94 protein-coding genes and 2 pseudogenes (2 of these 96 cut by a window edge) are annotated in these 115343 nt (G+C 74.2%); 37 read left to right on the forward strand and 59 right to left on the reverse strand.

The features are described from left to right. The 3 genes and pseudogenes from AB0L33_RS08050 to AB0L33_RS08060 all read left to right on the forward strand — a co-directional run. Positions 1-272: the end of a hypothetical protein gene (locus tag AB0L33_RS08050; RefSeq protein WP_365678793.1), read on the forward strand. Its footprint begins 616 nt before the window's first position; 272 of the gene's 888 nt are visible here — the last part of the coding sequence; the start codon falls outside the window, past its left edge; it ends in the stop codon at positions 270-272. Between the two features lie 112 nt (positions 273-384). Then, complete coding sequence (locus AB0L33_RS08055) at positions 385-1119, forward strand: DUF3152 domain-containing protein (protein WP_365679420.1); 735 nt, start codon at positions 385-387, stop codon at positions 1117-1119. A gap of 250 nt (positions 1120-1369) precedes the next feature. Further along, positions 1370-1906, forward strand: a pseudogene (locus AB0L33_RS08060) (DUF3152 domain-containing protein); the annotation flags it as partial. 6 nt (positions 1907-1912) lie between these two features. Here the strand turns inward: AB0L33_RS08060 and AB0L33_RS08065 are convergent. The 4 genes from AB0L33_RS08065 to AB0L33_RS08080 form a co-directional block, all read right to left on the reverse strand. After that, positions 1913-2557: a hypothetical protein gene (locus AB0L33_RS08065; protein WP_365678795.1), complete on the reverse strand. Its 645-nt coding sequence runs from the start codon at positions 2555-2557 to the stop codon at positions 1913-1915. Positions 2558-2564: 7 nt separating this feature from the next. Further along, complete coding sequence (gene mqnC, locus AB0L33_RS08070) at positions 2565-3764, reverse strand: cyclic dehypoxanthinyl futalosine synthase (protein ID WP_143620460.1); 1200 nt, start codon at positions 3762-3764, stop codon at positions 2565-2567. 71 nt (positions 3765-3835) lie between these two features. Further along, positions 3836-5599: a serine/threonine-protein kinase gene (locus AB0L33_RS08075; RefSeq protein WP_365678797.1), complete on the reverse strand. Its 1764-nt coding sequence runs from the start codon at positions 5597-5599 to the stop codon at positions 3836-3838. Positions 5600-5841: 242 nt separating this feature from the next. Then, the gene (locus AB0L33_RS08080; protein ID WP_365678799.1) at positions 5842-6720 is read right to left on the reverse strand and encodes a menaquinone biosynthesis protein; all 879 of its coding nucleotides are present in this window, start codon (positions 6718-6720) and stop codon (positions 5842-5844) included. Between the two features lie 284 nt (positions 6721-7004). Here AB0L33_RS08080 and AB0L33_RS08085 point away from each other — a divergent pair, with 284 nt between their 5' ends. From AB0L33_RS08085 to AB0L33_RS08095, 3 genes are all read left to right on the forward strand, one after another. Further along, positions 7005-7208, forward strand: a complete 204-nt coding sequence (locus AB0L33_RS08085) for a cold-shock protein (protein ID WP_003967102.1) — start codon at positions 7005-7007, stop codon at positions 7206-7208. Between the two features lie 275 nt (positions 7209-7483). Further along, complete coding sequence (locus AB0L33_RS08090) at positions 7484-10450, forward strand: BTAD domain-containing putative transcriptional regulator (protein ID WP_365678801.1); 2967 nt, start codon at positions 7484-7486, stop codon at positions 10448-10450. Between the two features lie 194 nt (positions 10451-10644). Continuing rightward, the gene (locus AB0L33_RS08095; protein WP_365678803.1) at positions 10645-10824 is read left to right on the forward strand and encodes a hypothetical protein; all 180 of its coding nucleotides are present in this window, start codon (positions 10645-10647) and stop codon (positions 10822-10824) included. 95 nt (positions 10825-10919) lie between these two features. Here AB0L33_RS08095 and AB0L33_RS08100 read toward each other — a convergent pair whose 3' ends face one another. From AB0L33_RS08100 to AB0L33_RS08110, 3 genes are all read right to left on the reverse strand, one after another. Continuing rightward, complete coding sequence (locus AB0L33_RS08100; protein ID WP_365678805.1) at positions 10920-11474, reverse strand: hypothetical protein; 555 nt, start codon at positions 11472-11474, stop codon at positions 10920-10922. 473 nt (positions 11475-11947) lie between these two features. Further along, the gene (locus tag AB0L33_RS08105; RefSeq protein WP_365678807.1) at positions 11948-14278 is read right to left on the reverse strand and encodes a PQQ-binding-like beta-propeller repeat protein; all 2331 of its coding nucleotides are present in this window, start codon (positions 14276-14278) and stop codon (positions 11948-11950) included. A gap of 174 nt (positions 14279-14452) precedes the next feature. Then, positions 14453-15253: a VOC family protein gene (locus AB0L33_RS08110; RefSeq protein ID WP_365678809.1), complete on the reverse strand. Its 801-nt coding sequence runs from the start codon at positions 15251-15253 to the stop codon at positions 14453-14455. Between the two features lie 260 nt (positions 15254-15513). Between AB0L33_RS08110 and AB0L33_RS08115 the strand changes: the two genes are divergently transcribed. Further along, a complete protein-coding gene (locus tag AB0L33_RS08115; RefSeq protein WP_365678810.1) occupies positions 15514-16161 on the forward strand; it encodes a TetR family transcriptional regulator in 648 nt (215 codons plus the stop codon). Positions 16162-16266: 105 nt separating this feature from the next. Here AB0L33_RS08115 and AB0L33_RS08120 read toward each other — a convergent pair whose 3' ends face one another. Genes AB0L33_RS08120 through AB0L33_RS08135 form a run of 4 tightly spaced genes read right to left on the reverse strand, consistent with a single transcriptional unit; the run spans position 16267 to position 18389 of the window. Beyond that, entirely contained in the window at positions 16267-16671 is a 405-nt protein-coding gene (locus AB0L33_RS08120) for a type II toxin-antitoxin system VapC family toxin (RefSeq protein ID WP_365678812.1), read from the reverse strand. Then, positions 16664-16942, reverse strand: coding sequence for a type II toxin-antitoxin system prevent-host-death family antitoxin (locus AB0L33_RS08125; RefSeq protein ID WP_365678814.1), 279 nt, complete (start codon positions 16940-16942; stop codon positions 16664-16666). The genes AB0L33_RS08120 and AB0L33_RS08125 overlap by 8 nt, the downstream gene beginning before the upstream one ends. 47 nt (positions 16943-16989) lie before the next feature. After that, on the reverse strand, positions 16990-17169 hold the full coding sequence (locus AB0L33_RS08130) for a ferredoxin (protein ID WP_328901660.1): 180 nt from the start codon (positions 17167-17169) through the stop codon (positions 16990-16992). 14 nt (positions 17170-17183) lie between these two features. Further along, entirely contained in the window at positions 17184-18389 is a 1206-nt protein-coding gene (locus AB0L33_RS08135; protein ID WP_365678816.1) for a cytochrome P450, read from the reverse strand. A 172-nt stretch (positions 18390-18561) separates the two neighbouring features. Here AB0L33_RS08135 and htpX point away from each other — a divergent pair, with 172 nt between their 5' ends. Next, positions 18562-19473 (forward strand): zinc metalloprotease HtpX, encoded by a 912-nt coding sequence (gene htpX / locus AB0L33_RS08140; protein WP_365678817.1) that lies wholly within the window; start codon positions 18562-18564, stop codon positions 19471-19473. Between the two features lie 9 nt (positions 19474-19482). Beyond that, positions 19483-20067, forward strand: a complete 585-nt coding sequence (locus AB0L33_RS08145) for a hypothetical protein (RefSeq protein ID WP_365678818.1) — start codon at positions 19483-19485, stop codon at positions 20065-20067. Positions 20068-20092: 25 nt separating this feature from the next. Here AB0L33_RS08145 and AB0L33_RS08150 read toward each other — a convergent pair whose 3' ends face one another. From AB0L33_RS08150 to AB0L33_RS08160, 3 genes are read right to left on the reverse strand one after another with little or no spacing between them, the layout of a single operon-like run. After that, a complete protein-coding gene (locus AB0L33_RS08150) occupies positions 20093-20419 on the reverse strand; it encodes a DUF1048 domain-containing protein (protein ID WP_365678820.1) in 327 nt (108 codons plus the stop codon). 1 nt (position 20420) lies between these two features. Beyond that, positions 20421-20777 (reverse strand): DUF1048 domain-containing protein, encoded by a 357-nt coding sequence (locus tag AB0L33_RS08155; RefSeq protein WP_365678822.1) that lies wholly within the window; start codon positions 20775-20777, stop codon positions 20421-20423. Further along, on the reverse strand, positions 20774-21100 hold the full coding sequence (locus AB0L33_RS08160; RefSeq protein ID WP_365678824.1) for a PadR family transcriptional regulator: 327 nt from the start codon (positions 21098-21100) through the stop codon (positions 20774-20776). Before AB0L33_RS08160 ends, AB0L33_RS08155 begins: the two co-directional genes overlap by 4 nt. A 156-nt stretch (positions 21101-21256) precedes the next feature. On the opposite strand from AB0L33_RS08160, the gene glsA reads away from it, so the two are divergent. Beyond that, positions 21257-22285 (forward strand): glutaminase A, encoded by a 1029-nt coding sequence (glsA, locus tag AB0L33_RS08165; protein WP_365678826.1) that lies wholly within the window; start codon positions 21257-21259, stop codon positions 22283-22285. A gap of 27 nt (positions 22286-22312) precedes the next feature. On the opposite strand, the gene AB0L33_RS08170 is transcribed toward glsA, so the two are convergent. The 14 genes from AB0L33_RS08170 to AB0L33_RS08235 all read right to left on the reverse strand — a co-directional run bounded on the left by AB0L33_RS08170 (position 22313) and on the right by AB0L33_RS08235 (position 37382). Continuing rightward, positions 22313-23533, reverse strand: coding sequence for a zinc ribbon domain-containing protein (locus AB0L33_RS08170; protein ID WP_365678828.1), 1221 nt, complete (start codon positions 23531-23533; stop codon positions 22313-22315). After that, positions 23530-24072, reverse strand: a complete 543-nt coding sequence (locus AB0L33_RS08175) for a phage tail protein (protein ID WP_365678830.1) — start codon at positions 24070-24072, stop codon at positions 23530-23532. The genes AB0L33_RS08170 and AB0L33_RS08175 overlap by 4 nt, the downstream gene beginning before the upstream one ends. Further along, positions 24069-26024 (reverse strand): putative baseplate assembly protein, encoded by a 1956-nt coding sequence (locus tag AB0L33_RS08180; protein ID WP_365678832.1) that lies wholly within the window; start codon positions 26022-26024, stop codon positions 24069-24071. The genes AB0L33_RS08175 and AB0L33_RS08180 overlap by 4 nt, the downstream gene beginning before the upstream one ends. Further along, the gene (locus tag AB0L33_RS08185; RefSeq protein ID WP_365678834.1) at positions 26024-26431 is read right to left on the reverse strand and encodes a GPW/gp25 family protein; all 408 of its coding nucleotides are present in this window, start codon (positions 26429-26431) and stop codon (positions 26024-26026) included. The genes AB0L33_RS08180 and AB0L33_RS08185 overlap by 1 nt, the downstream gene beginning before the upstream one ends. Then, the gene (locus AB0L33_RS08190) at positions 26428-26745 is read right to left on the reverse strand and encodes a PAAR domain-containing protein (protein ID WP_018519425.1); all 318 of its coding nucleotides are present in this window, start codon (positions 26743-26745) and stop codon (positions 26428-26430) included. The genes AB0L33_RS08185 and AB0L33_RS08190 overlap by 4 nt, the downstream gene beginning before the upstream one ends. 27 nt (positions 26746-26772) lie before the next feature. Next, positions 26773-28542 carry a VgrG-related protein gene (locus AB0L33_RS08195; RefSeq protein WP_365678836.1) on the reverse strand — a complete coding sequence of 590 codons (1770 nt, stop codon included), beginning with the start codon at positions 28540-28542 and terminating at the stop codon, positions 26773-26775. Beyond that, positions 28539-29228, reverse strand: a complete 690-nt coding sequence (locus AB0L33_RS08200) for a LysM peptidoglycan-binding domain-containing protein (RefSeq protein WP_365679422.1) — start codon at positions 29226-29228, stop codon at positions 28539-28541. The genes AB0L33_RS08195 and AB0L33_RS08200 overlap by 4 nt, the downstream gene beginning before the upstream one ends. Positions 29229-29313: 85 nt before the next feature. Beyond that, complete coding sequence (locus AB0L33_RS08205) at positions 29314-29739, reverse strand: phage tail protein (RefSeq protein ID WP_018101390.1); 426 nt, start codon at positions 29737-29739, stop codon at positions 29314-29316. 16 nt (positions 29740-29755) lie between these two features. Then, entirely contained in the window at positions 29756-32926 is a 3171-nt protein-coding gene (locus AB0L33_RS08210; RefSeq protein WP_365678838.1) for a hypothetical protein, read from the reverse strand. A 4-nt stretch (positions 32927-32930) separates the two neighbouring features. Then, positions 32931-33089, reverse strand: coding sequence for a DUF6760 family protein (locus AB0L33_RS08215; protein ID WP_018101391.1), 159 nt, complete (start codon positions 33087-33089; stop codon positions 32931-32933). After that, entirely contained in the window at positions 33086-33574 is a 489-nt protein-coding gene (locus AB0L33_RS08220) for a hypothetical protein (protein ID WP_365678840.1), read from the reverse strand. The genes AB0L33_RS08215 and AB0L33_RS08220 overlap by 4 nt, the downstream gene beginning before the upstream one ends. Beyond that, positions 33571-34011, reverse strand: a complete 441-nt coding sequence (locus AB0L33_RS08225) for a phage tail protein (RefSeq protein ID WP_111337042.1) — start codon at positions 34009-34011, stop codon at positions 33571-33573. The genes AB0L33_RS08220 and AB0L33_RS08225 overlap by 4 nt, the downstream gene beginning before the upstream one ends. 63 nt (positions 34012-34074) lie before the next feature. Continuing rightward, positions 34075-35601 carry a phage tail sheath family protein gene (locus tag AB0L33_RS08230; RefSeq protein WP_365678842.1) on the reverse strand — a complete coding sequence of 509 codons (1527 nt, stop codon included), beginning with the start codon at positions 35599-35601 and terminating at the stop codon, positions 34075-34077. Positions 35602-36071: 470 nt separating this feature from the next. Continuing rightward, positions 36072-37382: a hydrolytic protein gene (locus AB0L33_RS08235; RefSeq protein ID WP_365679424.1), complete on the reverse strand. Its 1311-nt coding sequence runs from the start codon at positions 37380-37382 to the stop codon at positions 36072-36074. 224 nt (positions 37383-37606) lie between these two features. On the opposite strand from AB0L33_RS08235, the gene AB0L33_RS08240 reads away from it, so the two are divergent. The 5 genes from AB0L33_RS08240 to AB0L33_RS08260 all read left to right on the forward strand — a co-directional run bounded on the left by AB0L33_RS08240 (position 37607) and on the right by AB0L33_RS08260 (position 46554). Continuing rightward, the gene (locus AB0L33_RS08240; protein WP_365678844.1) at positions 37607-38329 is read left to right on the forward strand and encodes a LuxR C-terminal-related transcriptional regulator; all 723 of its coding nucleotides are present in this window, start codon (positions 37607-37609) and stop codon (positions 38327-38329) included. 161 nt (positions 38330-38490) lie between these two features. Continuing rightward, a complete protein-coding gene (locus AB0L33_RS08245) occupies positions 38491-40449 on the forward strand; it encodes a DUF4157 domain-containing protein (protein ID WP_365678846.1) in 1959 nt (652 codons plus the stop codon). A gap of 170 nt (positions 40450-40619) precedes the next feature. Further along, entirely contained in the window at positions 40620-43757 is a 3138-nt protein-coding gene (locus tag AB0L33_RS08250; RefSeq protein ID WP_365679426.1) for a hypothetical protein, read from the forward strand. After that, positions 43754-44464, forward strand: a complete 711-nt coding sequence (locus AB0L33_RS08255) for a DUF4255 domain-containing protein (RefSeq protein ID WP_365678848.1) — start codon at positions 43754-43756, stop codon at positions 44462-44464. The genes AB0L33_RS08250 and AB0L33_RS08255 overlap by 4 nt, the downstream gene beginning before the upstream one ends. After that, positions 44461-46554, forward strand: a complete 2094-nt coding sequence (locus AB0L33_RS08260) for an ATP-binding protein (RefSeq protein ID WP_365678850.1) — start codon at positions 44461-44463, stop codon at positions 46552-46554. Before AB0L33_RS08255 ends, AB0L33_RS08260 begins: the two co-directional genes overlap by 4 nt. A gap of 3 nt (positions 46555-46557) precedes the next feature. Here AB0L33_RS08260 and AB0L33_RS08265 read toward each other — a convergent pair whose 3' ends face one another. After that, the gene (locus AB0L33_RS08265) at positions 46558-47343 is read right to left on the reverse strand and encodes a thioesterase family protein (protein ID WP_365679428.1); all 786 of its coding nucleotides are present in this window, start codon (positions 47341-47343) and stop codon (positions 46558-46560) included. A gap of 174 nt (positions 47344-47517) precedes the next feature. On the opposite strand from AB0L33_RS08265, the gene AB0L33_RS08270 reads away from it, so the two are divergent. From AB0L33_RS08270 to AB0L33_RS08280, 3 genes are all read left to right on the forward strand, one after another. Continuing rightward, on the forward strand, positions 47518-48711 hold the full coding sequence (locus AB0L33_RS08270; protein ID WP_365678852.1) for an NAD(P)/FAD-dependent oxidoreductase: 1194 nt from the start codon (positions 47518-47520) through the stop codon (positions 48709-48711). Between the two features lie 76 nt (positions 48712-48787). Continuing rightward, positions 48788-50218, forward strand: coding sequence for a histidine kinase (locus tag AB0L33_RS08275; protein ID WP_365678853.1), 1431 nt, complete (start codon positions 48788-48790; stop codon positions 50216-50218). 2 nt (positions 50219-50220) lie between these two features. Further along, entirely contained in the window at positions 50221-50937 is a 717-nt protein-coding gene (locus AB0L33_RS08280) for a response regulator transcription factor (protein WP_365678855.1), read from the forward strand. A gap of 93 nt (positions 50938-51030) precedes the next feature. Here AB0L33_RS08280 and AB0L33_RS08285 read toward each other — a convergent pair. The 3 genes and pseudogenes from AB0L33_RS08285 to AB0L33_RS08295 all read right to left on the reverse strand — a co-directional run. Next, positions 51031-51630, reverse strand: a pseudogene (locus AB0L33_RS08285) (phosphatase PAP2 family protein); the annotation flags it as partial. A gap of 89 nt (positions 51631-51719) precedes the next feature. Continuing rightward, complete coding sequence (locus tag AB0L33_RS08290) at positions 51720-52694, reverse strand: hypothetical protein (RefSeq protein WP_365678857.1); 975 nt, start codon at positions 52692-52694, stop codon at positions 51720-51722. Positions 52695-52723: 29 nt separating this feature from the next. After that, a complete protein-coding gene (locus tag AB0L33_RS08295) occupies positions 52724-54037 on the reverse strand; it encodes an MFS transporter (protein WP_365678859.1) in 1314 nt (437 codons plus the stop codon). A 129-nt stretch (positions 54038-54166) separates the two neighbouring features. Here AB0L33_RS08295 and AB0L33_RS08300 point away from each other — a divergent pair, with 129 nt between their 5' ends. Next, positions 54167-54499 (forward strand): hypothetical protein, encoded by a 333-nt coding sequence (locus AB0L33_RS08300; protein ID WP_365678861.1) that lies wholly within the window; start codon positions 54167-54169, stop codon positions 54497-54499. A 14-nt stretch (positions 54500-54513) separates the two neighbouring features. On the opposite strand, the gene AB0L33_RS08305 is transcribed toward AB0L33_RS08300, so the two are convergent. After that, positions 54514-55791 carry an MFS transporter gene (locus tag AB0L33_RS08305; RefSeq protein WP_365678863.1) on the reverse strand — a complete coding sequence of 426 codons (1278 nt, stop codon included), beginning with the start codon at positions 55789-55791 and terminating at the stop codon, positions 54514-54516. 103 nt (positions 55792-55894) lie between these two features. Between AB0L33_RS08305 and AB0L33_RS08310 the strand changes: the two genes are divergently transcribed. After that, a complete protein-coding gene (locus AB0L33_RS08310) occupies positions 55895-56887 on the forward strand; it encodes a helix-turn-helix domain-containing protein (protein WP_365678865.1) in 993 nt (330 codons plus the stop codon). On the opposite strand, the gene AB0L33_RS08315 is transcribed toward AB0L33_RS08310, so the two are convergent. The 3 genes from AB0L33_RS08315 to AB0L33_RS08325 form a co-directional block, all read right to left on the reverse strand. Beyond that, on the reverse strand, positions 56884-57351 hold the full coding sequence (locus AB0L33_RS08315) for an ATP-binding protein (RefSeq protein ID WP_365678866.1): 468 nt from the start codon (positions 57349-57351) through the stop codon (positions 56884-56886). The genes AB0L33_RS08310 and AB0L33_RS08315 overlap by 4 nt on opposite strands. Before the next feature lie 386 nt (positions 57352-57737). Then, positions 57738-58259 carry an EF-hand domain-containing protein gene (locus AB0L33_RS08320; protein ID WP_365678868.1) on the reverse strand — a complete coding sequence of 174 codons (522 nt, stop codon included), beginning with the start codon at positions 58257-58259 and terminating at the stop codon, positions 57738-57740. Positions 58260-58352: 93 nt separating this feature from the next. Then, positions 58353-58727: an STAS domain-containing protein gene (locus tag AB0L33_RS08325; protein ID WP_365678870.1), complete on the reverse strand. Its 375-nt coding sequence runs from the start codon at positions 58725-58727 to the stop codon at positions 58353-58355. A gap of 236 nt (positions 58728-58963) precedes the next feature. Here AB0L33_RS08325 and AB0L33_RS08330 point away from each other — a divergent pair, with 236 nt between their 5' ends. Both AB0L33_RS08330 and AB0L33_RS08335 read left to right on the forward strand, forming a co-directional pair. Next, complete coding sequence (locus tag AB0L33_RS08330; RefSeq protein ID WP_365678872.1) at positions 58964-59542, forward strand: sigma-70 family RNA polymerase sigma factor; 579 nt, start codon at positions 58964-58966, stop codon at positions 59540-59542. Beyond that, positions 59539-60777 (forward strand): zf-HC2 domain-containing protein, encoded by a 1239-nt coding sequence (locus tag AB0L33_RS08335; RefSeq protein ID WP_365678874.1) that lies wholly within the window; start codon positions 59539-59541, stop codon positions 60775-60777. The genes AB0L33_RS08330 and AB0L33_RS08335 overlap by 4 nt, the downstream gene beginning before the upstream one ends. A gap of 18 nt (positions 60778-60795) precedes the next feature. On the opposite strand, the gene purU is transcribed toward AB0L33_RS08335, so the two are convergent. Both purU and AB0L33_RS08345 read right to left on the reverse strand, forming a co-directional pair. Continuing rightward, complete coding sequence (purU, locus tag AB0L33_RS08340; protein WP_073964587.1) at positions 60796-61665, reverse strand: formyltetrahydrofolate deformylase; 870 nt, start codon at positions 61663-61665, stop codon at positions 60796-60798. A gap of 28 nt (positions 61666-61693) precedes the next feature. Further along, the gene (locus AB0L33_RS08345; protein WP_365678876.1) at positions 61694-62131 is read right to left on the reverse strand and encodes a hypothetical protein; all 438 of its coding nucleotides are present in this window, start codon (positions 62129-62131) and stop codon (positions 61694-61696) included. A 183-nt stretch (positions 62132-62314) separates the two neighbouring features. On the opposite strand from AB0L33_RS08345, the gene AB0L33_RS08350 reads away from it, so the two are divergent. Further along, entirely contained in the window at positions 62315-63595 is a 1281-nt protein-coding gene (locus AB0L33_RS08350) for an ABC transporter substrate-binding protein (protein ID WP_365678878.1), read from the forward strand. 36 nt (positions 63596-63631) lie between these two features. On the opposite strand, the gene AB0L33_RS08355 is transcribed toward AB0L33_RS08350, so the two are convergent. Further along, entirely contained in the window at positions 63632-65044 is a 1413-nt protein-coding gene (locus AB0L33_RS08355; RefSeq protein WP_365679430.1) for a hypothetical protein, read from the reverse strand. 223 nt (positions 65045-65267) lie between these two features. Next, a complete protein-coding gene (locus AB0L33_RS08360; protein ID WP_365678880.1) occupies positions 65268-66650 on the reverse strand; it encodes a transcriptional regulator in 1383 nt (460 codons plus the stop codon). Positions 66651-66941: 291 nt separating this feature from the next. Between AB0L33_RS08360 and AB0L33_RS08365 the strand changes: the two genes are divergently transcribed. Genes AB0L33_RS08365 through AB0L33_RS08375 form a run of 3 tightly spaced genes read left to right on the forward strand, consistent with a single transcriptional unit; the run spans position 66942 to position 70123 of the window. Further along, positions 66942-67622, forward strand: a complete 681-nt coding sequence (locus AB0L33_RS08365) for a bifunctional DNA primase/polymerase (protein ID WP_365678882.1) — start codon at positions 66942-66944, stop codon at positions 67620-67622. 42 nt (positions 67623-67664) lie between these two features. Then, positions 67665-68474 (forward strand): ABC transporter ATP-binding protein, encoded by an 810-nt coding sequence (locus AB0L33_RS08370; RefSeq protein WP_365678884.1) that lies wholly within the window; start codon positions 67665-67667, stop codon positions 68472-68474. After that, positions 68471-70123 (forward strand): transporter, encoded by a 1653-nt coding sequence (locus AB0L33_RS08375; protein WP_365678886.1) that lies wholly within the window; start codon positions 68471-68473, stop codon positions 70121-70123. Before AB0L33_RS08370 ends, AB0L33_RS08375 begins: the two co-directional genes overlap by 4 nt. 8 nt (positions 70124-70131) lie before the next feature. Here AB0L33_RS08375 and AB0L33_RS08380 read toward each other — a convergent pair whose 3' ends face one another. Continuing rightward, positions 70132-71025 (reverse strand): alpha/beta hydrolase, encoded by an 894-nt coding sequence (locus AB0L33_RS08380; RefSeq protein WP_365679432.1) that lies wholly within the window; start codon positions 71023-71025, stop codon positions 70132-70134. 476 nt (positions 71026-71501) lie between these two features. After that, the gene (locus tag AB0L33_RS08385) at positions 71502-72194 is read right to left on the reverse strand and encodes a metal-dependent transcriptional regulator (RefSeq protein ID WP_365678888.1); all 693 of its coding nucleotides are present in this window, start codon (positions 72192-72194) and stop codon (positions 71502-71504) included. 184 nt (positions 72195-72378) lie between these two features. On the opposite strand from AB0L33_RS08385, the gene AB0L33_RS08390 reads away from it, so the two are divergent. Then, a complete protein-coding gene (locus tag AB0L33_RS08390; RefSeq protein ID WP_361023022.1) occupies positions 72379-73134 on the forward strand; it encodes an SIS domain-containing protein in 756 nt (251 codons plus the stop codon). Positions 73135-73418: 284 nt separating this feature from the next. Here the strand turns inward: AB0L33_RS08390 and pdxH are convergent, their stop codons facing one another. After that, positions 73419-74054, reverse strand: a complete 636-nt coding sequence (gene pdxH, locus AB0L33_RS08395) for a pyridoxamine 5'-phosphate oxidase (RefSeq protein WP_365679434.1) — start codon at positions 74052-74054, stop codon at positions 73419-73421. A gap of 123 nt (positions 74055-74177) precedes the next feature. On the opposite strand from pdxH, the gene AB0L33_RS08400 reads away from it, so the two are divergent. Beyond that, positions 74178-75281 (forward strand): citrate synthase 2, encoded by a 1104-nt coding sequence (locus AB0L33_RS08400; protein WP_365678890.1) that lies wholly within the window; start codon positions 74178-74180, stop codon positions 75279-75281. A gap of 74 nt (positions 75282-75355) precedes the next feature. On the opposite strand, the gene AB0L33_RS08405 is transcribed toward AB0L33_RS08400, so the two are convergent. Next, complete coding sequence (locus tag AB0L33_RS08405; protein WP_365678892.1) at positions 75356-75706, reverse strand: phosphopantetheine-binding protein; 351 nt, start codon at positions 75704-75706, stop codon at positions 75356-75358. Positions 75707-75951: 245 nt separating this feature from the next. Here AB0L33_RS08405 and AB0L33_RS08410 point away from each other — a divergent pair, with 245 nt between their 5' ends. From AB0L33_RS08410 to AB0L33_RS08420, 3 genes are read left to right on the forward strand one after another with little or no spacing between them, the layout of a single operon-like run. After that, positions 75952-76713, forward strand: a complete 762-nt coding sequence (locus AB0L33_RS08410; protein WP_365678894.1) for an alpha/beta fold hydrolase — start codon at positions 75952-75954, stop codon at positions 76711-76713. 38 nt (positions 76714-76751) lie between these two features. Beyond that, a complete protein-coding gene (locus AB0L33_RS08415; RefSeq protein ID WP_365678896.1) occupies positions 76752-77333 on the forward strand; it encodes a hypothetical protein in 582 nt (193 codons plus the stop codon). Beyond that, the gene (locus AB0L33_RS08420; protein ID WP_365678898.1) at positions 77330-78061 is read left to right on the forward strand and encodes a 4'-phosphopantetheinyl transferase superfamily protein; all 732 of its coding nucleotides are present in this window, start codon (positions 77330-77332) and stop codon (positions 78059-78061) included. Before AB0L33_RS08415 ends, AB0L33_RS08420 begins: the two co-directional genes overlap by 4 nt. Here AB0L33_RS08420 and AB0L33_RS08425 read toward each other — a convergent pair. The 6 genes from AB0L33_RS08425 to AB0L33_RS08450 form a co-directional block, all read right to left on the reverse strand. After that, positions 78031-79281, reverse strand: a complete 1251-nt coding sequence (locus tag AB0L33_RS08425; protein WP_365678900.1) for a cytochrome P450 — start codon at positions 79279-79281, stop codon at positions 78031-78033. The two genes, AB0L33_RS08420 and AB0L33_RS08425, sit on opposite strands and share 31 nt — an antisense overlap. A gap of 88 nt (positions 79282-79369) precedes the next feature. After that, positions 79370-80116, reverse strand: a complete 747-nt coding sequence (locus AB0L33_RS08430) for an SDR family oxidoreductase (protein WP_365678902.1) — start codon at positions 80114-80116, stop codon at positions 79370-79372. Beyond that, positions 80113-81135: a guanitoxin biosynthesis L-enduracididine beta-hydroxylase GntD gene (gene gntD / locus AB0L33_RS08435; RefSeq protein WP_365678904.1), complete on the reverse strand. Its 1023-nt coding sequence runs from the start codon at positions 81133-81135 to the stop codon at positions 80113-80115. The genes AB0L33_RS08430 and gntD overlap by 4 nt, the downstream gene beginning before the upstream one ends. Then, a complete protein-coding gene (locus AB0L33_RS08440; RefSeq protein WP_365678906.1) occupies positions 81132-81350 on the reverse strand; it encodes an MbtH family protein in 219 nt (72 codons plus the stop codon). Before AB0L33_RS08440 ends, gntD begins: the two co-directional genes overlap by 4 nt. Positions 81351-81510: 160 nt before the next feature. Next, on the reverse strand, positions 81511-87981 hold the full coding sequence (locus AB0L33_RS08445) for an amino acid adenylation domain-containing protein (RefSeq protein WP_365678908.1): 6471 nt from the start codon (positions 87979-87981) through the stop codon (positions 81511-81513). Further along, the gene (locus AB0L33_RS08450; RefSeq protein ID WP_365678910.1) at positions 87978-94421 is read right to left on the reverse strand and encodes an amino acid adenylation domain-containing protein; all 6444 of its coding nucleotides are present in this window, start codon (positions 94419-94421) and stop codon (positions 87978-87980) included. The genes AB0L33_RS08445 and AB0L33_RS08450 overlap by 4 nt, the downstream gene beginning before the upstream one ends. A gap of 366 nt (positions 94422-94787) precedes the next feature. Between AB0L33_RS08450 and AB0L33_RS08455 the strand changes: the two genes are divergently transcribed. After that, positions 94788-96419, forward strand: a complete 1632-nt coding sequence (locus tag AB0L33_RS08455; RefSeq protein ID WP_365678911.1) for an AMP-binding protein — start codon at positions 94788-94790, stop codon at positions 96417-96419. A 63-nt stretch (positions 96420-96482) separates the two neighbouring features. Here the strand turns inward: AB0L33_RS08455 and AB0L33_RS08460 are convergent, their stop codons facing one another. Together AB0L33_RS08460 and AB0L33_RS08465 are read right to left on the reverse strand one after the other, a co-directional pair. After that, positions 96483-97745 carry a beta-ketoacyl-[acyl-carrier-protein] synthase family protein gene (locus AB0L33_RS08460; RefSeq protein WP_365678912.1) on the reverse strand — a complete coding sequence of 421 codons (1263 nt, stop codon included), beginning with the start codon at positions 97743-97745 and terminating at the stop codon, positions 96483-96485. A gap of 33 nt (positions 97746-97778) precedes the next feature. Continuing rightward, positions 97779-98825, reverse strand: coding sequence for a ferritin-like domain-containing protein (locus AB0L33_RS08465; RefSeq protein ID WP_365678913.1), 1047 nt, complete (start codon positions 98823-98825; stop codon positions 97779-97781). 217 nt (positions 98826-99042) lie between these two features. Between AB0L33_RS08465 and AB0L33_RS08470 the strand changes: the two genes are divergently transcribed. Next, positions 99043-100767: an acyl-CoA dehydrogenase family protein gene (locus AB0L33_RS08470; protein WP_365678914.1), complete on the forward strand. Its 1725-nt coding sequence runs from the start codon at positions 99043-99045 to the stop codon at positions 100765-100767. Between the two features lie 186 nt (positions 100768-100953). Beyond that, positions 100954-101943, forward strand: coding sequence for a helix-turn-helix transcriptional regulator (locus tag AB0L33_RS08475; RefSeq protein WP_365678915.1), 990 nt, complete (start codon positions 100954-100956; stop codon positions 101941-101943). A gap of 16 nt (positions 101944-101959) precedes the next feature. Here AB0L33_RS08475 and AB0L33_RS08480 read toward each other — a convergent pair whose 3' ends face one another. After that, positions 101960-102262 (reverse strand): hypothetical protein, encoded by a 303-nt coding sequence (locus AB0L33_RS08480; RefSeq protein ID WP_365678917.1) that lies wholly within the window; start codon positions 102260-102262, stop codon positions 101960-101962. A 445-nt stretch (positions 102263-102707) separates the two neighbouring features. Between AB0L33_RS08480 and panD the strand changes: the two genes are divergently transcribed. After that, positions 102708-103079, forward strand: coding sequence for an aspartate 1-decarboxylase (panD, locus tag AB0L33_RS08485; protein WP_365678919.1), 372 nt, complete (start codon positions 102708-102710; stop codon positions 103077-103079). A gap of 101 nt (positions 103080-103180) precedes the next feature. Further along, positions 103181-104581 carry a helix-turn-helix domain-containing protein gene (locus AB0L33_RS08490; protein ID WP_365678921.1) on the forward strand — a complete coding sequence of 467 codons (1401 nt, stop codon included), beginning with the start codon at positions 103181-103183 and terminating at the stop codon, positions 104579-104581. Between the two features lie 30 nt (positions 104582-104611). On the opposite strand, the gene AB0L33_RS08495 is transcribed toward AB0L33_RS08490, so the two are convergent. The 6 genes from AB0L33_RS08495 to AB0L33_RS08520 are packed head-to-tail and all read right to left on the reverse strand — an operon-like array spanning position 104612 to position 115082. Further along, on the reverse strand, positions 104612-105868 hold the full coding sequence (locus AB0L33_RS08495) for a beta-ketoacyl-ACP synthase II (RefSeq protein ID WP_365678923.1): 1257 nt from the start codon (positions 105866-105868) through the stop codon (positions 104612-104614). A 54-nt stretch (positions 105869-105922) separates the two neighbouring features. Beyond that, entirely contained in the window at positions 105923-106129 is a 207-nt protein-coding gene (locus AB0L33_RS08500) for an MbtH family protein (protein ID WP_365678925.1), read from the reverse strand. Next, positions 106129-112356 (reverse strand): amino acid adenylation domain-containing protein, encoded by a 6228-nt coding sequence (locus AB0L33_RS08505; protein ID WP_365678927.1) that lies wholly within the window; start codon positions 112354-112356, stop codon positions 106129-106131. Before AB0L33_RS08505 ends, AB0L33_RS08500 begins: the two co-directional genes overlap by 1 nt. A 31-nt stretch (positions 112357-112387) precedes the next feature. After that, positions 112388-112654 (reverse strand): acyl carrier protein, encoded by a 267-nt coding sequence (locus AB0L33_RS08510; RefSeq protein ID WP_365678928.1) that lies wholly within the window; start codon positions 112652-112654, stop codon positions 112388-112390. Then, a complete protein-coding gene (locus AB0L33_RS08515; RefSeq protein ID WP_365678930.1) occupies positions 112651-113433 on the reverse strand; it encodes an alpha/beta fold hydrolase in 783 nt (260 codons plus the stop codon). Before AB0L33_RS08515 ends, AB0L33_RS08510 begins: the two co-directional genes overlap by 4 nt. Beyond that, on the reverse strand, positions 113433-115082 hold the full coding sequence (locus AB0L33_RS08520) for a condensation domain-containing protein (RefSeq protein WP_365678931.1): 1650 nt from the start codon (positions 115080-115082) through the stop codon (positions 113433-113435). The genes AB0L33_RS08515 and AB0L33_RS08520 overlap by 1 nt, the downstream gene beginning before the upstream one ends. 210 nt (positions 115083-115292) lie before the next feature. Between AB0L33_RS08520 and AB0L33_RS08525 the strand changes: the two genes are divergently transcribed. Beyond that, positions 115293-115343, forward strand: partial view of an MFS transporter gene (locus tag AB0L33_RS08525; RefSeq protein WP_365678933.1) — the beginning only. It continues 1266 nt past the right edge of the window; the window shows 51 of its 1317 coding nt (coding positions 1-51); it begins with the start codon at positions 115293-115295; the stop codon falls past the right edge of the window.

Here is a 115343-nt window from a genome sequence, read left to right on the forward strand (position 1 = left end):
TGTCACTGCCTGGGGGCATCATGGCCCAGGCGATCACGGCGGCCGGGAACGCCGAGGGGGGCAAGACGATCACCGGGGTCACCGTGCGCTTCGTGTACGGGCACAGCCGCGTCACGCTCACCGTGGGGGGCGACGCCGACGCGATGGTGTCGGCGCCGGTCACCGCCGACGACCTGCTGGCCGTCGCCCGGGACGCGCAGTTCATCGAAATGGTCGCTTACGCGGACGCACGTCCGATGGAAGCCAGGGAGGGGTCTGTACGTGAGGGCTGAGAGCAGACGGGGGCGGCGCGGTGGAGGCGGACGCAGACGCGCGAAACGGGCGCGGCGCAGCCGCGTACGCATACTCGCCGCCGTCGCCGTACCGGCGGCGCTGATCGGCGTCGTGGTGGTCCTCGCGCCCCGCTGGGCGGGCGGTGACGAGGCCCCGGCGGCGGCCGCGCCCAAGCCTTCGCCCGTCGCCGCGTCCCCCTCGCACTCGCCCACGCCCTCCGCGAAGCCCAGCCGGAGCCCGAAGCCGTCCCGGTCGCCCTCCGTGAAGCCCAGCCCCACCCAGGTGCGCATCCCCGCCACCGGCCCCGGCACCTTCACGACCGCCCGCGCCGACGCGTCGTCGTCCGGGCAGTACGCGTACCGCGTCGAGGTCGAGGACGGCACCGGCGTCGATCCGGAGGAGGCCGCGGACCGGATCGCGGACATCCTCGCCGCGCCGCGCGGCTGGGGGCAGGGCGGGAAGCGTACGTTCCACCGGGTGTCCTCCGGCCCGGCCGGGCTGGTCGTCCGCATCGCGACGGCGGGCACCACGGACCGGATCTGCGGACAGGGCGGAATGAACACGCACGGCGAGGTCAACTGCCGGATCGGCGAGAAGGTGATGGTCAACCTGAAGCGCTGGCAGACCGGTTCGCCCGAGTTCGACGGCCCGCTGAACGACTACCGGGCCCTGATCATCAACCACGAGGTCGGCCACTGGCTCGGCCGCGGCCACGAGACCTGCCCCGGCAAGGGCCGCCCGGCCCCCGCGATGATGCAGCAGATCTACGGGCTCAAGGGTTGCGTCGCCAACGCCTGGCCGTACGACGAAAACGGGGCATACCTGGGCGGACCTTCGGTGCCTTAACGATTCTTCAGGCGCTCTCTCCACGCCCTCATATGGATGTGGACTGAACCAATTGCCCCGATCACCGGTCCTACAGCGGGGGACGAACGTCGAACGCTGGGGAGGGTTTCGGATGCCCGGAGGGAAAGGGCGCCGGGGGGAGGGCGGCCGGAGCAGGCTGCTCACGTTGGCTGTCGTCCCCGTCGTGCTCGCGGCCGCCGCCGTCGTCGGCCTCCGCTGGAACGACGCACGCGGGCCCGCTCCCGCCGCATTCACCGTGGCCCGCGCCGCCGCGACCGACAGCGGTACGGGGAGCGCCTACCGGGTGGAGGTGGAGGACGGCTCCGGGCTCGACGCGGACAAGGCCGCCGCAGCCGTCGCGCGCATCCTGGCCGCGCCCCGGGGCTGGTCGCACCACGGGGAGCACCGGTTCCGCCAGGTGGCGAAGGGCCCGGCGGGGCTGGTCATACGGATCGCGACCCCGGAGACCACCGACCGCGTCTGCGGCGCGAGCGGGCTCGACACGCACGGCGAGGTCAACTGCCGCGTCGGTACGGTCGTGATGGTCAACCTGAAACGCTGGCAGACCGGTTCGCCCGAGTTCGACGGCCCGCTGGGCGAGTACCGGGCGCTGATCGTCAACCACGAGGTCGGCCACTGGCTGGGCCACGGCCACGAGACCTGCCCCGGCAAGGGCCGCCCGGCCCCCGCGATGATGCAGCAGATCGACGGCCTGAAGGGCTGCGTCGCCAACGCCTGGCCGTACGACTCCGAGGGCCACTACCTGGGCGGCCCGCCGGTGCCGTAGGGGCGTCTAACGCCCCCGGTAGACCAGCCGCCCGCCCGCGATCGTCGCCACGCAGCTCGCCGCGCCCGCCGCGAGGAGCGCTGCCTCGTCCGGCGCGTCGAAGGCCGCGAGGTCCGCGCGGCCCCCGGCGGCGAGTGGTGCCGCCGTCGCGTCGGCCACCGCGCCGGCCCCGGCCAGCGGGTCGAGCCGGGGGGCGTCGGCGGTGGCGGCGGCAGGACCGGCGACCGTCAGCCCGGACCGCCGGATCGCCGTGAGCAGCGCGGCCGATGTCCCCGGCGCGGCCGCCACCGCCGTCGTGCCGTGCCGGAGCATCCGGTGCAGCCCGCGCCGCACGCTGCCCGCGCGCCAGGTCTCCTCGGGGCCGAGCGCGTCGAGCGCGGCGCCGGTCAGGGGCTCGGTGCCCAGCGCGTCCGCCTCGCGGGGGTCGGGGAAGTACCACTCCTCCAGGAGCCGGACCGCGTCGCGCTGCACCAGCCCCGGGGTGAGGACGCCCGGCCAGCGCCGGACCCGGGCGCCGGGGTGGGCGGCGGCCAGCTCCTCGTACGGCCCGAACGCCGCGACCGCGGCGTCCCGCACGGCGACCGCACCGCCGGGCACGGGTGCGCGGCCGCCGCCCGGCAGGAGCAGGGCGGCGGCGTGAATCGTCAGCAAGGCGCGGTCAGTTGGCGCTCAGGAGCTTGAGCTCGGGGTGCGCGGTGCCGCCCTCGATGGCGACGGACGAGATGTGCGAGACGACGCGCTCGTCGACCGGGTCGTTCGCCGGGTCGTCGTGCACGACGAGGTGCTCGTACGTCGTGGAGCGCTGGGCCGGGACCCGGTCCGCCTTGCGGATGAGGTCGATGATCTCCAGCCGGTTGGAGCGGTGCTTGGCACCGGCCGAGGAGACGACGTTCTCCTCCAGCATGATCGAGCCCAGGTCGTCCGCGCCGTAGTGCAGCGACAGCTGGCCGACCTCCTTGCCGGTGGTGAGCCAGGAGCCCTGGATGTGGGCGACGTTGTCCAGGAACAGCCGGGCGATGGCGATCATCCGCAGGTACTCGAAGAGCGTGGCCTGCGTCTGCCCCTTCAGCTTGTTGTTCTCCGGCTGGTACGTGTACGGGATGAACGCCCGGAAGCCGCCGGTGCGGTCCTGCACGTCACGGATCATGCGCAGGTGCTCGATGCGCTCGGCGTTCGTCTCGCCCGTGCCCATCAGCATGGTCGAGGTGGACTCGACGCCCAGGCCGTGCGCGATCTCCATGATCTCCAGCCAGCGCTCGCCGGACTCCTTCAGCGGCGCGATGGCGGTGCGCGGCCGGGCCGGGAGCAGCTCGGCGCCCGCGCCCGCGAAGGAGTCGAGACCGGCGGCGTGGATACGGCTGATGGCCTCCTCGGCGGAGACCTTCGAGATCCGGGCCATGTGCTCGATCTCGGAGGCGCCGAGCGAGTGGATCACCAGCTGCGGGAACGCCTTCTTGATGGCCGAGAAGTGCTCCTCGTAGTACTCCACGCCGTAGTCCGGGTGGTGGCCGCCCTGGAACATGATCTGCGTGCCGCCCAGCTCGACGGTCTCCGCGCAGCGGCGCAGGATGTCGTCCAGGTCCCGGGACCAGCCCTTGGCGGTGTCCTTCGGCGCGGCGTAGAACGCGCAGAACTTGCAGGCCGTGACGCACACGTTGGTGTAGTTGATGTTGCGCTCGATGATGTACGTCGCGATGTGCTCCGTACCGGCGTACCGGCGGCGGCGCACGGCGTCGGCCGCGGCGCCGAGGGCGTGCAGCGGCGCCGACCGGTAGAGGTCGAGCGCCTCCTCCGGGGTGATCCGGCCGCCTTCGGCGGCTCGGTCGAGGATGGGCTGGAGGTCGGCCTTCTCGGTCACCGGGCTGTCACCTTTCGGCGGTTTTCAACGGAGCTACGGACCGGTTCAGCGTACGCCAGGGGGGTCGGCGGTCAGCCGTCGGACCGGGTGAGCGTGCCGTACGGACGTCCCGCGCCCTTCTCGTCGGAGCTGAAGCGGAGGGTGCCGTCGGAGGCGCGGGTGAAGTGGAGGTCGGCCGGTGCGGTGGTGCAGAGCCCCGCGGTGCTGGGGCGCTCCGGGTCGGCGCGCTCGCGCAGCCTCAGCTCGTCGTCGGTGGCGCTGGTGAGGGTGGCGACGCTGTAGCAGTTGACGTCGATGCCGATGGAGAGGGACGTGGTCAGGCGGACCACGTCCGTGCCCTTGCGGCCCTTGGTGAAGACCGCGGTGAGCGTGCCGTGCGGCTCGCCCGTGGTCTTCTCGGTGAGCGGGCCCTGCCAGGTGCCGACGAACGCGTCGGGCAGCTCGGCGGCCCCGCCCGAGGGGGGCGTCGGGCTCGCCGTCGGACCGCTCGTCGCCGAGCCGGTGGCCGAGCCCTTCGGCGGCGAGGGCTCGCCGGAGGTGGCGGGCGGCGCCTGCCCGACGCTGCCGGTGTCGCCGCCCGTGCCCGGGATCAGGTCCAGCAGGAAGGCGCTGCCCACCGTCACCGCGGCCAGCGCCCCGGCCACCGCGAGCGCGAGGGTGCAGCTGACCTGCCGGCGTCCCGCCCGGTCGCCGCCCGCCGTCGCCCCCAGGGTCAGGCTCCGGCTCCCGGTCCGCTGGCCCGGCAGCCCGTTGGCCCCGGCGGTCGGAGGGTGCGCCGGACCGGTCGGCGGCGGGCCGAAGACGCCGAGCGCGGCGCCGGGCGGGCCGTACGGGCCGGCGGCGGGCTCGCCCGCGCCCGTCTCCTGCCCGGCCGACGGGCCCCCGGCCCCCAGCGACGGAGTGCTGAACGGCACCGGACCGGACTGCACCGGGGCCTCCTGCGGCTCCAGGTCCAGCAGCGCCACCGCCGACCGGCTGACCTCGCGGACCAGCGGTCCCGGCAGCCAGCCCGCCGCGACGGCCGCCGCCGCGCCGCCGGGCAGCAGCCTGCGGGCCAGCTCGTCCGGGGTCGGCCGCAGCGCCGGGTCCTTGGCCAGGCAGGCGGCGATGGTCTCGCGGAGGCCGCCCTCCAGGTCGCCCAGCTCCGGTTCCTCGTGGACGACCTTGTAGAGCAGGACGGCCGAGGAGTCGCCGAGGAACGGCGCGGACCCGGTCGCCGCGTACGCCAGGACCGCGCCCAGCGAGAAGACGTCGACGGCGCCGGAGATCTCCGTGCCCCGGATCTGCTCCGGCGCCATGTAGCCCGGCGAGCCGACGGAGACCCCGGTGGAGGTGAGGGAGGTGGTCGCGTCGATGGCCCGGGCGATGCCGAAGTCGATCAGCCGGGGGCCCTCCAGGGCGAGCAGGACGTTGGACGGCTTCACGTCCCGGTGGATCAGGCCCCGCTCGTGCACCGCGGCCAGCGCCTCGCCGAGTCCGGCGCCCAGCACCCGGACCGCGTGCTCGGGCAGCGGGCCGTGCTCGGTGACGGCCGCGGAGAGCGGCGGGCCCGCCACGTAGCCGGTGGCGATCCAGGGGACGGGGGCGTCCGGGTCGGCGTCCAGGACGGGCGCGGTCCACTGGGCGCCGATCCGCCGGGCCGCCTCCACCTCGCGCCGGAAGCGGGCGCGGAACTGCTCGTCGAGCGCGAAGTGCGGGTGGACGACCTTGACGGCGACGGTGCGGCCTCCGGCGCTGCGCCCGAGGTACACGCGGCCCATACCGCCTGCGCCGAGTCTGCCCAGCAGCCGGTAGGAGCCGATGCTGAGCGGTTCCCCGGCTTCCAGCGGCTGCATATTAAGGACTCCCCCTGTGAACCGGCCGGACCTCCGACCGAAGCCTAGTTCGTGTCCGTGAAGTCTCGTCCGGTCACGGGAGAAACCATCCGCCGATTTCGCCCCCAAGGGAACGAACGACGTCATTCACCGCGATAAAAGGCGTGAATGCGCCGGTCGCCGCCGATGACCGATTGCGCAATCCGCCATTCATCCCGTGTTCAACGAAATCGAAAATGCCATTCCCCGGCGGCGGGATGTTCTCATCCGCCGAGCAGCTCCACCTTCACGTCCGTCGGGAAGCCCGCCAGCTCGCCGGTGCGGCGGGCGAACTCCTCGACGCCCGCCAGCTGCGCCGGGCCGAAGCGGAAGTCGAGCGTCGTGAAGTAGCGCTCCAGGACCTCCGCGTCGAACGCCTCCCAGCGCGCGGCCTGCTCGGCGACCTTGGTGACCTCCTCCAGGGAGAGGTCGCGGGAGGCGAGGAACGCCTCGTGGACCTGCTTGACCGCGGTGGGCTCGGCCGCCAGGTAGTCCTTGCGCGCGGCCCAGACGGCGAAGACGAACGGCAGGCCCGTCCACTCCTTCCACATCGCGCCCAGGTCGTGGACCTGGAGTCCGAGGCGGGGCGCGTCGTGCAGGTTGGCGCGGAGGGCCGCGTCACCGATGAGGACGGCGGCGTCCGCCTCCTGCATCATCAGGCCCAGGTCCGGCGGGCAGGTGTAGTAGTCGGGGGTGACCCCGTACCGCTCGGCGAGCAGCAGCCGGGCCAGCCGTACGGAGGTGCGGGAGGTCGAGCCGAGGGCGACCCGGGCGCGGTCCAGGTCCTCCAGGGGCCGCTGCGAGACGATCACGCACGACATGACGGGGCCGTCGCAGCCGACCGCGATGTCGGGGAAGGCGACCAGGTCGTCGGCGTTGCGCAGGAACTCGACCAGGGTGACCGGGGCGATGTCCAGCTCGCCCCTGACCAGTTGCTCGCTGAGCTTCTCCGGGGTGTCCTTCGACAGCTCCAGGTCGAGCAGGGTTCCGGTGCGTGCCAGCCCCCAGTAGAGGGGAAGGCAGTTGAGGAACTGGATGTGGCCGACGCGCGGCCGGGGGCGACGGTCGTCGCCCGCGACGTTTGAAACGGTTGAATTGTCCACATCGCGAGGCTAGACCCGCGCTATCCCGACCGCCCCACCGGGGGCGGCGGCACACGGGAAGGCCCTCTCGGATGGCTCATCCGGGCGGCTGTCAAACATCCGGGTGAAGTGATCTTTCCCTCTACCCCTACGGACACGCTGCGTGCTAGGCTCGACGGCAAGTTGCAGTTTGGTTTCCCTTGCAGTACAGAGCCTGCGGAGCATGTGACCCCGCAGGCTTTTGTAGTTTTCAGACTTCATTGCAGGTTCTGGAGCAGGGCAACCCTTTGGCCCAAGGAGGGCTTATGGCTACCGGAACCGTCAAGTGGTTCAACGCTGAAAAGGGCTTCGGCTTCATCGCCCAGGACGGCGGCGGCCCGGATGTCTTCGTCCACTACTCCGCGATCAACGCGTCCGGGTTCCGCTCCCTCGAGGAGAACCAGGTCGTGAACTTCGACGTCACTCAGGGCCCCAAGGGTCCGCAGGCTGAGAACGTCACCCCGGCCTAGTTGCCCGGGTCGGCCGATCGCGGCCGGTAAGAGCAGTACCCAAGGAGCCCCGCTCCTCCGCACCGGCGGAGGAGCGGGGCTCCTGCCCGTGTGCGCCCTGCCCCGGATCGTTGTCGAGGGCTTGTGCAGAGAGTCATCCGTTACTGACGGGCCGACCCTTCACAAGGCAGACTGTTGACGGCGATATCAACGGTATGGAGCAATCCGGACGGCCTATGACCGATCCGGACACAGTGGCCGTGCCGGGCCGTGCGCAGGCAGGACAGGAGGCAGCAATGGGCCGTGACGTCGGGCCACGGGTACGCGTTCCGCAGCAGCGGACCCCCGAGCGGGGCCCGGAGGACGAGGCCGCGCTGCACTTCTCCGTACTCGGCCCGGTCCGGGCCCACCGGGGCGGCGAGACGCTGCCGTCCGGCTCGCCCCAGCAGCGGGCGCTGCTGACCGCGCTGCTGCTGCGCGGCGGGCACACGGCGACGGCCGCCGAGCTCATCGACGGCATCTGGGGCGACGAGCCGCCCTCGCAGGCGCTGGCCGCCGTCCGCACCTACGCCTCCCGGCTGCGCAAGGTCCTCGGCCCCGGAACGCTGGTCAGCGACTCCGGCGGCTACGCGATACGCACCGGCGCCGACGCGCTGGACCTGACCGTGGCTCAGGAGCTGGCGGCCGGGGCGGAGAAGGCGCGGGCGGGCGGCGACCGGGACGCGGCGCGGGCCCTCCTGAACAAGGCGCTCGGCCTCTGGGACGGCGAGGCGCTGGCCTCCGTGCCCGGCCCCTACGCGGAGTACCAGCGCACCCGGCTGGAGGAGTGGCGGCTCCAGCTCACCGAGACCCGGCTCGATCTGGACCTGGAGGCGGGCTGCCACGCGGAGGCGGTCTCCGAACTGACCGCGCTCACCGCCGCGCACCCCCTGCGCGAACGCCTGCGCGAGCTGCTGATGGTGGCCCTGTACCGCAGCGGCCGGCAGGCGGAGGCGCTGGCCGTCTACGCGGACACCCGGCGGCTGCTCGCCGAGGAGCTGGGGGTCGATCCGCGCGCGGAGCTGGGCCGGCTCCAGCAGCGCATCCTGCGCGCCGACGAGGAGCTGGCCCGCCCGGCGGACGACCCGGCCCCGGCCGCGGCTCCGGTCCGCCCGGCCCAGCTGCCCGCGACCGTCCCGGACTTCACGGGGCGGGACGCGTTCGTACGCGAGCTGGGCGACCGGCTCTCCACGGCGGAGGGGTCCGTGATGGCCGTCTCCGCGCTGGCCGGCATCGGCGGCGTCGGCAAGACGACGCTCGCCGTCCACGTCGCCCACCAGGCCCGCAGACACTTTCCGGACGGGCAGCTGTACGTCGACCTCCAGGGCGCCGGGGCCCGGGCCGCCGAGCCGGAGACGGTGCTCGGCGCGTTCCTGCGCGCGCTCGGCACCGCGGACTCGGCCATTCCGGAAACGCTGGACGAGCGGGCCGCGCTCTACCGCTCCACGCTCGACGGGCGCCGGGTCCTGGTGCTCCTGGACAACGCCCACGACGCCGCCCAGATCCGCCCGTTGCTCCCCGGCACGGAGGGCTGCGCGGCGCTGGTCACGAGCCGGGTGCGGATGGTCGACCTGGCGGGGGCGCACCTGGTCGACCTGGACGTGATGTCGCCTGAGGAGGCGCTTCAGCTCTTCACCCGGATCGTCGGCGCGGAGCGGATCAGCTCGGAGCGGGAGGCCGCGCTCGACGTGGTCGCCGCGTGCGGCTTCCTCCCCCTGGCGATCCGGATCGCCGCCTCCCGGCTGGCCTCCCGCCGCACCTGGACCGTCTCGGTGCTGGCCGCCAAGCTGGCCGACGAGCGCCGCCGCCTGGACGAGCTCCAGGCGGGCGACCTCGCGGTGAAGGCCACCTTCGAACTCGGCTACGGCCAGCTGGAACCGGCCCAGGCCCGCGCCTTCCGGCTGCTCGGCCTCGCGGACGGCCCGGACATCTCCCTGGCCGCCGCGGCCGCCCTCCTCGACCTGGACCCGCACGTGGCGGAGGACCTGCTGGAGGCGCTGGTCGACACGTCCCTGGTCGAGTCGGCTGCCCCGGGCCGCTACCGCTACCACGACCTGGTCCGCCTGTACGCGCGCTCCTGCGCGGAGCGGGACGAGCAGGAGACCGGGGAGCGGGAGGCGGCGCTGTCGCGGCTGCTGGACTTCTACCTGGCGACGGCGGCGGGGGTGTACGCGCTGGAGCGGCCGGGTGACCGCACCGTGGACCACCTGGAGCACACGGCTCGCCCCGGGCTGTCGTTCTCCGATCACGGCCGGGCCCTCGACTGGCTGTACGCGGAGGCGAGCCCGCTGCTCGCGTGCGTCCAGCAGAGCGGTGCGGCCGGCACCGTCCGGCGTGCGGTGGATCTCCTGCTCGCCGCCAAGGACCTCGCCGAATCGGGCGCCAACTCACGCCAGTTCGAGTCGGCCGCGACGACCGTGCGGGACGCCGCGACCGCGGTCGGTGACGCCCGCTCCGAAGCGCGGGCGCGGACGACGCTCGCCCAGGTGCACAGCACCGCGGGCCGCTTCGACAGAGCGCAGGACGAAGCCCGGCTGGCCATGGCCCTCGGATCGTCGGTCGATGACGTCTGGACCCACTGCAACGCACCGAACGAGCTCGGGATCATCGCCGCCTACCGCAATCAGCACGACGAGGCGGAAGTCCTCCTCCAGCAGACCATCACCGCGTTCCGGGCCGACGGCAACCAGGCGGGCGAGGCCAGCGCCCTGTGCAATCTGTCCCGCGTCCATCTCGCCATCGGGCGGACGGCGAGTGCCGTCGAGCTCGCCGGCCGGGGCATCGACCTCTATGCCCGCCTCGGACTCACCCTGCGCCTGGCGAACGGCCGTTACGCGCTGGGCCTCGCCCTGACCCGGGCGGGCCGGCAGGACGAGGCCGAGGGACGTCTCACCGAGGCCCTTTCCGTCTTCCGGGACAGCCGCCAACGGCTCTGGGAGGGGATGACGCTCTTCCGGCTGGCCGAGGTGCACCTCGCGGCCGAGCGCCCGGCCCGCGCGGCCGAGTACGCCGAGCAGGCGCTGACGGTGCTGCTGCACATCGGCGGCGAGTGGCGCCGGGCCAACGTGCTGACCGTGCTCGGGCAGGCGCTGGACGGCATAGGTCAGGCTGACCGCGCCAAGGTCTGCTGGCAGGAGGCGCTGGGGATCTTCGACCAGCTGAAGGCGCCCGAGAGCGGCACGGTGCGCGGCCTGCTCGCCCGTACTTCGCCCCAGGCTCACTGATCCGCGTTCATCGTTCGTTTATCGCCGCCCGGCAGTCTCGTACCCGTCGGAACGTCGCGTCGGGGGGCAGGCGATTCGACAGTGGAACCGCGCACTAAGGTGAACGGCTCTGAACAGCCCGTCCGGCAGTCCACGGGGGAACGGCCGGACGGGCTTTGCCGACCAACCATGCACCCAGCATCGGAGTTCACAGCATGAGCAACGACAAGAAGACCAAGGTGACCGCACCGGCGCCCGGCACCACGGACACCGTCGAGCCGACGGACAGCCACATGACCAGCGAGCCCGAGGTCAAGCCGCTGGACAGCCACATGACCGGCGAGCCCGAGATCACTCCGCTCGACAGCCACATGACGGGCCCGGACCCGCGTTGAGCCAACTGGCGGGACCACGGGGGTAGGGGGAACGGCCGCGGCGGCGCGGAGGGGATGCCGCCGCGGCCGTCACGTTTGCGCGCGGCGCGGTCCGGTCAGTAGCTCAGCTCGGCCGTGACCTGGCACTTCTTCACGCGGGACACCTTGCGCGGGCTGTCCATCCGGACGGACACGGTCTTCGTGTCGCCGTAGTCCGCCTCCACGGTCGCCTCGCCCGTGTCGACCACGCCGCCCATCGCGTCCAGGAACGTCACGTCCACCTCGTAGGTGTGCGTGCCGGAGGCGACCGGGGTCAGGCGGACGGTGGACGCGGTGACCGCCTTGCGCTTGCCCTTCGCGGGCTGGGCGCAGCGGAAGACGTACACCTGCGGGGCGTCCGACGCGGTGGCCGTGGGGGTGGGGTCGGTGGACGTGGAGCCCGAGGTGCCGCTCGACGAGCCGTAGTCGTCGTCGTAGTCGTTGTCCGAGTCCGTGTCGTGGTACGTGCCGTTGCTCTTCTTGGAGTTGGAGCACCCGCCACCGCCGCCGCTGCCGTGGCTGCCGGACCGGCTCTTTCCGCTCTTCCCGCCGTGGCTGCCGCTCGAGAAGCCGGTGAGCGCGAGCACCACCGCGACCAGGACCACCGTCAGCTTGACGTGCTGCCGTCTCATCGAATCCGCCCCCGATTGTCTGCTGTTGTACGCCGCCGGCCCGGGTGGCCGGGCGACACGGAACCGTAGCGCACAGCATGGCGCGGTTCGACCGGCGGTCCGGTCATGGCCCTGTCACGGTCTCGTCCCCGTCTGGTGGCGGCCGTCACACGGGCGGCGTAGCGTCTGGAGCGAGAGCGCTCTGGAGGTACGGAGATGATCCGCAACGCCCGCGGTGCGGTCCTCGCTCTCACCGGAGCGGCGGCCGCCGTGCTGAGCCCCTTCCGTGTCCGGCGCGACGGCCGCCCCGGGCGCCGTCGCCGTCGCCGTCGCGCGTCGGCGGACGACCCGGCGGGCCCCGCCGCCCCCGACACGTGGCCCCCGACGTGGGAGCCCGGGCCTTCGGTCCAGACGAGCCCGTGGCCGGAGCCGGAGGGGGACGACCCTTACACCGGGCCCGACGAATCGAGCCGGTCCGGCGATTAGGCCGGGGTTCACGTGCGGGCGCGGGTGCCCGTTCCGGTGCCCTTCAGCGCGTCCAGCGCGTACACGCAGCGGTCCTTGCTGCACGCGTACACCACGCCGCCCCGGACCACGGGCGAGCCCGTGATCTCGCCGCCCGTGGCGAGCTTCCAGCGGAGCTGGCCGCCCGCCGCGTCGAGGGTGTACAGGACGTGGTCCGCGGAGCCGAAGTGGACGCGGCCGTCCGCGACGACCGGGGCGCCCACCACCTCGCCGCCCGCCGCGAACCGCCACTTCGGGGTGCCGGTGACCGCGTCGAGGGTGTAGAGCGCGCTGCCGCTGCCCACGTGGACGTTGCCCGCGACGACGAGCACCGGCTCCGTCGACTGCCGGGCCTCCGTGGCGATGCGCCAGCGGTCCTTGCCGGTCGCGGCGTCCAGGGCGTACACCGTGCCGAGGTAGTCCGCGAGGTAGACCCCGCCGCCGGTGACGGCCGGGCCGGGGGCGAAGGCGGGCGGGGACAGGAAGACCGCCGGGCACTCGAAGTGCCAGCGGACGTGCCCGGCCGCGATGTCCACCGCGAGGACCCGCGTCCCCGCGGCGACGTACACGTAACCGTCCGGCGCGGGCGTCACGCGGACCGGGACGCCGCCGCAGGAGGCCGCGTCGCCGATGGGGTACGACCAGCGCTCGACGCCGGTCCGGGCGTCGAGGGCCTTGAGGCGGGCGTCCTGCCAGACGTACACCGTGCCGTCGTGGATGACCGGCCCGCCCTCCGGCGTCTCGAAGTCCGTCTGCGCGCCGCTCAGGTCCCACAGCTTCTCGCCGGTCGCCGCCTCCCACGCCTGGACGCCGCCGCCCCGGGTGGCCGTGACGACCGTGCCCCGGTCGGCCTTGAGCGCGTACACCCAGGCGTCGGCGCCCACCCGCCACCGCTCGGCGCCGCCGGCGGCGTCCAGGGCGTAGAGGGAGGGGCCGTCCGACGCGTGGATGCGGCCGCCGTCGACGGCCATCGCCCAGGCGACGTCCCGGGTCTTGAACTGGCGCCGCCCGTTGCCGGTGTCCAGCGCGTGGACCTCGAAGGACGTGACGTACAGCAGGTCGCCGACGACGACCGGCGTGCCCCACACGTCGTTGGACATGCGGAACCGCCAGGGCCGCCACCGGGCGGGCCCGGACTGCGCGGTGTCGGGCGCCTGGGCCGGAGGGGGCACGGCGGCGGGCGGGGGCGTGCCGTTGACCCCGGCGGGCGGGCGGACCCAGTCGGTCGCGGGGCCCGCGTCGGCACCGGCGGCCGCGGCGCGGACGTCCTGGACCCGGGGCCCGGGCCCGATCGGCACCTGGACCCCGGTCAGCCGGACCGGCCCCCCGGCGTCGGGCACCGACGGGGCGACGGACGGGGCGGGCGGCGCGGGCGGTGCGGGCGGCGTGACCGGGGCGGCCGGGGCGGCGGCCGGGGTACGGCCACCGCCCCGGCGCCGTTCGATCAGCGCGGTCGCGGCGGCCGGCAGCCACGCGGAAGCCGTACCGCCGTCGTCGTCACCGCCGCCGGAGGCGAAGAGGTGCGGGGCCAGCTGGGCCTGCAGGTCGGCCGGGGTCGGCCGCAGGGCCGGGTCCGCCTGCATGCACGAGTCGATCAGCGGCCGAAGATCGTCCGGCAGGCCCGACAGGTCGGGGCTCTCGCGCAGCAGCATGAACACCGTCTCGACCGGGTTGGCCCCCCGGTACGGCGCGTGCCCGGTCGCGGCGAAGACCAGCGTCGAGCCGAGCGAGAAGATGTCGCTGGCCCCCGTCACGCTCCGCGAGTCCCGGGCCTGCTCCGGTGACATGTACGCAGGTGTGCCGACGGCCACGTTGGTCATGGTGAGCCGGGTGTTGGAGACCCCGGACGCGATGCCGAAGTCGATGACCCGGGGGCCGTCCTCCACGACGAGCACGTTCGACGGCTTCATGTCGCGGTGGACGAGCTGCGCCCCGTGGATGGACTGCAGGGCTTCCGCGATGCCCGCCGCCAGCCAGCGCACGGCCTGGGTCGGCATGGGCCCGCACTCGTTCACGATCTCTTCGAGCGAGGGGGCGGGCACGTACGCGGTGGCGAGCCAGGGCACGGCGGCGCGCGGGTCCGCGTCCACGACGGCGGCCGTGTAGAAGCCGCTGACGGCGCGCGCGGCCTCCACCTCGCGCGTGAAGCGCACCCGGAACAGCTGGTCCTCGGCCAGTTCCGTACGGACGGTCTTGATCGCCACCCGGCGGCCCGACGCGGACCGGGCCAGATAGACCAGCCCCATGCCGCCGGCCCCGAGTCGTCCCAGCACCTCGAAGGGGCCGATCCGCCTCGGGTCGTGCTGCGTCAGCTGCTCCACTACTTGCCACCTCCCCGTACGGACCTCAGGGGACAGAGGTCCGCGAAAATCCCGCCGGGTGCAGCGTCTCATCCATGGACGCGGCCCGGCGGTGCGCACCCCGATTGTTCCTGGCCGGGGCCCCGGTTGCGAACCCGGGGGCGGATCGGGGTGTCCTGTGCCACTCCGCCCGTATCAGGACACAGGCTCCTGAAGTACGGCGAACTCGGCACCCTGGTCGTCCTGGAGGACCGCCATCCGCCCGTACGGGATGTCCAGCGGGGGTTCGGTGACCCGGCCGCCGAGCCGCTGGACGGCACGGGCGGTGTCGTCGCAGTCCGCGACGTTGAAGTAGTTCAGGAAGTGGCTGGGCAGCTCGGCCGGAAAGGCGGCCGTGATGACGCTCCGCCCGCCGACCGCCGTCTCGGGGCCCGGTGCGGTGCCGGGCGGGGACCACGTGCGGAAGTCCACGCGGTGCTCGTCGGTGTCGGGGACGTCCAGGGGCGAGTCGTCCACGTCCGCGCCGCGGAAGCCGAAGACCTCCTCGTAGAAGGGGTCGACGCGGTCCTTGGCCCGGGTGTGGACCTCGGTCCAGCAGAAGGAGCCGGGCTCGTTCTGCTTCTGGAAGCCCTCGCGGTCGCCGGCCTGCCAGAGGCCGAAGACCGCGCCGCCCGGGTCGGCGGCCTGGGCGAGGACGCCGTGGCGCCCGGCCGGGACGGGCTCGGTGATCACCTGGCCGCCGGCCGCGCGGACCCGGGTGACCGACGCCTCGATGTCGTCGGTGGCGAAGTAGACGCCCCAGGCCGTCGGCATGCGGCCGTCCTTCTTCGCGGCCAGCGCGGCGACGAGCCTTCCGTCGCTGAAGGCGTCGGCGCGGGGGCCCTCGGCCGGGCGGAAGGTCCAGCCGAACAGCTCGCCGTAGAAGCGCTTGCCCGCCGCCAGGTCGGGGAGCTGCACATCCACCCAGCACGGTGCGGACTGCGCGAACGCGGCCATGGGCCCGGTCCTTCCGTCGTCGGGGTGACGCCCGTCACCGTCACGGTAGCTTCACGGTGCGTGCGGCGCGCCCCGGAGCCTTCACGAACGAACAAAGGTTCGAAAGTTATCCACCGAAGTTATCCACAGGCTGTTAATAACACTGTTCGGACTGTGGGCGACGAACACCGAGACGGGCCGACGCGGGCCCCCGCGCGGGGACCGTTCCCCATTTGCTTCGGCCGAATCGCGCTCGGATCACCCGTCGGTAAGCTGACGGCATGACAGGACAAGTACGCACCGTCGACGGCCGCGTGGCCGGCCGACGCGGCCAGGCGACGCGGCAGAAGCTGCTCGACTGCCTCAGCGAGATGCTCAGCTCCTCGCCGTACCGGGACGTCAAAGTCATCGACGTCGCCCGGAAGGCGGGGACTTCACCAGCGACCTTCTACCAGTACTTCCCCGACGTCGAGGGCGCCGTCCTCGAACTCGCCGAGGACGTCGCCAGGGAGGGGGCCGGGCTGACCGAACTGGTCGCCGGACGCTCCTGGGTCGGCAAGGCGGGCTGGCAGACCTCCGAACAACTCGTGGAGGGCTTCCTCGACTTCTGGCGGCGCAACGACGCGATCCTGCGCGTGATCGACCTCGGCGCGGCCGAGGGCGACAAGCGGTTCAACAAGATCCGCATGAAGGTCCTGAACTCCGTGACGGGCTCCCTGACGGAATCCGTGAAGGAGCTCCAGGCGAAGGGCAAGGTCGACAAGGACATCAGCGCCGCCGCGATGGCGGGCTCCCTGGTCGTCATGCTGGCCGGCGTCGCCTCGCACCAGAAGGGCTTCACCTCCTGGGGCGTCAAGCAGGCCGAACTCAAGCCGAATCTTGCGCAGTTGGTGCACCTCGGCATCACGGGCAAGAAGCCGGCGAAGTAACGATCCCCCGCTGGGGCGACGCGCGGCGACCCCGGCGCCCCCAGGTCCTGTCTCACCGACGGCGGACCACACCTGTGGTCCGCCGTCGGCGTATCCGGACGGGGGTCACACGGGGACGACCGTCAGCACCCCTTCGAGCCCCTTGAAATCGCCCGCGTTACGCGTGAACAGCGGCAGCTCACCGACCGAGGCGATCGCGGCGATCATCAGGTCCATACGCCGGGGCCGGGGGTCGCGGCCCGCGGCAAGGGTCATGGAGACCAGGCTCCCATAGCGCGCGGCCGCCTCCCCGTCGAACGGAAGCGGCTCGAAATCGGCCACGGCGGCACCGAGCTTCTCCATGCGCGCAGCCCGCCCGGCGGCGTCCTTGGCCATCGCCACGCCCTGCTGCAGCTCGGCCATGGTCACGGCGGTGAGCAGGGGGAAGGCGGGAAGGTCCTCCGCCCGCAGCAGGTCGAGGTCGATGTACGTGCAGGTGTCGAGTACACCCACCCGGTAACGCTCAGCCACGAGACCGCTCCCAGGGGTCGTCGTCCCCGGCCCGGTCCTCGTCGCCGAAGAACTCGTCCGCTTCCTGCCGCATGAGGGCACTGTCCACGCGTGGCAGACGCCTGTGTCTCGCCACCAGTTCTTCGGCACTCAGGCACCGCTTCCGCGCGAGCGGGCGGAGCTCCGCAACTTCGATGCCGTTGCGGGTGATGTGGAAGACCTCACCCGCCTCCACCGCGTCCATGACGTCGGCGGAGCTGTTCCGGAACTCCCGCTGCGTAATCGTCCTCATGCAACCAGCGTAGCGCGCCGTGCTACGCCGCGCTACGGCGAAACCCTTCATCGCGCCCTGATCGCCCCCACCGGGCACGCCCGTACCGCCTCCGCGACCATCGGGCCCGGCTCCGCCTCCGGGAGGAGTTCGCTGAGACCGTCCTCGTCCTGGGTGAAGACCTTCGGGGCCGCCAGGGCGCACTGGCCCGCGCCGATGCACACGTCCTTGTCGATGTCGATCCGCATGGGGCTCTCCTCCGTCACCACGTCACCGGCAGTTCCAGCAGGCCCTGCACCGTGTCGCCCGGTTTGAACGGGACCTCCTCCGGGGGCACCGCGAGCCGGAGGCCCGGCAGGCGGCGGAAGAGCGCGGGCAGGGCGATCTCCAGTTCGGCGCGGGCCAGGTTCTGGCCCAGGCACTGGTGGATGCCGAAGCCGAAGGCGACATGGCCCCGCGCCGCGCGCCCGAGGTCCAGCTCGTCCGGGTTCCCGAAGACCGACGCGTCCCGGTTGATCACCGCGGTGGACAGGAGCACGCCCTCCCCCGCCCGCAGCGTCTCCCCGCCGATCTCGATGTCCTCCACCGCCACCCGGGACAGCCCGTCCGCGATGGACAGGAACCTCAGCAGCTCCTCCACGGCGGCCGGGACCGCCTCCGCCCCGCCGCCGGTCAGCCGGGCCAGCTGGTCCGGGTGCCGGAGCAGCGTGAACGTGCCGAGCGAGATCATGTTCGCGGTCGTCTCGTGCCCGGCCACGAGCAGGATCTCCGCCAGCCGCACCAGGGCGTCCCGCTCCACCGCCCCGGTCTCCAGCTGCTTGGCGATCAGCTCGTCCAGCAGCCCGTCGCCCGGCTCGCGCCGCTTCCGGGCGATCAGCTCGCGGAAGTACGCGTCCAGGTCCTCCCGGGCCGCGACGACGTCCTCCGGCCCGGGGCCCCGCAGCAGCTTGCGCGAGCGGTCCTCGAAGAACTCGTGGTCGTCGTACGGCACCCCGAGCAGCGCGCAGATGACCATGGACGGCACCGGCAGCGCGAAGGCGCCCACCAGCTCGGCCGGGGGACCCTGCGCCACCAGGGCGTCGAGCAGCCGGTCCACGGTCTCCTGGATGCGCGGCCGCAGCGCCGTCGCCCGCCGGACCGTGAAGCTCGGGATCAGCATCCGGCGCTGCGCGTTGTGCTCCGGGTCGTCCACGCCGATCAGTTCGACGCGGCGCTGCTGGACCGCGGCGAGCCTCGGCGCGAAGAACGGGAAGTCCGGGTGCGAGCGGTCGGACGACAGCCGGGGGTCGGTCAGGAGCGCCCGCGCCTCCGCGTGCCCGGTCACCAGCCAGACCGTACGGCCGTCGAAGAGGCGGACCCGGGACACCGGGCGCTGCCCGCGGCTCTCGCTCGGGTAGCCGGCGGGCGGGTGGTAGGGACAGGAGCGGTTCTGCGGAAAGGCGACGGGTGCGGACTGGGTCTCTGTCATGCGGACCTCGCAGCGAGGGGGGTGGGTCCTGCTTACCGATCACCCTCACTAGATGCCTCAGGCATCTACTTGGCCTAGGTGATGTTCGGCCATGTCCGCCGAACGGAGCAACGGCATCCACTTTCGGCCGCCGAGGAGCACCATGGAGACAGGCGAGGAGTGGAGGTCGGCCATGGCCGGAACCCGTAGCCGCTACGCCACCGACCGTGGCCTGACGACGCGCATGGTCACCACCATGTTCCTGATCGGGCTGCTGTACGTGGTGCTGGTCGGCGTGCTCCTGGCGGTGCTGCGCGGGGCCTGGCCGGTCATCCTGGTGATCACCGGGGGCATGTTCGTCGCCCAGTTCTGGTTCAGCGACCGGATCGCCGCGTTCAGCATGGGCGCCCGGGAGGTCTCCCCCGCCGAGGCGCCGGAGCTGCACGGGGCGATCGACCGGATATGCGCCCTTGCGGACATGCCGAAACCGCGCGTGGCGATCGCGCAGAGCGATGTGCCGAACGCGTTCGCGACCGGGCGCAGCCAGAAGTCGTCGCTCGTCTGCGCGACGACGGGGCTGCTGCGCAGACTGGAGCCGGAGGAGTTGGAGGGCGTCCTCGCGCACGAGATGTCGCACGTCGCGCACCGGGACGTGGCCGTGATGACGATCGCCTCGTTCCTCGGCGTCCTGGCCGGGATCATCACCCGGGTCGCGCTGTGGGGCGGCTTCGCCCGCAACAGCCGGAGCAACGACCCGGTCGGCGTCCTCGTCCTGCTCGTCCCGCTGGTCAGCGCGGTCGTCTACGCGCTGAGCTTCCTGCTCACCCGGCTGCTCTCGCGGTACCGGGAGCTCACCGCCGACCGCACGGCCGCCCTGCTCACCGGCCGCCCGTCGGCCCTCGCCTCCGCCCTCACCAAGGTGAGCGGCCAGATGGCCCGGATTCCGACGGAGGACCTGCGGAAGGCGGAGCCGTACAACGCCTTCTACTTCGTCCCGGCCTTCGCCTCGAAGGAGAGCATCGGGCGGCTGCTCTCCACGCACCCGACGCTGGAACAGCGCCTCGACCAGCTGGCCCGCATCTCGGCCGACCTGTCCCGTCCGTAAGGAGACCCCGTGGGCCTGCTCGACACGATCCTGGGCCGCAGCAAGCCGGTCCGCCCCGATCTCGACCAGCTCTTCGCCGTCCCGTCGGCCGCGCTGACGCTCCGGGCCGCGACGGGCTTCGCACCGACGGGCCTGGGCTCGGTCTGCTTCGCGGGCGTGGAGGGCTCCGCCTTCGCCCGGGTCCGGCAGGACGTACACGAACTGCTCGACGCGGACACCGGGCGCGGCGGCATCCCGGTGGAGTTCAGCCGCGACGCGTACGGCTACACCTGGCTGCTGGCCCGTCAGCCGCCGGAGGACGCCGCCGCGCTGGTCAACGACCTGCACGCGGTGAACACCCTGCTCCAGGACGGCGGCTTCGGCCCCCAGCTGCTGTGCTCGCTGGTCGCGTTCCGGGACGGCGAGGGCCGCTCGCTGGCGCTGGTGTACCTGTACAAGCGCGGCACGTTCTATCCGTTCGCGCCGGTCCCGGGCGGCGCGGAGAAGCGCGACAACCAGCTGGAACTGCAGGTCCGCGCCGCCCTGGGCGACGACCTCCGGGTGGAGCGGGACCTGTCCCGGTGGTTTCCGGTGTGGGGGGCGCCGGGGCTGTGAGGATCCCCGGCCCGGGCGGCGGGCGTCACTTCCCGTCGGTGCCGGGTTCCGCCCGGATGGATGCCTGGTAGAGGTCCGCGTAGGTGGGAGAGTCCTTGACCAGGTCGTCGCAGAACGCGGCGACGTCGGTGCCGATGAGCTCCACGACCCCCTTGCCTCCGGCGACGCCCTCCTCGAAGAAGTCGACGATCCCGGGGAGCAGGGGCCCGTCGGGCAGGCTGACCGGGCCGACCTTGAACAGGTACTTCTGCATCTCCTTGTAGACGATCCGGTAGTCCGGCGGGAGGGCCCTGACCCGGGCCATGTGGGCGCGCCACTGCTTCTTGCCCTCGATGATGTCCTGAATGCTCACGTCAGCCTCCCAGCCGGCTCAGTTTCCTCGCGACGTTCCTGTTCAGCTGCTCGCGCCACCGGTCGCGATAGGTCCTGGCCCCTGATCCGCCGGCCAGCGCGGCGCAGAAGCCCGGGATGTCCTCGCCGAGCACCTCGCGGACGCCCTGGCCGTCCGCGGCCGCCACTTCGAGCAGCCCCAGGGCCGAGTCGAGGATCGGCATCAGGTTGCGGCCGGTGAAGTCCCCGTAGGGGAGGAGTTGGGCGGTGATCTGCCCCCATGCCGCCCGGTGGTCGTCCGGCAGGGCATCGGCCCGGGCCTCGAACGCCTTCCATTCCCTGGTGAGATCGCTGCCGGTGACCTTCTCCCAGAAGTTCATCTCCCGCCTTCCTTGAGCCTGTCGATGCGTGAGGAGAGGTACTGCCACTTCACCCAGAACTTCGCCAGCTCCTCGCGTCCGGCGTCGTTGAGCGCGTAGAACTTGCGTGGCGGACCGACCCCGGACGGCCGTTTCGTCACCTGGACGAGCCCGTTCCGCTCCAGCCGCAGCAGGATGGTGTACACCGTCCCCTCGATGACGTCGGTGAAGCCGAGCTCGTTCAGCCGACGGGTGATGGCGTACCCGTAGGTCTCCTCGCTGCCGATGATTTCGAGCACGCACCCTTCGAGCGTGCCCTTCAACATCTCCGTCAGGTCGTCCAACGCATGTGCTCCTCGGCCTGGGTCAGTACTACGTGTCAACGAGTACCGCTATACGGTATCACCGAGTAGCCCAGCCGCCAACGCCGAACGGAGACCCCGGGGCGCTGTACTGTCCGAAATGTTCGGAAAATTCGGAACGGAATCAGGAGGCGCGGAATGGGCGGCGTGATCCACAACACCGGGGACGTTCCGGATGCCCGGACGGCGCGGGCGGCCGTCTCGACCGGGCGGCTCCCGACGGCCGAGGCCGTCCGGACGACGCTGGAGGGCGTGCGGCGGCGGTTCCAGGAGGACCGCGAGGGGCAGGTCCCCGACTACATCCCGGAGCTCGCCGAGGTCGATCCGGAACTGTTCGGCATCGCCGTCGCCCATGTGAGCGGCGCCGTGTACGCGGTGGGCGACGCGGACCACCCGTTCTCGATCCAGTCCGTCTCGAAGCCGTTCGTCTTCGCCCTGGTCAGCCAGGAGCTGGGGCGCGACACGGTGCGCACGCGGATCGGGGTCAACAGCACGGGGCTGCCGTTCAACTCGGTCCTGGCGGTCGAGCTGAACCACGGCAGCCCGATGAACCCCATGGTCAACGCGGGGGCCCTGGCCACCAACGCGCTGGTGCCGGGCTCGTCGCCCGAGGAGCGCTGGGAGTTCATCCGGCGCGGGCTCTCCCGCTTCGCGGGCCGCGAACTGCACCTGGACGAGCGGGTGTACGCCTCCGAGGCCGGGACGAACCAGCGCAACGAGTCGATCGCCCGCCTGCTGGACAGCTACGGCGCCCTCGCCCGGGACCCCGTCGCGACCACCGACCTCTACACCCGGCAGTGCTCCGTCACCGTCTCCGCGCGCGACCTCGCGGTCATGGGCGCGACCCTGGCCAACGGCGGTGTCTGCCCGCTCACGGGCGAGCAGGTGGTCGATGCCGGAGCCTGCCGCGACACCCTCTCCGCGCTGGCCACGGCGGGTCTCTACGAGCGCAGCGGCGACTGGCTGTACGAGGTCGGCATGCCCGGCAAGAGCGGCGTCTCGGGCGGCATCATCACCGTCGCCCCCGGCAAGGGCGGGCTCGGCGTCTTCTCCCCCCGCCTGGACGAAGCGGGCAACAGCGTGCGCGGGCAGCGGGTCGCCCACTTCCTGTCCGCGGCGCTGGGCATGGACCTGTTCACGTCCACGCCCCACGAGGGCGGCCGGTGAAGGCCGCCCTCGTGACCGGCCGTCCGCTCAGGTCCGCTTGAAGTACTCGATCTCGCCCAGCGCGATCGGGTGCCCCCCGCCCTGCCCCGCCGCCTCGCGGATCGTGAAGCGGACCGAGACGACGTCGCTGATGCCCATCCGCAGGGTCTGCTCCCCGGGCTTGTCGGCCAGGGTCATCGTCTTCTCGTGGACCTTGCCGTCCTTCGTCGTGATGGTCAGGTCCGCCCGGGTCGGCCTGGCCCCCTTCTGGAAGACCTCCGCCTTCGCCGAGACGCCCGTGTGGACCGTGACGCCGACCAGCCGGAACGGGTCCTCGAACTCCGCCGTCAGCGCGTCGCCGTTCTTCGGGGCGCCCCAGTACGTGTTCGTGACGCCGTCCACCGCCGCCTTGGCCGGGTGCCCGGGGGCGGACGCGTTCGCGGACACGTGGAGGGGGCTGACCTCGCCCGTGGAGCCGAGCTTGTCCCGTACGTCCTCCACGACGTAACGGCCCGCCGGGACCAGCAGGAAGCCCGCGACCAGGAGGCCCGCGACCACGAGCGCGATGACGCCGCCCCGCAGCAGCCTGCCCGAACCCGCCCGCACCCGCCGGTTGAACGGCCACCGCGTCCGCCACCACGGCAGCGGAGCCGCCTGGTCCCGGGGCTTCAGGGGCTCGGCGCAGTTCCGGCAGAACGTGCGCCCCGGCCTGTTGTTCGCGCCGCACGAGGGACACGGCTCGCCGTCCGGCTCCTCGTCCACCGCGGCCGTCCTGACGGTGGGCCGCGCGACGACGGGCACGCCGGGCAGGACCGCGCCGATGGGCTCCTCGGCCGGTTCCGGCGCCGGCTCCGGCGGCTTCGGCCGCGCGGGCCGTACGGGGGCGGGCACGGGGGGCCGTGGGGCGGGCGGGGGCGGGACAGGGGCCGTCCGGGGCTCCGGGGCCGGGTCCGGCTCGGGCGCGACGGGGCTCGGGTCCGGGTCCGGGGCCGGCGCGGGGACAGGCTCCGGCTCGGGCGCGGGGCGCGCGGCCGGTACGGCGGGGCTCGGGGCCGCGCCCCGCTCCCGGTCCGACGCGGAAGCCGGGTCCGGGCCGGGCGCGGCGGGGCTCGGGGCCGGGCGCGGCTCCGGGTCCGGGTCGGGCGCCGGGGTCGGGCGCGGCCCCCCGGGCCGGGTCCGCGTCGACCAGCCCAGGTACGTGCCGCAGCTGCCGCAGAAGTCCTCGTCCTCCGCGTTCGCCGCACCGCAGGACGGGCACGGGCGGGTCATGAGGGGCTCCTGGTGACTTCGAGGCGGCAGGTCAGGTGGGCCGGGCAGGAGGCGCGGGCCACCGTCAGGATGCGGGGCTCGTCCAAGGGGCGGTCCGTGCGGATGCGGATCAGCAGTTCGCCCGTGGGGGCGGGCGGCAGGGGCGAGTCCGGTTCGGCGGACCAGGTGACGCCTCCGCCGTCCTGGATCTCCGCCTCCACGCCGAAGCACAGGCGCAGGTGGTCCACCAGTCCCTGGCGGGTGCCGCGGCGGCGGTGGAGTTCGACGGCGCGGGCGACCGCGGCGCGGCGGCGGTCCTCCGGCCATGCCGGGTCGATCCCGGCGCCGACCCAGGAGGAGAGCCAGGGCAGGAAGTCGTCCGGGGTGAGGGCGGGGTCGAAGTACGCCGGGAGGTTGTCGAGCGTGGACAGCACCGGGGCGAGGACCGTGTCCAGGCCCGCCGTGAAGCGCTGGGCCAGGTCGTCGTCCGCGTACAGGGCGGGCAGCAGCGCGCCGATCGGGTAGCGGCTGGGGAGGCCGGGGACGGCGGCCCTCGTCATGAGCGCTCCCCGGCGGCGACGACCGAGACCTGGTGCTGGTGGGAGAAGACGAGCGCGTTCGCGGCCACGTCGATGCGGTCCACCGCCCCGCCGCGCCTCCCGGTGAGGGGATCGGCCGGGAACAGCCGGACCTCCTCGACCAGGCGGACGCCGGGCACGTTCTGGAGGACGGCGAACACCTCCCCGTACTGCACGGGCCTGCCGAACGGCCAGCCCGTGCCGTCCGCGCCGCCCCTCAGCGGGTCGATGAGGCGGAAGAGCGCGTCGAGCGCGGCGGTCCGGACGCGGTCCGTTTCGCCCTCGTCCGCGACGAGCCCCGCGACGACGGTGACGCCCTGGTAGGCGGGGGGTTCGACCACCAGGCGGGTGCCGACGAGCCTGCGTTCGTCCAGGCGTCCGGCCACCGCCGCCAGCACGGAGTCCGGCGGGACCAGCTGCTCGAAGCGGAGCCGCCCGCCCTCGTCGGGGACCGCGTCCGGCACGACCAGGACCCGGACAGCGCCGCCCTCGCCGGGGGCGGCGGGCAGGCAGCGGACGCGGCGCAGCGAGGGCGCGGCCTCGCGGGCGATGGCCTCGTGGTCCTCGGCGGTGACGGCCCGCTCCTGGACGCGGAGGATCTGCGGCGCGCGCAGCTTCGCGTTCTCGACGGTCTCGCCGTCCACCCCGCCGCGCGCCGCCTCGCGGTTGTCGACCCCGGCGACGTACGGGACGGAGCTGCGCAGGACCCGGATCGCGCCGCGCGCCACGTTCCCGGCGGCGCCGCCGCCCGTGCGGTAGCGGGCGAGGCGGATGTGGGCGCCCTTCGGCGGCACCGCCCCGTAGGCCCGGATGGTGCCGTCCGCCTCGCGCACCTCGGGCGGGAAGGCGAACCGGCCCCCGACGGCGTCGATCCGCACGTGCCGGTCGGCCGGGCCGGACGCGCCGAAGTGCTCGACCGGGGTCCAGGACTGCCAGCCGCCGTCCGACGACACCTCCACGAGCGGCGGTTCCCCGTCGAGCAGGACGGGTGTCCGGGGCGCCGCGAAGGTCTGGCCCGCGACCCCCTCGGAGGTGCCGAGCGGAACGTCGTACACCGTCTCCGCGTGCTCGACGCCGACCGTGCCGCCGACGGTGAAGACCTCCGCCTCGCGGATGGTCGGCGACTCGGAGTAGAAGGGCTGGCCGGGGGCGGCCTCGGTGACCCGGCAGCGCAGCCAGCCCGCGCGGATGCCCGCGGTGACGGACTCGGTGTGCCCGGCGGGCACGAACACCGTGATCTCACCCGGCTTGTTGAGCCCGCCGGTGGAGTCGACGCCGGTCGCGCACGGCACCCAGCGGGCGCCGTCCCACGCCTCCCAGACCAGCGGCGGCTGCCGGGGGTCGACGCCGACACCCTCGACCCGGCTGTCCAGGCGTACGGCGACGATGCAGCGCGGCACGGCGGTCGGCAGTCCGAACAGGAGGGCGTCGCCGGGCTGGGGCCGGGCCTGGAAGCAGGGGATGTCGCGATTCTCGGCGAGCGGCCCGGTGCGGTCGGTCTGCTCGCCGGTCGCCGGGACCGTGACCAGGCGGACGAGCGAGCTCGGCACGATGGCCAGGTCCTCATCGGTCGAGAAGACGACCGCCTCCTCCGTCTCGCCGCGCGCGCTCGCCACCTCCGTACCGGCCGGGAGGCGCACCGTGTCCGGCTGCGGCGCGGACAGCCAGAAGTCGACGTCGGCGCGGGCCGCCGTCGGCGGAAACAGCTGCACGCCGAGCAGGTCGAGGAAGGCGAAGTAGTTGCGGTCGGGCACCCGGTTCAGCCGGTAGAGCAGCTGGTCGACCATGTAGGCGAACGTCTCGATCAGCGTGACCCCGGGGTCCGACACGTTGTGGTCGGTCCACTCGGGCGAGCGCTGCTGGACGTACCGCTTGGCCTCGTCCACGAGCTGCTGGAAGCGGCGGTCGTCCAGATTGGGCGGGGTCAGGGACATCAGCGGGCTCCCGCCTCGGGGATCGTGTAGAAGGGGAAGACGAGGTTGCGCAGGTCGTTGGTGGACCGGACGGTGTAGTGCACGTCGATGTAGAGCGTGCCTTCCTCGACGGTGTCGTACGCGACGACCACGTCCCGGACCTCGATGCGCGGTTCCCAGCGCTCCAGGGACGTGCGCACCTCATGGGCGATCCGCCCCGCCGTGGCGCCGTCGCCGGGCGCGAAGACGTACTCGTGGATGCCGCAGCCGAATTCCGGCCGCATGGGGCGCTCGCCGGGCGCGGTGCCGAGGATCAGCCCGATGGCCTCCTCGATCTCCTGCTCGCGCTCGACCATGCCGATGCCGCCCGTGGCGGCCACGCGCAGCGGGAAGCCCCAGCCGCGCCCGATGAACCCGTGCTCGCTCATATCGGGCCCCCGATCAGGACGTTGGGCGCGCCCATGACGATCTTGGCGCCGCAGGTCGTGGTGTCGCCCATGCGGGCGGCGGGCAGCCCGCCGATCAGGACCGCGCCGCCGACGGCCGCCGCCGGGTTGGGCATGATGACGTTCCCCGGGCCGAGCAGGGCGTGCGGGGGCACCACGCACACGTGCAGGCTTCCGGTGACGGCGGCCGGCTTGCCGCCGATCAGCACGGTGGCGACGGCGACCGCGCCCGGGGGCGGGGTGCCGATGACACCCCCGTGGACGGTGGGGTCGCCCGTACGGGCTGCCTGGGGCATGGCTGGTGATCTCCTCGGTGGGGCGCGTCAGTTGATGCGGACGAGTGCGGCCTTCAGGACGGCGAGCAGGCCGCCGTCGACGGTGACGCCGGTCTTGCCGTTGACGGTCACCGACGCCCCCTTCACATGGACGTTCCCGGTGCCCGCGTCGAGCGTGATCCCGGTGCGGCCGAGCGACAGGGAGCTGAGGACCCGGGAGGTGCCGCGCGCGTACACCTTGAGCGCGATCTCGCCGCGCCGCTCGTCCAGCACGACCTCCAGCTGCTCGTCCCCGGTGGCCAGCCGGACGCCGGACGGGCCGCGCGGGGTGTCGAGCAGTTCGATGCGGTTGCCCGAACGGGACACCAGGGAGCGGCGGTTGACCTTGCCGCTGGTCGGGTCCACGAGCGGGACGTCGTGCGGAGACGGCTTGTCGACGCCGTTGTAGAGGCCGCCGAGCACGTACGGGCTGTCGATCAGGCCCTGTTCGAAGCCGACCAGCACCTCGTCGTTGACCTCGGGGCTGAAGACCCCGCCGCCCCCCTGGCCGCCCCACTGCACCGTACGGACCCAGTCCGTGACGTACGTGTCGTCGAGCCAGGGGAACTTCAGCCGCACCGAGCCGCGTTCCTTGCCCCGGCCCTCGCGGATGTCGGTGACGACGCCGATCGCGAGGCCCGGCATGCGGGGGCCGGGCACGGGCGCGCCCGGCCCGCCGGTGAGGCCGGTCAGCGAGCGGTCCGGGTCGGTGCTGACCAGCACGGTCGTGCGGTAGCCGCTCTGCGGGTCCAGGGTGTGGTGGGCGGCGGTCGCGGTGTAGCGCCCGGCGAAGTCGGGGCCGACGTTGCCGAGGGCGACCGGTTCGCCCGCGCGGAGCTTCGGGTTGCCCTCCGCGACCGCCTCGATCTCGCCGAAGCCGGAGGCGACCCGCCCGGCGACGGCACCGGCGACCGCGCGGGCCTCGGCCTGGGTGCGGTACGGGGTGTTGGCGACGGTCATCCGGGCGTTCCTGCCGAACAGGGCGGCGGGCGTGGACGGGTTGGTGCCCGGGGTGACGGTCTCGGACCGGATGGACTGCTCGCGGGCGACGATCCGGACCTTGTTGTCCACGTCCCAGCCGCGCACCTCGACGCTGTCCGCCCCGTCCGCCCCGGTCAGCACGGCCCGGAGCGCCAGCAGGTTGCGGCCGTACTCCAGGACCATCGGGTGCTTGGACGCGGAGGTGGACGGGGCGGGCGCCGAGGAGGCGGGCTTCGGCTTCACGAACTGGAGCACGCCCTTCTCGTCCACCCGGACGTGCGCCCCGCACTCCCCCGCGAGGTACTGGAGGAAGTCCCAGTCCGAGATGTTCGGCTGGGTCAGCTGCTTGTACATCACCGGGGCCGCCTCGACCTTCCCGCACGGCAGCCCGGCCCCGGCGGCGACCTTGCGGACGATGTCAGCGGCCTTCATGTTCCGGTACGCGACGACCTTGCGGCCGCGCCGCAGCCGGTGCGCCTTGGAGAACGCGCGGACCACGGTGAACGATCCGGTGGTGTCGCTGTCCAGTTCCAGCGCGGTGACCTCGCCCGTGAACAGCCGCTCGCGCGCCCGTTCCTGGACGGTGACCACGGAGATCTTCAGCTCGGTGCCGATCGTGATCCCGGTGGCGGTGAGCAGCGTGTGGTACGGGTCGCGGTAGGTCAGGACGGCGCTGTCGGGCAGCCCGATGTTCTCGTCCACCTCGCAGCTCACCAGCTGGGCGGCCCACGCCTGGGGCAGCTCGGCGGGCGCCTCCACGATGGGGTCGGCGGCGAAGGAGCGGGCGGGGCCGGTCATCGGGCCGCCTCCGCCACGCCGTCCTCGGCCGCGCCGTCCTCCAGCGCGGGCACCAGGAGTTCGCTGCCCGGGGGCAGGTGCATGGGGTCGTCGATGCCGTTCGCCTCCGCGATGGTGCGCCAGGCGGTGGCGTCGCCGTACTCCCGCCAGGCGAGCAGCGGCAGGCTGTCCCCGGCGACGACCGTGTGCGTACGCCGCGCCTCCCGCGAGCCGGACGTCGGGTTCTGGCCCGCCGGGTCGACGCTCGCCTCCTCGATGGACAGCGAGCAGGTGGCGCGCAGCGGCTTCCCGTCCACGTCGAACAGCGTGTACGAGACGGAGAGGCTGGAGAGCACACCGTCGAACGACGTCGTCCGGGACGTCCCCCAGTCGAAGCGCACCCAGGGGCTCGACGGCTTCTTCCGGCCGAGGCTGCTCGGCGTCGGCACGCAGGCCGTCATCAGCTGTTCGACCGCCTTCTCCACGGAGTTGTCGTGCGTGGCGGTGGCGTCCAGGAACACGTCCATCGACAGCGAGCGCGGTCCGCTGCCCACGAATTCGGGCAGCGCGGACTCCCCCGCCGTCCGGGACGGGGTGCGGCGCCACTCGGTGGACTTGCGCAGCGAGAGCGTCGCCGGGTTGAACTGGAGCGTCAGCAGGGCGAGGGTCCCGCCCGGCTTGGCGCCGACGTCGGACGGCGGCTCCATGATGGTCAGTTGTGCGCGGGCACGGCTCGTGCGGGCTGCGGCTGGCACGGGTTCCCTCCTTCCGCTGGCTGTTCTCGACGGGCCATCAGGACGGGACCAGCCCTTCGTGCGCGATCTCCAGCGTCTCGACGGCCGCCTGCGAGCTGGCCGGGTCGAAGGACGGCCCCTGCCAGCGGACCGGGACGATCCCCTGAACCTGCCAGCTGACGATCCGGCTGAGGTCCGGGCGCAGGGCGACGATCTCGCCGTCCTTGCGTTCGACGCGCTGCGTCGTCTCGTTCAGCCAGCGCGCGATCTTGAGGGTGTCGGCGGTGACGGGGCGGGTCAGCGTGATGTTGGTCCAGGTGATCCGCCCCGGCAGCTGCCAGGTGTACCCGTTGTTGCCGCCCTCGGCGTACTGCTCGATCTCCACCTCGGCGCCCAGGCCGGAGCAGGTGTGGAACGCGCCGAGGTCGCTGCCGCCGATGGTGAGCTTGAAGAACACGCTCGTCGCGAAGATGTTGTCGGTCATCCGTTGCTTTCTCTCTTCAGCGTCGGCCGTCGTACGGGCGTCCGGAACGTTCGCGGCCCCGCCGCAGGTCGGCCCGGAGGAGCCGGGCGACGGGGTCGATCAGGCGTCGGGCGAGGTCCTCGACGTCGACGTCCGGGGCCTCCGCGGGCGGCTCGGGCACGGGGGCCGGGGCGGCCTGCCGCTGGACGACGGTGACCGGAACCCCGGCGAGCCCGGCCTGGGCGGCGGCGCGCTGGACGGCCGGTGACTGGGCGGCCGGTGACTGCGCGGGCCTCGCGGGGGTCGCGCCCCGGTCCGGCCCGGGCCCGGCGGGGGCACCGGTCTGCGCCGCGCGGGGCACCGCGAGGCGCTGTACGGGCGCGTGCGCGCGGACGACGGGCCCGCCCCGGGCGGGCTCCGGTCCGGGGTCGCTCGGTACGGGGGGTTCCGGCGGCGCGCCGGTCCGGGCCGGGAGCGGCGCGTGCGGCCGGGGCGGGGCGGCGGGGTCGGCGGCGACGCGCTGCACGACGGGAGCGCCGGGGGCGGCGGTCTCCGTGCGCGGGGCGTCGCGCCGCCAGGTGGCCGGTACGACGGGCCGGGTCGCGGCGGTGTCGCGGGCGGTGAAGCCCTCGGCGGCGCCGGTGCGCACGACGATGCTGCGGGCCGCGAGGAGCGCACGGGCGCGCTGGACGGGGGCGGGCCGGGGAGCCGGGCGGACTCGGACGGGCCCCTCCGGGGCGCGTTGGACGACGGGCGGCGGCGCGGTGCGCAACGGCATCGCGGGGGGCGCGGCGGGACCGGGCCGCGCGGGACGCGGGGCGTCGCTCGCGGGGCCTGCCGGACCTGCGGTGCCTGCGGTCGGCGGGAGGGCGGACAGGGGTGCGCCGAGTCCGCCCCGGGTACGGGCGTGGGAGCCGGGGCCGGGGGACGGAGTGCCCGGGGCCGGGCGCCCCGGGTCGGCACTGTCCGCCGCCTGCCGCTGGACGACGGGCAGCGCGGGGCCCGCCTCGCGGGCGGGCGGGGCGAAGGGGGCCGCGTCTGCGGGGAGTTCGCGCAGGGGTTTGCCCAGGGTGGGGCGGGCCGGGGCGGGCCCGGCCGGGGCGGCGGAGGCGTCCGCCTGGGCCGCCCCGCCGTCCACCGGGGCGGGGCGCCCGGTGCGCCCGGCCGTCGGTGCGGACGCGTCTGCTTGCCGCTGGACCACGGGGAGGGCGGGCCCGCCCGGGAGTTCCGGCGCGGGGGTGCCCGCCTGGCGCCGAACGGGCCCGCCCGGGGCCACCACGGACGGCTGGGCGTCCAGCGTGGGGCGCACGGAGGGACCACCCACCGGCCCGGCGGGCACGTCCGCCTGCCGCTGGACGACCGGCAGGACCGGGGCGTCCGACGCGGGCCGCTCCGGGGCGGCGGCCGACGTGTCCGCCTGCCGCTGGACGGGCCCGCCCGGGGCCACCACGGGGGGCTGCGCGTCCAGCGTCGGACGTACGGAGGGACCCCCCACCGGCCCGGCAGGCACACCCGGCACCGACCGCTCCGGGGCGACGGCTGACGCCTCCGCCTGCCGCTGAACCACCGGCAGGCCCGGGGCGTCCTGCGCGGGCCGCACCGGGGCGGCGGCGGACGCGTCCACCTGCCGCTGAACGAAGTCACCCGGCACCACAGGCGGCTGGGCATCCAGCGTCGGCCGCACGGAGGGCCCACCCACCGGCCCGGCAGGCACGTCGACCTGCCGCTGAACCACCGGCAGGGACGACGCGTCCGGCGCGGGCCGCACCGGGGCGGCACCCGACGTGTCCACCTGCCGCTGAACGGGCCCACCCGGCGCCGTCACAGGCGGCTGCGCGTCCAGTGTCGGACGCACGGAGGGACCCCCCACCGGCCCGGCAGGCACACCCGGCACCGACCGCTCCGGGGCGACGGCAGGCACCTCCAACTGCCGCTGAACCACCGGCAGGGACGACGTCTCCGGCGCGGGCGGCGCCGGGACGACGGCCGACGCCTCCGCCTGCCGCTGAACGAACTCTCCCGGCACCACAGGCGGCTGCGCGTCCAGTGTCGGACGTACGAAGGAACCACCCGCCGAATCCGCGGGCGCGTCCAACGGCCGCTCAGCCAGCGGCAGGGCAGGGCCCGCCGGAGCGGACCGTTCCGGGGCAGCGGCGGACCTCTCCGCCTGCCGCTGGACCACCGCCGGACGCGCGGAGGAACCGTCCGCCGGACCACCGGACGCGTCCGCCTGCCGCTGGACCACCGGCAGGTCGGGCCCGCCCTGGACGGCACCCGGCCCCGGGTGCCCGGGAGCACCGGACGCGTCCGCCTCGCGCCGGACCACCGGCAGGTCCGGCCCGGAAGGCACCGGCCCCGCAGCGGCGGGCGGGGGCGCAGGCGTGCCCACGGAAGGCGGTTCGCCCGAGGGGCCGCCCAGGGCAGGACGTACGGCGGGCCCGGACGGGCCTCCCGGCGCGTCCGCCCGGCGCTGGACCGGCGGCGGCGCGATCTGCGCGGGCACCCCGGACGACGGGACGGCGGACACCGTGCGCGGGGCCGCCTTCGCCGGGCGCCGCGCGATGGTCAGCGGTGGGGCGGTGCGCCGGGCGCGTACCGGGGCGGGGTTCTCCGGCGGCGGTGTTCCGGGGCCGGAGGCGCGGGACGCCGACCCGGGCACGGCCCGGACGGCACGCCGGGGGCCCGGCGGGGCCTGCGGGCCGGGGCCGGTGGGCGCGGGCCCCGGCACCGTGCCCGCATCGCCCTCTGGCGCCGAAGGCCCGGCCGCGCGCAGCACCAGCGGCGGCCCGGAGGGCGCGGTGCGCGGCGTGCCCGGTGTCCGGGTCACCCCGTGAATCCGGCCCACGGGGGCGGACGGGAGCACCGCGTGGCCCAGGTCGCCGTCGCTGTAGGCCACGTTCTGCCAGGACGCGAGACGGGACCGGAAGCGCAGGCCGTCGCTGACGCCGATCGAGGACCGGGCGACGGTCACGGTCGGGGGCGCGACGCGGCGCCACCCTCCGTCCCAGTCCGCGCCGGGACGCGGGGCGGCGGCTCCGGCACCCGTCGAGGCGTCTCCCGGGGCGTCGCCCCGGCCCTCGGACGCGGAACGTGGCGAAGGGCCGGCCGGGTCGCCCCCGGTCCCGGGCGCGGCGGCGGACCCCGGAGCGCCCTCCGCGCCACGCGCCGCCCGGTCGGCGCCCCGGCGGAACCAGCCCCTCAACTCCACGCCCTCACCCGCTCTCGTTCACGCGGGTGTTGATCCGCGCTATCTCCCTCACCCATTCCTGCCGCTCACCATGCGTGAGGTCGAGGATCTCCTCGCGCTGCCAGTGGAAGTGGTAGGCGATGTACGCGATCTCCTCCCGCAGCCGGGAAGGCGCGTACGTCACGATTCCCCCAGGCGCTCACCCGACAGGTCCACCTCGAACGAGCCCTGGCACAGCGGGCAGGTGACCGCGGCGTGGGTGTGGCCCTCGCTGTTGATGCGGCGGTAGAAGTCCTGGAGGAACGCCACGTCGGTCGCGTACATCCGCTCGACCACCCCGGCGTGCACGTCGGTGATCGTGCCGAGGCGGGTGATGACCTGGCTGAGGAGCACCACGCTCAGGTACGCGGGGTTCTCCTTGACCCGGAGGTCGATCTGCGGACGCAGTTCGTCGCGGGCGGTGGCGAGCCGCATGGTCCCGGTCCGGTGGGTCCGGCCCTCGTCGTCCAGATAGCCGCGCGGCAGCTCGAAGTCGAACTCGTCGGGACGGCGCGCGGCCGGGGCCGGCGCGGGAGCGGGGGCCGGGGCCTCGGCCGGCGCCGGGGCGGCGGCCGCGAGGGTGTCCAGCACCTCTTCGAGGCCGCCGCCGGAAACGGTCCTGCGCCTCATTCGACCACGATCTCCTCGAAGGTGATGGTGACCGTCTCGGTCGCCGCGCTGGACTCGCCGGCCTTCAGCGAGGGGCCTTCCCAGCGGCTGGCCCAGCCCTGCATCAGCTGGATGCGGCGGACGGTCTCACCCTTGGAGTCCTTGATCTCGATGGTGAGGTTCTGCCGCGCGGTGTCGACGGCGCCGTTGTTCAGCGTCTCCTTGATCCACTTGGTGAACTCGCTGCTCTTGTCGAGTCCCCGCGTGATCGTCACCTCGCCGGCCTGCCGCGCTCCGGGCTGCTTGCGGATGATCTGCTTGCCGGTGGAGGTCACCTGCCGGACCTCCACCACCTCTTCCTCGACGGTCAGGCCGCTGATCTCCTGGATGGACTCCACGAGATAGCCGCCGAGCTGCACGCCGAAGACGTGGGTGGAAAGAGCGTCGCCCTCTGCCATGACTGTGTGTCACCTGTTCCGTTCGTTGCCGTCTCTTGAGTTGCTGCGGGAGAGGGACTGCGGTCACTCGTCCACGAGGCTCGTGCTGTCCGAGAACTGGGAGAGGCGGAAGACGACGAACTCCGCCGGCTTCACCGGAGCGACGCCGATCTCACAGACGACCTGGCCGAGGTCGATGGACTCCTGGGGGTTGTTGTCCCGGTCGCACTTGACGTAGAACGCCTCCTCCGCCGTACGGCCGAAGAGCGCGCCCCGGCGCCACTCCTCGGAGAGGAACGCGGTGACGTTGCGCCGGATGCTCGACCAGAGGCGGTCGTCGTTCGGCTCGAAGACGACCCACTGGGTGCCCAGGAGGATGGACTCCTCCAGGTAGTTGAAGAGCCGGCGGACGTTGAGGTAGCGCCAGGCCGGGTCGGAGGAGAGGGTGCGGGCGCCCCAGATCCGGATGCCCCGGCCGGGGAACGCGCGCACGCAGTTGACGCCGATCGGGTTGAGCAGGTCCTGCTCGCCCCGGCTCAGCCGGAGTTCGAGGTCGAGCGCGCCCCGGATGACCTCGTTGGCGGGCGCCTTGTGCACACCGCGCTCGCCGTCGCTGCGCGCCCAGACACCGGCGACGTGGCCGCTCGGGGGCATCAGGGTCTGGCGGCCGGTCGCCGGGTCGAGGACCTTGAGCCAGGGGTAGTACACGGTCGCGTAGCGCGAGTCGTAGCCGGCGTCGTCGTTGCGCCAGGTGCGGACGCGCTGGGCGTTCATGCCGGGCGGGGTGTCCAGGACGGCGACCCGGTCGCCCATCTGCTCGCAGTGGGCGATGAGGGCGAGCTGTACGGCCCGGACTCCCTCGTCGTCGATGTCGCCGCGCTGGTGGGCGCTCATCAGGTCGGGGACGGCGACCATGGTGATCTCGTCGATCGCCTCGAGGGCCGCGATGCCCGTACGCGCCGAAGCGTCGCCCACGTACTCGGTGGGGCCGGTCCGGCCGGTGGCGGTGGCGTCCGGGGTGGCGGGCGCGAGGGTGAGGCTCTGCTTCTCCGGGCGGGACTGCGCCGCGCCGGGCTGCTCGGTGACCTCGATGAGCTTCGACTGACGGGCCTGGGTGACCAGGTAGCCCTTGACGTTCTTGCGTACGGAGGTGTCGAAGGTCTCCACGACCTTCCCGCCCTGACGGACCAGCAGGCGGAAGCGGTCCTCCGGCGGGTTCTCACCCTCGGCGTCCGCGACCTCGATGGAGATCCCGTCACCGGCGCCCGGCCGGGCCGACACCAGGAAGCCGCCGACGGCCACGGAGGGGGCCGTCGCGGGCGCGCCGTCCTGCGGGGCGTCCTCGGCGGGCCCGCCGATGCGCACGATGTACGCGGCGCCGCCGCCGTTGCTGAAGAACCCGTGGACGGCGAGCGTCAGATACGTGTCCGGGGTGAAGGTGCCGAACGTCGAAACGTACTGGTCCCAGCTGGTCACCAGCGTCGGCCGGTGGAAGGGACCGGTCTCCGCGAAGCCGACGAAGGCGGCGACCGCGGTGCCGACACCCTCGATGGGCCGTGCTCCGGACTGCACCTCCTCCACGTATACACCTGGGGTGAGGTACGACGGCATGCTCGCTCCTTCGGCTGGTCAGACGTTCGCCCGCCCAGTCTCGGCAGAGGGCGGGCGCGGGCAGTAGGTCTCAAAGTCCTGGCCGGGGGGCAGGGCGGCTGCCTTTCCGGGCCGGTGCGCCGGGACACCGGGCGCGAGGGATTAGTTTCAGCCAGAAAATATCGGGCAGGCCGGCAAGGTCGGCCGGATTTCCCCGGTCCCTCCGCGGAACCGAATGAGGCCCGATCCGCTCCGCCGAGCGCGGGGCCCGGTGGTCCAGTCCATTCGCCCCGCGCGGAAATGACCGGGAATCACCCGGGAAACGCCGGAATTGGCCCGCTGCCCGCACTCCCCGCATTTGCGGGTCCAGTGGTTCCGGGTGTGTCCGGGTGTGTGAAGGGACACACCCGGATGAACACGTGGTGGCGCATCCCCGCAGGTGGGAAACCCGTCTGTTCACACAGCGGGAACAGAAAGCCCGGAATCCGGCGCTATCGTTCCTCTCGCGAAACATCGCTCAGCACACCGCTCACATTGAGCACTTGGTGACATCCGGACGCCTGCTTCCCGGTGGCCGGAGTCCCGGGCTTCGAGCAGGTCACGGAAACGGTGACCGCCGCCTTCTCCGGTATCTGAATGGGGGTGACCCAGTGATAGTCCTGGTTCCTGAACGTCTCCAGGGCAATGGTGGTGATCTTCCGCTGCCCGAAGGAGATGGTCAGCAGCCCCTCGTCGCCCTGGAAATTGGCCACGACGATGTCCGTGACGCCGAAAGTCTGGCCTTCCGGGACCACATAGGTGCCGGCGTTCCGGCCCCCGGCGGCAGTCTGCACGTCGATGGTCTCGGAGCTCTGCCGGCCGCCCCCGCCGCCGCCGGAACCGCCCGAACCGCCGGACCCTCCGGTCGAGCCGGAGCCGCCCGTCGCACCGCCGGACCCGTCGGCGCCGCCCGAGCCCTCCCCCTTGCCCTGGGGGTCCTGCTGTCCGCCGCCCGAGGCCGAACCGCCCTGCCGGGGCTGCCGGTTCTCCTCCTGCGCGGCCTTGGCGCCCGCCTCCTTGGCGGTGCTGCGGACGGCCGGGCGCACCAGCGCGAACCAGGCGAGCAGCAGCGCGAGCACCGCGGCGAGCAGGATCAGCAGCCACTTCGGGAACAGCGGGAGCTGGGCGAACTCGCCCTGGAGCGGCTCCGGCCGGCCCGTCCGGGGGCCCTCGGCCCCGGCGTCCTCCGGCTCCCCGGCCACCACCTCGAACGGCCAGGCGGCCGGCGCGCCGAACCAGATCAGCTTCCGGGCCCGGACCTTGAGGCCCGCCTCGGCGGACTCGCCGGGCTCCAGCTTCCTGCGCTCCGGCGTGAACGCGAGGCGCAGTTCCTCGCCGGGCTGCCGGGCCGCGAGCGCGACCTCCGTGGGAGCGTTCCCAAGGTTCTGTACGACGGTGCGGAAGCGGGCCCCCAGCCAGCCCCGGCGGCGCCCCGGCTCCAGCCGTGCGCGCAGCTCGTGGAACGGCTCGACCACCACCGTCATCTCGGGGACGGCCACGGACTCGGGGTGCTCGGCGGGCAGCACCCGTATCCCCACGGGCTTCTCACCGGCGCGGACCTCGTGGGACCGGGGCGGTGCGAAGCGCACCGTGACGGTCTCGGAGGTGCCGGGATAGAGGGAGACCCGGGCCGGTTCCACCGTGGTCCACGCCGCACAGTCGCCGACCACGTCGAGGGTGTACGCCTCGACGATGTCCCCGTCGTTGCGCACGGTCAGCGTGGTCGTCGCTTCGGCGCCGGGCGACACCGTCACCGTGGGCATTGCGAGTTCGGCAGATGTGGTCACCCTGCGACGTTAGGCCGCACCCCGCCCCCGGCAGCAGGGGCGCGAGGGCAATGTGCGGGCAGGGGCGATGCCCCGGGGGCACACCCGCGCCGGATGCCCGCACCCCACCCCCGGGCCAGGTCCCCCTGCCCACGCGGGACGTACGCGTACGGCACGGGACACAACGGAATTCGGCGGAAGCGGCCCAGAAGGACGAGCACATGACCACGATCACGACAGACATGACGACGACGGGGGCGGCGGGCCCGCGCGGCCTCGCCGCGCCCGAGCAGCCCGCCCCCGGCATAGCCGCCCCGGCGTCCGGCCGGGTCTCGGTGGCGGTGTACGCGGAGGACCTGATCCTCCGGACCGGGGTGGTGCAACAGCTGCGCCGGCGCCCGGAGATCGAGCTGGTCCCGGAGGAGGAGGCGGACCGGGCCCAGGTCTCCCTGGTGGTGGTGGACGTGGTGAACGAACCCGCCGTCCAGCTCATGCACCGCCTCCAGCGCAACACCGCCACCCGGACCGGCCTGGTCGTCGGCTACTTCGAGGCGGGGGCCCTCCAGACCCTGATCGAGTACGGGGTGGCCGCCGTGCTGCGGCGCGGGGAGGCCGACCAGGACCGGCTCGTCCATCTGGTGACGGCCATCGCGAAGGGCGAGGGGGTCCTTCCCGGGGACCTCCTCGGCAAGCTCATCGACCACGTCAGCAGCCTGCACCGCTCGGTCCTGGACCCGAGGGGCCTCTCGCTGTCCACGCTCACGACGCGCGAGGCGGAGATGATCCGGCTGGTGTCGGAGGGCTACGGCACGGCGGAGATCGCGCAGAAGACCTCGTACTCCGAGCGCACCGTCAAGAACGTGCTGCACGAGGTCGCGACCCGGCTCAACCTGCGCAACCGGGCGCACGCGGTGGGGTACGCGATGCGGCACGGGCTGATCTGACGCACCGTCCGGCACCGGGAGGGCAGCGGCCGTTGCCCCCTCGGTGCCCCGGCGCGGCCGTCCGGCCGGGGTCCGCGTCCCGGGGTCTGCCCCGCTGCCCCTTGCCCCGGTGCGGGTCCGGCCGGTCTGTTGGCAGTGACCGTTCGTGGAAAGGCAGACCGTTGTCCCAGCGTGAGCACCGCACCGACCGGACCGCCGAGACCCGGTCCGCCCCCGCACGCGGCCCGGCCCCGGCCGAACGGGCCGGACTCCTGGAGGTGCAGCGCACCCTGGGCAACGCGGCCGCCCTGCATCTGCTGCGGCAGGCCGGCCGGCAGGAGGCCCCGGAGCAGCCCGCCGTGCAGCGCTCGGCCGTTCACGACGTGCTGAACGGCAGCGGCAGGCCGCTGGAGGCGTCGCTGCGCGCGGAGATGGAGGCCCGGCTCGGCGCGGACTTCTCGGACGTACGCGTCCATGACGACGCGGCGGCCCGCGCGTCCGCCGCCGGGGTCGGGGCCCGCGCCTACACCAGCGGCCACCACGTCGTCATCGGCGAGGGCGGCGGCGACAAGCACACGCTGGCCCATGAGCTGACCCACGTCATCCAGCAGCGGCAGGGCGCGGTCTCCGGCACCGACCGGGGGGACGGGCTGCGCGTGTCCGACCCGTCCGACCGCTTCGAGCGGGCCGCCGAGGCGAACGCCCACCGCGTGATGCGGGGCACGGCCCCGGACGCGCACGAGTCCGGGCAGCCGGTCGCGGGGCCGGGACGCGCGGGGGCGGACGCCGTACAGCGGTTCATGGCGCCCACCGCGAGCGGCGACGCCGCCGCTTGGCGGCAGGAGGCCCTGCGCTACTTCCAGTCCCCCGAGGTGAAGGACGTCCTGAAGAGGTACACCGAGCTGGTGCTGGGGGAGCCGTTGCAGCCCAAACTCCTGGCGAAGCTGGTCGGGGACCTGGGCATCAAGGCCGAGTGGAGGGCGGTCGTACAGGCGACCGGCGGGGCAGCCGGTTCGGCGGGAGCCGACCTGGACGCGTCGCTGACCGCCGTGCTGCGGCAGCTGAACATCATGGAGCAGGAGGTCCTGACCTCGCGCAAGGTCGGGGAGGAGCCCGACTACGACAAGCCGCTGCCGCAGGCCGTCGTGGGCACCGAGTTCACCTTCACGGACGACACCCTCAACGGGATCGCCGGGGGCAATCCGCTGCGCGTGGACATCAGCGGACTGACCGGGCAGGCGGACGCCCGCGCACGGTCCGCGATCACCTACGCCCGGAACAAGATGACCGACTGGGCCGGCCGGGTCCAGGCCGCCGATCTGCCGGCGGGCTTCGAGCTGGCCGTGAGCAACACCACCGTGAAGGGCCAGGAGGCGCGGAAGTTCACGTACACCAAGGGCGACACGACGTGGTGGTGGGAGATCACCATGGACGACGCCTGCCTGGAGACCCGGACGGACCCGACCCCCATCGCCGGGCTGCACGCCGCCCATGTGCAGTTCATCGTGGAGCGGCACATCTTCCGGCTCGCCGAGAACTGCGGTCTGCGCGTGGACCAGAGCATCTTCGGCGGCGGCGGGCACATCTCCCTGGACAGCGGCTCGACGTTCGGCGGAAGCGTCGAACTCTTCGTCGAGTCCATGCGCCAGTGGGAGGACGACTGGAACAACTGGGTTCTGCGGTTCGGCACCGCACCGCGCGCGAAGGACACGGTGAACGCACCGTGGACCGGAGACCTCCCGCAGGGACAGGCCCACCTGGACGAGGTGAAGACCCTGCTCGACCAGATCCTGGCGGACGCGCGCCGGGGCGATGTGGACCTGCCCGGCGCGGTCCAGCGCCTCCAGGCGCACATGATGACGCTTCCCCTGCACCAGGACGCGACGCCCAACCTGCGGGACAAGGTGGACGCCCATCCGGAGGACCGGCTGCACTATCAGGCGGTCAACCTGGAGCACATGAACGACGCGAACGCGGGGCACCGGCGCGTCGAGTTCCGCGACATCCAGGCGCAGGCGAGTTACGAGGAGCTGCTGGACGACCTCCGGCACATCGGCTTCCTGCTCCAGGGCGTCCGGGACAACGTCGGGCCCGAACAGACCGGCCGTCTCGCGGACCGGCACGCGAAACGCCCGCGTTAGGGCCTGTCCGGCCCCAAAGGGCACCCGGTCTTCCCCGTCCCGGGGTACTCCGGGCCCTGTCCGCACGCCCCCTTCGGCGGGATGCTCACCGTGGAGAGCCATCGACCCAGACTGTGAGGTGGACTGTGGGCGGTCCTGCTGGCCCGGCGAGGGGTGCCCGGCTGCGCCGGATGTGCGGTGCGGTGGTGCTGCTGACGCCGTTGCTGGTGGCGGGCTCCGTGTCCGCCCCGCAGAGCGCCCAGCCGGCCGCCGCCGCGACGAAGGCGGCGGCCGACACCGGGCGGATCGCCTTCGCCGGTACGGGGCACCGCAGCCTCGGCCGGGTCACGTCGGAGACGGCCACCGAGGACCTGTTCGGGAGCGACGGCCCGGTCCACTACGACCAGGACGCCTACGGGCGCGGCGACGCGCTCGTCTTCACCAGCCGCCGGGACGAGAAGCGCCCCCAGGTCTACCTGCGCGGCGCGGACGGCACCGTACTGCGCCTGACCCGCGGCGTGGACGCCGCGCACCCCGAACTCTCCCCCGACGGTAAGACCGTGGTCTTCGACTCGCCCGGCAACGGCGGCCGCCGGGACCTGTGGTCGGTGCCCACCGACGGGTCCGGGAAGCTGCGGCAGCTGACGGACACCACGTCCGAGGAGACGTCCCCGACGCTCTCCCCGGACGGCACCCGCATCGCGTACGCGAGCGACGGCGGCCCGGAGCCGGGCAGGCAGATCTACGCACGCGACCTGGACGGCGGCACGGTGACGTGCCTGAGCGACAGCACCGAGGGCGACGCCGACGAGCCCGAGTGGAACCCGGTCAAGGACGGCACCCACGGCTCCCTCGTCGCCTACACGCTGCACGTCGAGCCCACCTCCGACACGGACACCGGCCACCGCCTGCGGGTCACCACCGACGGCTCCGGGACCGCCCGGCCGGTACTGACCGGTCTCGGCAAGGACTGGGGCTCCCGGTCACCGGCCTGGCTGCCCGACGGCGAGGGCCTGCTCTTCCTCAGCCCCAACACGGACTGCGGCTGCTCCGTCTACGACCACGTCTACCGGATCGTGTCCCTGACCGACCCCGCCCCGCACATGGTGCTCACCGAGGACCGCGAGGTGGAGACCCCGGCGGTGCTCGGGTCCCCCGGCTCCTGGTCCACGGTCGTCACCCGCCGGACCACCAAGGACGCCGCCGTCGTCACGCTCCAGGACATGCGGCAGGACGGCTCCGACCCCCGCGACCTCCGGCTCGACGTCCTGCGCGAGGACCCCAGGGCCCTGACCAACACGAGCGACGACCCGGCCGTCGACCCGCTGTTCCACCCGGCCGACGGCTACGACCCCTGGACCGAGCGGCAGACGTACACGCCCGACGGCCGCCGCATCGCCGTGACCAGGTTCGAGACGGTCGACGGGCAGCGGGTCCAGCGGATCTGGCTCGCCGACACGGACGGGAGGCACCCGTCGGTCATGAAGCTGGACGGGCGCGGCCCCCGGGACCGCGACACCGACCCCTCGTTCTCGCCGGACGGCACCCGGCTCGCCTTCACCCGGTCCACGCCCGGTACGGACGGCGCCTGGGCCAGCCGGGTCCTCGTCGCGGACGTGGCCTCCGGGCGCATCACCGGCGAGATCGTGCCGCCGGACGGCGAGGTCACCGGCGCCGACGCGCAGCCCGCCTGGTCCTCGGACGGCACCCTGCTGGCGTTCACCCGCGCCGAGGTCATCCGGGGCCTCGGCGGCATCAAGCACGTCTGGACCGCGCCGGTGAAGGCGCTGAAGCAACAGGACGACCTGACCCGCCTCGCGGGCTGCCCCGGCTTGTGCAAGGTCATCGACGACAGCCCCGCGTTCTCGCCCGACGGCAGGTCCGTCGCCTTCAACCGCAAGGACCGCGCGGACCAGATCAACCAGCGCGCCAGCGTCGTCGTCACCTCACCGGACGGCGAGAACTGCCGGGTCGTCCTGCCGGCCGGCCGGAGCAACGACTCCTCCGCGTGCGCCGCGGAGATCCCGGACGTCGAGACGACCGGCCCGTACCAGCCGCGTGACGTGGCCTGGTCGCCGGACGCCTCCCGGCTGGTCGTCAGCCACCGCCGCGGCCGGGCGCCCAGCTCCCCGGAACAGCTCTCCGAACTCGACCCGGCCACCGGCACCCTGACCCCGCTCACCGCGGAGCTGCCCGGCCGGCAGAAGGAGCCCGCCTTCCAGCAGAAGGTGGACCTGGCCGTCACCGCGCCGCCCACCGCGCCCACCGTGGAGACCGGCTCGTCGGTGTCCGTCACGGTCACCGTCACCAACAACGGCCCCGCCCACTCCCCCGGCACCACCCTGGTCGCCGACCTCCCGCCGGGCGTCCGGCTGGAGGGCATGACGACGCCCAAGGGCGCGTGCGACGACGACGGTGCGCCGAGCTGCGACCTCGGCCTGCTCGCCCCCGGCGCCCGGGTCCCGGTCACCGTGCGGCTCATCGGCGTCACCAACGGGCCCTGGCAGCTGGGCTGGTCGGTCACCGGGGCGGTCCTGGACCCGAACCCCACGGACAACGCCACCGGCACCTCCGTACGGGTCCGCACCACGCCCGCACAGCCGAGCCCGCCGCCCGGCGGACCGGCCACCCCGCCCAAGCTGCCGCCCCCGGCCGCGCAGCCGCCCGCCCTGCCGCCCGCACCCGAGGCCGGTCCCGCCGTCGTCGTCCGGGCGCAGCCCAGCCCCGGCTACGTCGGCGGCCGGGTCGTGGTGACGTACACCGTCCGCAACGGCAGGAACGCCCTCGCCACCGGCCTCCGGCTGCGGCTCGGGCTGCCCTCCGGCATTCCCGTGGCCACGCTCCCGGCGGGCTGCACCGGCGAGGTGTGCGCGCTCCCCGACCTGGCGCCGGGCGCCTCCTCGGTCCTGCGGGTCGTGCTCGCCCCGGACCACGCGCTGCGGACCCGGATCACCGGCACGCTGACGACCACCGGCACCGACGCGGACCGGGGCGACAACGTCTCGCGCATCCCGCTGCGCATCCTCCAGCCCCGGATCGTCTCGGTGCCGGAGATCGGCAAGCCCGGCTTCGTCACCTCGGTGCGCGGCAAGGACTTCCCGCCCGGTGTGCCCGTGAAGCTGGCCTGGAAGCCCGGGATCACGGCCGCCGCCGCGCCCACCCTGCCGGGCCGCGACGGCACGTTCATCGCCCAGCTGCTGATCCTGGTCAAGGACCGGACCGGACCGCGCACCATCACCGCCTCGGGGCCCGGCTTCTCACCGGTGAAGACGGACTTCCTCGTGGTGACGGGCAACCTGGTCCCGCCGGACGAGATGGGGCGCCGGTGATCCACGAAGTGGACGAGGCGCTGCGGCTGTTGCTGGTGGACGCGGGCCTGGAGGACAGCGGCGTCGACCTCGTCTTCGACGCCCCGACGAAGGACTGGTCCGCCCGCCGCAACGCGCCCACGGTGAGCGTCTTCCTGTACGGCATCCGCGAGGACGCGACGCGCCGCCGCAGCGGCACGTCCGAGGAGTACGACGCCGAGGGCCTGGTCACCGGCCGCCGCACACCGCCGCGCTGGTTCGAGCTGACCTACCTGGTGACGGCGTGGACCAACCGCCCTCAGGACGAACACCGCCTGCTCTCCGAGGTGTTGCGCTGCCTGATCCGCACCCGCACGCTGCCCGCGGCGATGCTGACGGGCAGCCTCGCCGACCTCGCCCTCACGGTCGAGATGGAGGCCGCGTCGGCGGGTTCGGGCGACCGCCCGTCCACGGTGGACGTCTGGTCCGCGCTGGGCGGCGAGCTGAAGGCCGCGATCGACGTACGGGTGTGGGCCCCGCTCTCCGGCGAGGTGGAGCCCGCCGGGCCGCCGGTCACGGAGGGCCTGCTCGTCCGCACGGCCGCCGCCGTGGACGGCGGGGCGACGGAGCCCGGCCGCCGTCTGCGCTACGAGGGCGGCACGGCCGCCTCCGGCGACGGCTTCGCGGCGGAACGCGAACGGCAGCTCCCGCCGGGGCGCCGCAGGCGCGGGGGCGGGGTCGCCCGGTGACCGTCGCTCAGCAGCTCCCCGCCACCTCCTCCGTCGCCGAGCTCTGGGAACGGCTCGGGCACGTCGAGCGGCGGGTGCGGATCGCCGTCGCGCTGCGCCACGAGACCGACCCGTCGCCGGACGATCCGCTGCGGGGGCAGTACCTCACACCCGCCGGTGCCCAGCGCGTCCTGGACTCGCGCGACGCGTTCCTCCCCGTACCGGACCTGGGCCCCGACGCGCCGCCCGGGCGCGGGCGGATCGCGGAGCTGGCCGAGCGGTTCGGGCTGACCGGGCCCGACGTGGACCTCCTGCTCGTCGCCCTGGCGCCGGACGTCGACGCACGGTTCGAGCGGCTGTACGGCTATCTCAACGACGACCTGACCCGGCGCCGCGCCACGATCGGCCTCGCGCTCGAACTGTGCGGGCTGCCCGGCGCGGGCCCCGGCCGGTTCCGGTTCACGCCCTCCGCGCCGCTCGTCGCGTCCGGGCTCGTGGAGGTGCTGGACCCCGAACTCCCGCTGCTCTCCCGGGTGCTGCGCGTCCCGGACCGGATCACCGCCCATCTGCTCGGCGACGACGCGGTGGACGCCCGGCTGCACGGGCTGGTCCGGGTCGCGGACCCCGGCGACGAGCCGGACACCGGCCCGGTCACCCGGCGCGTCGCGGCGGCGGCCGGGACCGGGAACGGGTTCACGCATCTGCTGGACCGGGGCGGCGACCCGGCCCGCCTCGCCGTCGGCGCGCTCGCCGCGTCCGGGCTGCGTCCGCTCGTGGTGGACCCGGCGGCCCTGGCGGCGGCGCCGGAACCGGAGCGGGCGGTCAGGATGCTGGCGACCGAGGCCCGGCTGAGCGGCGGCGGGCTGGTGCTCGGCCCGCTGGAGGCGCTGGCCCCGGAACAGCCCAAGGGCGCCGCGCTCGTCGGGGCCCTGTGCGCGGCGGTCGGCGGCGGCTCGCCGCTGCTCGTGTACGGGCGGAAGCACTGGGACCCGTTGTGGGCCGGGGAGAGCCCGGTGACGGTGCCGGTCCCGCCGCCGGACCCGGCGGACGCCGTACGGCGGTGGCGCGGCGCGCTCACCGGGGCCGGTGCCGCGGCCGGGCTCGCCGCCGGGACGCAGGAGGCCGACGCGCAGCTCGCGGACGCCACCCGGGCGTACCGGCTGGACTCCGGCCAGATCCGCCGGGCCGCCGACGTGGCCGTCCGGCTGGCCGCGCAGGAGGGCCGTCCGGTGGAGGCCGTCGATCTGCGGACCGCCGTACGGGCGCAGAACGGCGCGGGGCTCGCCCGTCTCGCCCGGCGCATCGAGCCGACGGTCGGCTGGGACGACCTCGTGCTGCCCCCGGCGACCCGCCGCCAGCTCTCCGACCTGGCCCTGCGCGCCCGCCACCGGGACCAGGTGCTCGGGCGGTGGCGGATGCGGCCGGGCGGCGGCCGGGGCCGCGGCATCGTCGCGCTGTTCGCCGGGGAGTCGGGGACGGGCAAGACCATGTCGGCCGAGGTCGTCGCGGCGGACCTGGGCATGGAGCTGTACGTGGTCGACCTGTCGTCCGTGGTCGACAAGTACGTCGGGGAGACCGAGAAGAACCTGGAGCGGATCTTCGTGGAGGCGTCCGAGGTCAACGCGGTGCTGCTGTTCGACGAGGCGGACGCCGTCTTCGGGAAGCGCTCGCAGGTCAAGGACGCCCAGGACCGGCACGCGAACGTGGAGTCGGCGTACCTGCTCCAGCGCGTCGAGTCCTTCGACGGCATCGCCGTCCTCACGACGAACCTGCGGGCCAACCTGGACGAGGCGTTCACCCGCCGACTGGACGTGGTCGCGGACTTCCCCGTACCGGACGCGCAGCAACGCCTCGCGCTGTGGGAACGCTGCCTCGGGACGGAGGTCCCCCGCGCCCCGGACCTCGACCTGCCGACGTGCGCGGACCGGTTCGAGCTGACCGGCGGTTCGATCCGGGCGTGCGCGGTGACGGCCGCGTACCAGGCGGCCGAGTCGGGCCGCCCGCTGGACACCGAGCAGCTGGTCGGGGCGGTCCTGGCGGAGTACCGGAAGCTCGGACGGCTGGTCCTGGAGAGCGAGTTCGGCCCGTGGCTGAAGCGCGCGAGGCGCTGACGCCTACCGGAGCGGGCGGACCGTGAGGATCTGTTCCGCCCGGCCGACGGGCCCCTTGACGTCGTGCAGGACCGTGCTGGTGAGGCCCTGGCCGGTGGGGCCGAAGACGACCGTGGTGTCCAGGCCGGTCCAGCGGCCCTCGGGCTGGCGGTGCAGATGGATCGTCAGGTCCACGTTGGGGAACATCCACTCGGTCGGCTGCTCGCGTACGGCGATGCCGTTGGCCGTGTCCACGAGCGCCACGTACGAGGCCAGCGGCCCGGCGGTCTCCCCCGCGACCAGGTCGAGCGGGGTGGTGATCCACGCCGTCGTGCGGCCGGGCAGCGGCGGGGCGAGCGGGCGGACGTCGAGCGAGGCGACGTAGCCGCCGGGCCAGAGGTCGGCCATCGGCCAGGGGGCGAGCGCCTCGGGCGGGGTGAGCCGGTCGTCCTCGCCGTCGGCGACCTCCGTGGTGTCCACGGGGGCGAGCGACCAGGCCCTGGCCCGTACGACCGGGCGGCCCGCGATGAGCGCGACGGCCTCCACCAACTCGATGGTGCGGCCGGGGCGGACGGTCTCGACGCGGATCTCGCACTCGTCCAGGGCGAGCCGCCCGAGGATGTCGAAGCTGATCCGGGACAGCAGCAGCCGCTCGCCGGGCCGCTCCGCGAGGTGCCGCTCGACGGCGTGGACGAGGAGCCCGCCGAACGGGCTGAAGTGCACCTCGTCCGTGCTCCACGCACCGCTCGCGTGGGCGGTCGGCTTGTAGCGGTGGGCGTCGATGCGCTCGTAGTAGCTGCCGGTGTTCAACGGATCGCTTCCCTCACGGCCGTACGGATCGGGCATCCCCAGCGTGCCACCGGGGGCGATCCGGCCCGCGCGCGGGTACCGCGCCCCGCACCCGCGTTCGAGCGTGATCAATTCGCAATCGATTCCGGTCTTGACCGAGACCCATCAAGGAGTCGCGCGATTACGCTCCGAAGCATGTCCGACAGCGCACCCACCACCGGTAGCACTTCCCCGGCCCCCACCGACCTCACCGAGGACCGCCCCGTCTACGTCATCGGCGGCGGCCCGGGCGGACTGGCCGCGGCGGCGGCCCTGCGCGCGCGGGGCGTCCGGGCGGTCGTGCTGGAGAAGTCCGGGGCCGTCGGCGCCTCTTGGCGGGGCCACTACGACCGGCTGCACCTGCACACCACCCGCCGCTGGTCCGCGCTGCCCGGGCTGCCGATGCCGAGGAAGTTCGGCCGCTGGGTGGCCCGCGACAACGTCGTGCGGTACCTGGAGAAGTACGCGGAGCACCACGAGCTGGAAGTGATCACCGGCGTCGAGGTCTCCCGCGTCGACCGCGCGGCGGACGGCACCGGCTGGCGGCTGAGCGCGAGCGGGGGCCGCGAGCTGACCGGCCGCGCCGTCGTCGTCGCCACCGGCTTCAACCACACCCCTCGCCTGCCGGACTGGCCGGGCCGCGAGACGTTCACCGGGGAGCTGCTGCACGCCTCGGACTACCGCTCCCCGGCCCCGTACGCGGGCAAGGACGTCCTGGTCGTCGGCGTCGGCAACACGGGCGCGGAGATAGCCGTCGACCTCGTGGAGGGCGGCGCCGCACGCGTACGGCTCGCGGTCCGCACCGTCCCGCACATCGTGCGCCGCTCCACGGCGGGCTGGCCCGCGCAGGCGACCGGCATCCTGGTCCGCAGGCTGCCCGTCGCCCTGGTGGACCGGGCGGGCCGCCTGATGGCCCGCGCCGCCGTGCCGGACCTTTCGGAGCACGGGCTGCCCCGCCCCGACACGGGCCTGTACTCCCGCGTCAAGGAGGGCGCGATCCCGGTCCAGGACGTCGGCCTGATCGACGCGGTGAAGCGGGGCAGGGTCGAACCCGTGGCGGCCGTCGAGTCGTTCGACCGGGACGCGGTGGTCCTCGCGGACGGCACCCGGGTCACCCCGGAGGCCGTCATCGCCGCGACCGGCTACCACCGCGCCCTCGAACCCCTGGTCGGCCACCTCGGTGTCCTGGACGCCCGGGGCCGCCCGCTGGTTCATGGCCCCCGCACCCCCAAGCAGGCCCCCGGCCTCTACTTCACCGGCTTCACGAACCCCATCAGCGGCATGCTCCGCGAACTGGCCCGGGACGCGGAGCGGATCGCGAAGCGGATGGCCCGGGGGGCGCGGCGCTGACGGACCCCGCGCGCGCCGCACCGGACCATGACTTTCGGCAGTGCCGCCGCCGCTCCGGGGTGCGTACGGTCACGGGGTGGACAGAGCGATCGTCAGCGGCACGGTCCGGCGGGCCGCCGCCCCGGGAAACCTGCTGACCGTGGCGGCGGCGGCCTGCGTCGCGCTGAGCGCGGTCAGCCCGTGGTGGGCGCTGCCCGCCGCCGTGACCGCGTTCCTCGCCGGGCGGGTGCCGGGCAGGACCGGGCCGACCCTGCTCCTGCTCGTCGCGGTCGTCGCGGGCGGGGTCGTGGCCGTCGCCCTCGTGCCGTCCTGGGTGCTGATGGCGGGGCGGTTCGTCGCGGTCGTCGCGGTGGCCGGGATGCTGCCCTGGTGCGCGGGACGGTTCTGGTGGCAGTACCAGGAGCTCGTACGGGCGGGCTGGGAGCGGGCGGAACGGCTGGAGCGGGAGCAGCGGCTCGTCGCCGAGCAGGCCCGGGCGCGTGAACGGGCCCGGATCGCCCAGGACATGCACGACCTCATCGGCCACGACCTGAGCCTCATCGCCCTCTCGGCGGGCGCCCTCAAGCTGGCCCCCGGCCTGGACGGGGCGCACCGGCAGGCGGCCGGGGAGATCCGGGCCCGGGCGGCGGCCTCGGTCGAACGGCTCGGCGAGGTCATCGGCCTGCTCCGCGAGGACGGCGGCCGGGTGGACGAGGAGCCGCCGGGCCCACCCGGCACCGCCGTCCGCCGACTGGTCGCGGAGGCCGCCGCCACCGGCCTCCCGGTCACCCTGCGCACCGAGGGCGATCCGGCCGCGATGCCGCCGCAGACCGCGCGGGCCGCCCACCGCGTCGTCCAGGAGGCCCTGACCAACGCCGCCAAACACGCTCCCGGCGCCCGGGTGGACGTCCGGCTGACCCACGCGGCCGGAACGACGACCGTCCGGGTCGGCAACGGCCCCGCACCGGCCGGGCGGCAGGGCGCACCCGGCACCGGGCGGGGCCTGCCCGGCCTGGACGAGCGGGTGCGCCTGGCGGGCGGCACCCTCACCCACGGCCCGTACGAGGACGGCTTCGCGGTGACCGCGCACCTGCCGCACACCCCGCCCGCCCGGCCGCCGGCCGCCGCGCCCGAGCCCGGAGCCCTCCCCCCGGAGCACCGGCACGCGCGCGGGCGCGCCCGGCGCGCCCTGGCCCTCGCCGTCGTCCTGCCCCTGGCGGCGTGGGCCGGGCTGAGCGCGGCGCTCCTGGGCTGGGACATCCACTCGGCCCGGCAGTCCGTCCTGGACCCCGGCGACTTCGCCCGGCTCCGGGTGGGCCAGGACCGGGCTTCGGTCGAGCGGGGGCTGCCCGCGCGCGAGACCACCCAGCGGCCGGTGGCCGGTGAGCCGCGCGGTCCGGGCATCAGCTGCGTCTACTACGCGATGACGGCGGACCGTTTCGACGACCGTTCCGGGGACGCCTACCGGCTGTGCTTCCGGGACGGCAGGCTGATGTCCAAGGAAGCGCTCAGCCCGGGCTCGGGATGAGCATGACGGAGGGACCACCCATGATCCGCGTCCTGGTCGCCGACGACGAACCGATGATCCGGGCGGGCGTGCGGGCCGTCCTCACCACCGACCCGGGCATCGAGGTCGTCGCGGAGGCGCCCGACGGGCACGAGGCGGTGGAGCAGGTGCGGCTCCACCGCCCGGACGTGGCCGTGCTCGACATCCGGATGCCCGGCACCGACGGCATCGAGGCGGCCGCCGAGATCCGGCGCGCCGTGCCGGGGACGGGCGTCGTGATGCTGACGACCTTCGGCGAGGACGACTACATCCTGCGGGCGCTCGGGGGCGGCGCCGCCGGTTTCCTGATCAAGTCCGGCGAACCGGAGGAGCTGATCGCCGGGGTCCGCGCGGTCGCGGACGGCGCCGCCTACCTCTCACCGAAGGTCGCGGCCCGGGTCGTCGCCCACCTCGCGGCGACCGGTGCCGGCGCGCTGGCCGGCCGCCGCACCGCCGCCCGGGAACGGGTCGGCGCGCTCACCGCCCGGGAACGCGATGTGCTGGCCCTCCTGGGCGCCGGGCTGTCCAACCGCCGGATCGCGCACCGGCTCCACGTGGTCGAGGGCACGGTGAAGGCGCACGTCAGCTCGGTCCTGGCCCGGCTCGGCGTGGAGAACCGGGCCGCGGCGGCGGTGGTCGCCCACGAGGCGGGCCTCGTCCCGGGCGGCGGACCGGTCCGGGACACGCCCGAGGAGCGCTGACACCGCCGTCCCGGCCAGGGGCAGCAGGGCGAGCAGCAGGGCGGCGACGACCGCCCCGCCGAGGACCGCCCCGGCCAGCACGTCGTGCGGGTAGTGCGCGCCGACCAGGACGCGTGACACGGCCGCCACGCCGGCCACGGGCAGGGCGACAGCGGCGAGCCGCGGCCGGAGCAGCGCCACGCCCACCGCGAGACCGGCGGCGAGGGTGGCGTGGTTGCTGGGGAAGGACCAGTCGCCGGGCGCCGGGCACTCGGCGATCCCCGCCGCGCCGCGGAGCAGGACCCGGCAGGGGCGCTCCTCGTCCACGACGAGCTTCAGGGCCTCGCTGGCCGCGTACGCGAGAACGGTGCCCACGCCGGTGAGCAGCGCTCCGGCGACGGTGCGGTGATCCGCCCTGCGCACGGCGCTCCAGCAGACCCAGGCCAGCAGGAGCCCGAGCGCCACGAGCGTCCCGTCGCACACGGCCTCCAGCAACGACCCGGCCCAGGAGGGCGCGCCGTCCAGCGCGTCGGCCACGGACCGGTAGGCGTCCGCCGAGACCCCGTCCGTCACCTCCACGGCCCGTTCCGCCCCCAGCCCGCCGGGCGCGAGGCCCACGACGGCGGACCCTCCTGCCACCAGGACGGCGCAGGCGAGCCAGGGCCGTGCGCCGGGGGTGCTGCTGCTTGCGGTGTCTCGTCCTCTGCGTCTCATGGGCCAGAACGTACGGGCGGGGCCCGCCCGGGACCCGGGTCCAACGGCAGCCGGGACCCCTGACGAAGGTAAGGGCGGATGCGGACGGCTCAGCGGGTGAGGGTGTAGACCCCGGGAGCGTCCAGGTCGCCGTACAGGCGGACCAGCTTCGGGTGCTCCGGCGTCCCGCTGATCAGCCAGCCGGAGTCGACGTACGCGTCGATGTCGTCGAAGCCGCAGCGCTCGATGCTCACGTTCACGCGCTGGTCCCAGGTCGTGGCGTCCCCGGGGTCGTACACCCAGGCACCCGGCCCCGTGCAGCGGTACTTCGCGCGGTCGGCGTCCGCTCGGTCCTCGTACGCGGACTCGTGGTCCGTCAGGCCCACGGCGCGGGCCGTGCCGTCGGCGGCCAGCCGTAGCGTGCCGCCGCGGCCGTCGCTCCAGGTCCCGGCGAGCTGCGCCGCGTTCACCCTCGGCGGGCTGTACTCGGTGAGCAGCCCGGTCCCGTACGCGATCCCGCCGACGCCGAAGACGGCCACCGCCGCCAGCCCGCCGTACCCCAGGATGCGCCGGAGCCGGAGCCCGTGCAGCGCGGCGGCGCGCGCGCAGAGGGCGGCGCCGGTGAGCAGCAGGTGCGCCACCAGCCCGTCGAGGGCCTGCTCGCCCGGGCCCGGCTGCCGGGCGAGCCCGTCGACGGCGGTGAGCGCGGCCGCCGGCAGCAGGGCGGCCACGGGCACCCACCACCAGGCGTCCCGCCCGGACACTGCGCCGCTCACCCGGCGGGCCGCCCACACGACGGGCAGCACCACGAGGAGGTTGCCCACCAGGGCGAACGGAATCCCGAAGCAGGACAGGAACGGCCAGACGAGCAGCATCCTCCCGACCCCGTCCGGCGGAACAGGTGTCTCGGTGGCCATCTCGGCGAAGCCGTACGCCTCGTAGACGAGCGCCGTTCCCACGAACAGGGCGGCCGCCCCGCCGAGGACCGGACGTGCCGACCACACGGGCGGCGGCCCGTCCGGTACCTCGGGCGGCCGCCGGTCCCCCCACGGTCTCCGCGTGTCCCACCCCGTGTTCTCCGGCATGCGAGCCCCCTCCCACCCGCATTCTGGCCCTACGCCACCAAGCGCACCTCCGCCGCCCCCCGCCGGATCACCAGCACCATCAGGGCCGCCACCGCGCACAGCGCCCCCGCCGCGTACCAGACCACGTCGTACGTGCCGAAGACGTCACGCGCCACCCCGCCCAGGAACGCGACCAGGGCCGCACCCACCTGGTGGGACGCCAGCACCCAGCCGAAGACGATCGCGCTGTCCTCGCCGTACTGCTCGCGGCACAGGGCGAGGGTCGGCGGGACCGTGGCGACCCAGTCCAGGCCGTAGAAGACGATGAAGAAGACCATCGGCGGCTCCACCGTGGGCTGCATCAGGAGCGGCAGGAACAGCAGCGAGATCCCGCGCAGCGCGTAGTACACCGCCAGCAGGCGGCGCGCGTCGAAGCGGTCGGTGAGCCAGCCGGAGAACACCGTGCCGACGATGTCGAAGATCCCGATCACCGCGAGGAGCGACGCGGCGGCGGTGATCGGCATGTGGTGGTCGTGCGCCGAGGGCACGAAGTGCGTACGGATCAGGCCGTTCGTGGAGGCACCGCAGATCGCGAAGGACCCGGCCAGCAGCCAGAACGGGCCCGTGCGCGCCGCCTCGAAGAGCACGCGGACGGCCCGGCCCGCCGCCCCGCGCGCGGGCTCCGGCTTCTCGGTGTACTCCCCGCCGTACGGGGCGAGCCCCACGTCGGCCGGGTGGTCGCGCATCAGGAGCCACACGAACGGGACGACGACCAGGGCCGCCAGCGCCACGGTCACCGACGCCGGGCGCCAGCCGTGCCGGTCCACGATCCACGCGCAGAGCGGCAGGAAGACCAGCTGGCCGGAGGCCCCGGCGGCGGTGAGGACACCGGTCACCAGACCGCGCCGGGCGGTGAACCAGCGGTTGGTGACCGTCGCGGAGAACGCCAGCGCCATCGAGCCCGTGCCGAGCCCCACGAGGAGGCCCCAGTAGAGCATCAGCTGCCAGGCCGCCGTCATCCACACGCTCGCCAGCGCCCCGGCCGCGACCGTGCTCAGCGCCACGGCCACCACCCGGCGGATGCCGAACCGGTCCATCAGCGCGGCGGCGAACGGCGCGGTGAGCCCGTACAGCGCCATGTCGATGGAGACGGCCAGCCCGATCTGCCCGCGTGACCAGCCGAACTCGTCCTGGAGCGGGTCGAAGAGCAGACCGGGCAGGGAGTTGAAGGCGGCCCCGCCGATGATCGTCACGAAGGTGACGGCGGCGACGATCCAGGCGCGGTGGACACGCCACCGGCCGGGCTTCCCGGGGGCGTTCGGCACGGGGGCGACGGGAGCGGCGCTCTCGGTTGTCGGATTCACCCGCTCAGCATCCGGGCGCGGGCCCGCCCCCACGAGTGGCCCGAAGGCCATGGTTCGCAAGGATCGGGCCACCACGCACACGCGTACGATCTGGCGTACGCCGCTCCGTCCGATTCCCGGGGGAATTCCATGCAGTGGGCCGAACGCCAGCGCTTCAACCACGGGTCGTCGCTGATGCAGGGCTGGGGTGCCCTGCTGCTCCTCATCGCCTGCGCGCTGTGGGTCTGGGTCGGCTTCCTGATCCGGGACACCGAGGACACGTTGTACTGCTTCCGCGCCTCGTCCATTTGCGAGATGGACACCACCATGCCCAAGCAGTTGACCCTGCTCGGCATCTCGGCACCGCTCTCGGTGGCCGGTACGGGGCTGCTCGTCGCCGGACGTGTGCGCCGGCAGACCAGCGCACACGTCCTGAGAGTCATCGAGATGCAGCAGTCCGAGGAGCGGGCGCGCAACAAGTAGCGCCCCGCCCCGCCTCAGCCGATCCGCTCCAGGCGGCGGATCGGGCGGGCCGCGAGCAGCACTCCCACCGCCGCGACGTTGACCACCGCTCCCGCGAACAGCACCTCCGGCGCGCCGAGTTCGTCCGCGAGCGGGCCCGCCAGCGCCCGGCCCGCCGCCACCATCAGCAGCGATCCGGCCACGTCGTACGCGTGCAGCCGGTTCAGGGACTCGGGCGGCACGTGGGTCTGGACGGTGGTCGACCACATCACCAGCCAGAACGCGGAGGCCGCGCCCGCCACGAACTGGCCCGCGCCCAGGGCCGGTACGGAGAGCCCGAGGCCCAGCACGACGAGGTTCGCGCAGACGCCGGTGAGCGCGACGGCGCCCGCCGCGAGGGGGCGCCGGGGGCGCAGCCGCAGGGCGAGCAGGCCGCCGACGACGCTGCCCGCGCCGTTCACCGCCATCATCGCGCCGTACGTCCCCGAGCCGTGCGCCTCGGTGACGCGGACGGCGGTGAGCGGGAGCATCGGGCCGAGCACGGCGAAGCCGTACACCGTCCAGACCGCGATCACCCCCCAGAGCCAGCTGCGCGCGGTGAACTCGCGCCAGCCGTCCACCAGTTCGGCAATGAACGAGCCGCGCGGCGCCTCGTCCGAGGGGGCCGGGGCCAGCCGGAGCAGGAAGAGGCACGCCCCGGAGACCAGGAAGGTCGAGGCGTTGGCGGCGTAGACCGCGCCCGCGCTCGCCAGGCCGACGAGGACGCCCGCGAAGGCGGGGCCCGCCATGGTCATCAGCGCCTCGGAGACGCGGAGCACGGCGTTGGCGCGCTGCACGTCCGGGGCGACACGCGGCACGGTGGAGGCGACGCCCGGCTGGAACAGGGCCGCGCCGACACCGGCCACCGAGCTCAGCGCGTACACCGCCCAGAGCGGCGGGTTGCCGGTCGCGAAGGACACGGCGAGCACGGAGGCACCGACGAGCCGCAGCGCGTCGGCGATGATCATCATGCGGCGCGGCGTGAACCGGTCCGCGAGGACCCCGCCGAAGAGCACGAACACGGCGAGCGGGCCCATCCAGCAGGCCAGCGCGTAACCGACCGAGGAGGCCGGGCGGCCCGCGCCGAGAAGCCCCGCGGTGAGGGCGACGGGGATCATGCCGTCACCGAACACGGCGGCGGTGCGGGCGACGAAGAACAGCCTGAAGTTACGGTTCCAGAGCTGCCTGCCGGGCTCCTCGAACAGGGGCGGCAGGGGTGGGAGAGGGGACGGGCCACCGAGGGCGGCCTGGGGGTCCGTGGCGGGAATGCGCACGGAGTCTGCTGACTTTTCCTTCACACCGATGACATGTATCAGCTTATGGTCTATACCAGCTAGGGGCTTTTCTCGGGCCCCGGCCGGCCGAAGGGAGTCCGCTGTGCCGCACCGGGTCGTCGTTCTCGCCCTCGACGGGCTGCTCCCCTTCGAACTGGGCATCCCCCAGCGGATTTTCGGGCTCGCACGCCCCGTGGAGCAGCCGGACCGGGCGCGGAAGCTGTACGACGTCGTGACGTGCTCGGTCCGGCCGCCGGGACCGGTCCACACCGACGCGGACTTCTCGATCATGGTCGGGCACGGACCCGAGGCCCTCGCCACGGCCGACACGGTCGTCGTCCCGGCCAGTTACGAGATGGGGCCCGTGTACGACGAGGGGCGGCTGACCGACGAACTGGCCGCCGCGCTCGCGTACATCCGGCCGGGCACCCGCATGGTGTCCATCTGCACCGGCAGTTACGTCCTGGCCGCCGCGGGCCGTCTCGACGGGCGCCCCGCCACCACGCACTGGGCCCACGCCGACCACTTCCAGCGGCTCTTCCCGGCCGTCCGGGTCGATCCGGACGTCCTGTTCATCGACGACGGCGACGTGCTGACCTCCGCCGGGGTCGCCGCCGGGATCGACCTCTGCCTGCACCTGGTGCGGCGCGACCACGGGGCCGCCGTCGCCAACGACGTCGCCCGGCGCACGGTCGTGCCGCCGCACCGGGACGGGGGCCAGGCGCAGTACATCCAGCGACCTGTGCCGGACAACCGGTTCGCGATGACGACGAACGCGCGGGCCTGGGCGCTGGCCCGGCTGGAACGGCCGATCCTGCTGCGGGACATGGCCCAGCAGGAGTCGATGAGCGTACGGACGTTCACCCGGCGGTTCCGCGAGGAGGTCGGCGTCAGCCCCGTGCAGTGGCTGACCCAGCAGCGCGTGGAGCTGGCGCGCCGGCTCCTGGAGTCCACGGACCTGTCCATCGACCAGGTCGCCCGGGACGCGGGCTTCGGCACCTCCACCTCGCTGCGGCAGCACCTCCAGGCGGCGCTGGGCGTCTCGCCGACGGTCTACCGCCGCACGTTCCGCGCGACGGCGGGGAAGAGCGCCTAGGGAACCGCGGGCTCGGCGCCGTGCGCGCCCGGCTGGAGCCGGCCCTGGATCAGCGGGACGCTGCGGTCCACCTCGCACCAGATCCGCTTGCCCGCGCCCTCCGGCTGCCAGCCCCAGCGGTCGGCGAGGCCGTCGACCAGCTCCAGGCCCCGTCCGCCGGTGTCCTCACCGCGCGCGTGCCGCTGCTGCGGCGGCCGGCAGCTGGCGTCCGCCACCTCGACGCGCACGGTCCCGGCGCCGCCCGGGGCGCCCTCCGGGCCGAAGAGCATGCGCAGCACGGCCGGACAGCCGGTGTGCACGACCGCGTTCGTGACCAGCTCCGAGATGAGCAGGATGAGGGTCTCGGCCAGCGGCTCGTCGTCTCCGACGCCGGAACCGGCGAGCCGTGAGCGCGCCCATCTGCGGGCCCGTCCGACCTCCGCGGGGTCGGGCCCGACCTCCAACTGAACCTGAAGCACCTGCACCGCTCACACCATCCGAACCGGCGGACACATCGCCTCGCGCCTCCATGGGGTCACGGAACGTGATTCCCCTGCACGACAGCATGGTTGACGTACAGTCACCGCAACAAGCGCTTCGGGCATATTCCAGCGCGAAGGAGTACGCGTAGTGCATACTGTGCGACGCACATTGCGGAGAGTCGAACAGCACCTCACCCGGACCCGACGCGCCCCGCAGGCCGCGTCCGGACCGTCAGGTTCCGGAACCACTCGCATCCCTCGGAGGGTACCCGAGCGGGGCACCGACTCCACGCCGTGACGAATCACGCGAAGGACACGAGCCGGTATCGGTGACCGACGGTCGCGCTGCGTCACCCCCGGGGGCCGGGTGGCCCCCGGGGCACGACCCGCTAGTCCGGTTCGATGACCGTCACGTACGAGGCCAGCGCGGCCACCGCGTCCTCCTCGACGACCCCGCCGTCCCGGTCCGTGTCCAGGCTCTGCGCGGCGAACGCCGCCGCGTCCGGGCTCGCGCCGAGGACCCTCAGGGCCCGCTCCACGGCCGGCACCGGTGCCCTGTCGCCGCCGGTCGGTCCCGCCGCGACCGCGAGCGCCGCCCGCAGGAACGGGCGCGCGATCTCCGCGAACCGCTCGGGGTTGTCGCGCAGCCGCTTCACCGCCCCGCCCACGAACTCCTCACGGGTGACCCGCTGGTCCCCGTCCACGTCGGCGATGCCCGCCATGCCCTGCCAGAACGCCTCGGCGCCGTTGTAGAGCGCCTGGCCCTTGTCGCAGCGGGCCGTCGTACCGAACTCGGTGAGCAGACGGGCCGCGGCGGCGTTGAAATCCGCGCGATCGATGTATCCGTTGCCGTCCTGGTCGAAGGCGGCGAAGCGGAAGGCGATCTTGCGCTCATACTCTGCGCTGTCCATGCGGGGAGCGTACGACGCCTTCCGCCGTCACGTGTCACTTACGGGACTCAGCCCCGTGACAGCTCCGCACGGGCCGGTGCGCCGACGGCCGTTTCAGGCCGTCAGGGGCTCGGCCTTCTCGTCCACGGCCGCGTCCCAGTCCGGGAAGACATCGAACAAGCGGCGCACGCCGAGGGCGGCGAGCACGCGGTTGACGTGGGAGCCCTCCTCGGCGCCGCGGGCGGGCAGGATCAGGCGCAGCCGCCCCCCGCAGGACCGCATCAGGCGGCGCAGGGCGATGAGCACCCCGACCCCGCTCGAATCGCAGAACTGGACCCCGGACAGGTCGAGCACCACGTCGTGGCGGCCCACGGCCACCACCTCGTGGACGGACTGGCGGACGGTGGCCGAAGTGAGCAGGTCCAGTTCGCCGCCTATGTGCAGCACGGTCCATCCGCCCCGCTCGGTCTCCGAGACTTTCAGGGTCACGCGACTGGGCCTCTCGTTCCGGGGATTCCGGGGCAGCCCGGTGATCCGGAAGTTTGCGTTCCTCCCTGGCGGCTGCCCCCGTACGTCCCTCGCGAAACACCCGTCTCGCAAAGACGGCGTGTTCCCAGGACGTACTTGTCGTAAAGGGGCGTGCTTCCGGGGAGGTGGGGACTACATTCGGACAGGACGAGTGGGACAGGGACGCACAGGTCCGACGGCAGAGGGCTGGGGGGCAGATGGCCGAAAACGCACCACCCCGCTGGGACCGCAGGATGCAGCAGCGGCTGTCGCGCGGCGAGGCCGCCGCCCTCGGCGAGATGTACGACCGGTTCGCCGTCCTCGTCCACAGCCAGGCCAATCGGATGCTGGACGACGAGGACGCCGCCGACGCGGTCACCCGCGAGGTCTTCGGCTACGTCTGGGAGAACCCGGACATGTACGACCCGAAGCAGGGCTCCATGCGGGCCTGGCTGGCCTTCCTCACGCACCGCGAGTCCGTGCGGCGGCTGCGCGACGCCGCGTACGCCGAGGAGAGCGGGGAGCCCGGCGGTCCGGACGCCCTGGACGAGCGGGTCCGCCGGGCCACCGCCGCGGCCCGGGCCGACTACATCGTCACCTCCATGCCGGCGCCGCTGCGTGCCGCCCTGGAGCTGGCGTACGTACAGCGCCGCGACTACCGGCAGGCCGCGGCGGACCTCGGCGTCACGGAGGACGAGGCGCGCAGGCGGCTGCGGCTCGGGCTCCAGCTGCTGTCCACCGCCCGGACCCGGCCGGTGGAGGGCGCCCCGCCGCCCGGATACGGGAGGGCGCTGTGAGCGGCGGCGCGGGCGGCGACCGGGACGAGGAGGGCCGCGACGAGGTGCGCGGGGCCCGGCGCATACCGGGGCCCCGGCCCGCCGCGGACGACTTCGGGGACCTGGGGCGGGTGCCGCCGCCCGGGGCCCCGCCCGCCCCGGTCCTCCCGCACCGCGTGCTTCAGGCACTCCTGGGGGCCTGGGCGCTCTCCGCGTGCTCCGCCGAGGAGACCGCGGCCGTCGAGGCGCACCTGGCCGGGTGCGAGCCCTGTGCCGACGAGGCGCTGCGGCTGCGCGACGCGGTCGGGCTGCTGCACACCGACCGGAGCCTGGACCTCGATCCGCTGCTGCGGTCCCGGGTGCTGGAGAGCTGCCTGAGCCGGCGCCCCGCGAAGGTCCCGGTGCCGGACTGGGCCGCCCCGTACGACGCCGAGACGGCGCGGCTCGACGCGCTGCTGCGGGACATCGGCGCCGCCGAGTGGCACGCCCCGGTGCGGCTGAAGTGGTTCGAGGGCGAGCGGCAGACGGGCCGCCGGACCACCGTCGCCGGGGTGATCGGGCACCTGATGAGCGTGGACGGCCTGGTGGGCGCGGCCCTCGGCCTGGACGACCCGCTTCCCGACGCCCCGCTCACGCCGACCGCCCGCACCGAGGCGTACTGGTCGTCCGCCCGGCGCCCGCTCACCCGCACGGTGCGTGAGCCGTGGCGCGAGCAGAGCCACACGCTGATCAGGACCGTGTCGTTCGCGCGGCGCGGGTCCTCGGAGCTGTCCGTGCCGTACGGGGACTTCTCGCTGCCGTTGCAGGACGCGATGCTCGACCGGGCCTTCGAGTGCTGGGTGCACGGCCGGGACATCGCGAAGGCCGTGGACTATCCGTACGAGCCGCCGTCCGCCGGGCATCTGCACCGGATGATCGACCTCGCGGTCCGGCTGCTGCCGGGGGCGCTGGCGGTGCGGCGCCGGGCGGGGCTCGCGGGGCCGGCCGGGCGGCTGGTGTCGGCCGGGTCCCCGGGACGCTCGCTGCACCTGGAGATCGAGGGCTCGGGCGGCGGCCACTGGTACATCTCGCTGGACTCCCCCGCCGCCGTCGGGTCCGCCGAGCACACGGTGGCGCAGGTGGCGCTGGACGGCGTGGAGTTCTGCCGGCTGGTGGCGGGGCACGTGCCGCCGGTCGAGGCGGCGGCCGGGCAGCGCGGGGACCGCGAGGCGATCAGCGACGTGCTGTCCGCGGCCGCCTCGCTCAGCCGCCTGTAGCCCCGCCCGGGGAGCCCGTCAGTCGAAGACGACCGTGCGGCGGCCGTTGAGCAGGATGCGGCGTTCCGCGTGCCACTTCACCGCGCGGGCCAGCGCCTGGCACTCGACGTCGCGGCCGATGGCGACGAGCTGGTCGGGGGTGACGCCGTGGCCGACGCGCTCGACCTCCTGCTCGATGATCGGGCCCTCGTCCAGGTCGGCGGTGACGTAGTGGGCGGTGGCGCCGATGAGCTTCACACCGCGCGCGTGTGCCTGGTGGTAGGGCTTGGCGCCCTTGAAGCTCGGCAGGAAGGAGTGGTGGATGTTGATGATCCGGCCGCTGAGCTGCTTGCACAGGTCGTCCGAGAGGACCTGCATGTAGCGGGCCAGGACGACCAGCTCGACGTTCTCCTCGCGGACCAGGTCCAGCAGTTCCGCCTCGGCCTGCGGCTTGTTGTCGCGGGTCACCGGGATGTGCCGGAAGGGCACGTCGTAGGAGGCGACGAGCTCGGCGAAGTCCGGGTGGTTGGAGACGACGGCGGCGATCTCGACCGGCAGGGCGCCGATCCGGGACCGGAAGAGCAGGTCGTTGAGGCAGTGGCCGAACTTGCTGACCATGAGCACGATCCGCATGCGCTCCGAGGCGCGGTGGATCTGCCAGTCCATGGCGAAGGAGTCACCGATCGCGGCGAAGCTGGCCCGCAGCTTGTCGACGGTGACCGGGGTGCCCGCCGAGAAGTGGACGCGCATGAAGAACAGACCGGTGTCGTGGTCCCCGAACTGCTGGCTGTCCTCGATGTTGCAGCCGGTCATGAAGAGGTAACTCGACACGGCGTGCACGATGCCCTGTTTGTCGGGGCAGGACAGCGTGAGGACGTACTGGTCGGGGGCAGGCTGCGGCGCGGTCATCCCTGTAGCGTGCCACAACCTCGCGGCGTCAGGCGGACCTGGTCAGAATGCGGAGGACGTCCAGGGAGCGCGGCGGGGCGTCGGGGTCCTCGCCGTCGTTGGCGGCGAGCAGCACGTGCGCCTCGCGGGCGGCGGCGACGGCCTCCGGCCAGCCGGGGTGCTCCAGGTAGACGGAGACGGGGGCGTCCGCTCCGACCTGGTGCAGGATGCGCAGCACCCGGAGCACGGCGGCGTCCACCAGGGCGGCCTCGGTGGCGTCCCGGAATATCGTGCCGACGTACTTCTCGGCGGACCAGTTGTCGAGCCAGGTGTCCTCGACCAGGCGGTACACGGCGTCGGTGACGTCGCCGTACCCCTCCCGGCCGGCCAGCCAGCAGTCGCGGTGGAAGACGGGGTCGGAGAGCATGTGCAGCGCCGAGCGCACGTTGCTGCGCCAGCGCCACCACGGAAGGTCGTTGAGCGGCATGCCGCCCATGGTGGAGGAGCGACGGGCGCGACGGGAAGAGTTCTCGGAACCTTGCTGCACGGTTGTCGATCGTACGTTCCCCTTTCGGCGGTCCTGACCGGCCCCTGGCGTTCACGGTGACGTCACCGGCCGTTGACGGCGCCACACCACGGCGTTACCCGGGGCGCGGAAAGGTCTCGGTCCATGACCGGACGGCGACGCCCCCTCCTCTCCCGCCCCTTCGGATCGCTCACCGGTGCGGTGGCGGCGGGGGCCCTGCTGCTGTCCGGCTGCGGCGCGCTCCCTGGGGGTTCGGGGGACTCCAGGGAGCCCGTCACCGTGATGACCTGGGCGCCGGGCGGCACCGCGGGACCGGACACCGAGAACATGGCCGGGATGACCGCCATGGCGCAGGCGTACGGGCGCTGGATCAACGCGCACGGCGGGATCGACGGGCACGAGCTGCGCGTCGTCACCTGTGACGAACAGGACGCCTGGACCGGGGCGGGGAACTGCGCCCGCAAGGCCGTCGAGGCGAAGGCGGTCGCGGTCGTCGGCTCGTACAGCCGGCACGGGCGGGCGTTCCTGGCCCCGCTGGAGGTCGCCGGGATTCCGTACATCGGCGGTTACGGAGCCTCCGAGGAGGAGTTCCGCAGCTATGCGTCCTACCCGGTGACCGGGGGCCAGTCCGCGCTGCTCGCCGGGACCGCCGAGCAGCTGGCGCACGACTGCGACCGGGTCTCGCTGGTGCGCCCGGACACCCTGTCCGGCGACAGCCAGGCGTGGCTGCTGCGCACCGGTCTGAAGGAGGCCGGGCGGCCCGCGCCGCTCGACATACCGGCCGCCGAGGGCGTCACCTCGTACGACGCGGAGGCGGAACGCGCGCTGTCCGGTGCGGGCGGGCCCGGCGGGTGCGTGACGTCCGTGCTGGGCGACCGCACGGAGACCTTCTTCGATTCGTTCCGGCGGCTGGAACCGGAAGACACCGCGGTGCGCGTGGCGTCCGTGCTCGGCAGCGTGGAGCAGCCGCTCATCGACCGCACCGGCGGGCGGGACAGCCCGTTCGAGGGGGCGTACGTCACCGGCTGGTACCCGCCGCCGGGCGATGCCCGGTGGAACGCGATGCGGAAGGTGATCCGCGCGTACGCCTTCGGCGACAACCGGATCGACCCGGACGACACGGGCGTGCAGACCACCTGGGTCGCGTACACCGCCCTGAAGTCGGTCATCGAGTCGATGCACGGGTCCGGGATCACCGCGGCGAAGCTCACCCAGGCCCTCGGCCGGGGCGCGCGCGCCGATACGGGGGGCCTCACGCCTCCGCTGCGCTGGCGCTACGAGGACATGATCGGCTCGCGGTCCTACCCGCGCGTCGTCAACAGCGAGGTGACGTTCCAGGTGGTGCGCGACGGGCGGCTGGTCGCGGCGCGCAAGGACTTCGTGGACGTCACGGAGACCATGGCGGAGGCCAGCGCGACCCGCTGAACCGGCGCGGTCGCACCGGTTCAGCGGCCCAGGGGATCAGAGCGCCGTCGCCTGGCGCTTCGTCAGCCCGTACTTCTCGGCGATCTTGTTCCACAGCGCGGCGGCCTGCCGCTTCGCGTTGCTGGCCTCGCCGCTCTTCACGGTCGCCTGCTGGGTGTGCGAGGTGGTCTTCGCGTGGCCGTGCTTGCAGACCTTCTTGCTCTTGGCCTGCACCGCCCAGGCCGCGTAGTGGTCGTCGGCCGACGCGGACGCCTGCCATGCCCGGGTGAGCTCGGCGGTCAGCCGCTCGTGGTCCGGCAGCTTGTCGACGGAGAGCGCCTGGAGCCGGGTGACCAGGTCGCGGCGCTGCTTGGCGGCGCCCTTGAGGTCGGAGACGGCCGTGTCCAGATCGGTGCAGGACTTGGTCTTCTCGACCGCCCCGATCACCGCCGCGCGGCTGTTGTTGCTGTCCGCGAGGAGCTTGTCCAGCTCCTCGGCCTGCGGCTTCGCCGGGTCGGCGGCGGGCTGTTCCTGCTCCTTGGACGGCTCACCGGCGGCCGGTGAACTCGCGGACGCCACCGGCTGCTTGCTGTCCTTGTCGTCGTCGCCGCCGCTCATCAGCGCGCCGGCGCCGAGGCCGATCACCGCGCAGCCGATGACGACGGCCGCGATCAGCGGCACCGCGCCGGACTTCTTGCGCCGCCCGCCGTCGCCCTCGTCCAGCCCCGGCCCGTCCTGGGGACCGCTGTACGGGGGCGGCTGCTGAAAGCCCTGCTGCGGCGGCGGGCCCGCCTGGTACGGGGGCTGCTGCGGACCCTGGCCGTACGGGGGCTGCCGGGCCGGGTCGAACCGGGGCATCTGCTGCGTCGCGCCCTCGGGCTCGTCGCTGCGGAAGAGGTTGTCGAACTCGGCGGGCGGCTGCCGCTCGCCGGGCGTCCCGGGCCGGATGCCGTACGGGGCTCCGCCGGGCACCGGGGGTATGTACTGCGTCGCCTCGGCGTCGCCGCCGCCCCGGGGGGCCCGCACGGCGCGGCCCAGGAGCTGCGTGGACTCCGCGGGGTTCTCCGGCGGCAGCCCGCCGGGGCCGGGGCCACCGGGTATCGGCGCGATGTACTGCGTGGCCTCGGCGTCCCCGCCCGGGGCCGCCCCGGGCCCGGCCTCGGGCGGCAGCGGCTGCGCGTAGGGCTGGGGCTGGGGCCGGGGCTGCGCGGGCGGCAGGGGCGCGGCGCCCTGGTTCCCGCCGTAGGCGTCCTGCCCGTACCCGCCGGGCCGCTGCCCGTACGGGTCCTGCTGCTGCGGGTACGCCTGCGGTGACTGCGGCTGCTGCGGCTGCGACTGCGGCTGCCCGTAAGCGTCCTGCCCGCCGGGCTGCGGGCCCCACGCCTGCCCCCATGGCCGGCCACCGGCCGGGGCCGCCTGGTCCGCCGCTCTCCCCGGCGTCCAGGGCTCTCCGCCGTCCGAGGGCAGCACGACACCCTCGTGCGCGGGTCGTACAGCAGGGTTCTGCTGCTCGTCGCCCTGTCCGCTCTGTGTCACCGGGACTCCTACGTGCGTGTCAACTATGGAATCGTCGGCTCACGCTATCGGGTGGCAGCCGCGGTGTGCCAAGTGCACGCGGTCCGCAGCCCTCCCGTGACACAGGGTGTAACACCGCGGCCCCCCAAGACGCAGTTAAGGGCCCGCCCGGCCCGGCTCACGCCGCCTGCAGCTCGAGCCGCGCGCCGAACTCCCGTACCGCGGGCTCGTCCCCGTACGGCAGGAGGCGCTGCTGGAGGTCCTCCAGATACTCGGCGCCCCGGGTCGAGCGCACGGTGCCGAGCAGTTCCATCGCCCGGGTCCCGGTGTGGCACGCCTGCTCGACCTCCCGCAATTGCACCTGGGCCGTGGCCAGCAGCGCGAGGCCGATGCCCCGGCGCCGGGCGCGGGACTCCGGGTGGCCGTCCAGCGACTCCTTCGCCCGGCGCGCGGCGGCCTCGGCCTGCCCCAGGTCCCGGTGGCAGTGCGCGAGTTCGTCCGCGAGGTAGGCGTGGTCGAAGTGGGCGATCCAGTCCGGGTCGTCCCCGCTGTCCGGCTCGGCCCGTTCCAGGGCGGCTTCGGCCCGGCCCGCGATCTCCAGGCAAGTGCGGGCGTCGCCGAGCAGTGCGTGGCCGCGCGCCTCCGCCGCGTAGAACATCGCCTCGGCGCGCGGGGTGACCCGGCCGCGCGCGCCCTCCTGCGCGGCGCGCGCCAGCTGGGCGATCTCGCGCGGGTTGCCGAGCTGGGCGGCGAGGTGGCTCATCGAGGCGGCCAGCACATAGCCGCCGTAGGCGCGGTCGCCCGCCGCCTGCGCGAGGCGCAGGGCCTGGATGTAGTAGCGCTGGGCCAGGCCCGGCTGGCCCGTGTCGATCGCCATGTAACCGGCGAGTTCGGTGAGCCGGGAGACCGCGGCGAAGAGCTGACGGCCCGTCGATTCGCGGTACGCCCCCGAAAGCAGGCCGGACACCACGCTGTTGAGGTAGTGCACGAGGACCGGGCGCACATGGCCGCTGCCGAAGCGGTGGTCGAGGTCGACCAGCGCGGCGGTCGTCGCCCGCACCGCCTCCACGTCGGACATCCCGACCCGGGACCCGGCGGCCCGGGCGACCTGGGGGTCGGCGCCGGTGATCAGCCAGTCGCGGCTGGGCTCCACGAGCGCGGACGAGGCGACCGTGGAGCCGGTGAGGAAGTCGCGGCGGCCGACGTCGCTGCGCCAGAGCTCGCAGACCTGCTCGATGGCGCCGATCACCGTCGGCGCGAACTGGAGGCCGACGCCCGAGGCGAGGTTCTTGCCGTTGGCCATGCCGATCTCGTCGATCGTGACCGTACGGCCGAGCTTGCGGCCCAGCGCCTCGGCGATGGTGCCCGGCGCCCGGCCGCGCGGCTGCTGGCCGCGCAGCCAGCGGGCCACGGAGGTCTTGTCGTAGCGGAGGTCGAGGCCGCGTTCGGCGCCGACCATGTTGACCCGGCGGGCCAGGCCCGCGTTGGAGCATCCGGCTTCCTGGATGAGCGCCTGGAGCCGTTCGTTCGGCTGCCGTGCGACGAGTGGCCTGGCTGCCATGCGTATCCCCCTGAGGCCGCAGTGATAGGTGGCGGGATCACTGCCCGGCATATGTCCGAGAAATGCGCCCATTCATCGTGTTGGTCACTTTCTGCGCGACTTACCTCATTCGTCACGGCCGGTCACTAAAATGCCGCGCCGGACCGCACCTGCCGGACGTCCCGTAACCAGCTACCCGCCCAGGGCCCGTGCCTCTCCCACGCGCCCCCGCCCGTGCACCCGTGCGCCCCGTGTGCGGAACCGCGCGACGGGCGGCCGTAACTCTTCGTGAAGCCTGTAGTTGGGCTGGACGTGGAAGAGCCCATCGGAGTCAAGGAAGCGGAGCGGGTCCCCCGGCAGCGCGTGGAGCAGCTGCTCGACGCCGCCGTGCGGTACACGGAGGAGAGGCACTGGGACGTGTGCCCGGGCACCTGGCTGGAGCCGTCCGGCGGCGGCCCGCGCTGCTCGTGCGGCGAGGAGGCGTGCGCCGCGCCCGGCGCCCACCCGGCCGGGGCCGGCTGGGCGGACGGGGCCACCGGCAGCGGCGCGGCGGCCCGCCGGATGTGGACCCGGCGGCCCGGGGCGGCGGTGCTGCTGCCCACCGGGCGCGCGTTCGACGCCGTGGACGTGCCGGAGTCGGCGGGCTTCCTGGCGCTCGCCCGGATGGAGCGGATGAGCCTGCCGCTCGGCCCGGTGACCCGCACCCCGGACCGCCGCATGCAGTTCTTCGTGCTGCCCGGCGCCGCCGCGAAGGCGGAGGACCTGGTCCGCCGGGCCGGGTGGAACGCCGCGTCGATCGGCCTGCGCGGCGTCGGCGAGGGCGGTTACGTCGTCGCCCCGCCGACCCGGGTCGGCGGGGCCGGAGCGGTGCAGTGGGCCCGCTCCCCCACGACCGCCAACCGCTGGCTGCCCGAGGTCGAGGAGCTGATCGGCCCGCTCGCGTACGCCTGCGGGCGGGCGGCGGCCGACGCGCGCCAGGAGCGCCTTTCGTAGGGTGGTCCCCACGTACGTACGGGGACTTCGAAAGGCGTGCACATGGCGGACCGGACAGAACGCGGGGGAACGCAGCGGGCCGGGACACCGCCCGCGGTGCGCGTGCAGGGGCTGTGGAAGCGGTTCGGCGAGCAGACCGCGGTCGCGGGCATCGATCTGGAGCTGCCCGCGGGCAAGTTCATCGGCCTGGTGGGGCCCAACGGGGCGGGGAAGACCACCACGCTCTCGATGGTCACCGGGCTGCTCCGGCCCGACCAGGGGCGGATCGAGATCGGCGGGCGCGACGTCTGGGGCGACCCGGTCGAGGTGAAGTCCCGGATCGGGGTGCTGCCCGAGGGCCTGCGCCTCTTCGAGCGGCTGTCCGGCCGTGAACTCCTCGCGTACACCGGCCGGTTGCGCGGGCTGCCGGGGCGCGAGGTGGACAGCAGGGCCACCCAGCTGCTGGACGTGCTGGACCTGGCGGGCTCCCAGCACAAGCTGGTCATCGACTACTCGACCGGGATGCGCAAGAAGATCGGGCTCGCCGCCGCCCTGCTGCACAACCCCGAAGTGCTGTTCCTGGACGAGCCGTTCGAGGGCGTCGACCCCGTCTCGGCGCAGACCATCCGCAAGGTGCTGGAGCGCTATACGCGTTCGGGCGCGACCGTCGTCTTCTCCAGCCATGTGATGGAGCTGGTCGAGTCGCTGTGCGACTGGGTGGCCGTCATGGCGGCGGGGACCATCCGCGCCCAGGGCCCGCTGGCCGAGGTGCGCGGCGAGGCGTCCTCCCTGCAGAACGCGTTCCTGGAGCTCGTCGGCGCGGGCGACCGCGACACCGGGGAGACCCTGGACTGGCTGGGCGGCGACCGATGAGCGTGCTCGACGCCCCCGCGGGCACCGGCCCCCGGACCGGGGCCGCGACCGGCGCGTCCGCGCTGATCCCCGTGTTCGCCCGGCTCAAGCTGGCCCTGCTCCGCAACGGGCTGCGCCAGTCCAGCGGGCGCAAGGCCGTCTATCTGGTCTCGGTCGTGGGCTCGCTGCTGTTCGCGGCCGTGCTGCTGCTGGGGCTCGTCCTGCTGCGCGGCCACGACCACGCGGACTCGCTGGTGGTGCTGCTCGCCGGGGTCCTGGCGCTCGGCTGGGCGGTGATGCCGCTGTTCTTCTCGGCCGGGGACGAGACCCTGGACCCGACCCGGCTGGTGATGCTGCCGCTGGGGCCCCGGCCGCTGATCGTCGCGCTGCTGGTCTCCTCGCTGATCGGACTCGGCCCGCTGTTCACGCTGTGCCTGGCGGCCGGTTCGGTGGCGGCGCTGGCCGAGGGGGCGGGCGCGGTGGTCTTCGCGGTGCTCGCCGTGCCGCTGACCCTGCTGGTCTGCGTGGCCCTGGCCCGCGCGGTCGCCGCCGCCAACACCCGGCTGCTGACCTCCCGCAAGGGCCGGGACCTGGCGGTCCTCAGCGGCCTGCTGATCGCGGTGGGCATCCAGGTCGTCAACTTCGGCGCCCAGCGCCTGGGCAGCACCGGCGGGCTCGCCCCGCTCGACCCGGCGGCGGACGTGGTGCGCTGGCTGCCGCCCGCCTCGGCCGTGGGGTCCGTGGACTCGGCCGCCGAGGGGGCGTACGGGCGGGCCGTCGTCCAGCTGCTGATCGCGGCGGCCGCGCTGGTGGTGCTGCTGTGGCTGTGGCGGCGCAGCCTGACGAAGCTGATGACCGCGCCGGACGGCTCCACGACCGCCGCCGCCGGGCCGGACCGCGAGAAGTCGGGCAGGATCGGCGCGGGCCTGTGGGCCCTGCTCCCGGAGGACCGCACCGGCACGGTGATGCAGCGGGCCCTGCGGTACGTGGCCCGGGACCCGAAGACCAAGGCCGCCTGGGTGACCGCGCTGGCGATCGGGCTGATCGTCCCGCTGATCAACGCCCTCCAGGGCCAGGGCACGGTGTACTTCGCCTGCTTCGCCGCCGGGATGCTCGGCATGCAGATGTACAACCAGTTCGGGCAGGACACCTCCGCGTTCTGGATGGTCGCCCAGACGATCTCCTCGGCCCGGGACGCGTACCTCGAACTGCGCGCGCGGGCGCTGGCGCTGCTGCTGATCACCCTGCCGTACACGGTGCTCGTGGCGGTCGTGACGGCGGCGCTGCTCGGCGACTGGAAGTCGCTGCCGGGGGTGACCGGTCTGTCGTTCGCGCTGCTGGGCGCGATGCTGGCGACGGGCGCGGTGGCCTCGGTGAGCTTCCCGTACTCGGTGCCGCAGGAGGGGGCGTTCAAGAACGTGGCGCCGGGGCAGGCCGGGCTCGCCTGGATCTCGATCCTCGGCGGCATGGTCGCGGCGGCCGTGCTGAGCGCCCCCGTGATCGCCCTGACGATCACCCTGCACGTCACGGACCGCACGGACTGGCTGTGGCTGCTGCTCCCGGTCGGAGCGGTGTACGGGTCACTGATCGCCTGGGGCGGTCTGCGCCTGGCGGCCCCGCGCATGGCCATGCGGCTGCCGGAGATCCTGACGGCGGTCAGCAAGGGCTGAAGGGGGTGCTACGGGGCTACGGGCTCGCGGTCGTCCCGCGCGTCCTCGGAGAGCTGTTCGAGGAAGGGCTCGACCGCGGCGCGCCAGCCCTCCGGCTGGTCGAAGTGCACGAGGTGTCCGGCGTCGGCCACCTCCGCGTACTGGCCGCGCGGCAGGACCCGGACCATCTCCTGGGCCTCCGCCCGGCCCAGCTCGCCGTCCAGGCCGCGCAGCACCAGGGTCGGGCACCTGACCTGGGCCAGCTCCTCCCAGTGCGCGTCGAACACCCAGGTGGCGCGGGACTCCAGCATCTGGCGGCGGGAGAACACGGGCCACCAGCCGCCGTCCCGCTCGGCCATCACCTCGGCGTAGAACGCCCCCCGCGACGGGCTGGGGCGCTCCACCCAGGGGTCCTCCTGGCCGAACCACCGCCGCACGGCGTCGGGCGAGGCGAAGGGGAGCGGCCAGCTCCCGAACCAGTCCTCCCACTCGCGCTGCGAGGCCGCGCCGAGCGCGGAGGCCCGCATGTCGCAGACGACGAGGGCGCGGACCAGGTCGGGGCGCTTGGCGGCGAGCTGCCAGGCGGTGAGGGCCCCCATGGAATGGCCGACGAGCGTGACGGGGGCGAGCCCCAGCTGTTCGATGACCGCCTCGGCGTCCGCCACGTAGGCGTCGCGGGTGTAGGGGCCGTCGGCCGGCTTCCCGCTGTCGCCGTGGCCGCGCTGGTCGAGGCCGACCGGGCGGTGCCGCTCGGCGAGCCATTCGGCGGTGGACGCCCAGTGCGAGGCCCGGCCCATCAGGCCGTGCAGCAGTAAGACGGCGGGGGCGGGGGCGCCGTCCGCGCCCGCCCGGGGCGGGTCGGCGAACTCCCAGGCCGCGAGGCGTACGCCGTCCGATCCGGTCACTTCGATGCGCCGCGCCATAGCTTCTGGCACCCCCTTCTCTCCCTGGATCACCGGCTGGATCACCGGGTGGTCTGTCTCGGCCAGACTATCGAACCTTTATTCGAAATCCGGGTTCTGCCGGGCAACACCGCTCGTTCGAGTGACTGCTTCCCAGGATTGACGACGGCAGCCGCGGGGAGATGTTCTGCGGGAGGCGGGCCACTCGGGGATGAGGGCCCGCGGGACCGACCTCGGGAGCTCGGGGCTCCGGGTCGGACACAGGGAGGGACAGGCCCCGGCGCCTCGCGGCGCCGGGGCCGTCCGCTTGTCCGCGTGCTCTGCGTACGACGGGTGCATCACAGCTCCCCTCCCGGCGGCAGGGGCGGCGGCCGGCACGCTCAGCCACCCCTCCGCCACAGACTGGCACGGTCCGCGCCGGAGCGCTGCGGTTCCGGACGGAAAAAGAAGAACCGGGCACCGGCCGCTGCCGATGCCCGGTCTCCCGGAAACGCGGTCTACCTCTTCGCGACGAAGACGTGCGAGGCGACCTCGGAGTCCAGCTCCGCCGCCTCGCCGCTGCTGCCGACCAGCACTCCGCCGGGCGACTGCGTCACGCTGACCACGGAGCCGGGCTGCACGCCCGCCCGCCGCAGCGTGTACATCAGCTGGGCGTCCGTCTGGATCGGCTCCCCGATCCGGCGGACCACCACCGTCTTCCCGTCGCTGCCCGGGTCGAGTTCGGACAGGCTGACCATGCCCTCGTCGAGGAACGGGTCGGCCTCGGCCTTCTCGCCCAGCTCCTCGAGACCCGGGATCGGGTTCCCGTACGGCGACTCCGTCGGGTGCCGCAGCAGCTCCAGCACCCGGCGCTCGACCGCCTCGCTCATCACGTGTTCCCAGCGACACGCCTCGGCGTGGACCTGCTCCCACTCCAGGCCGATCACGTCGACCAGCAGGCACTCGGCCAGCCGGTGCTTGCGCATGACGCGGGTGGCCAGGCGGCGGCCCTCCTCCGTCAGCTCCAGATGGCGGTCGCCCGCGACCTGGACCAGGCCGTCGCGCTCCATCCGCGCCACGGTCTGGCTGACGGTCGGCCCGCTCTGGTCCAGCCGTTCCGCGATCCGGGCGCGCATGGGGACCACGCCTTCCTCTTCGAGTTCGAGGATGGTGCGGAGATACATCTCCGTGGTGTCGATCAGTCCGGACATTCGTGCCCCTCGATGCAATCGTGCGCTGGCCCTGGCTCCAATTCTGACGCATCGCGCCGATAACCGTGCCGTGCCGTCGGCGCCGGGGCCGTGCGGTATTGACAGGCCACTGGTCCAGACCGCAACGTGATCGGCGTTACGGACGCCCCCTGGACACCCCACCCCGCCGGAAAGGTCCTCCCCGATGAGCGAAAGCAAGCTGGCCGGTCAGTTCTTCGATGCGGCGATCGGCCTGCTGGGGAGGGTGCGGGACGAGGAGGCCGGGAACATCGCGGCCGCCGGTGCCGCGATCGCCGACACCGTCGAGGCGGGCGGGCGGCTCTTCGCCTTCGGCGCCGGGCACTCCTCGCTCGCCGCGCAGGACGTCGTCTACCGGGCGGGCGGGCTCGCCCTGATGAACCTCATGGCCGTCCCCGGGGCCCTCGGCGTGGACGTCATGCCCGCCACGCTCGGCTCGGCCCTGGAACGCGTGGACGGCCTCGCGGGCGCGGTCCTCGACTCCAGCCCCGCGAAGTCCGGCGACGTGCTCGTGATCATCTCGCTCTCCGGGCGCAACGCCCTGCCCGTCGAGATGGCGCTCAACGCCCGCGCGCTGGGCCTGAAGGTCATCGGCGTCACCTCGGTCGCGTACGCGGAGGAGACCCGGTCCCGGCACAGCTCGGGCGGCTTCCTGCGGGACCACTGCGACATCGTCCTCGACAGCAAGATCGCGATCGGCGACGCGGAGCTGGAGGTGGACGGCATCGAGGCGCCGTTCGCGCCCGCGTCCACGGTGGTCACCAGCGCGATCATGCAGAGCATGATGGCCGCGGCGGCGGAGCGGCTGCTGGAGCGGGGCATCGAGCCGCCGCTGCTGCGGTCGGGGAACGTGGACGGCGGGCACGAGTGGAACGGGCGCGTGATGGCGCGGTACGCGGACCGCATTTTCTACCGGCACTGAGGGGCCCCGGAGTTCCGTCGTTAATTCGCTTGCCCGGGACGGAGGCGGTTCCTAAGGTGGCGGTACACGCGAAAGGAGGTGATCCGAAAAGTGCAGTCTTATCGGATTCGTGAGGTGGCTGCGGGCTGACAGCCCGTCGTCGCACTTCGTGCACCTCGGCGGGCTGTCCGCCGAAACCCAAGCAGTCACCGACCCGCAGGCTCGCCGGTAGATCCGGCCGGCTCCCTCCGCGAGGAGGGAACCAGAGCCTGCGGGTTCTGCTTTTTCTCAGGCCCGGTACGGGGTCACGGGCACAGCCGCTCGACCCGCCACGTGCCGTCCTCGCCGCCCTCGCGGACGTAACGCAGCCGGTCGTGGAGCCGGTTCTCGTGGCCCTGCCAGAACTCGATCGTCCCGGGGACGACGCGGAAGCCGCCCCAGTGCGGGGGCGCCGGGACCTTCTCGCCCTCCGGGTAGCGGGCCGACAACTCCTCGTAGCGGGCGGTCAGCTCCTCGCGGCTGCCGATCACCGTGGACTGCTCGCTCGCCCAGGCCCCGAGCTGGGAGCCGTGCGGGCGGGTCCGGAAGTAGGCGACGGTCTCCTCGCGGGGGACGCGGGCGGCGGTGCCGGTCACGATGACCTGGCGGGCCAGCGGATGCCAGGGGAAGAGCAGCGAGACGTACGGGTTGTCCGTCAGCTCGCGGCCCTTGCGGGAGCCGTAATTGGTGAAGAAGACGAAGCCGCGCGCGTCGTACATCTTCAGCAGCACCGTGCGGGAGGAGGGGCGGCCGTCGGGGGTCGCCGTGGAGACCACCATGGCGTTCGGCTCGTGGAGCATGCCTCCGGCGGCGACTTGGCGGAACCAGCGCGCGAACTGGTCCATCGGATCGGGCGCGAGCGAGTCCACCGTGAAGGTCTCGGATCGGTATTGCTCGCGCATCGCGGCCGGATCGGTGGTGGAATCGAATGAGGAGTCTGGGGTGGGCACGGTGCCATCCTGCCGCAGCGGCCGGACGGGCCGGAGGTCCGCCCGGCGCAACCGTCGAACCGAGGGAGCCGCCTGATGTCCGACTTCGTACCCGGGCTCGAAGGAGTCGTCGCGTTCGAGACGGAAATCGCCGAGCCCGACAAGGAAGGCGGTTCGCTCCGTTACCGGGGCGTCGACATCGAGGAGCTCGTCGGCCACGTCTCCTTCGGCCATGTGTGGGGGCTGCTGGTGGACGGCGCATTCGAGCCGGGGCTGCCGCCCGCCGAACCGTTTCCGCTCCCCGTGCACTCCGGTGACGTCCGGGTCGACGTGCAGGCCGCGCTGGCCATGCTCGCCCCGGTCTGGGGGCTGAAACCGCTGCTCGACATCGACGCGGAGACCGCGCGCGAGAACCTGGCGCGGGCCGCCGTGATGGCGCTGTCGTACGTGGCGCAGTCGGCGCGCGGACAGGGCGTGCCGATGGTCCCGCAGCGGGAGATCGACAAGGCCGAGTCCGTCGTGGAGCGGTTCATGATCCGCTGGCGGGGCGAGCCGGACCCGCGCCATGTGAAGGCGGTCGACGCGTACTGGACGTCCGCCGCCGAGCACGGCATGAACGCCTCGACGTTCACCGCCCGGGTCATCGCCTCGACCGGCGCCGACGTGGCCGCCGCGCTGTCCGGCGCGGTGGGGGCGATGTCGGGCCCGCTGCACGGCGGCGCCCCGTCCCGGGTCCTCGGCATGATCGAGGAGATCGAGCGGACCGGGGACGCCACGGCGTACGTGAAGAAGGCGCTGGACAGGGGCGAGCGGCTGATGGGCTTCGGGCACCGCGTCTACCGCGCCGAGGACCCGCGCGCCCGGGTGCTGCGGCGCACCGCCGAGGAGCTGGGCGCGCCGCGCTACGAGGTGGCGCGGGCGCTGGAGAAGGCCGCGCTGGAGGAGCTGCACGCGCGGCGCCCGGACCGGGTGCTCGCGACGAACGTGGAGTTCTGGGCGGCGATCATGCTGGACTTCGCCGAGGTGCCGGCGCCCATGTTCACGTCGATGTTCACGTGCGCCCGTACGGCGGGCTGGTCGGCGCACATCCTGGAGCAGAAGCGCACGGGCCGCCTGGTGCGCCCGTCGGCGCGTTACGTGGGCCCGGGCGCGCGCAGCCCGCGCGAGGTCGCGGGGTACGCGGAGCTGAACACGCGCTGATCAGAGGCGAAGCCGCATGCCGCGTGCGGGGGACATCACGGCATGCGGCCGTTTCGGGGGGTGGCGGGAACGCCTCAGGCGGCCTGGGGCGCCCACTCGACGCCGTAGCGGGCGAAGATCAGCTGGATGTCGTCGCCGTCGGGCAGGTGCCCGGCTCCGCCTTCCAGTTCGGCGGCGATGAGCCCGGTGACGTCGCCGACGCTCTCCAGCGACATCGCCTTCTCCGGCGGGAGCGGGTCGAGCCCGAACAGGTCCTCCAGGGTGAAGGCGAGTTCGGCCAGGGCCAGCGAGTGGTAGCCCAGGTCGGAGATGAGGCGCTGCTCGGGGCTGCCGTCCTCGTTCTTCTGGGGGGCGACGAGCAGCACGAGCCTGCTCACCAGCTCCTCCACCGAGCCGGAGTCGATCACGGTGCTGCTGTCAGTCATGGGACTTCTCCACGTTCGGGTGCCGTGCCGGACACCGGTACGGATGCGCCGGGCCCCATGTTCCGCGCGGTGATCACCCGGACTCCAGGCAACAACTCCGGCAAGGGCGCGGCAACTCCGTACGGAATCCCGGCTTCCGGTGGGCGTCCCAGTTGCCTGCCGCGTGCCGGAACCGTTGCCTGGAGAGGGCATCCGGCCGCTGCCAGAATGCTGTCCGACCGTGACGGACAGCAGAGGTGGACGGCATGAGTGTGACGGCACGGCCGCAGGACGAACGCTGGGTCTCCGGCCGGCTCGCCGTCGGCACCGCGCACACCCGGCTGATCTGCGTACCGCAGGCGGGCGCGGGCGCCGGGGCGTTCGCGGGGTGGCGGCGCCACATCCCGCCGGGCATCGAGCTGGCCCCCGTGGAGCTGCCGGGCCGGGGCACGCGGCAGGACGAGCCGATGCCGGACGACTTCGACGAGCTGGCCGAACGGCTGCTGGCCGGGCTCGAACCCGAATTCACCATGCCGTACGCCCTGTTCGGGCACAGCTTCGGCGGCGCGCTGGTCTACGAGCTGAGCCGCCGGATCGCGGCGCGGGGGCTGCCGGCCCCGGTCGCCACGCTCGTCTCCGGCTTCCGGCCCCCGCACACCCCTCCCCCGGCGACCATGTCGCAGGCGTCCGACGAGGGGCTGCTCGACTGGCTGCTCCGCAACGGCGGACTGCCAGAAGAACTCCTCCAGTTCCCGGAGTTCCTGGCCCAGATCATGCGCCCCATGCGCACCGACCTCCGGTTCGCGGAGAGCTATCTGCTCGCCGCGCCGGACCCGCTGCCCGGCCCGTTGCACGTGTTCGGCGGCGCCGACGACGAGGTGACGCGCGCCGACGGGCTGCCCGGGTGGCGGTCCTGCGCCGGGGCCGGTTTCTCGCTCACCCTGCTGCCCGGCGGTCACCACTTCCCCCACACCGACCCCGCCGCGATGGTGGCCGCGCTCACGGACGCGCTCGCCCGCACCGCGTAACCCGTACACCCACCCCCCCTACTCCCGAGGGAACGCCCATGCTCAGCCTGCTCGCCCACGGCTCCGTCGCCCCCACCGCGCAGCTCGCGGCGGTCCATGCCGACGGGAGCGGCGACTTCGCCGTGGTGTTCAACACCGTTCTCGTCGTGGGGATCACGGTGGGGGTGCTGATCACCCAGTTCACCGCGCGTGAGGTGCGGCCCCAGATGTACATCTGGTGCGCGCTGCTCGTGGCGCGGGGCTGTGTGCCGCCGGGGCCGAGCGAGGCGACGGCGGGCGGGATCGGCTTCCTGGTGCTCGCGCTCGCCGTCTCCGTGGTGTTCGGCGCCCTGCGCGCCCGGTCGATGCCGATGTGGCGGACCCCCGCGGGCAAGGTGATCCGCAAGGGCGGCATGGGCACGATGTGGCTGTGGCTGGCGACGATCGCGGCGCGGCTCGTGGTGGGCGCGATCGCCCATGTGACGACCGGTGAGCCGATCAACGTCAACGCGCTGTGGCTGGGCATGGGTGTGACGCTGCTCGTCCAGCAGTACTTCCTGGGGCTGCGGGCGAAGGACTCCGCCCTGCCGGTGCGCGAGACGGCCGCCACCCCGGCCGCCGGGCCCCGGACCTCGGAGTGACGACCGCCGGGCTGCTGCCCGCCGGGGTGATCCTGGTCGAGTCCTTCGGTGACACGGGGGACGCGGCCGGGATCAGCCTTTTCCCGGAGGAGGCGGCGCTGGTCGCGGACGTGGTCGAGGAACGGCGGCGCGAGTTCACGACCGTACGGGGCTGCGCCCGCGAGGCCATGCGGCAGCTGGGCCGGGAGCCCGCGCCGCTGGTACGGAAGAGACCGGACGGGCCGACGTGGCCGGAGGGCCTGGTGGGCAGCCTGACGCACTGCGTGGGCTACCGGGCCGCCGCCGTCGCCCCCGCCGGGGCGTTCCGGGCGGTCGGGATCGACGCGGAGCCGGACGCGCCGCTGCCGTACGGGGTGCCGGGGCGGGTGCTGAGCGCCGGGGAGCGCGCGGCCGTCGCGGAGCTGGGGCGGGCCGGGGGGCCGGTGGCATGGGACCGGCTGGTGTTCTGCGTGAAGGAGGCCGTGTACAAGGCGTGGCATCCGCTGACCGGGCTGCCGCTGGGGTTCCTGGACGCGGAGGTGTCCCTGTCGGCGGACGGCACCTTCACCGCACGGGTGCCGGGCGGACCGGTGCCGGACGGGCCGCCGTTCCCGGAGCTGCTGCGGGGGGCCTGGGCGGCCGGCCGCGGGCTGCTGCGGGTGGGCCTCGCCGTACCGGCCCCGGTACCGGACGGCGGTACGGGGCCGGGGACGAGGGCTCAGGCGGAGGTCAGGGCCGCGGCGGGCTGAGGGGTCAGGGTGACCGGGAGGCTCGCGAGGCCGTTGAGGAAGTTCGAGTAGACCCGGCTCTCCTCGCCGGTGACCGCCAGCTCGGAGGCGTACTCCCGCAAGCCCTCGACCACGGCGGAGAGTTCGGCCCGGGCCAGGTAGGCGCCGATGCAGAAGTGCGCGCCGTGGGCGAAGCTCAGGTGCTTGTTCGGGGTGCGGGCCAGGTCGAAGCGGTACGGGTCGGGGAAGACCGTCTCGTCGAAGTTGGCGGAGGCGTTCCAGACGGTGACGACGTCGCCCTCCTCGATGAACTGCCCGCCGAGGAAGGTGTCCTGGGTCGCGGTGCGGCCGCTGTGCAGGGCGGGCGTGGTCCAGCGCAGGATCTCCTCGACGGCCTGGGCCACCGGGACCTCGTCCGCGCACAGCGCCCGCCACTGCTCCGGGTGGTCGACCAGGGCGCGGAAGCCGCCGATCATGGCGAGCCGGGTGGTCTCGTGGCCGCCCATGATGATGCTGTAGCAGTTGAAGATGATCTCCTCGTGGGTCAGCGGGCGCCCGTCGACCTCCTTGCTGACGAGCAGGCTGACCACGTCGTCGTACGGCTTCTCGCGCCGTGACTGGGCCAGTTCGGAGAAGTAGAGCAGCAGGTCGTTGCGGGAGGACCAGGTGCCCTCCTGGGTGGGGGCGCCGTCGGTGGAGGAGAGCGCCGAGGACGTCAGCTCGATGATCAGACCGCGGTCCTTCGGCGGGACGCCGAGCAGGTCGCAGATGGCGGCGAGCGGGATGTGCGCGGCGACGTCGGTCGCGAAGTCGCAGCTGCCGCGCTCCACGGCCTGCCGGATCAGCTCGCGCGTCGAGCGCCGCACGCTGTCCACGACGACGTCCAGCGAGCGCGGTGAGAAGGGCTTGCTGAGCACGCCCCGCAGCGCCGAGTGCGGGCGGCCGTCGGTGACGGCGAGCATCCGGCCCGCGGCGGAGTCCCCGCCGTGCAGGAGGGTGTCGAGCACGTTGCCGCGCTCGGAGGTGAAGGTGCGGCTGTCCTTGTAGACGGCGGCGACGTCCTCGTAGCGGGTCAGCACCCAGAAGCCGTCGGTCTGTCCGGCCGGCGGGTGCCAGTGCACCGGGGACTCGGTCCGCAGGTGGCTCCACAGCTCGTGCAGGTCGTACGTGGCGTGCAGCCGGGGATCGGACAGGTCGGCCGTGTCCAGGTGCGCCGGGTCGAACACGGGGCGCTCGGTCATGATCGTTCCATTTCTGCGGTCGTGGGCGGCGGTCGTGGGCAGTCCGGGGCCGCCGGACGTGAGGGGTCCGGCGGCCCCGGAGGCGCGGCTAGGACGTGTGGCCCGGGAAGAAGGCCGTCGTGGCGCCGGCGGTCTCGCCGCCGTCCACGACGAGTTCCTGCCCGGTGATGAACCGGGCCCCGTCGGACGCCAGATAGTGGAAGGCGGCGGCGATCTCCTCCGGCAGGGCGTGCCGCCGCGCCGGAATGCGGGCGTTGACCTCGTCCAGCATGGCCGGGGTGTACTCCGCCTCCTGCATCGGTGTGAGCACCGCCCCCGGAGTGACGCAGGCGGTCCGGACGACCGGGCTCAGCTCCATGGCGAAGGTCTGGCAGAGCGAGGCGACCCCAGCCTTGGAGGCGTTGTAGTCCGCGTAGAGCGGGTAGCCGCGCGAGCCGTTGACGGACGCGGTGGCGAGCAGCACGCCGTGGCCCTGGCGGACCATGTGCCCGGCTGCGTGCCGCCACAGCGCGAGGACGCCCATCAGGTTGACGTCGAGGGTCCTGCGCGCCTCGGCCTCGGTGAGTTCGAGGACGCCGTGGCGGATGCTGATCCCGGCGTTGGCGATGACCACGTCGAGCCGGCCGGTGGACTCCCGGACGGCGGCGACGGCCTCGCCCACGGCGTCCCAGTCGGCCACGTCCACGTCGAGCCACCGGACGCCGGGGACCTCGCCGTCCGGCTTCGCCACGTCCAGGTTGACGACGTGGTCGCCGTCCAGCGCGAAGCGGGCGGCGACCGCGCGGCCGATGCCGCTGGACGCGCCGGAGACGACGACGGTGCGGCCCCCGGTCACAGGATCACCCGGTGGCTGTCCGTGGTGGACGTGTTCAGACCGCGCCGCAGGTTGCGGCTGACCAGCTGCTTCTTCAGCCAGCGGTCGGTTCCGTCGTAGCGGGCCCGGAACGAGCGGCGGCCGTGCGCGGCCAGGTAGTTGTCCACGACGAGCAGGGAGCCCTGCTCCACGACCACGTCCTGCTGGACCCGTTCCAGCTCCGCCATGAGCCGGTCCAGGGCGGCGACGGCCCGGGGGTCGTCGTCCACGCAGCGCATGAAGGGCCGGTCGATGCGCAGGTACGGGCTGAGCCGGTCGCCGAGCAGGACGGCGCTGGGCACCGGCCGTTCCAGCATCCGGCGTGCCTCGGCGAGCGCCGGGTGGTCCGGGTCCCACGCCTCCAGCTGCCGGATGTGCTCGGTGTCGGGCAGGATGTGGAAGCTCTCGGAGGCGAGGATGTCGCGGTCCTCGTCGGAGAGCCGGACGTCGCGGACGGAGGCGACGATGGTCGGCACCCGGTCGTGGTTGCGCAGGCCGAGCAGCATCAGGTAGTCGCAGCGCTGCGGGTGGAAGCCGTCCTCGGTGTGGAACTCCAGGAGCGATTCGCTGCCGTAGCCGCTCTGGTTCTCCTCGTCGCCCGCGATCGGCAGGACGTTCTGCACGAGCCGCCCCTGCTGGAGGGTGGCCCAGGCGAAGGGCTCGCCGAGCACCATCCCGCACAGGGCGAGGGCCAGTTCCTGGTCGAGGGCGTTCTTGACGGTGATCGCCTCGCTCCAGTGCGCGGGGGTCGCGCCCAGGGCCTCGTCGTCCACGGGGAAGCCGTGGACCAGGCAGGCGGCGGACTGCTCGGTGCGCCGGAAGTCCTCCAGGAAGGCGCGCAGCCCGGCCGGCAGGACCTCTACGGCCTGCCAGGAGTGGTCGTAGAAGTCGGGGAACGACGGGTCGCCCGCGCTGTCGCGCAGCGAGGCGAGCCCTTCCCCGAGCTCGGCGGCCTCGCGGCCGGTGAGGGTGTACGCGGCGACGCTCTCCAGGACGGTCATCGGGCGCTCCCCTCGGTGGCGGCGACCAGGCTCTTCGGGCGCATGTCGGTCCAGTTGGCCTCGATGTACGCGAGCGCGGAGGCCCGGTCGCTGTCGCCCAGCGCGGTCGTCCAGCCGGCCGGGACCTCGGCGAAGGACGGCCACAGCGAGTGCTGCCCCTCGTCGTTGACGAGGACCGCGAAGGTCCCCTCCTCGTGGTCGAACGGGTTCGCCATCGTCGTGTCCTCTCTCTGGCCGGCCGGGGCCGGTCGCATCCGGTCCTGTTGCGGCCCCGTCGGCCGCGGGTGGTGCCGCCCTCGGAACCGGCCGAGCAGGGTCCCTGCCGGTTCGTCGTGGGGCGTGGTCCCCGGCGCGCACGGGCGCGCCGGGGAGGTCTCAGGCGGAGTCGTCGTCCCACTCCGCGGTGAACTCGTCCAGCTCGTCCTGGTCCAGGGCGACCAGGGGCTCCTCGGGGGCCGCGGCGGGCTGCCGGGCCTCGGAGCCGAGCCGCTTCGCCAGCGCGGCCAGACCGGCCACGGTGCGTCCCGCGAAGACGTCGCGCGGGGCGATCTCGTACCCGGCCCTGCGCGCCCGGGTGACGAGCTGGATGGACGTGATGGAGTCGCCGCCCAGGTCGAAGAAGCTGCTGTCCGCGCCTGCCCGGTCCACCTGGAGCACTTCCTGGAAGAGCGCGCAGAACAGCTCCTCCGCCTCGCCGCGCGGGGCGCGCCCGGTCGCGGCGGCGCTGAAGTCCGGGGCGGGCAGGGCGTTCCGGTCGAGCTTGCCGCTCGGGGTGACCGGCCAGGCGTCCAGCTCGACCACGGCGGCCGGGACCATGTAGTCCGGCAGCACCGCGCCGACCCGCTCCCGCAGGGCGGCCGGGCTGACCCGCTGGCCCGGTGCGGCGACGACGTAGCCGACGAGGCGCCGGATGCCGGGGGCGTCCTCGCGGGCGACGACGACGGACCGGTCCACGGAGGCGTCGGCGGTGAGCGCCGCCTCGACCTCGCCGGGCTCGATGCGGAAGCCGCGGACCTTGACCTGCTCGTCGCTGCGGCCCAGGTACTCCAGCTGCCCGTCGGCGGTCCACCGGGCGAGGTCGCCGGTGCGGTACATCCGGGTGCCGGGGGCGCCGTACGGGTCGGCGACGAAGCGCTGCGCGGTGAGCGCGGTGCGGCCGAGGTAGCCGCGGGCGAGCCCGGCACCGGCGATGTGCAGTTCGCCGGGGACCCCGGGCGGGACCGGGCGCAGCGTCTCGTCCAGCACGTAGACGCGGCTGCCGGCGACCGGGCGGCCCATGGGCGGGGCGGTGCGCCCGGCCAGGGGGGCGCTCATGGTGGCCATGACCGTGGACTCGGTCGGCCCGTACGCGTTGACCATGCGGCGCCCGGCGGACCAGCGGGCCACCAGGTCGGGCGCGCACGCCTCGCCGCCGACGACGAGCGTGACGCCCTCGGGCAGCCCGCCCTCCGGGACCACGGCCAGCGAGGACGGGGGCAGCAGCAGGCAGTTCACCCCGTACCGGGCGACGGTGTCCACGAGAGGCTGCCCCGGCAGGAGCTCGCCGGCCGGCACGACGACGGCGCAGGACCCCGTGAGCAGTGCGGTGCACAGCTCCCACACGGAGGCGTCGAAGCTGGGCGAGGCGTAGAGCAGCACCTTGCCGAGCGGCTTCGCGTCGAGCCCGTCGGCCTGGGCGGCCATCATCGAGGCGAGCCCTCCGTGCGTGACGAGGACGCCCTTCGGGGTGCCGGTGGAGCCCGAGGTGTAGATGACGTACGCGGCGGACGCCGGGCGCAGCGGGCCGGTCCGGTCGGCATCGGTGAGGTCGGCGTCGGAGGTGGACGCGGGGACCGTCAGCTCGTCCACGTACAGCCGGGCGGGCCCGTCCCCCTGGGCGGGCAGGCCCCCGGCGGCCTCGCGGGTGGTGAGGACGAGGTGCGGGGCGGCGTCACGGAGCATGAACGCGATCCGGTCCGCCGGGTAGTTGACGTCGAGCGGCAGGTAGGCGGCGCCCGCCTTGAGCGCGGCGACGATCGACACCACGGAGTCCGTCGAGCGCGGCATGGCGACGACGACCAGGCGTTCGGGTCCGGCGCCGTGGGCGACGAGGACGCGGGCCAGGCGGTTCGCGCGGGCGTCGAGTTCGGCGTACGAGAGGGTGCCCCCCGGTCCGGTGACGGCGGGGGCGTCCGGGCGGGCGGCGACCTGCCGTGCGAACAGCTCGGGGAAGGTGGCCGGGGCCGCGGCGCGGGCGCCGGCCTCCCGGTTGGGCCCGGTCACCAGGCGGTCCAGCTCGGGCGCGGAGAGCAGCGAGATGCGGCCCGTCGGCAGGTCCGGGGTGGTGACGAGGGCGTCCAGGACGCGGCCCACCACGGCGAGCAGCGCGTCCGCCTCGTCGTGCGTGAACAGGTCGCCCCGATAGTTCAGTTCGAGGCTCAGGCGCTCGCCGGGGACCACGACCAGGCTGAGCGGGTAGTGGGTCGCGCCGGGCGCCGCGGTGTCGTCCACGGAGATCCGGAGACCGGGCACCTGCTCCTGGACGGCGGCCCGGTCGACCGGGGTGTTCTCGAATCCGAGGACCGTGTCGAAGAGTTCGCCGTGCCCGGCGCTCTGCTGCACGGCCGCCAGGGAGACGTGGTGCGCCTCGCCGAGGGCGGCCTGCTCGTCCTGGAGCCGGGCCAGGACGCCGGAGAGGGGCTGCCCGGGCTCCCAGCGCACCCGGACCGCGATGGTGTTCATCAGCATGCCGACGACGGACTCGGCGCCGGGCAGCTGCGGGGCGCGCCCGGCGACGGTGGCGCCGAAGACGACGTCGCGGCGGCCGGTGAGGCGGCCCAGGGCGACCGCCCAGGCGTACTGGAGGACGGTGTTCAGGGTCAGCCCGTGGGCGCGGGCGGCGGCCGTGAGCGCGCGGGTCTCCTCGGCGCCGAGGCGGTGCGCGACGAGGTCCGGGACGACGGCGGCGGCCGCGTCGGCGCCGGGGGCGACCAGGGTCGGTCCGTCGAGCCCGGCCAGCGCGTCCTTCCACAGCCGCTCGCCCGTACCGTCCAGGGAGGCGAGCCAGCCGAGGTGGTGGCGGTACGGGGTGACGGCCGGCAGGGACGCGGAGGCCCCGCCGTTCGCGTACAGCTCGAAGAGGTCGCGGAACATCAGGGGCAGCGACCAGCCGTCGAGCAGGATGTGATGGTGCGTCAGCAGGAAGAGGTGGCGGTCGTCGGCGAGCTTGACCAGGGTGACCCGCACGAGCGGCGGTTCGGCCAGGTCGAAGCGGCGGACCCGGTCCTCGGCGAGCAGCGCGGCGACCCGGTCGCGCCGGGTCTCCTCGTCGAGTCCGCTGAGGTCGAGGTCCGTCCACGGCAGGGCGACGGCGGCCGGCACCACCTGCACGGCGGCCCCTCCGGCCGGGCGGACGAACGCGGCGCGCAGGTTGTCGTGCCGGGCGAGCAGCGCCTCGCAGGCGGTCCGCAGCACGCCCGGGGCCAGCTCACCGTCGAGTTGCAGGGGGCGCTGGGTGTTGTAGACGTCGACGCCGTCCTCGGCGAGCAGGGCGTGGAAGTGCATGCCCTGCTGGAGCGGGGTCAGCGGCAGGACGTCCAGGTGTCCGGGGTAGTCCCGGTCCAGCTCCGCCCGCTCCTCGGCGCCGAGGGTGACGAGCGGTCCCTCCGGCGGCACGAACGACGGCCCGGCCTCGGCGGTCGCGGCGGCGGCGGTGGCCAGCGCGGCGACGGTGCGGTGCGTGAAGACGTCCTTCGGGGTGAGCACGAGCCCTGCCTTGCGCAGCCGGGAGACCAGCTGGAGGGAGAGGATCGAGTCGCCGCCCAGGTCGAAGAAGCTGTCGTCGGCGCCGACGCGTTCGACGTGCAGCACCTCGGCGAACAGCTCGCACAGCAGCCGTTCCCGGTCGTCCTTCGGCGCCCGGCCGCCGGACGTGCCCGCGAACTCCGGGGCGGGCAGGGCGCGGCGGTCCAGCTTGCCGTTGATCGTGAGCGGCAGCTCGGGCAGCGTGACGACGGCGGCGGGCACCATGTGCGCGGGCAGCACCCCGGCGAGCCGGCCGGGCAGCCCGGCGATGTCGGCGGAGGCGTCGGCGGGCACCACGTAGGCGACGAGGCGCTTGACGCCCGGCCGGTCCTCGCGGGCCACGACGGCCGCCCGGGCCACGGCCGGGTCGGCGGCGCAGACCGCCTCGATCTCGCCGGGCTCGACGCGGAAGCCGCGGATCTTGACCTGGTCGTCGGCGCGCCCGGCGAACACCATCGTGCCGTCGGGCAGCCACCGGCCGAGGTCACCGGTGCGGTACATGCGGGCGCCGGGCGCGCCGAAGGGGTCGGCGACGAAGCGTTCGGCGGAGAGACCGGGGCGGCCGAGGTAGCCGCGGGCGAGCCCGGCCCCCGCGATGTACAGCTCGCCGTCCGTACCGACGGGGACCGGGCGCAGCCGGCCGTCCAGGAGGTAGACGCGGGTGTTGTGCGCGGGGCGGCCGATGGCGGGGCGCTCGCTGTCGCCGGTGCGGCACAGCATCGCGTCGACGGTGCACTCGGCGGGGCCGTACAGGTTGTAGCCGTTCACGCCCTCGGTGGCGCGCAGTTCGTCCCACAGGTCGTCGCCGACGGCCTCGCCGCCGAGCGCGAGCGTGGTCGGGCGGTGGCCCCCGGCGGCGAGGAGCCCGGCCGCGAGGAGGGTGCGGGCGAAGCTGGGCGTGGTGTCGAGGACGTCGATCCGCCGCTCGGTGACGTACGCGGTCAGCGCGTGCGGGTCCTTGCGGGTCTCGTCGTCCACCAGGTGCAGTTCGTGGCCGCCGGTCATCCACAGGAGCTGGCTCCAGGAGGCGTCGAAGACCAGCGCGTTGGTGAGCGCGACCCGCATCTGCCGGCCGCCCGCCGCCTCGGACTCCGGTGCGAAGAACCGGTCCCGGTGGCTGTGGAACATGTTCACCAGGGCCCGGTGCTCGACCGCGACCGCCTTGGGCGTCCCGGTGGAGCCGGAGGTCGAGATGGTGTACGCGAGGTGCGCGGGGAGCAGCGGGGCGGTGCGGTCGGCGTCCGTGAGGTCGGCGTCGGAGGGTGCTCCGGCACCGCCGTCGAGCCCGTCCGCGAGGGCGTCCAGCGAGAGCCGGTCCGGGCCGCCGTCCGGGAGCCCGGCCGCGACGGCGTCCGTGGTCACCAGGAGGAGCGGCGCGGTGTCGGCGAGCAGCGCGGTGATCCGGGCGGCCGGGTACTCGGGGTCGATGGGCAGGTAGGCGGCCCCGGCCTTGAGCACGGCGAGGATCGCCACCAAGGTGTCGGCGGTGCGGGGCAGCGCGAGCGCGACGAGGGTGTCGGGTCCGGCGCCCCGGGCGGCGAGGAGCCGGGCGAGCCGGTTGGCGCGGGCGTTGAGGGCGCCGAAGGTGAGGGCCTGCCCGCCGCCGACGAGGGCGGTGGTGTCGGGGGTGGCCCGCACCTGCGCCTCGAACACGTCGGGGAGCGTGACGTCGGGGACCTCGCGGGCGGTGTCGTTCCAGGTGTGGAGGGCGCGGCGGCGCTCCTCGTCGGTGAGGAGGTCGACGCGGCCGGCCGGGGTGTCCGGGGCGGAGACGAAGCCTTCGAGGAGCAGCCGGAGCCGGCCGAGGAGGGCGGTCGCCGCTTCGGTGTCGAAGAGGTCCTGGCGGTGGTTGAGTTCGAGGCGCAGTTCGTCGCCCGGGTAGACGGCGAGGCTGAGCGGGTAGTGGGTGCCCTCGTGGGCGTCGTGGCCGGTGGCCTCCACGATGGCGATGGCCATGCCGGGGATCGCCTTGGACGCGGCGAGCGGGTCGATCGGGAAGCTCTCGAACGCGACGGTGGTGTCGAAGAGTTCGGTGTGCCCGGTGGTCCGGTGGATGTCGGCGAGGCCCAGGTAGTGGTAGCCGCCGAGGCGGGCCTGCTGGTCCTGGAGCCGGGCCAGCATCGCGGACAGCGGCTCGTCCGGGTCGATGCGCAGCCGGGCGGGCACGGTGTTGATGAGCAGGCCGACCATGTGGTCGACGCCCGGGATCTGCGGCGGGCGGCCCGCGACGGTGGCCCCGAACACGATGTCGTCGCGCCCGGTGAGGGAGGCGAGGAGCAGCGCCCAGGCGCCCTGGACGACGGTGTTGAGGGTCAGCCCGCGCTGCCGCCCGGCCGTGCCGAGCGCGGCGGTCAGCTCGGCCGGGAGGTCCGCGATGACGCGCTGCTGACGGCCCGGGGTGCCCGCGGCGGCTGCCGGGGCGACCAGCGTCGGTTCGGCGAGCCCGTCCAGCGCCTCGGCCCAGGCGCGTTCGGCCTCGGCCCGGTCCTGGGCGTCGAGCCAGCCCAGGTAGTCGCTGAACGGGGCGACCGCCTCCAGGTCCGGCAGCCCGGCGTCGCCCCGGGCCCGCCGGTAGAGGCGGAAGACGTCGCGCAGCACGATGGGCAGGGACCAGCCGTCGACCAGGATGTGGTGGTTGGTGATGACCAGGACGTGGCGTTCGGCGCCGAGGCGGACGAGGGTGAAGCGGACGAGCGGGGGCCGGGCCAGGTCGAAGCGGCGTTCGCGGTCGGCGGCGAGGAGCCGGGTGAGCCGGGCCCGCTGCTCGGACTCGCCGAAGCCGCTGAGGTCGCTCTCCTCCCAGGGCACCTCGACGGCCCGGGCCACGGCCTGGACGGCCTGTCCCGACCGGCGTTGCAGGAAGCCCGCGCGCAGACCGGAGTGGCGCTCCAGGAGCTGCCCGCAGGCACGCTTCATGGCCTGCGCGTCCAGCGCCCCGGCCAGCTCCAGGGGCGTCTGCATGTTGTAGAAGTCGACGCCCTCGGTGTCGTAGAGAGCGTGGAAGAGCATGCCCTCCTGCAAGGGGGACAGCGGCAGGACCGCTTCCAGCGAGGTCTGCTTCACTTGGCGTTCTCCCATTGGGCTTCGAGCTCTTCGAGCTCGTCCAGGTCGAGCGGGACGAGGGGCTGCTGGGCGGGGGTCCAGTCGCCCTCGCCCGCCGCGACGTCCGTGGCGTGGGGGGCGAGCGCGGCGACGGTCTTGTGCGTGAACACGTCGCGCGGGGTGAGGTCGAGCCCTTCGGTGCGGGCGCGGCCGGCCAGCCGGATCGACATGATCGAGTCGCCGCCGAGGCCGAAGAAGTCGTCGTCGATCGAGACGCGTTCCAGGCCGAGCACTTCGGCGTACAGGCCGCAGAGCAAGGTCTCGCGGGCGTCGCGCGGTTCGCGTCCGGCGGGGGCGGCCGAGGACTCCGGTACGGGCAGGGCCTTGCGGTCCAGCTTTCCGTTCGGGGTGAGCGGCAGGGCGGCGACCTCCATCAGGACGGACGGCACCATGTAGCCGGGCAGCGAGGCGGCGAGGTGTTCCCGGAGCGCGTCCGCGTCGAGGGAGCCCGCGGCGGGGACGGCGTACGCGACGATGCGCGGGGCGCCCGCCCGGTCCTCCCGGACGATGACCGCGGCGCGGGCCACCGAGGGGTCCGCGGTGAGCACGGTCTCGATCTCGCCGAGCTCGATGCGGTGGCCCCGGATCTTCGTCTGGTGGTCGGCGCGGCCCAGGTACTCCAGCTCCCCGTCGGCCCGGCGGCGGCCGAGGTCGCCGGTCCGGTACATCCGGGTGCCGGGCGCACCGTACGGGTCGGCGACGAAGCGTTCGGCGGTGAGCCCGGGGCGGCCCGCGTAGCCGAGGGTGACGCCGGGCCCCGCGATGCAGATCTCGCCGCTCACCCCCGGGGGCACCGGTCGCAGCCGGGCGTCGAGCACGTACACCCGCAGGTTGGAGGCGGGACGGCCGACGGGCACGGCGGCGGGTTCGGCGCCCGCGACCGCCAGGTGGCTCGTGGAGTAGACGGACACCTCGGTCGGCCCGTACAGGTTGTGCAGGGCGGCCCCGCTCACGGCGCGGAAGCGTTCCACCAGGCCCGAGGTCATGGCCTCGCCGCCGCAGAACACCCGCCGCAGCCCGTCGCAGCGGTCGGCGCCCGGTTCCTGGACGAAGACTTCGAGCGTGGACGGGACGAACTGGGCGACGGTGACCTTCTCCCGGCGGATGAGGTCGGGGAGGTAGCCGGGCCGGGTGTGCCCGTCCGGCTCCGCGATCACGACGGCGGCGCCGGTGATCAGCGGCCAGAAGATCTCCCACACCGAGGGGTCGAAGCTCATCGAGGTGCGCTGGAGGACCCGGTCGCCGGGGCCGAGCGGGAACGCGTCCTGCATCCAGTGCAGGTAGTTGGCGACCCCGGCGTGCGCCACGACGATGCCCTTCGGGCGGCCGGTGGAGCCGGAGGTGTGGATGACGTAGGCCGGGTGCAGCGGCAGCGCGCGGTCCGGGGCCGGGCCGTCGGCGGCCGGGGCGCCCGCGGTCAGGGCGTCGTAGTTCGCCGGGTCGATGACGAGGACCGGGCCGGCGTCGTCGAGCATGTTGCGGACCCGCTCCGCCGGGTACTCCGGGTCGATCGGCAGGTAGGCGGCCCCGGCGCGGTGCACGGCGTGCAGGGCGACGATCAGCTCGACCGAGCGGGGCAGGCTCACCCCGACGACCCGGCCGGGTCCCGCCCCCTTCGCGACGAGCGCGGCGGCGAGGCGGCCGGCCCGTGCGTCGAGTGCGGCGTACGTGACGGTCTCGGCGCCGCACACGACGGCGACCGCGTCCGGGGTGCGGGCGGCCTGGGCCGCGAACAGCTCGGGCAGGGTGGCGTCCGGGAAGGCGCGGACCGGGCCCTCGCCCGCCGCGAGCGCCCCGGCCGTCTCCTCGGCGGTGAGCAGGGAGATCCCGGCGACCGGCTGGTCCGGGTCGGCGGCGAACGCCGCGAGGGCGAGCCGGAGCCGGGTCAGGACGGCGTCCGCCTCGGCCGCGCCGTACAGGTCGGCCCGGTAGGTGAGTTCCAGGCGCATCCGGTCGCCGGGGGCGGCGATCAGGCTGAGCGGGTAGTGCGTGGCGCCGGTGGCGTCGGACTCCTCGACGCTGATCCGCAGCCCCGGGACGGCCCGGCCGATGGACGCGCGGTCCACCGGGGCGTTCTCGAAGACCGTGCTGGTGTCGAAGAGTTCGGGCATCCCGGTCAGCCGCTGCAGCGCGGCGAGGCCGAGGTGGTGGTGCCCGGTGAGCGCGGCCTGCTCCGACTGCACGGTGGCGAGGAGCGCGGCGAACGGCTGCGCGGGGTCGACGCGGACCCGGACCGGGACGGTGTTCATCAGCATCCCGACCATCTCCTCGACGCCCGGGAGCAGGGGCGGCCGGCCGGAGACGGTGGTGCCGAACACGACGTCGTCGCGGCCGGTGAGCAGCGCGAGGAGCAGCGCCCAGGCGCCCTGGACGACGGTGCTGGTGGTGAGGCCCCGGGTGCGGGCGGCCGCGTTCACCGCCCGGGTCAGCTCCTCGTCCAGCTCGGTGACGGCGAGGGCGGGGGCGCCGGTGGCGGCCTGGGCACCGGGGGCGACGAGGGTCGGCTCGTCCAGGCCCGCGAGCGCGGTGCGCCAGGCGTCCTCGGAGGCCGTGCGGTCCTGGGCGGCGAGCCACGCGAGGTGGTCGGAGACCGGGACGGCGGGCGGCAGCGCGGACCCGGTGCCGCCGTCCGCGTAGAGCAGGAACAGGTCGCGCAGCACCAGCGGCAACGACCAGCCGTCGTACAGGATGTGATGGTTCGTGATGACGAGCAGGTGCTCGTCGGGGGCGGTGCGCACGAGGCCGAAGCGGATCAGCGGCGGCGTGTCCATCGGGAAGCGGCGGGCCTTGTCCGCGGCGAGCAGCCCGCTCAGCGCGGCGGCGCGCTCAGGCTCGGCCAGGTCCGCGAGGTCGTGGAACGCCCAGTCCGGGTCGAGGCCGCCGCAGATCACCTGCACGGGCACCCCGGACCCGGCGCGGTCGAACGCGGCGCGCAGCGCGGGGTGCCGGTCGAGCACGCCCCGGCAGGCGCGGCGCAGCGCCTCGGCGTCGAGCGGCCCGGCGAGCCCGAAGACCTTCTGGACGTTGTACGGGTCGGGGCCGGCGTCCGTGTCGCCGTCGCGGAGGGCGGCGCCGGAGTAGAAGGCGTGGAAGAGCATGCCCTCCTGGAGCGGGGCGAGCGGGAGCAGCGCCTCCGCGTTCCGCCCGGCCCAGCGGGCGCGCAGGGCCGCCGCCTCCTCGGGGCCGACGGGCTCGGGGACCGGCGGGGCGGCCGGGGTCCCGTCGCCGGGGGCGTCGATGCCCGCCGCGTGGGCGGCCATGGCGGCGACGGTGCGGTGCGTGAAGACGTCCTGCGGGGTCAGGCCGATCCCGGCGCGGGCGGCGCGGGTGACGAACTGGACGGCCACGATCGAGTCGCCGCCCAGGTCGAAGAAGTTGTCGTCGATGCCGACGGCGGTGGCGCCGAGGAGTTCGCCGATCAGCTCGCACAGCAGGCGCTCGCGGTCGTCGCGCGGGGCGCGGCTCTCGGCGGCGCCGGCGAACTCCGGTGCGGGCAGGGCGTTCCGGTCCAGTTTGCCGCTGGGGGTGAGGGGCAGCGCGTCGAGCACCACGACGGCGGCGGGCACCATGTATGCGGGCAGCCCGGCGGCGGCCAGCTCGCGCAGCGCGGCGGGCTCGGGCGCCGCGTCCGTTTCCGGCACCACGTAGGCGACGAGGCGGCGCACGCCGGGGGCGTCCTCGCGGACGACGACCGTGGCGTGGCCGACGGCCGGGTCGGCCGCGAGGACCGCCTCGATCTCCCCGGGCTCGATGCGGAAGCCGCGCACCTTGACCTGGTCGTCGCCGCGGCCCAGGTATTCCAGCTCGCCGTCGGGCGTCCAGCGCGCGAGGTCGCCGGAGCGGTACATGCGGGCGCCGGGCCCGCCGTACGGGTCGGCGACGAACCGGCCGGCGGTCAGGCCGGGGCGGCTCAGGTAGCCGCGCGCCAGGCCGGAGCCCGCGATGTAGACCTCGCCGGCCACGCCCGCCGGGACCGGGCGCAGCGCCTCGTCCAGGACGCGCACCCGGGTGCGGTGCACGGGGCGGCCCATGCGGGGGACGGTGCGCCCGGCGAGCGGGTCGCTCATGGTGGTGATGACGGTGGACTCGGTGGGCCCGTAGGCGTTGACCATGCGGCGGCCGGGCGACCAGCGCTCCACGAGGTCGGGCGGGCACGCCTCGGCGCCGACGACGAGCGTGACGCCCGGCGGGATCGAGCCCTCGGCCATCACGGACAGCGCGGAGGGGGCGAGCAGCAGGCAGCTGACGCCGGTCTCGGCGATCAGGGCGGCCAGGGCGGGCCCCGGCCGCAGGCGTTCGGCGGGGGCGACGACCGCGCAGCCGCCGGTGAGGAGCGCGGTGCACAGCTCCCACACGGAGGCGTCGAAGCTGGGCGAGGCGAACATCAGGACGCGTTCGCCGGGCCGCAGCGCGAGCCGGTCGGCCTGGGTGGCGGCGAGGGCGGCGATCCCGGTGTGCGGGACCAGCACGCCCTTGGGGCGCCCGGTGGACCCGGAGGTGTAGATGACGTAGGCGGTGTGGCCGGGGCGCAGGGGCGCGGTCCGGTCCGCGTCGGTGAGGTCGCTGTCGTCGGCGTGCGGCGCCAGGGACGCCTCGTCCAGGACGAGTTCGTCCAGGAAGAGGTCGCCGACGAACAGCTCGTCCAGGAACAGCTGCTCGGGGAGGTCCGCGAGGCCGTCGAGCCGGGCGGCGGCGGCGCGGGTGGTGAGCATGAGGGCGGGCCGGGCGTCGTCCAGCATGTACGCGATGCGCTCGGCCGGGTACGACACGTCGACCGGAAGGTGCGCGGCGCCCGCCTTCAGGACGGCCAGGACGGCGACGACCGCGTCCGGTGAGCGGTCCATGGCGACGGCGACCCGGGTGTCGGGCCCGGCGCCCTTGCGGGCGAGGAGGCGGGCCAGCCGGTTGGCGCGGGCGTTGAGGCGTTCGTACGAGAGGGTGGTCTCCCCGGCCCGTACGGCGTCGGCGTGCGGGGTGGCCCGGACCTGCCGCTCGAACAGCTCGGGGAAGGTGGTCCCGGCGTCGGGCCGGCCGGTGTCGTTCCACTCCACGAGGACGCGTGCCCGCTCGTCGGGGCCGAGGAGCGGGACGCGGCCGATGGGGAGGTCGGCGGGGGCGGTGGCCAGCGCGGTGAGGTAGCGCAGGAACCGCTCCTGGTGGGCGGCGAGTTCGTCCTCGGTGTAGCGGTCGGCGGGGGCCTCGAAGTCGATGGCGGCGCCCTGTCCGGTGCCCTGGGGGCGGACGCTGATGTTGAGGTCGGGGACCGGGCCGCCCTGGAGGGTGCGGGCGTAGGTGGGGTGGCCGTCGAAGAGCAGGTCGGCGCTGCCCGGGATGATGTTGACCTGCACCCCGAAGAGGTGGCCGCCGCTGCCGACGAGCTTCAGGTCGCGCCGCAGGTCGTCGTACGGGTAGTTCTGGTGCTCCAGGAGCTCGGCCAGCCGGGTCGCGACCTGGCGCAGCAGCTGGGAGCGGGTGGTGGCCGGGTCGACGGTGAGCCGCAGCGGGAGCTGGTTGGCCATCATCCCGGGGTTGTTGCGGGCGATGTCGGTGCGCCGGGCCGCGACCGGGACGCCGATGGTGAGGTCGCGCTGCCCGGTCATGCCGTGCAGGTACGCGGCGACCGCGGCGAGCACCGGCACCGTCCAGGTGGTCCGGGCCTCGCGTCCGGCGGTCCGGAGGGCGGCCAGCGCGGATTCGGGCAGTTCGGCGGTGCGGGTGGGCAGCACTTCTCCGGCCCGGCCCGGCACCGTGCGGTCGGACAGGGTCGCGGTCTCCGGCTGCACCGCGAACCGGTCGAGCCAGTAGGCGCGGTCGCGGGTGAAGCGGTCGGACGCGCGGTAGGCGGCCTCTTCGGCGACCAGCTCGGCGAGGGTGTTCAGCGGGGCGCCCGCGGGCTCCTCACCGGCCGCCTCGGCGGCGTACAGCTCGGCGACCCGGCGGGTGAAGAGGACGCTGCCGAAGCCGTCGATGAGGATGTGGTGGCAGCGCTTGTACCAGATGAAGTGCGCGTCCCCGAGCTTCAGCAGCACCTCGTTGAACAGCGGGTCGCGGACGATGTCCAGGGCGGTGTGCCGGTCGGCGGCCATCCAGCGCAGTGCCTCGGCGTGCGGGTCGGGCCGGTCCGAGAGGTCGATCTCCCGGAGCAGTTCGCCGGCCTGCGCGACGGCCGTCTGGTACGGGCCCTGCGGGCCCTCGCCGAAGGCGACGTCGAAGGTGCCGCTCTCGACCTCGGCGGCGCGGACCGCGCGGCGGAGGATTCCGGCGTCCACCGGGCCCCGGATCTCCAGGTAGTCGGCCAGGTTGAACGTCGAGGTGGGCGAGGCGAGCCGGTGTGCGAACCAGACCCCGCGCTGGGCGGCGGTCAGCGGAAACGGGGTGCCTTCGGTGACGAGCGGAGTCATCGGACGACGACCACCTTCCCGGCGCGTTCCAGCGCGCCTCGGTCTGGTGCCCTGGGCCGGACCGCGGGGTGTTCGGCGCGGTCCGCAGGGCGGGACGTCCGGCGGTCGTGGGGCGGCGCCGGGGTGACGGCGGGCGCGGCCGCCCCGGGACGTGCGGGGCGGCGACGGCAGGGTGTCGACGGGCCGGCGCCGTGGCATCGATGCTCGCCGAACGCACGTGCGGTCACCAGGAAAGCGACCGGCAACCGGCGTCACGGGCTGCCGGTCGGCCGCCGGGGCGAGTTACCGGATTCTTGCCTGGAAGGGGCCCGCCGCCGCTCGGCATGATGCGCAGCAATGCCCGCAGAGGCTGAGAGGACCACTGCTTTGACCCGTCCCGAGAGCTATCCCGACCGCGCCCTGCTGGAGTGGCTGACCGACGCGCCGGCCGACCGCGGGCTCTACTTCGCCGGACCCCGTGACAGCTGGGACTTCCACTCCTACCGGTCGCTCGCCCGGCTGACCCTCACCACGGCCGCCGCGCTGCGCGCGCACGGTGTGCGCCACAACGACGTGGTGGTCGTGGTGCAGCGTTCCAGCCCCGGTTTCGCGGCCAGCCTGTTCGGCTCGCTCGCGGCCGGGGCGACGCCGTCCTCGATCGCGCCGCCGTTCGCGTTCCAGCGGAGCGAGGACTACCAGCGCCACGTCGACCACCTCTTCCGCACGGCGGCCCCGGCCCTCACCATCTGCGACGAGGACTCCTTCGAGGCGGTCAGCAAGACGTGCGCCGGGCTCGGCATCCGCCAGCCGGTGCTCTTCGACGACCTGGTGCGCGACGTGGAACCGGCCGCCGGCCCGTATCCGCTGCCGGACCACGCGCTGCTCCAGTTCACTTCCGGGTCCAGCGGCTTCTCGCGCGGGGTGCGGGTCGCCTCCGACGCGCTGCGCGCCAACATCACCGCGATGCGGCGGCGGCTGCGGTGGCGGCCCGAGGACGCCGGGATCAGCTGGATGCCCGTGCACCACGACTTCGGCCTGACCGGCTGCCTGATCAACATGGTGGTCACCGGGTGCGACGGCTGGCTGATGCAGCCCGAGCACTTCCTGCGCGACCCGGTCCGCTATCTGCGCTGCATCAGCGAGAACCGGATCGGCCTGACCGCGATGCCCAACTTCGGCCTGGCGTACATCCTGCGCCGGGTCCGCCCGGCCGCCCTGGAGGGCCTGGATTTCAGCGCCCTGCAATCGGTCAGCCTGGGCGCCGAGCGCATCGACCCGGACGCCCTGGAGGCGATCGAGGCGCTGCTCGGCCCGTACGGCTTCCGGCGCGGCGTCTTCACCCCGGCGTACGGGGGCGCGGAGGCGACGCTCGGGGTGACCGGCCTGGCCCCGGACGAGGGCTGGGCGGCCTCCGCGCCGGACGGCGAGGACGGGCGGCCCGGCACGGCCCGCATCGTGGGCTGCGGGCGCCCGATGGAGGGCGTCACGGTGACCGTGCTGGACGAGGACGACCGGCCCGTGCCGGACGGCACCGTGGGCGAGATCGTCGTCGGCGGCACGTCGGTGCGCGGCAACAGCTATGTGGGCGAGGCGGGTTCGGCGTCCGGCACCAGCCTGGCGTCGGGCGTGCTGCGCTCGGGCGACGCCGGATTCCTGCGCGACGGCCAGCTGTTCGTGCTGGGCCGCCTCGGTGACGGCATCAAGATGAACGGCAAGATGGTCTTCGCGGAGAGCCTGGAGGGCCGGCTGCACGAGCTGGGCGTCACCGAGCGCCGGGCGGCGGTCCTGCTGGGCTTCCGCGACGGCGTCGCGACGGCCGCCGTGGTCATGGAGGGCGCGAAGCCGGAGTGGGACGCGGTCGCCCGGGAGGTCGTCACGGAGTCGCTGCCCGACGCGGAGCTGCTGCTCGTCCACGTCCGCCGCAGCGGCCTGGCGGTCACGTCGAGCGGCAAGCCGCGCCGGCGGCTGATGTGGAAGCAGCTGTGCGACGGCACGCTCGCGGACACGGCGGCGGTCTGACCCGTACGCGCCCGAACGGAAGAGGGGGCCGGTCACCGACCGGCCCCCTCTTCCGTTCAGGCTTTACGAGCGGAACGCCAGCACCACGTTGTGGCCGCCGAAGCCCGCCGCGTTGGACAGGGCCGCGAGGTCACCGGACGGCAGGGTGCGGGGCACGGTGCGCACCACGTCCAGCGCGATGGCGTCGTCCTGGTCGGCCAGGTTCGCGACGGGCGGGGCCGTGCGGTCGCGCAGGGCCAGCACCGCGGCGAGCGCGCCCAGCGCCCCGGAGCCGCCGATCAGGTGCCCGGCAGCCGACTTGACGGCGGAGACGGCGTAACCGGACTCCCCCAGCACGTGGTTCAGGGCCCGGCTCTCCGCGACGTCGCCCTGCGGGGTCGACGTGGCGTGGGCGCTGACGTGCTTCACGTCCGCCGGGGTCAGCCCGGCGTCCGCGAGCGCCTTGCGCAGGGCGCTCGCCAGGCCGAGGCCGTCCGGTTCGGGCCGCACCATGTGGTGGGCGTCCGCGCTCACCCCGGCCCCCGCCAGCACGCAGTGGACCCGGGCGCCCCGGGCGCGGGCGTGCTCGGCGGACTCCAGGACGAGGACGGCGGCGCCCTCGCCGAGGACGAAACCGTCGCGCTGCTTGTCGTAGGGGCGGGAGGCGCCCGCCGGATCGTCGTTGCGCCGGGACACCGCGTGCATCGACGCGAAGGCGGTGAGCGTCAGCGGTCCGATGATGGCCTCGCTGCCGCCGACCGCGACCACATCGGCCCGGCCGAGCCGGATCATGTCCAGGCCCGCCGCGACCGCCTCCGCCCCGGCCGCGCAGGCCCCCGCCGGGGAGAGGGCGGCGGCCCGGGCATTGAGCGCGAGGCTGACCGCCCCGGCGGCGCCGTTCACCATGACCATGGGCACGGTGTACGGGGAGATGGCGCGCTCCCGTCCGGTGCGCAGCTGTTCCTGGGCGCGCAGGAGGGCGCCGACGCCCCCGATCCCGCTGCCCATGACGACGCCGACGCGCTCGGCCGGCGGCCCGCCGCGGTCACCGGCCGGGCCGCGGAAGCCGGCGTCCCGCCACGCCTCCTCGGCGGCGACGAGCGCGAACCGGGCGGCCCGATCGAGCCGACGCGCCCGGGTCCGGTCCAGGACGGTGTCGGGTTCGACGGCGGCCCGGGCGGCGATGCGGACGGGCAGCGTCCCGGCCCAGGGCTCGCTGAGGGCGCGGGCGGCGGACCGGCCCGCGAGGATGCCCTCCCAGGTGGCGGGGGCGTCGCCGCCCAACGGGGTGGTGGCGCCGAGGCCGGTGACGACGACCTCGGGCAGGCGCGTACGGGCGACGGACATCGCCGGTCCTTTCCTTCCGCTTCCGGACACGGCTCAGGCGGTGCGCAGCGCCTCGGGGCGGGCCAGGTTCTCGGCGAGGAACAGGTCGCGCAGCTTCGGGGTGAGCAGGCCGAGCTGCCGCAGGACGTGGATCACCTGCTGGAACAGCAGCTGCCGGTAGCCGAACATCATCGGGTCGGTCCGGGCGAAGGCCAGGCCCCGTTCGACGTCCAGGCCCATGTTCTCCCAGACCTCGCGCAGCAGGAACCGGCGGGACATCAGATGGACGGCCTCCAGCAGGAACGCCTCGCGCTCGTCGCGCTCCCGGGTCGTCATGTCGTTGTAGAGGCCGGTGAGCGAGACCACGCCGAAGCCGATGTGCCGGGCCTCGTCCTTGGCGATCATCCGGGTGATCGAGGTGATCAGCGGGTCGCCGAAGCCGCTGCTGGCGAGCCGGGTCGCGGCCAGGGCGAGCCCTTCCACGATGACCTGCATGCCGAGGTAGACGACGTCCCAGCGGGACTCGGCGAGCAGGTCGCGCAGCAGGGCCTTCAGACCGGGGTTGATCGGGTACGAGACGCCGATCTTCTCGTCGATGTACCGGGCGAACGCCTCGACGTGCCGGGCCTCGTCGGCGACCTGGGAGGCCGCGTACACCTTCGCCTCCAGGTCGGGGACGGTCTCCACCAGCCGGGCGGTGGTGACGAGGGCGCCCTGTTCGCCGTGCAGGAACTGGCTGACCATCCACGCCTGGTACTCCCAGCGGAAGCTGTTGAGCAGTTCGCGGGGGACGGGGCTGTTCTCGGAGACGACGAACGAGGCGAGGCCGGCGCTCTGGTCGTCGGAGAGGGGCGCGCCGAAGCGGACGTCGTAGCTCCAGTCGATGTACGTGTCGGCGTCCCACTGGTTCTGCTTGTTGCGCTGGTACAGCTTCCAGATGCGGCTGTCGCGCCCGTCGTAGTCCCAGGTGAGGCAGGCGCGGATGGAGGCGTCGACCTCCATCAGGTCCTCGCGGGCCCGGTCGAGGGTGAAGAGCGTCGAGTCGGCGGAGCCGTCCTCGGCGCGCGGAGGGGCCGAGCCCTCGAAGGAAACGTCGGTCATCGGGAACGCGATCCTTTCATCCACCGTGGCCCGTCGGCCCCGGCCCACACCCTCGCCCGCCCGAAGGCACCCGGCCAGGAAGGCCCTGGGCAATTTGCGGGCATCAACAGCTGCCGGTCGGTTGCCTGGTGGCCCGCGCGCCCGCGCGCCGAGCATGGGCGCTCCCGCCCCCGTGACCCGGTGGGCACACCTCCCACACCCTCATGGAGCTGTTCCTATGACGCTGGAGCACGCCCGTCCCACCCTCGCCACCGTCGCCTCCCTCGAACGGCTCCTCGGCGACCCGGTCGACGGCGAAGGGCCCTTCTCGTTCGCCGCGATCGTCCCGGCCGAGGAGCGGGACGAACTGCCCGACGGCGCGAAGAAGCTGTTGCTGGACTGGGGGTTCGCCGACTTCCTGGTGCCCGAGGGCGACGGCGGACGGCTGCGGAACCTGGAGTCGGCCCTGCTGCTGACCCGCACCCTGGCCCGGCGCAACCTCACCTTCTCCGTGCTGTTCGGCTCGACCCTGCTGGGCGCCGCGCCGGTGTGGCTGTGGGGCACCGAGGAGCAGCGCGCCCGGGTGGCCGCGGGGCTGGCCGCCGGGGCCATGGCCTGCTTCGGCATCTCGGAGCGCGACCACGGCAGCGATCTCGCGGCGAGCGGCACGACGGCCGTCTCGGACGGGGACGAGATCGTCCTCAACGGTGAGAAGTGGCCGGTCGGCAACGCGACCAGGTCGCGGTTCGTCAGCGTCCTCGCCCAGCACGACGGGCGCGGGCTCTCGCTGTTCCTGGTGGACAAGGAGCGGCTGGCGGACGGGGCGTGGACGAACACCCCGTTCGTGAAGGGCGCCGGTCTGCGCGGCCACGACCTGAGCGGGATCACGTTCCACGACGCGCGCGTCCCCCGCTCGGCACTGGTCGGCCGGCCGTACCGAGGGCTCGCCTCGGTGCTGAAGACCCTCCAGATCACCCGGACCGCCATCGGCGCGATGTCGCTGGGCACCATGGACTCGGCGCTGCGGATCGGGATGCGGTACGCGAACGAGCGGGTGCTGTACGGGTCGCCGGTCAAGGAGATCCCCGTGGTGCGGGAGCACCTGGTGGACGCGCATCTGGATCTCCTGATCGCCGAGTGCGTGGCGCTGCCCGTGGCGCGGGCCCTGTCGGTGGTGCCGTCCCGGATGAGCCTGTGGTCCTCGGTCGTGAAGTACCTGGTCCCGGTGATGGGCGAGGAGGTGCTGGACCACGTGGGCAAGGTGCTCGGGGCGCGCGGCTACCTGCGCGAGGGCGTCGCGTCCGGGGCCTTGCAGAAGCTGCGCCGCGACCACGCGATCACGACGGTCTTCGAGGGCACGACGCACGTCAATCTGCACAGCATCGCCACACAGCTCCCGACGGTCGCCGCCGTCGCGGACCGGCCGGCCGAGGGCGGCCGCGAGGTGCTGCGCGCCCTCTTCGACTGGTCGCGCGAGGCGCCGGTGTGGTCCCCGTCCGGCGACGCGCTCCAGCTCACCAGCGCCGCCCAGGACGAGATCACCCGGGGCTGGACGGAGGCCGTCGACGAGGCGTCCGTCGCCGCGAAGGAGCGCCTGGACGAGGAGTCGGCGGCCGGACTCTCCGACGTGCTGGCGGAGCTGACGGCACACCGGGAGGCCCTGTATGCCGAGGTGACCGGGGCGGGCCGGTCCCCGGACTCGGTGGCGGCGTCCCGTGCGGCGGCCCGGCACTGCGTGCTGCACGCGGCGGCGTCCTGCCTGTACGCGTGGCTGTACGGGGGTGAGCGGGAGGGGAGCGCGGTGCGCGGTGACGCATGGCTGATTCCCGCGCTCCAGCGCCTCGTACAGCGGCTCGAACCCGGCCGGCTGCCGGATGAGCGGCACCGGGAAGAGTTTGTGCGTCGTATGGAGGAAGTGTTGGCAAAGGGTGAAGACTTCTCGCTTCTCCCTACCCTCTCTTGACCCTCTTTTGACCGGCACTAGGCCAACCGTGCCGTCAAAAGAGTAGGACATATACGCATACACGCACCTACAGTCAACCCTTCACCGGAGCTACACTCCTGCGGGTCGAGGGGTCGAAGGACAGGGGCCCCATAGGGGTTGCGCGGCTGTGGCGTGACCCCTCGGTATGCGTTGTGGGGGACAACAATGCTGAGCAGACTGGGCTTCGAATCCCATGAAGAGGATGTGTACCGGCTCATCCTCGAGAACCACGGGCTGCGGCCGAGCGACGTGCGGCAGCGGCTGAACCTGACTGAGGATCAGGTGCAGCGCGCGGTCGACCAGTTGATCGACCGGAAACTCCTGGCGGTCCCGCGCCAGGACGAGCTGCGGCCCGTGGACCCGAACCTGAGCCTGTACTCCCTGTTGAGCGACCAGCTCACCGAACTGCACGACCGGCAGAAGGAGTACGAGCGCACCCGGGCGGACATCCGCGCGATGCTGGCGGAGTTCGGGCACCTGTACCCGTCGCGTTCCCAGCCGGACGCGGAGCGCCTGATCGGCATGGACTCCGTACAGGAGCGCATGCAGGACCTGGCGGACGCGGCGCGGCAGGAGTGCATGACGTTCAATCCGGGCGGCGGCCAGTCGGCCGAGAGCCTGGCCGCCAGCAAGCCGCTCGACAGCGACGTCATCGGGCGCGGGGTGCGGATGCGCACGGTCTACCTGGACAGCGTGCGCAACGACCCGACGACCGTGGAGTACGCCGGCTGGCTGACCGGCATCGGCGGCCAGGTCCGGACCGTGCCGGTGCTGCCGATACGGATGGCGGTGATCGACCGCGCGGTGGCGATCCTGCCCATGGACCCGGACCACACCCGCAAGGGGGCCGTCCAGATCAACTCGCCCGGGGTGGTGAAGGCGCTCGTGGAGCTCTTCGAACGGGTGTGGGCGGACGCGGTCCCGCTCGGCGACGGCCACGACCGCTGCGAGGAACTGGACGAGCACGGACTCGCCCGCCGCGAGCAGGAGCTGCTGCGGCTCCTCGCCCAGGGGCTCACCGACGCGGCCGCGAGCAAGAGCCTCGGCGTCTCGCTGCGTACGGTGCGCCGGATGACGGCCGACCTGAGCGAACGCCTCAACGCCCGGAGCCGGTTCGAGGCCGGTCTCCGGGCGGGGCAGCGCGGCTGGCTCTGAGCCAGGACGCCAGGACCTAGGCGGCGACCGTGCAGGCCGGCGCCGAGTCCCAGTTGAGGTTGCCGTCGGGCAGCTCCACGTCGAGGCCGAGGTCCAGGTCCAGGCCGCCCGGCACGGAGTCCCAGTTCAGGTTCCCGTCGGGCACCAGGTCCCAGTTCAGGTTGCCCTCCAGGGACGCGCCCGCGGCCTCGCAGCGCAGGGAGACCCCGGCGTCCGCGGGACCGGCGCCGGTGTCGGCCTGGGCGGTCGCGCCCAGGGAAGCGAATGAGAAAACAACCGCGGCGGTCGCGAAGCCCAGAATTCGACCAGCGCTGCTCATGTCTTTGTCCCCCAATTGTCATCCCCGCCCGCCCGGCGGTCTTGGGAACCGGGCGGCAGCGGGTAACTCTGCTCTGTCCGTGATCCATTCTGAGCGAAAAGGAGGCGGCGGGAAAGGTTTCCCGGTGGCAGGAAAAGACCAGCGGCAGCCTCATGCCACCCCGACCACCGGGCCGAACGTCACCGCAGATGGCGAGGGGTGCGGCGGGCCGGCGGGCCGGACCCGCGCCACACCGTTGGCACGGTGCTGCCACCGGGAAAATGCTGCCACCAATACCCCCTTCCGCGCGTGTGTTCGCATGAGCAGAATCCACCCGGCGGGGGTTTCTTCCATCATGTACGGACGGCCCCCCACCCGAAACGCCAACGTCAACATCTGGCCGGATTCCCTCCATCTCTCATTCGCCTCACCGGAATCCGGTCCGCTTCGAAGGGGGAACTTCCCGATGCGCCGCACCATGCTCAAGTCCAAGATCCACCGGGCGACGGTCACCGAGGCCGACCTGAACTACGTCGGCTCGCTCACCCTGGACCCCGTCCTCATGGAGGCGGCGGACCTGCTGGTCGGCGAGCAGGTGGCCATCGTGGACGTCAACAACGGCTCGCGCCTGGAGACCTACATCATCGAGGGCGAGCGCGGCTCGGGCGTCGTCTGCATCAACGGCGCCGCGGCGCGGCTGGTCGCCCCGGGCGACATCGTCATCATCATCGCCTACGGGTCGGTGGAGGAGGACGAGATCGGCAAGCGGGAGCCCCGCGTCGTCTTCGTCGACGAGAACAACCGCATCGCCCACGTCGGCAGCGACCCCGCCTCGTGATCCATTGACGCCGGACGCCCCCGGCCCCGGTCCGCTCCCGGGCGGACGGGGCGGGGCGTCACACCGCCACGGTCACGAGAAGCAATCGGGGGATCTGGAACATGATCGAGGCCATCGAACAGCCCATGTCCGCGACGCCGGACGTCCGCCGGCTGCGCCATCTGCTCGCCGAGCGAAGACAGGCGCGCGGCTGGACCCAGGAGGAGCTGGCGGAGCGCTCCGGGGTCAGCGTGCGCACCATCCGCAACATCGAGACCGGCTCCAACAAGCGGCCCCGCCGCGCCTCCGTCGACCTCCTGCTGGGCGCCTTCGGGACCTCGCTCGCCGAACTCGCCGGCGCCGAGGGCCTCCACCCCGGCCACGAGGTCACCCCGCTCCTCCTGCCCCGCCCGCGCGACGGCTCCGGGCACTGGCCGTACCCGGTCGACCCGGACCGCTGGCGCGGCCCCCGCCCGCTCACCGAGGCGATGGCCGGGCGCGACGACGACCTGCGCCACGTCCTGGGCACCATGCGCCGGGGCAGGCTGCTGGTCCTCACCGGACCGGGCGGCGTCGGCAAGACCCGGCTCGCCCTGACCGCCGCCGCCCGCCTCCAGGAACGCTTCCGCGACGGCGTCGGCGTGGTCGAACTCGGCCCCTGCACCCCCGAATCGGCGGACCCGGCCGCGGCGCGGGACCAGGTGCACCGGGCCGTGGACGCGGTCCTGGCGGACGCGGCCGCCCGCGAACCGGGCCGGGAGCTGGACCTGCTGCTCGTCGTGGACAACGCGGAACACGTCGTCGCGACGGTCTCCCGGCTCGTCCTGCGGCTCGTCGTGACGCATCCCGGACTGCGGGTGCTGATCACCTCACGCCGGCCGCTGGCCGTGCTCTCGGCCGACGTCTGGGAGGTGTCCCCGCTCCCCGCGGGCGAACCGAGCGCGGACGGGACGGCCCCCCACGCGGCCGACGGCTCCGCGGAGGACGGGGCGGCCCTGCCCGCCGCCGTCGAGCTGTTCCTGCGCCGCGCCAGGTCCACCGTGCCCACGCTCGACCTGGGCAGCCGGCTGCCGCAGGTGGCCGAGCTGTGCCGGCGCCTGGACGGGCTGCCGCGCGCGATCGAGGCGGCCGCGCACTGCATCCGGACCGTGTCGCTGGAGTCCCTGCTGTACAGCGGTCCCGCGCTGTACGTGTTCGACCGGTTCGACCTGTCGGCGGTCTCCCACCACAGGACCCTCGCGGACAGCGTGCGCTGGAGCTACGACCTGCTCACCGCCGAACAGCGGGACCTGCTGCACCACTTGGCGCGGTCCTTCGACTCGTTCACCGTCGAGGACGTGGTGAGCGACCATCCGGCGGGCGCCTGGACGGCGGGCAGCGTCGTCTGCGGCCTGGCCGAGCTCGCCGACGCCTCCCTGATCCGCGTGCACCGCGGCACCCGCTACGGCTACCGGGTCTACGGCTGGATCAAGGCGTACGTCGATGCGCTCGACCAGGAGTCCGGCCGCACGCTCGGCGCCTGACGGTCCTGCCGCCCACTCGCCCCCTCCCCCTCACCCCGCCCGCAGGGCCAGCGCCACCTGGTGGCCGCCGAAGCCCGACGCGTTGCTCAGCACGGCGGCGGGTCCGGCGGGCAGAGGGCGGGGGGCCGCACGGACCACGTCCAGCTCGATGGTCTCGTCCAGCTCCTCGACGTTGACGGTGGCCGGGGCCACTCGGTCCCGCAGCGCGAGCACCGCCGCCACCGCGGACAACGCCCCGGCGGCGCCCAGCAGATGGCCGGTCATCGACTTGATCGCCGACACCGGGACCCCGCCCGGCCCGAACAGCGCGCCGATCGCCCGGCTCTCGATCATGTCGCCGCCCGGGGTCGAGGTGGCGTGCGCCCCGACCTGGACCACGTCGGCGGTGGTCAGGCCACCGTCCGCGAGGGCCCGCTCCATCGCCCGGGCCAGGGACTTCCCGGTGGGCTCGGGCCGGGCCATGTGGTGGGCGTCCGCGCTCATCCCGGCCCCGGCGACCTCGCAGTAGATCCGGGCGCCCCGGGCCCGCGCGTGCTCGGCCCGTTCCAGGACCAGCACCGCGGCCCCCTCCCCCATGACGAACCCGTCCCGGCCCGCGTCGAAGGGGCGCGAGGCCCGCGCCGGGTCCTCGTTGCGCCGGGACAGCGCGGTCATGTTCGCGAACCCGGCCATCGCCAGCGGGTTGATCGCCGCGTCGCTGCCGCCGACCGCGACCACATCGGCGCGGCCCAGCCGGATCAGGTCGAGCCCGGCCGCCACGGCCTCGGCACCCGCGGCGCACGCGGTGGCCGGGGCCTGCGCGCAGGCTTGGGCGCCGATGGCCATGCTGGCTTGGGCGGCCGGGCTGTTGGCCATCAGCATCGGGACCGCGATCGGCGATACCCGCCGGGGCCCGCCCGTCCGCAGCACCTCCTCGCCCGCGAGGGCCGTGCCGAGCCCGCCGAACGCGGTGCCGACGACCGCCGCCGTCCGGTCGGCGTCGGGGCCGCCGTCCTTACCGGCCGGGGCGGAGAACCCGGCGTCCGCCCACGCCTCGCGGAGCGCGACGACGGCGAACTGCCCGGCCCGGTCCATCCGCCGCGCCTCGATCCGGTCCAGCGCGGACGACGGCTCGACGGCGGCCCGGGCGGCGATCCGCACCGGGAGGTCCTTGGCCCAGCGCCCGGTGAGCGCGACCGCGCCGCCGCGCCCGGCGAGCAGCGCCTCCCAGGTGGCCGGGGCGGTGCCGCCGAGCGGGGTGGTGGCTCCGAGGCCGGTGACCACGACGTCGTGCAGGGTGCGGGACATGGACTCGATACTCCTCAGCGGCGTACGAAAGCGGCGTACGAAGGGGACGGGGTGTTACGCGGTGGCGTCGACGAGGCTCTTGGGGCGCATGTCGGTCCAGTTGGCCTCGATGTACGCGAGCGCGGACGCGCGGTCGGACTCCGCGTGCGCCACGGTCCAGCCCGCCGGGACCTCCGCGAAGGACGGCCACAGCGAGTGCTGCCCCTCGTCGTTGACCAGGACCACGAAGGTCCCCTCCTCGTCGTCGAACGGATTCGCCATCACTGACTTCCTTCCTGGTGGTCCCGCACGGGAACGAGCACGGCGGCCAGGGCGGCCGGAGTGCGGTGGTGGTGGATCTGTACGAGGTCGGGCTCGACGCCCAGCACGGCCCGGGCGCGCCCGGCGAGCCGGAGCGCCCGCAGCGAGTCGCCGCCCGCGTCGAAGAAGTCCTCGTCGGCGCCGTGGTGTCCGCGCCCGAGCACCGAGGCGAACAGCGCGCACAGCGCCTCCGTCCGCGCGGAGGGCCCGGCGGCGGGCGCCGGCCGCTCGTCCGGCACGGCCCGCACGGCAAGCGCGGGCAGCGCGTCCCCGGGCAGCGCCCCCGTCGGGGTCTCCGGGTCCGTGGCGAAGGCGGTGAGCAGCGCGGTGAGCCGGTCGAGCACGGCGGCGGCCCGTCCGGCGTCCACCAGCTCGGCGCGGTGGCTGACCTCCAGGTACAGCCGGTCGCCGGGCACCGCCATCAGCTTGAGCGGGTAGTGGTAGGCGTCCCGGCCGTGGAAGTCCGCGACGCGCAGCCCGGCACCCGGCACGGCGGGCAGGGCGGACGCCCTCGGGTAGTTCTCGAAGACGATCGACGTGTCGTACAGCGGCCCCGCGCCCGCGAGGCGCTGCACGGCAGCCGGTCCGAGGTGGTGGTGGTCCGCCAGTTCGGCCTGCGCGGCCTGTACGCGTACGAGCAGGGCGCGCAGGGGTTCGGCGGGGTCGGCCGCCTCGACGCGGACCGGCACGGTGTTGATGTACAGCCCCACCATGTCCTCGATGCCGGGCAGTTCGGGCGGCCGGACGGAGACCGTCGCGCCGAACACCACGTCCCGGCGCCCGGTCAGCTCGGCGACGAGCAGCCCCCAGACGCCCTGGACCACGGTGTTCAGGGTCACCCCGGCCGTGCGGGCGGCGGAGGTGAGCGCGGCCGTGAGGTCCTGCGGGAGCTCGGCGGTGATCCGCTCGGGGAGCGTCGTGAGGGTGCCGGTGTCGTGGCCGGGGGCGATCAGGGACGGCCCGGGCAGGCCCTTGAGCGCGGTGCGCCACGCCTCGCGGGCGGCCTCGCGGTCCCGGCCCGCCAGCCAGGCGGCGTATTCCCCGGCGGGGACGGGCCGGGGCAGTGCGGCGGCGTCGCCGCCGTTCAGGTACAGCGTGAACAGGTCGCGCAGCAGCACCGAGGTGGACCAGCCGTCGGTCAGGATGTGGTGGCTGGTGAAGACGAGGGCGTGCCGGTCCGGCCCGGTCCTGAGCAGCGTGAAGCGCAGCAGCGGCGGGCGGTCCATGGCGAACCGGGCGCGCCGGTCGCGGGCGAGGAAGGCGTCCAGGCGGGGGCGCGGCGACGAACCGTCCGGGCGGGTCAGGTCCAGCTCCTCCCACGGGACTTCGACCCGTGCGGCGACGGCCTGGACGGGTTCGCCGGAGTCCAGGAGCGGGAAGCCGGTGCGCAGGGCCTCGTGCCGGTCGGTGAGGGCCTGGCAGGCGCGGCGCAGGGCCCCGGTGTCGAGGGCGCCTTCGAGTTCGGCGACGAGCTGGACGTGGTAGACGTCGGCGGCCCCGCTGTCGTACCGGGCGTGGTGCAGCAGTCCCTCCTGGAGCGGGGTCGCGGGCAGCAGCCCGGTGGGCGGGCCCGCGGGCCAGGTGGCCTCCAGGGCTTCCAGCTCGTCCTGCCCGATGTCCACCAGCGGCACGTCGGAGGGGGTGAGTCCGCCCGCTCCGGGGCGCGCGGTGCGGTCGACGAGGTCGCGGAGGGCGGCGAACCACGCCTCGCCGAGCCCCGCCGCGTCCGCCTCGGTGAGCAGGGCCCCGGGCCAGGACCAGGTCGCGGTGAGGCGGGGCCCGTCGGGCAGGTCGTGGGTCGCCGCGTTGACCTCGATGACGTGCGGCATGGGCAGCCCGGCGTCGGTCCCGGGCACCACGGCGTCCGCCTCGGCGGCGATGTCCCACACGCCTTCGCCGGGTCCGGAGATCCTGCCGAGGTAGTTGAAGCCGATCTGCGGGGCCGGGTGGGCGGCGAGGACACCGGCCGTGTCCGGGTTGAGGTGGCGCAGCAGCCCGTAGCCGATGCCGTTGCCGGGGATCGCCCGCAGCTGCTCCTTGACCCGCTTCACGGCCCGGTTCAGGTCGCCGGTCCCGGGGTCCACGCGGACCGGGTAGAGGCTGGTGAACCATCCCGCCGTGCGCGACAGGTCGAGGCCGTCCGCGATCTCCTCGCGGCCGTGCCCCTCCAGGTCCACGAGCACCCCGCCCTCGCCACCCGTCCCGCGCGCCCGGCGCCAGGAGCCGACCGCCAGGGCGAGGGCGGTGAGCAGGATGTCGTTGACCCCGGTCCGGTAGGCGGCGGGCACCGCGGTCAGCAGCGGTTCGGTGTACGCGGCCGGCAGGGTCAGGGTGAGCGAGCGGGCGGTCCCGTACACGTCCCGCGCGGGGTCGAGCGGGCGCGCGGCGAGGGCGGGGTCGCCGCCGGACAGGATCTCCTCCCACAGCGGCAGCCGGTCGGTGTGCCAGGGGTCGAGGGCCGCCGTGTGCAGCCGCTCGGACCAGGTGCGGAAGGACGTGTGCACGGGGTCGAGCGGGGCCGTACCGCCGTCGGCGGCGCCCTCCCACGCCCGGTGCAGGTCGGGGAGCAGGACGCGCCAGGAGACGCCGTCCACGGCGAGGTGGTGCACGGTCAGCAGGAGGCGCCCGTCGGCGCCGGGGCCCGCGTCGAACCAGACCGCATCGGCCGTGCGGCGCGCGGCCGGGTCGAGCCGGTCGCGCGCGGCGGCGGACTCCTCGGCGACGGCCGCCCGCAGCGCGTCCGGGCCGAGGCCGTCGACGTCACGGCGGCGCACCAGGTCCTCGGCGCGGACCGTGCCGGGCGCGGCGATGTCGAGGGCCCAGTCCCGGCCGTCCGGTCCGGTGGCGAGGCGGCGCACGCGGAGCGCGTCGTGCCGGTCCAGGAGCCCCTGGACCGCCCGGGCCAGCCGGCCGGTCGTACCGAGGTGCGGGACGCGGAGCAGGACCGACTGGTGGAAGCCGTCCGAGGGCCCGCCGCGCTCGCGGAGCCAGTGCATGACCGGGGTGGGCCGGAGCGGTCCGGTGCCCGCGTCCGGGTGCTCGGCCGGGCGGTCGGCGACCGTCCGGGCGACCCGGGCGAGCGCGGCGACGGTCCGGTGCGTGAAAACGTCCTTCGGAGTGATCACCAGGCCCGACTTGCGGGCCCGGGCGACGAGTTGGATGGAGACGATCGAGTCGCCGCCGAGGTCGAAGAAGCTGTCGTCCACGCCCGCCCCCGGCACGCCCAGCACCTCGGCGAACAGCGCGCACAGGGTCTCCTCCGCGTGCCCGGAGGGCGCCCGCCCGCCGGTCCCGGTCGCGGCGGCCGGGGCGGGCAGCGCGCGGCGGTCCAGCTTCCCGTTCGGCGTCAGCGGCAGCCGGTCCAGCCAGACGACGGCCCCGGGCACCATGTAGTCGGGCAGGGCCCCGGCCGCGTGCTCGGTGAGCGCGGCCGTACGCCGCCCGGCGTCCGGGTTCCCCGCGGCCACCACGTAGGCCACCAGGCGCTTCACGCCGGGCTGGTCCTCCCGGACCACGGTCGCGACCTGGGCCACGGACGGGTGGCCCGCCAGGACGGTGTCGATCTCGCCGAGCTCGACGCGCAGGCCCCGGATCTTGACCTGGTCGTCGCTGCGGCCCAGGTATGCGAGGACCCCGTCGGCCGTCCAGCGCACCACGTCACCGGTGCGGTACATGCGGGCGCCGGGCTCCCCGTACGGGTCGGCGACGAAGCGCTCGGCGGTGAGGACGGGCCGGTGCGCGTAGCCGTGGGCCAGCTGGGCGCCCGCGAGGTACAGCTCGCCGGGAACGCCGGGCGGCACGGGCAGCAGCGCCTTGTCGAGCACCAGCAGGCGGGTGTTCCACACGGGCCGGCCGATGGGCACGGACCCGGCCCCGGTGACCGGGCGGCACTGCCAGTACGTGACATCGACGGCGGCCTCGGTCGGGCCGTACAGATTGTGCAGTTCGGCGCCCTCCGGCCCGAGCAGGTCCAGGAAGCGGTTCTGGGTGGCGACGGGCAGCGCCTCGCCGCTGGAGAAGACGCGCCGCAGTCCGGTGCAGAGCGCGGCGGCGGGTTCCTGGAGGAAGACCTGGAGCATCGAGGGGACGAAATGCGCGACGGAGACGTTCTCGCGCCGGACCAGCTCCGCCAGATAGGCCGGGTCCTTGTGGCCGTCCGGGCGCGCCACGACCAGGGTGGCGCCGGTGTGCAGCGGCCAGAAGAACTCCCAGACCGAGACGTCGAAGCCGCACGGGGTCTTCTGGAGCACCCGGTCGCCGGGCCCGATCGGATAGCGGTCCTGCATCCAGCGCAGCCGGTTGACCACGGCGGCGTGCGGCACCATGACGCCCTTGGGCCGCCCGGTCGACCCGGACGTGAAGATGACGTAGGCGGCGCTCGCCCCCCGCGGCCCGTCCGGCGCCCCGGAGACGTCCTCCACCGGCTCCCCCGGCGCGTCCAGCAGCAGCCGGGGCGCGTCCGTCTCCGGCAGCGCGGCGGCCGTCGCGGTCTCGGTGAGCAGCAGCGCGGGGGCGGCGTCCTCCAGGAGCCACCCGATCCGCTCGGCGGGCAGGTCCGGATCGACCGGCACATAGGCGGCGCCGGCCGCCTGCACCGCGTGCAGGGCGACGACCAGGGCGGCCGACCGGGGCAGCGCGACGGCCACGGTGTCGCCGTGCCGGACCCCGTGCCCGCGCAGCCGTGCGGCCAGGGACCGGACCCGCTCGGCGGTCTCGGCGTACGTCAGGGTGGCGTCCTCGGCGACGAGGGCCAGCGCGTCGGGCGTACGGGCCGCCTGCTCGGCGAACATCCGGGGCAGGGTGGTGTCCTCGACCGGGTGCGCGGTGTCGTTCCAGGTGTCCAGCACCCGCTGCCGCTCGTCCGGGGTGAGCAGTCCGACGCGCCCCACCGGGGTGTCCGGGGCGGTGAGCCAGGCCTCCAGGAGGTGGCGGACCCGGGCGGCGACGCTCTCCGCGTCGGCCCGCTCGTACAGGTCCTGCCGGTAGTTGACCTCAAGGCGCAGCCGCCTGCCGGGGACGGCCATCAGGCTGAGCGGGTAGTGCGTGGACCCGGCCGACCCGTCGCCCTCGACGGCGGTCAGCCGCAGCCCTCCGGCCGGGGCGCGCACGTCGTCCCAGCTCATCGGGGCGTTCCCGAACGCCACGGAAGTGTCGAAGAGTTCGCCGAGCCCGGCCCGCCGCTGGATGTCGGCGAGGCCCACGTGGTGGTGCGGTTCCAGCGCCGACTGCTCCCGCTGGACGCGGGCGGCCAGCGCGCCCAGCGCCTCGTACGGGTCGAGCCGCACCCGGACCGGGGCTGCGTTGATGAGCAGGCCGACGATGTCCTCCACGTCGTCCAGCCCGGCCGGGCGGCCGGACACGGTCTGCCCGAAGACCACGTCCCAGCGCCCGGTCAGCCCGCCGAGGACCAGCGACCAGGCGGCCAGGACCACGGAGTTGAGGGTGAGCCCGGCCGCGCGGGCGGCGGCGGTGAGCGCCCCGGTGGTCTCCTCGGTCAGCTCGGCGGCGGCCATGCGGGGCATCGCGGCGCCCCCGGCCGCGTCAGCGCCGGGCGCGACGAGGGTGGGCTCCGCGAGCCCGGCCAGCGCCTCGGCCCAGGCGTCCTCGGACGCGGCCCGGTCCTGCCCGGCGAGCCAGGAGAGGTAGCGGGCGAAGGGCACCGCGGGCGGCAGCGCCCCGCCGTCGTCCCCGGCCGCGTACAGCACCAGCAGGTCGCGCAGCACGATCTGGAACGACCAGGCGTCGAGCAGGATGTGATGGTACGTCAGGATCATCACGTGCTCGTCGTCGGCGAGCCGGGCCAGGGTGAAGCGGATCAGCGGCGGGCGGCCCATGTCGAAGCCCCGGGCCCGGTCGTCGGTCCGGTAGCGGGCGAGCCGGCCCTGCTGCTCGTCCGCCGGGAGCCCGCTCAGGTCGAGGTCCGTCCAGGGCACCGCGGCCCGCCGCCGCACCAGCTGGACGGGCTCGCCCGTCTTCCGCTGCTGGAAGCCCGCCCGCAGCACCGGATGCCGCTCCAGGAGCGCCCCGCACGCGGCCCGCAGCCGGTCCGCGTCGAGCGCGCCGCTCAGCCCGAAGGCGACCTGGATCGTGTAGACGTCGACGCCCTCCTCGTCGTACAGGGCGTGGAAGAGCATCCCTTCCTGCAACGGCGACAGGGGCAGGGCCGCTTCTAGGGGCGACGGCTTCACTTCGGGCCTCCGGCGGGAGCGGGCGGGGTGGTCAGGCGGCGGCGGGGCGCGACGGCTTGGCCGCCACGAAGGCGGTGATCGCGTCGACGGAGCAGAAGTGCACTTCGTCCAGCTCGTCGGTGCCGACCTGGACGCCGAAGGCGCGCTCCACGTAGGTCACGAGCTGGATGGTGAACAGCGAGTTGGCGAGTCCCGCGCCGAAGATGTTGAGGTCGTCGGCGACGGGCGTCGCCAGCTCCTCGGTCAGATAGGCCCTCACCTGGGTACGGATGGCTTCGGTCTGCTCGGTCGTGGTCACCGTGGCGGTCCTTCCTGTGATGGATGTGCGGATACCGGCAGGACGCCGGCCAGTGCGGCGACGGTCGCCGCCGGTTCGGACTGCGGGAAGCCGTGCCCGCCGGGCAGCAGCGTCGTGGTGTGCTCCCCGGCCGCGCAGGCGCGCCACTCCTCGATCAGGGCGGGCGGTGCGAGCGTGTCGTCCACCCCGCCGAAGGCGTGGAGCGGGCAGCCGACCCGGACCGGCCCGGCCGTCCCGATCCGCTCGGCCAGCGCCAGGTCGGCGCGGACCGTGCGGAACACGTACGCGGCGTACGCGCCGCGCCGCAGCAGCTCCGGCGGCAGCCCGCCGATCCGGGTCAGCCAGGCGGCCAGCCGCTGGTCGTCGTACTCCGCGACCGAGGCCCCGGGCGGCCTGTGCGGCGCCCGAGAGCCGGACACGACGAGCGCGGCCGGTGCGGGCAGCCCCTCCCGGGCGGCCCGGACGGTCACCGCGTGGGCCAGCAGCGCGCCCAGGCTGTGGCCGAACAGGACGTACGGCACGTCGAGTTCGGGGCGCAGCCCGTCGAGCAGCAGGCGCGTCACGGTGTCCGGGTCGGGCGGCAGCGGTTCGGCGGTCCGGGGGCCCCGGCCGGGCAGCGCCACGGTGGCGATCTCGACACCGGGCGGCAGATGCGGCCGCCAGGCGGTGAACGCGGCGGGCCCCGCACCCGACTGCGGCAGGCAGATCACCCGTGTGCGCGGCCGGTCCACGGCACCGATCCGGCTGCCGATCCACGGGTTGTCCCCGGACCCGGTCATCAGGCCAGGTATCCGCTGAGCCGGTCGAGCATGGCCGCGGCGAGCCGGTCGCAGAAGGCGCCGGAGGTCCGGTCCGGGTGGTAGCCGATCACCAGCCGCCCGTGCTTCCCGGCGGCGGGCCAGACCTCGGCGTGCACCTCGCCGGAGACTCCGGGGTAGCGCGGCCGGAAGAACTGCGACGGCAGCCCCTTCAGGGCCAGTTCGCCGAGTCCGTTGTCCTGGAGCACGAACATCGTCTGGAACATCCGGTTGCGGTCGGTGGACTCCGTCTTCAGCTGGAGCCCGGCGATCTCGGAGATCGACAGGTCCTGCGCGGAGAACGCCTCCGCGACGGCCGCGGCGGTGGCGGCGATCGACGCGGCGGGCGAGGCGTCCGGGTCCGTCCTCGGCCGCAGCGGCAGGATGTCGATGAGGCAGCCCGCGGCCCGGCTGAGGACGCTGTTGCCTCGCCGGTTGACGGGCGTGCCGACGCCGAAGTCGTGCTCGCCGATGAGCTCCGCCATGGCCTGCCCGTACGCGCTCAGGTACACGGCGAACGGGCTGACGCCGTGGCGCTGCGCGAGCCCCCGCACCCCGTCGGCGAGCCCGGCGGGCAGCGGCAGGTCGGTCATCCGGCAGGGCGTCCCGCGCGGCGCCTCCGCACCGCCCGGGTATTCCAGCGGGGTCATGCCGTTGATCGTGCGCCGCCAGTACTCGCGCTGGGCGTCGAGGTCCACGTACGGCAGGTGCGCCTCCAGCGCCTCGGCCACCTCGCGCGGACCGGGGGCCGGCTCCAGGTCGGGCGTCCGGCCCTCGGCGTACGCGTTGTAGGCGGCCGACAGGTCGTGCGCCAGGACCTCGGACGAGCCGCCGTCGAACGCCACGTGGTGGACGGCGTACCCGAAGAGGGTGACGTGCGCCTGGCGCACCGCGACGAAGACCGGCCGCCACACGTCGCCCCGCACCAGCCGGAAGGGCTTGGCAAGTTCGCGCGCCAGGACGTCCCGCGCGTCCTCCTCGGTGTCCGCGAGGAAGGCGCCGAGCGGCGGGGCGGGCAGGTCGGCGGGGCGGACGTACGGCTGCTCCTGGAAGAGGTATTCGGCGCTGAGGTAGCGGTGCCTGCGGTGCAGGTACTCCACGGCGGCGGCCAGCGCGGCCCGGTCCGGGCGGCCCTCGATGCGCCAGCAGCGCACCGAGTGCAGCGACAGGTCGTCGGGCTTGAAGACGTGCTTCATGAACATGAAGGTCTGGGTCGGAGAGAGCGGGGCGCGCGTGTCGTCACCGGCCTCCGTGCCCCCGCCGGGCGCCGCGTGCGGCCGCCCGTCCGTGGCGTGGATCCACTCCGCGAGCCCGGCGGCGGTCCGCTGCCGGTAGATCTGCGAGATCGGCACCGGCCGCCCCAGCGCGTCGCCGAGCCGGGCGCAGATGCGGCCGATCTCCAGCGAGGTCACGCCGAGCGCGGTCAGCCCGGTGTCCCACGGCACGTCGTCGGCCGGCAGTCCGGTGACCCCGGCGAGCGCGGCGGCGACGGCCGCCCGGATCTCGGGCAGCCCCCGCCCCGCGACGTCCCCGCCCCGCTCCGGACGGCCGGGGTCACCGGCCGCCACCCCCTCCGCTGCGACGGCCGCCGCGAGCGGGACGACGGCGTGGGGGCCGGTGCTGGCGGGCATAGCGGGTCTCCTCTGTACGTCTGCCGGGGGGCGGGTCCCCGGCGATCCTGCCAACGCCCGGGAACGCCTTCCAGGCAGGAACCCGGCAACTGACGGCACGCGCCCAACGGCCCCGTACTGCCGGTTCGTTGCCTGGTCGGCGGCGTTTCGCCCCGGCAGCATCGAATGGGACCAGTGCGCGAACCCCGCCGCCGAAAGGAACCCCAGGGCATGCGACGTGACGGTACGGAGACGGGGCCGCCCCAGGACGATCCGCCCGTC

It is taken from the genome of Streptomyces sp. NPDC052299 (assembly GCF_040679335.1).
Lineage (GTDB): Bacteria > Actinomycetota > Actinomycetes > Streptomycetales > Streptomycetaceae > Streptomyces.

Bases quoted from the DNA above. Each gene is read 5' to 3' on its own strand.
- AB0L33_RS08075 (WP_365678797.1), bottom strand. From the start codon at position 5,599: ATGCAGCCGCTGGAAGCCGGGGAACCGCTCAGCATCGGCTCCTACCGG.
- AB0L33_RS08085 (WP_003967102.1), top strand. From the start codon at position 7,005: ATGGCTACCGGAACCGTCAAGTGGTTCAACGCTGAAAAGGGCTTCGGC.
- AB0L33_RS08090 (WP_365678801.1), top strand. From the start codon at position 7,484: ATGGGCCGTGACGTCGGGCCACGGGTACGCGTTCCGCAGCAGCGGACC.
- AB0L33_RS08095 (WP_365678803.1), top strand. From the start codon at position 10,645: ATGAGCAACGACAAGAAGACCAAGGTGACCGCACCGGCGCCCGGCACC.
- AB0L33_RS08100 (WP_365678805.1), bottom strand. From the start codon at position 11,474: ATGAGACGGCAGCACGTCAAGCTGACGGTGGTCCTGGTCGCGGTGGTG.
- AB0L33_RS08110 (WP_365678809.1), bottom strand. From the start codon at position 15,253: ATGGCCGCGTTCGCGCAGTCCGCACCGTGCTGGGTGGATGTGCAGCTC.
- AB0L33_RS08115 (WP_365678810.1), top strand. From the start codon at position 15,514: ATGACAGGACAAGTACGCACCGTCGACGGCCGCGTGGCCGGCCGACGC.
- AB0L33_RS08125 (WP_365678814.1), bottom strand. From the start codon at position 16,942: ATGAGGACGATTACGCAGCGGGAGTTCCGGAACAGCTCCGCCGACGTC.
- AB0L33_RS08130 (WP_328901660.1), bottom strand. From the start codon at position 17,169: ATGCGGATCGACATCGACAAGGACGTGTGCATCGGCGCGGGCCAGTGC.
- AB0L33_RS08135 (WP_365678816.1), bottom strand. From the start codon at position 18,389: ATGACAGAGACCCAGTCCGCACCCGTCGCCTTTCCGCAGAACCGCTCC.
- htpX (WP_365678817.1), top strand. From the start codon at position 18,562: ATGGCCGGAACCCGTAGCCGCTACGCCACCGACCGTGGCCTGACGACG.
- AB0L33_RS08155 (WP_365678822.1), bottom strand. From the start codon at position 20,777: ATGAACTTCTGGGAGAAGGTCACCGGCAGCGATCTCACCAGGGAATGG.
- glsA (WP_365678826.1), top strand. From the start codon at position 21,257: ATGGGCGGCGTGATCCACAACACCGGGGACGTTCCGGATGCCCGGACG.
- AB0L33_RS08170 (WP_365678828.1), bottom strand. From the start codon at position 23,533: ATGACCCGCCCGTGCCCGTCCTGCGGTGCGGCGAACGCGGAGGACGAG.
- AB0L33_RS08175 (WP_365678830.1), bottom strand. From the start codon at position 24,072: ATGACGAGGGCCGCCGTCCCCGGCCTCCCCAGCCGCTACCCGATCGGC.
- AB0L33_RS08180 (WP_365678832.1), bottom strand. From the start codon at position 26,024: ATGTCCCTGACCCCGCCCAATCTGGACGACCGCCGCTTCCAGCAGCTC.
- AB0L33_RS08185 (WP_365678834.1), bottom strand. From the start codon at position 26,431: ATGAGCGAGCACGGGTTCATCGGGCGCGGCTGGGGCTTCCCGCTGCGC.
- AB0L33_RS08190 (WP_018519425.1), bottom strand. From the start codon at position 26,745: ATGCCCCAGGCAGCCCGTACGGGCGACCCCACCGTCCACGGGGGTGTC.
- AB0L33_RS08195 (WP_365678836.1), bottom strand. From the start codon at position 28,542: ATGACCGGCCCCGCCCGCTCCTTCGCCGCCGACCCCATCGTGGAGGCG.
- AB0L33_RS08200 (WP_365679422.1), bottom strand. From the start codon at position 29,228: ATGGAGCCGCCGTCCGACGTCGGCGCCAAGCCGGGCGGGACCCTCGCC.
- AB0L33_RS08205 (WP_018101390.1), bottom strand. From the start codon at position 29,739: ATGACCGACAACATCTTCGCGACGAGCGTGTTCTTCAAGCTCACCATC.
- AB0L33_RS08220 (WP_365678840.1), bottom strand. From the start codon at position 33,574: ATGAGGCGCAGGACCGTTTCCGGCGGCGGCCTCGAAGAGGTGCTGGAC.
- AB0L33_RS08225 (WP_111337042.1), bottom strand. From the start codon at position 34,011: ATGGCAGAGGGCGACGCTCTTTCCACCCACGTCTTCGGCGTGCAGCTC.
- AB0L33_RS08230 (WP_365678842.1), bottom strand. From the start codon at position 35,601: ATGCCGTCGTACCTCACCCCAGGTGTATACGTGGAGGAGGTGCAGTCC.
- AB0L33_RS08235 (WP_365679424.1), bottom strand. From the start codon at position 37,382: ATGCCCACGGTGACGGTGTCGCCCGGCGCCGAAGCGACGACCACGCTG.
- AB0L33_RS08240 (WP_365678844.1), top strand. From the start codon at position 37,607: ATGACCACGATCACGACAGACATGACGACGACGGGGGCGGCGGGCCCG.
- AB0L33_RS08250 (WP_365679426.1), top strand. From the start codon at position 40,620: ATGTGCGGTGCGGTGGTGCTGCTGACGCCGTTGCTGGTGGCGGGCTCC.
- AB0L33_RS08270 (WP_365678852.1), top strand. From the start codon at position 47,518: ATGTCCGACAGCGCACCCACCACCGGTAGCACTTCCCCGGCCCCCACC.
- AB0L33_RS08280 (WP_365678855.1), top strand. From the start codon at position 50,221: ATGACGGAGGGACCACCCATGATCCGCGTCCTGGTCGCCGACGACGAA.
- AB0L33_RS08290 (WP_365678857.1), bottom strand. From the start codon at position 52,694: ATGCCGGAGAACACGGGGTGGGACACGCGGAGACCGTGGGGGGACCGG.
- AB0L33_RS08300 (WP_365678861.1), top strand. From the start codon at position 54,167: ATGCAGTGGGCCGAACGCCAGCGCTTCAACCACGGGTCGTCGCTGATG.
- AB0L33_RS08320 (WP_365678868.1), bottom strand. From the start codon at position 58,259: ATGGACAGCGCAGAGTATGAGCGCAAGATCGCCTTCCGCTTCGCCGCC.
- AB0L33_RS08330 (WP_365678872.1), top strand. From the start codon at position 58,964: ATGGCCGAAAACGCACCACCCCGCTGGGACCGCAGGATGCAGCAGCGG.
- purU (WP_073964587.1), bottom strand. From the start codon at position 61,665: ATGACCGCGCCGCAGCCTGCCCCCGACCAGTACGTCCTCACGCTGTCC.
- AB0L33_RS08345 (WP_365678876.1), bottom strand. From the start codon at position 62,131: ATGCCGCTCAACGACCTTCCGTGGTGGCGCTGGCGCAGCAACGTGCGC.
- AB0L33_RS08350 (WP_365678878.1), top strand. From the start codon at position 62,315: ATGACCGGACGGCGACGCCCCCTCCTCTCCCGCCCCTTCGGATCGCTC.
- AB0L33_RS08360 (WP_365678880.1), bottom strand. From the start codon at position 66,650: ATGGCAGCCAGGCCACTCGTCGCACGGCAGCCGAACGAACGGCTCCAG.
- AB0L33_RS08370 (WP_365678884.1), top strand. From the start codon at position 67,665: ATGGCGGACCGGACAGAACGCGGGGGAACGCAGCGGGCCGGGACACCG.
- AB0L33_RS08375 (WP_365678886.1), top strand. From the start codon at position 68,471: ATGAGCGTGCTCGACGCCCCCGCGGGCACCGGCCCCCGGACCGGGGCC.
- AB0L33_RS08380 (WP_365679432.1), bottom strand. From the start codon at position 71,025: ATGGCGCGGCGCATCGAAGTGACCGGATCGGACGGCGTACGCCTCGCG.
- AB0L33_RS08385 (WP_365678888.1), bottom strand. From the start codon at position 72,194: ATGTCCGGACTGATCGACACCACGGAGATGTATCTCCGCACCATCCTC.
- AB0L33_RS08390 (WP_361023022.1), top strand. From the start codon at position 72,379: ATGAGCGAAAGCAAGCTGGCCGGTCAGTTCTTCGATGCGGCGATCGGC.
- pdxH (WP_365679434.1), bottom strand. From the start codon at position 74,054: ATGCGCGAGCAATACCGATCCGAGACCTTCACGGTGGACTCGCTCGCG.
- AB0L33_RS08400 (WP_365678890.1), top strand. From the start codon at position 74,178: ATGTCCGACTTCGTACCCGGGCTCGAAGGAGTCGTCGCGTTCGAGACG.
- AB0L33_RS08405 (WP_365678892.1), bottom strand. From the start codon at position 75,706: ATGACTGACAGCAGCACCGTGATCGACTCCGGCTCGGTGGAGGAGCTG.
- AB0L33_RS08410 (WP_365678894.1), top strand. From the start codon at position 75,952: ATGAGTGTGACGGCACGGCCGCAGGACGAACGCTGGGTCTCCGGCCGG.
- AB0L33_RS08415 (WP_365678896.1), top strand. From the start codon at position 76,752: ATGCTCAGCCTGCTCGCCCACGGCTCCGTCGCCCCCACCGCGCAGCTC.
- AB0L33_RS08425 (WP_365678900.1), bottom strand. From the start codon at position 79,281: ATGACCGAGCGCCCCGTGTTCGACCCGGCGCACCTGGACACGGCCGAC.
- gntD (WP_365678904.1), bottom strand. From the start codon at position 81,135: ATGACCGTCCTGGAGAGCGTCGCCGCGTACACCCTCACCGGCCGCGAG.
- AB0L33_RS08440 (WP_365678906.1), bottom strand. From the start codon at position 81,350: ATGGCGAACCCGTTCGACCACGAGGAGGGGACCTTCGCGGTCCTCGTC.
- AB0L33_RS08450 (WP_365678910.1), bottom strand. From the start codon at position 94,421: ATGACTCCGCTCGTCACCGAAGGCACCCCGTTTCCGCTGACCGCCGCC.
- AB0L33_RS08460 (WP_365678912.1), bottom strand. From the start codon at position 97,745: ATGTCCGTCGCCCGTACGCGCCTGCCCGAGGTCGTCGTCACCGGCCTC.
- AB0L33_RS08465 (WP_365678913.1), bottom strand. From the start codon at position 98,825: ATGACCGACGTTTCCTTCGAGGGCTCGGCCCCTCCGCGCGCCGAGGAC.
- AB0L33_RS08470 (WP_365678914.1), top strand. From the start codon at position 99,043: ATGACGCTGGAGCACGCCCGTCCCACCCTCGCCACCGTCGCCTCCCTC.
- AB0L33_RS08475 (WP_365678915.1), top strand. From the start codon at position 100,954: ATGCTGAGCAGACTGGGCTTCGAATCCCATGAAGAGGATGTGTACCGG.
- AB0L33_RS08480 (WP_365678917.1), bottom strand. From the start codon at position 102,262: ATGAGCAGCGCTGGTCGAATTCTGGGCTTCGCGACCGCCGCGGTTGTT.
- panD (WP_365678919.1), top strand. From the start codon at position 102,708: ATGCGCCGCACCATGCTCAAGTCCAAGATCCACCGGGCGACGGTCACC.
- AB0L33_RS08490 (WP_365678921.1), top strand. From the start codon at position 103,181: ATGATCGAGGCCATCGAACAGCCCATGTCCGCGACGCCGGACGTCCGC.
- AB0L33_RS08495 (WP_365678923.1), bottom strand. From the start codon at position 105,868: ATGTCCCGCACCCTGCACGACGTCGTGGTCACCGGCCTCGGAGCCACC.
- AB0L33_RS08500 (WP_365678925.1), bottom strand. From the start codon at position 106,129: ATGGCGAATCCGTTCGACGACGAGGAGGGGACCTTCGTGGTCCTGGTC.
- AB0L33_RS08515 (WP_365678930.1), bottom strand. From the start codon at position 113,433: ATGACCGGGTCCGGGGACAACCCGTGGATCGGCAGCCGGATCGGTGCC.
- AB0L33_RS08520 (WP_365678931.1), bottom strand. From the start codon at position 115,082: ATGCCCGCCAGCACCGGCCCCCACGCCGTCGTCCCGCTCGCGGCGGCC.